Genomic DNA, 115,343 nt, shown 5'->3' with positions numbered 1-115,343 from the left:
CATCTTTATGAGTGAGAAACAAAAACTATCACTTTTTCGTGTTATTGAATCATGTGTTTTACTGTTGGCATATTTTCAATCCAAACAAAAAAGCGCCCGAGGGCGCTTTTTACATTAATACCTTTTCGATTGCTTCATGGTTGTCATCGAAGGATGAGGTCTCTTCGACCGTGGTGGTCCAAGAATTTCAGCCCAGATGATCCCATTTCGAACATTTCTTTTGCTAATTGAAATTCCTTTTTGGTTAACTGAACTTCTTTTAGGCTTTTCAACCTTTAATTCATACTGTGAATTTTCTCGTTCTGAAATCCTCTCAAGCGCTTCTTGATAAGCACTAACATTTTCAGATTGGATTTCTTTCTCCTCGTCAAAAGACCGATCGGCACCTGACGAGGTAGCTTGTTTTCTTGGACGTTCATTTTGCCGCTGATTCTGGTTTTGGTCTTCGCTTCCCATGCGTTTAAAGAAACTGAGAATTCCACCAATCGCGATAATGACGAAAACAATATTGTTTAAAATTAATTCTATAATATTATCCAATATTGTCACCTCCGTAGCTGAAGATAGTTAAGATCTTAGCGATCATCCTCATCTTCTTCCTGATCAGGCTTCCCAATCATATCACGCATATCCGTATCAGCTTCAATATTCTTTAGGTTCATATAATCCATTACACCAATATTGCCTGAGCGAAGCGCTTCAGCCATAGCCATTGGTACTTCAGCTTCCGCCTCAACTACTTTAGCACGCATTTCTTCTACTCGAGCTCTCATTTCTTGCTCTTGGGCTACAGCCATAGCACGTCTTTCCTCCGCTTTTGCCTGAGCAATGTTTTTATCTGCTTCAGCTTGATCGGTTTGAAGAACGGCACCAATGTTTTTGCCGATATCAATGTCAGCAATATCGATGGATAGAATTTCGAATGCTGTGCCTGCATCTAGTCCTTTAGCAAGAACTGTTTGGGATATCATATCTGGATTTTCCAGAACTTTTTTGTGATTGTTTGAAGAACCGATTGTACTAACAATCCCTTCCCCTACACGTGCAATAACTGTCTCTTCACCAGCACCACCAACGAGACGATCAATATTAGCACGAACTGTAATTCTTGCTTTCGCTTTTACTTCAATCCCATCCATTGCTACACCAGCAATGAAAGGTGTTTCAATCACTTTTGGATTAACACTCATTTGAACGGCATCGAGCACGTCACGTCCAGCAAGATCAATCGCTGCACAGCGTTCAAAGCTTAGTTCAATGTTTGCTCTGTGAGCTGCAATTAGCGCATTCACGGCACGGTCAACATTACCACCCGCAAGATAGTGACTTTCAAGTTGATTCGTATTAAGATCAAGACCTGCTTTCACCGCTTTAATTAACGGGTTGATCACGCGTGAAGGGATAACACGACGTAATCTCATTCCAACTAGATTGAATATGCTTACCCTAACTCCCGCTGCAAGCGCAGAAATCCATAGCATAACAGGTACAAATGTAAATAAAATCGCAAGACCAATAATAACTAAACCAACAATAACTAATAAACCAAGCGTTCCAGTATCCATAATTTTCCTCCCTAATTAAATTAACATGCTCTTACAACAACTCTAGAGCCATTCGTCTTTATTATTTTCACTTCAGTCCCAGCGGATAAAAATCCTCCTTCAGTGACAACATCTAGCCTTTCATCACCAAAATCAGCAATTCCAGAAGGTCGAAGTGGTGTAACAGCAACACCTTCAAGCCCAACTAATTCATCTCGAGTCGTGTTTGAAACATAACCCTGATCGGATTTAGTAGCATCTGATAGAATAATTTTCTTAAAGAAACCTTTATAACCGAAGATCTTTATGAATAGATAGGATCCTCCAACTGTTACCGCGACGGCAATTAGTACAGCAAGAAGTATATATTGCATTGATTGTCCTGAAGCAAGAACAATACTTGCAACAACTCCCACAGCTCCTAACACACCAAATACTCCAAAACCGGGTATAAAGATTTCAACTACTATGAGAACGACACCAACAATGAGAAGCAACAATGATTCCCAGCCAGCAAACCCTGCTATCATATGGCCAAAGAAAAATAACAATAATGCTCCCGCTCCCATAAATCCGGGTACTCCGAATCCAGGAGAGTATAGTTCTAGAACAAGACCAAGACTACCAATCGATAACAAAATCGGAATAATAATTGGGTTTGTAACGAATCGAGCAATTCTTTCTGCAATACTAACTTCAGCATCACTTACTTCAGCATCTTTAAGGTTAAGTAAATTTAAAAGCTCAGTACGATCTTCGGCCATTCCTTCGGCGTAACCAACCTTTACCGCTTCTTCTCCATTTAACGTTAGAAGTTCGCCTTTAGGAGCGTTATAGTTAGGAAGGTCAACATCAGGATCTGCCATTGCAAGCGCATATTTAGGATCACGATCATTCAATTCTGCAGCAGATTTCATAGCAGCATGCCAGAATGACTCTGCCTTTTTGCCTGCTGTGTTTCCAGACTGATCAATGATTGCAGCTGACCCCATTAAAGCACCGGGTTCCATAATAATCTGATCAGCGTTAAGTGCAATGTATGCCCCAGCTGAAAGAGCACGATCTGCTACATAAGCTGTAATGGGTACCTCTGTACTTTTAATAATGGTTGCAATATTATCAGCTGCATTCACCGCACCACCTGGTGTATCAATTTCCAATACAATGTGATCAGCACCTTCATTTTCAGCTTCCTGAATGGATCGTTTCAGAAATGCCTCCAACCCACGTTCTACTTCCTGTTCGACAGGAATAAAGGAAACTAGCTTTCCTTCGCCCTCACCTGAAGCATATTGTCCGAGAAACGGGAGAACGGCTAACATCAAACAAATCGATACGAGTAGCCTCCATTTTATTCTTGTAATATCGCTCCCTCCTTCCTGCTTCCTTCTTTACGTATGAAACAACAATAAGGTTTCAAGTTTATGTAAACGATATAGTTTAAGTATGCCAAAATCAATATGGAATTACTAGTTTGAAATGGCTTTCTTATGAAAACAAGTCGTTTAAATAGAAAAAGCACGTCCTGTCGAAACAGGACGTGCTTACGCTTGATCATATTTATCCCACAATTAGGACAGTAAGATTTAAGCTCAAAACATATACTATAGAGATTAAGAGCCAAATCAGCTGTCCTAAAGGTCTGATTGGTTCAACTTACTGCACTGGAGAAGATCGATCTCACAGTGATGAAAGTTTCACTTTATGATAAGTTCTTTTGTACAATACGATTTACAAGTCCGCCGTCCGCTTTGCCTTTTACACGAGGCATTAGCGCACCCATCACCTTGCCCATATCTTTCTTAGAAGAAGCGCCTGTTTCAGAAATCACTTCCTGAACAATTTGCTCAACTTCTTCTTCAGAGAGTTGTTTCGGCAGATAGACAGATAAGATCGACAGCTCTTCATCAAGATTCTGCACAAGATCACTTCGACCAGCTTTTTCAAATTCAAGGAGGGAGTCTTTACGTTGCTTGACTTCGCGAGTGAGAACGGTAAGTTCCTCTTCTTCAGTTAAATCATGACCCAATTTAATGGATTCATTCTGAATAGAAGATTTCACCATCCGAATAACAGATAGTTTGTTTTTCTCTTTGTTCTTCATCGCTACTTTCATATCTGCTGTTAAACGGTCATTTAGACTCACTGACCTAACACCCTCTCTTAGAACTTACGCTTTTTCCTTGCTGCCTCAGATTTCTTTTTACGCTTAACACTTGGCTTTTCATAGTGCTTGCGCTTCTTAACTTCAGCCATAGTGCCTTCTTTAGAAACCGTTCTCTTGAAGCGACGCAGAGCATCATCGATCGACTCGTTCTTACGCACGCGAGTTTCCGCCATCTCTATCCCTCCCTCCAAAACATACACAATCATAACACATGACTTTCTAACAAAGACATGTCACCTGCAATTATAATATATCACGTCCAATTTATCAACATTTCTTTCACTAATTTTAATTCACAATAAAAAACAAGCATTTGTCTTTCTTTCTTCCCATAAACTTTCAGTGGAAAGGAGTTGTCCCAGTTAATGAGTCCATACGTTGCATCCTTTATTGTTTTTATAAGTATCTTTCTTTTTGGTATGGCCACTCTCCGTATCGGATTAAAGTCTCTTTCAAATAGCAGGATGCAAGAATTTCTTTATCAAGCTTCTTCCACACCTTTACGTGGATTAATGACAGGAATAATCGTTACTTCCATTCTGCAAAGTAGCTCAGCCGTTATGGTAATTACAATTGGATTGATTACTGCCAAAGTTCTCACGTTTAGGCAATCCATAGGTATTATTCTTGGAACGAATATCGGTACGACGGTTACTGCTGAACTTATGACATTAAACCCTGATCAATTTACGATTCCATTTCTATTAGTCGGTTTTCTTTTACTGCAAATAAGAAAGCAATTGTTATTTAGTATAGGTACTGTTCTTTTCGGACTTGGAAGTATTTTTGTAGCAATGCATGGGCTAGAAGCAATGGCTGTTCCTCTCTCAACACTCACCTTCTTTGAACATATCATTAATGAATCTAACTCCAGTCTATTTTATGGTATAGGTGTTGGAACACTATTAACCGCCCTAATTCAATCTAGTACAGCAACAACTGGTATCACAATGAGCTTTATTAATCAGGATCTACTTACTCTACCTTCCGCTATCGCAATCATATACGGTGCTAATATAGGAACTTGTATTACAGCACTTATTGCAAGCTTCGGAAGTACCAAAGAGGCAAAGCTTGCCGCATATGCCCATGTATGGATTAATATTATTGGTGTTACACTTTTCTTCCCTTTCATTACGAAATTCGGTGAGATCGTAGCTTATGTTACGGCCTTGCCTGACGCACAGCTCGCACATGTATCGCTTCTTTTCAATGTTCTTTCTTCATTATTACTCTTACCATTAACTGGAGTGCTAGCAAAGACTATCGAAAAGATTCATAAAGGAAATCATTTAACATAAAAAAACAACCGCCTATGGACGGTTGTTTAATCTTCTTAGTAGTCAGTGTCAGCTGTTTCACCTTGTACAATTTTTACTCCTGCACTTGCACCAATTCGAGTTGCTCCTGCATCGATCATAGCTTGTGATCCTTCTAGATCACGCACACCACCTGAAGCTTTCACTCCAAGATCAGGACCAACAGTTTGTCTCATTAATTTAATATCTTCAACCGTTGCACCACCAGTTGAGAAGCCTGTAGACGTTTTAACAAAATCAGCACCAGCTTTAACAGATAGTTCACAAGCGCGCTTTTTCTCCTCATCTGTCAGAAGGCATGTTTCGATAATCACTTTCACAAGTGCTTTTCCTTTTGCTGCATCAACAACAGCCTTAATATCTTGTTCAACTAGACTGTTATCGCCGTCTTTAAGTGCCCCAATGTTGATAACCATATCAACTTCAGTAGCACCTTTCTCAATTGCATCCTTTGTTTCGAATGCTTTTGTTTCAGTTGTTACGGCTCCTAGAGGAAAACCAATTACTGTACATACTTTAGCTTCAGCACCCTCTAATCTTTCCGCTGCTAGTGAAACCCACGTAGGATTTACACACACAGAAGCAAAGTTAAACTCTCTTGCTTCTTCGCAAAGCTTCTCAATTTGCTCACGACTTGTATCTGGTTTAAGAGCTGTATGGTCTATCATTCTCGCTAATTCTTTATTCATTATCTTTCATCCCTTCAAACATTGTTTTATTTAATTGGCTATGTTAATGAACAGTGTTGATTGTTGGCTCATTTACGCCCGTGGTGACCTTTCAGCAGAGCTGAAAGGCGAGCAATTAACAATATGAGCTAACATAGCTATATAGTTAAAATGAGGCAACAGCTGTAGTTGGCTCATCTTCACTCATAACACGAACGAATTGTCCCTCGTTATAAGGATAACCTGCTTTCGTAATCTTTACTTTAACAATACTACCAACCATTTCTTCTGTTGCTTCAAAAATCACTTTCATGTAGTTTGCTGTATAACCTACATATAAGTTAGAAGCAGGCTCATCTTTGAATTTCTCTTCTGGAATCACTTCAAGTACTTCCCCTTCATAACGGGAAGCATATTCCTTGGCTAGCTGATTGGAAAGGTTAATAAGATGATGGACACGTTTATTCTTTACGTCATCATCTACTTGATCTTCCATGCGAGCAGCAGGTGTACCAGTCCGCTTAGAAAATGGAAAAACGTGAAGCTCTGAAAACTTATGATTCGCTATAAAGTCATACGTTTCCTGAAACTCCTCATCCGTCTCACCTGGAAAACCTACAATTACGTCTGATGTTATCGCAAGTCCTGGAAGTGCTTCTTTAAGCCGGTCAAGACGTTCGCCAAACATTTCCATCGTATACTTCCTTCTCATACGCTGAAGAACGGTGTTGGAACCAGATTGAAGCGGAATGTGAAGATGTGGCACAACTTTGTCAGATGCATTTAATACTTCAATCACTTCATCTGTAACTTGACTTGCTTCAATTGATGAAATGCGAATTCGTTTAAGACCTTTCACATTAGCATCAAGATCTCGAAGAAGTTGGGCAAAATTATAGTCCTTTAAATCTTCTCCATATCCCGCTGTGTGGATACCTGTTAAGACTATCTCTTTATAACCCGCATCAACAAGTTGTTGTGCTTGCGTAATAACAGCTTCCGGTTCACGAGATCTAAGAAGGCCTCTAGCCCATGGAATGATACAGAATGTACAGAAGTTATTACACCCTTCTTGTATCTTAAGTGAAGCTCGAGTACGATCCGTAAATGCTGGTACCTCAAGTTCTTCATAAACACGTGCTTTCATGATGTTACCAACGCCGTTAACTGGTTCTCTCTCACGTTTGTATTGTTCGATGTAATCGAGCATTTTTACACGGTCTTGGGTTCCAACTACCACATCAACACCTGGAATCGCCATGATTTCAGCAGGTGATGTCTGGGCATAACAGCCCGTCACACAGATGACAGCATCAGGATTTTTTCGAATGGCACGACGAATAACCTGTCTACTTTTCTTATCACCAGTATTCGTAACCGTACACGTATTTATAACATAAACATCTGACGCATGATCAAACTCTACTCGTTCGTAATCATGGTCTTTAAACAATTGCCAGATCGCTTCCGTCTCGTAATGGTTTACTTTACAGCCTAGCGTATGGAAAGCAACTGAAGGCATATAATCACCTCATTAATTTAATTCAAAATGATATGAGATTGCTGCCAGTACATACATGGCAGCCGTCTCTGTTCGTAAAATTCTTGGGCCGAGACCGCAGGAAGTAAATCCAGCCTCTTTAAGCAAGCCTACTTCTTTATCTGATAGTCCGCCTTCTGGTCCGAATACAATCATGAAACGATCATTCACGTTTGCCTCGTGGAGCGTTTGAACGAGTGCAGCAGACTCACCTGCTTTTGCTTCTTCTTCATAAGCAATCAATTTATGTTCGTAAGACTTACTTCTTTCAATAAGTGATGTAATGGAATAAGGCTCCTCAATGGAAGGGATCGTTGTTCTATGTGATTGCTCAGCAGCTTCCTTCGCAATTTTTTTGAGTCGTTGAAGTTTTTTACTGCTTTTTTGCTGATCCCATTTTACTACAGACCGCTCAGCTTTAAAAGGTAGAAACGTATCGGCACCGAGCTCCGTACCCTTCTGTATAACCGTTTCGAGTTTGTCCCCTTTGGGCATGCCCTGAACGATTGTAACATGAACAGGCAGTTTCTTCTTCTCATCAAGCCATTGTTCCGGAACAGCTAAGACAAATTCAGACTCAATTTGCGTGATTCGGCATAGAGCAGATCGACCTTCTTCCGAACAACAAATAATATGGTCACCTGTTGTCATCCGCATTACTCTTGAAATGTGCTTAACATCTTCACCTTCAATTGTAACTTGATTATCAGTTATATTCGTTTCAGGAATAAAGTATCGTTGCATTAGACTCTCCCTCTACTCGTAAGGTTTTCTTGCAATAAATGCAACCCAATCTTCCATTTGAAGCGTTTCTTCAATTTCAAGACCTTGATCGATAATTGATTGCTTTACTTCATCCTTTTTCGCAGTAATAATCCCTGAAGTAATAAACGCACCGCCTGGCTTTAGTACTTTAGCCACGTCATCTGTGAAACGAATAATAATTTCAGAAAGAAGATTAGCCACAACAACATCGTATTGTTCCTGGATATTATCGAGTAGATTGTTTTGGCTTACTTGGATTTTACTATGCACTTTATTCAATTTAGTATTTAATCTAGCACTCTTAACTGCTACTTCATCTAAATCAAGAGCATCTACGGAATCCGCTCCAAGGCTTGCAGCGGCAATGCTTAGTACACCAGAACCTGTACCGACATCAATGACGCGTTGACCTGGTTGAATGATTTTCTCGAGTGCTTGAACACATAAAACAGTAGTAGGATGTGTTCCAGTTCCGAATGCCATTCCCGGATCAAGCTCAATAATGATTTCATCGGTGTTTACAGGCGTGTACTCTTCCCAAGTTGGCGTAATTGTAATTCGTTCTGAAATTTTGACAGGTTTATAGTATTTCTTCCATGCCGTAGCCCATTCTTCTTCATTTACTTCACTTATTTGAACAGTGTTATGCCCTAAATCGATGTCATAAACGAGTAATCCATTGATCGCTTCTTTAATTTGTTCAACCGTTTCACCAAGAAAACTATTTACTGGCATATACGCTTTTAAAATAACCCCTTCTTCAGGGTAATCATCTGGATTAAGCTGATAAACCTCTCCGAAAGTAGTATCCCAAGCTTTCACAAGATCCATAGGGTCTTCAATGACAACCCCACTGGCACCGGCTTCATGCAGGATATTTGATACTGCTTCAATCGCTTCATTCGTTGTATGAATGCTTATTTCAGACCATTTCATTTATTGCCCACTCCTCTTTGGATCCTATTTTCGGAAAGGAAACAGGCAGGCCATGAGACTCGCCTGCAATCTGTTACCAGCTTTCAGTTTTCTTACTCTCCTTTAAATGCTTTCTTCACTTTAGAGAAGAAATTCTCATGCTGCTCATCAGGCACCTGTCCGGAGATTTCACTAAATTCACGTAGTAAATCTTTTTGGCGATCAGTCAAATGTTTTGGTGTAATAACCTGTATCTTAACATGTTGATCTCCCTGACCATATCCTCTAACATTTTGAATTCCTTTTCCTTTAAGTCGGAAATTCGTTCCACTTTGCGTTCCAGCAGGAACTTTAAGCTTAACTTTTCCGTGTAGAGTAGGAACTTCGATTTCGTCACCAAGACCAGCTTGAGAGAATGTGATTGGCATCTGACACAATACATCGTCACCGCTACGTTCGTAAAAATCATGTGATCTTACATAAACAACTACAAATAGATCTCCTGGAGGGCCACCATTGACTCCCGCTTCACCTTTTCCAGTAATGCGGATTTGTTGACCTTCGTCTATACCAGCTGGAAGTTTCACATGAATCTTCTTCTTGACTTCTACCTTGCCTTTACCACGGCATGTTTTACATTTATCTTTAATAAGTTTACCTGTACCTTCACAGTGATGACAAACGCGACGGTTTACTACTCGACCAAATGGTGTGTTCTGCTCGACATTTAGCTGACCAGCGCCTCCACAGTGTGAGCATGTTTCAGGTGAAGTACCTGGCTTTGCACCGGAGCCATCACATGTTGAACATTCCTCTTCTTTAGGAATGAAAATATCCGTTTCTTTTCCGAAAGCTGCTTCTTCAAAGGTGAGTTCCATTGAATATTGCAGATCAGCGCCTTGTCTAGGAGCATTTGGGTTTCTGCGACCGCCGCCGCCAAAGAACATATCAAAGATATCACCAAAGCCACCAAAGTCGGCACCGCCACCACCAAAGCCTTGATTAGGATCTGTGTGTCCAAACTGATCGTACTGAGCTTTCTTCTGAGAGTCACTTAGTACTTCATAAGCTTCCGTCACTTCTTTAAACTTCTCGTCCGCACCCGGTTCTTGGTTGATATCCGGATGGTATTGCTTTGCAAGCTTTCGATAAGCTTTTTTCATCTCAGCTTCTGAAGCATCTCGACTGACGCCTAACACTTCATAATAATCTCGTTTACTCATCGTATCCACTCCCGATTCTCTTCACATAACGTTTATCATATCATTGAGTTTATACGCTCTGCAATACTATATCGTTAGCACCAGTGAACGTTGAACAGCAAACAGTCGAAAAACGTGCATTATCACCCGTATATGGTGTAAATTTCCGTTTTACGTTGTAAAGCATAAGAAAAGCTTAAGCGCCTTACTTCCTCCATTAGCCTCTAAATGAGTTTAACCAGTAAGGTGCTAAAGCTAGACATGACAGAATGTGATATTGTGTTAGTTTTTTGTAGGTAAACAAATCTTTTCTTACCTATGAAAAAAGTCAAAGCCAAGATACGCCTGACTTTGACTTTTTTCGTATCATATTCTTACTTTTTGTCGTCTTCGTTTACTTCTTCGTATTCTGCATCGACAACGTTGTCGTCAGTTTGCTCAGCTCCGCCTTCTTCGCCAGCTTGAGCTTGTTGAGCTTGTGCAGCTTGCTCATATACTTTCATTGAAAGTGCTTGAACGATTTCTTGAAGCTCATCTTTCGCAGTGCGAATTGCTTCAATGTCGTCATTTTCAAGTGCTGCTTTTACTTTATCTTTAGCTTCGTTAGCTTTTGTTACTTCTTCTTCCTCTACTTGACCTTCAAGGTCTTTAAGAGTCTTATCAGTAGTAAACACTAGCTGATCAGCTTCGTTACGTGTTTCAACTTCTTCGCGACGCTTCTTATCATCTTCAGCGTTCGCTTCAGCGTCTTTCACCATGTTCTCAATCTCGTCATCTGAAAGACCGCTTGAAGATTTGATTGTAATAGACTGTTCTTTATTCGTACCAAGATCCTTCGCACGAACGTTCACAATACCGTTTTTGTCGATATCAAATGATACTTCGATTTGCGGAGTTCCTCGTGGAGCTGGAGGAATATCAGTCAGCTGGAAGCGACCAAGAGTCTTGTTATACTGAGCCATTTCGCGCTCACCTTGAAGAACATGAATATCAACTGAAGGTTGGTTATCAGCTGCAGTTGAGAAAGTCTGTGACTTACTAGTTGGGATCGTTGTATTACGCTCGATAAGCTTAGTAAATACGCCACCCATTGTTTCGATACCAAGAGAAAGAGGTGTTACGTCAAGAAGAACAACGTCTTTCACATCTCCAGCAATAACACCAGCTTGAATTGCTGCACCAAGTGCAACTACTTCATCAGGGTTAACGCCTTTGTGTGGATCTTGTCCTGTTTCTTTCTTAATCGCATCTTGTACTGCAGGAATACGAGTTGAACCACCAACAAGAATAACTTTATCAAGTTCAGAAGGTGACATTCCAGCATCTTTAAGAGCCTGGCGAGTAGGTGCCATTGTACGCTCTACAAGATTTGCAGAAAGCTCTTCGAATTTAGCACGAGTTAGGTTCAGCTCAAGGTGTTTAGGTCCTGAAGCATCTGCAGTAATAAATGGAAGAGAGATTTGAGTTTGTGCTACTCCTGAAAGATCTTTCTTCGCTTTTTCAGCAGCGTCTTTCAAGCGTTGTAGTGCCATTTTGTCTTGACCTAGGTCAACGCCAGTATCTTTCTTGAATTCTGCAACAAGGTGATCGATGATTACCTGGTCAAAGTCATCACCACCAAGACGATTGTCACCAGCAGTAGACTTAACTTCAAATACGCCTCCGCCAAGTTCAAGGATTGATACGTCAAACGTACCACCACCAAGGTCAAATACTAGAATTGTTTGATCTTCATCTTCTTTATCAAGACCGTAAGCTAGTGCTGCAGCTGTTGGTTCGTTTACAATACGCTCTACTTCAAGACCAGCGATTTTACCAGCGTCTTTTGTAGCCTGACGCTCAGCATCGTTAAAGTAGGCAGGTACTGTAATAACTGCTTTCTCTACGCCTTCACCTAGATAGTCTTCTGCATATGACTTCAATTTTTGAAGAATGATTGCTGAAATTTCTTGTGGTGAGAATGTTTTACCATTCACATCTTCTTTGTGGTCTGTACCCATATGTCGCTTAATAGATTGGATCGTATTAGGGTTCGTGATTGCTTGACGCTTAGCAACTTCACCTACTAGACGTTCTTCATCTTTAAATGCAACAACCGATGGAGTTGTACGACTACCTTCCGGGTTAGGGATAACCGTCGCTTCTCCGCCTTCCATTACTGCTATACAAGAGTTTGTTGTACCAAGGTCAATACCGATAATTTTACTCATTGTGTTCTACCTCCTATTTCTTAATATGTAATTATGAACTTACCTTCACCATTGCAGGACGAAGGACACGATCATTTAGTTGATAGCCTTTCTGCAAGACCTCAACCACAACATCTGACTCATGTTCATCTGACTCAACTTGCATAACTGCTTGATGGAGATGAGGATTGAAAGCTTCTCCTACATTTCCAATTTCTTCAACACCCTCATTTGCAAGTGCATCTTTCAACTGACGGTACACCATTTCCATTCCAGTAAGCAATGATGTGACCTGCTCATTATCGCTTTGAACAGCTAGAGCTCGTTCAAAATTATCGATAGCAGGAAGCAACTCTTCAGCAAGCTTCTGTGAACGGTATTTAGCATCAGCACTACGTTCTTCACGCGTTCTACGGCGGAAGTTGTCGTATTCTGCCTGTGTACGCATATATTTATTCTCAAGCTCTTCTACTTGCTTCTGCAAGTTCTCAAGCTCATCATTTTCATTGGTTTCAGATACTTCAATAACTTCAGGTTCTTCATTCTCTTCAGCATCCTGCTCAAGATTATCGTTTTCTTCCGTTAGAAGTTCTTCTTCCTCTTGATGACTGTTTTGCTTTTCCACGAATTTCACCTCCCTATCGAAATATACCAAATTTTCTCTTTTGAATATCCTTTCATAGAAAAGGATGGAAGAATTGTATCTCCCACCTTCTTCACTATTACCAATTTACCAGTGTTTGAAACTTTGGTATCGATCAGTAAGCGTCCTAGTTAGATCATTTGCTAGGAAACCGAGAATACCCATTGATCGCTGATATTCCATTCGAGTAGGCCCAAGTAAAGCAATGGAGCCCATTCTTTTGCCTTCGATGAAATAGTCTGCGGTAACAATGCTACAATTCTGCATTGCCTCAAGATCGTTTTCTTGACCAATTTTCACCTCAATACCATTCTTTTCAGGTCGAAGTACATTGTACATAACTTCATCCTGTTCAAAGGTGTTGAGCAATAGCCTAACTTTATTGATATCTTTAAATTCAGGCTGAGTCAAAATATTGGTTTTACCGCCATAATAGACTTTTTCTGCATTGGTATAGAGAAAAAGATTTTCAAGCATCATATTAACTTCATTGTAATTCTCGATGTGCTTCTTCAGTACAGTCGCCATTTCTTTCATCATTGTCGACTTCAAAGAAATTAGTGGAACATCCTTCAAGCGCTCATTCATGATATTAACAACTTTTTCAATATCAGACATGCTAACTGAAGGAGGAATTTTCATTGTTCGGTTCTCTACATGGCCACTGTCAGCTACCAAAATAACGACAGCTGTATCCTTCGAAAGAGGAATAATTTGAATTTGTCGAAGCTTCGTTTCAAATACTTCAGGGCCAAGTATAATCGACGTATATTGTGTAAGTTCAGAAAGAATTCCGGCAGACTGCTGAATGACCTTCTCTACCTCAACCATTCTCTCTGCAAATAGCGATTGAATATTGTTCACTTCATTTTTAGAGAGTACAGGCGGTGATAGAAGGTTATCTACATAGAAACGATAGCCTTTTTCCGATGGAACTCGACCTGACGAACTATGCGTTTTCTCGATGTACCCCATCTCTTCAAGGTCCGCAAGCTCATTACGAATCGTTGCAGAGCTGAAAGTAACATCTTCACGCTTTGAAATCGTTCGTGAACCAACTGGCTCAGCAGTTTGAATGTAGTCGTTAATCAACAATTGCAAAATGAATAGTTGACGTTCTGTTAACATCCCCTCATCACCTCTGTTAGCACTCTAAGTGATTGAGTGCTAAATCTAATAATAAGGTAACAGAAAATTATTTTGGTTGTCAATCTTTACGGTATAGTTCTTTAAACTTGTTATAAGATTGGTTTAGTGAGGAAGATCAATCTATTGTAAGAAATTCCTGAAAGACTTCATTCCCTAAGAAAAAGCCCTTTTCAGTTAGCGAAATGTGTGTTCCAGTATCTTGTAAAAGGTTTTTACTTGTTAAGTCTTCAATTTGTTTACCAAAAACACTAAACATCGGCTGACCAAATTTAACTTCAAACCTTTGCTTGGAGACGCCTTCTCTCATACGTAGTCCCATAAACATTTCTTCTTCCATCCGTTCTGCTTTCGTTAAAACATTGTCATCCATATAAGGGAAACCATTTTCGTCAATTCGATTCATATATTGCTTTAATGGCCCTGCATTCGCTCTTCTTACACCATCAATATAGCTATGTGCCCCTGCACCAATTCCATAATACTCATCGTTTTTCCAATACGTTATATTATGCTTACTTTCAAAACCCTCTTTTGCGAAATTACTAATTTCGTATTGAGAAAGTCCAGCTTCCTCTAAACGACTTATGAGCAGTGCATACATATCAGCTTCTGCTTCTTCAGTAGGAAGCGGAAGCTCACCTTTTCTCCATTGGTTATAGAAAACTGTTTTCTTTTCTACTTGGAGAGAATAGGACGACACGTGAGTAATACCAAGTTCAAGTGCTCTAGAAATAGTTTCTGAAAATTGGTCAATCGTTTGATCAGGTAAACCGAACATCAAATCAAGTGAAAGGTTTGTAAAGCCTTCTTGCTTTGCCATTTGAACAATCTCACCAATTTCTTCTACGGAATGCCCTCTCCCTAAACGAGTTAATAGTGAATCTTGGAAGGCCTGGGCACCAATACTGAGTCTGTTTACACCATAGGATTTCATAATCCGCAGTTTCTCCGGTGTCACACTCCCCGGATTCGCTTCCATAGTAAATTCAAGTTTATCCGTTACGTATGGGCCAAATCTGTCCTGAACATCTTTTAAGAACTTCTCAAGTTGTTCTTCATTCAACGCTGTTGGCGTTCCTCCACCAACAAAAATCGTGTCAATTTTGTTGGTTGGGAAGCGATCTAGCGTGTTCTTCATTTCTACGTCCATATGTTCAAGATAATCATTTACAGGCTGCCCCTGCATGAAAATTTTATTAAAATCACAATAGTGACAAATATAGTCACAGAATGGAATGTGCAAATAAACAGCGTTTACCATTTCGATCACTGCTTTCTAACATAATCTAAAGACCGCAGAAACGCTCTGCGGTCTTCTAACCTACATCGTATATAATTCAAGTTGCTACTTCAACCAAAGCGCCTTAATTGTTCTTCGTATTATCCTGACGAAGCACAGCCATGAAGGCTTCTTGAGGAACTTCAACTTTCCCAACCGTCTTCATACGCTTTTTACCTTCTTTTTGCTTTTCAAGAAGCTTTCTTTTACGAGAGATATCTCCACCATAACATTTAGCAAGTACGTTTTTCCGCATTGCCTTAATGGTTGAACGAGCAACAATTTTTTGTCCGATTGATGCTTGGATTGGCACTTCAAATTGCTGTCTAGGAATTAAATCTTTAAGCGTCTCTGTAATATCTTTACCACGATCGTAAGCAAAATCTCTGTGTACGATAATGGAGAGAGCATCAATCTTCTCGGCGTTAAGTAGAATATCCATCTTCACTAGATTGGATTCACGATAGCCAATCAACTCATAATCAAATGATGCATACCCTTTCGTGCTCGATTTCAACTGATCAAAGAAGTCATAAACAATCTCGGAAAGTGGTAGATGATAAACAATGTTCACACGACTTTCATCCATGTATTGCATATCAATGAAATCACCACGTTTCCCCTGACAAAGCTCCATAATAGCTCCCACATAATCGTTCGGCGCCATAATAGTCGCTTTCACATAAGGTTCTTGAACCTCTGTAATAGATTGAGCATCTGGCATCATTGCTGGGTTATCGATGATTACTTCTTCTCCATCAGTAAGTTTTACCTGGTATATAACACTTGGTGCAGTTGTAATTAAATCGATATTAAATTCACGTTCGATTCTCTCTTGAACAATTTCCATATGAAGTAATCCAAGGAATCCGCAGCGGAAACCGAATCCGAGCGCTTGTGACGTTTCTGCTTCATATTGAAGCGATGAATCATTTAGCTCAAGACGCTCCAAGGCTTCGCGAAGGTCATTATACTGTGCAGAATCGACTGGATAAAGACCACAATATACCATTGGATTCATACGACGATAACCAGGAAGAGGCTTTGCAGCAGAATTCTTAACTGATGTAATCGTATCACCAACACGGGAATCTCCAACATTTTTAATTGCAGCAGTAAGGAAACCAACATCACCTACTGAAAGGTATTCCTTAGAGACTGGTTTAGGATTGAAGACTCCAATTTCATTTACTTCGAATTCCTTTCCAGTGGCCATCATTCGGATCTTATCACCGACTTTTACCGTTCCTTCAGTAATCCTGATATATGCTACGACACCTCTGTATGGATCATACAAAGAATCGAAGATCAAAGCCTGCAATGGCCCTTCTGGGTCTCCTTGCGGGGCAGGCACCTTCTCTACGATTTGTTCAAGGATATCTTCAATTCCGATACCCGACTTTGCAGAAGCCAATACAGCTTCAGATGCATCAAGTCCAATCACATCTTCAACTTCCTGACGAACGCGTTCTGGTTCAGCACTTGGTAGATCAATCTTATTAATAACTGGCAGTATCTCAAGATCATTATCAAGAGCGAGGTATACGTTCGCTAGCGTTTGGGCTTCAATCCCCTGTGCAGCATCAACAATAAGCAATGCACCTTCACAGGCAGCAAGACTTCTTGATACTTCATAAGAAAAATCGACGTGTCCAGGTGTATCGATTAAATGAAAGATGTACTCTTCGCCATCTTTCGCTTTATAAGTAAGCTGAACAGAATTCAGTTTAATCGTAATTCCTCTTTCACGTTCAAGATCCATCGCATCGAGCGTTTGATCTTTCATTTCACGGTCAGTCAACGCGCCTGTCCGTTCTAAAATACGGTCCGCAAGAGTCGATTTTCCATGGTCAATATGTGCAATGATGGAAAAATTTCGAATCTTGGACTGTCTTTTTAACATTTCTTCACGGTTCATCTACAATCACTCCTAAGGCGAAACTACGCTAGTATAGATTATAGCAATACCGCTGTCCAGATTCAATCCGCAATCCGCCTATCTATCAAGTCTCTTATAAGATTAAAGATTCAATATATAAAAGTTCACTGTCAAAAAACGCCAATAAAAGGCCGCATATGCGACCTTTTATGATTGAAAAAACGACAATAATGTTGTTATGAGTGTAAATACAAATGACAGGATTGCTTGTATAACAGATGATATCCACCCACTTAGCGTAGCACCCAATTCACCCAGAACATTAAATTCGTTCGCATGATTAAGTGTTTCTTGCTTCTTTTTCAGGTCATCTTGCTTAATAGACGTTCCGAGAATTTCCGCTTCAACTCCATCGGAAGCATTTTTCACCTGAAATGCACCAGTATCTTCACTACCCTGCATGTGATTCATATTTTTAGAGGCCTGTTCCATACCTAATAGCACACCGAATAACAACAATGATACGAGGAGAAAGCATTTCATGAAAAAGGATGCCATTATCCCCTACCCCTTCCTAACCAAAGCTCGTCCTATTTCTAATCATATGTGCTGCAATTTCACTTATGACCTAATGTGTGTACATTCCGCTGTTTTGCTGATCGACCTCTCCATGAAGAGCACTATTTAGTCCGCCTGACAAAACATTCGCCATATCTTCAATAAATACATCAACTTCCTTTGGCGTAACCATTAAATTATGTCCCATAGGTGCCAGTACTTCACGAATTAAATTACGCTTTTCAACATCCTCAAGCGTACCTACCATACCTAAAAACGTCTGCCGTTTGTCCTCATTTGGCAGATCTTCTTCCGTATATGTTTTGCGTTCTCCGAAAGTCATTCCCGCTGGAGAAAGTGATTTTGACGGTTTGTCCTTTTCTTTTAGCTCTCTTCCAAAATGTTTTAAAATGAAATCAATTGTATCGCTTGTAATGGAAACAGCATCCACAACAGTCGGGATACCGATCGCTATAACTGGGATACCAAGCGTATCAAAGCTCAGTTCCTTTCGCTTGTTCCCGACACCTGATCCAGGATGAATTCCTGTATCAGATATTTGAATGGTTGTATTTACTCGTTCAATCGATCTTGAAGCAAGAGCATCAACCGCAATGACGAAGTCTGGTTTCGCTTTTTCAATAACACCATGAATAATATCGCTTGTTTCAATGCCCGTGATTCCCATTACTCCCGGAGTTATGGCACTAACTGGTCGAAACCCTTCTGAAACGGTTTCGGGTTGAAGCTCAAACAAATGATTGGTAATAAGTAAATTAGAAACCACTAATGGCCCTAATGAATCTGGTGTTACGTTCCAATTTCCAAGCCCAACAATCAAGCAGCTTGCATCTTTTGTGATCCCTTGTTGATCAAGGAATGCCGCAAATTCATGGGCGAAAACATCTTGAACGGTTTGCTGAAGTGCTGAATCCTTTCGACGGATACCTTGCACTTCGAATGTTAAGTAATTTCCTGCTTTCTTTCCAATTTCCTCTGCACCTTGTTTGGTAACTTCAACGGTTGTAATCTTTACTCCTTGCTCATCTCTTTCTTTAACGACGACACCTTTTAACGAATCAGGTTTCTCTTTCTTCATACTCTTCGCTTTCTTTTCTTTCACCATCTCCTGCGCTTCCACCGCAAGGTCTGTTCTCACCTGATATTTTTCTAAATCTATGTGGCCCATACAATCACCTCGTATTCTATCTGTTACCTGTTAGGGTAACCTCGAAATGAGGATTTCATTCTCTATTGCATTCCCTTGGGTAATTTGATAGAATGTTTCTTGTTCTATGCACGGATATGACATGGAATTGTTAAGCCTTGCAAGGAGGTGAAAGGTATGCCAAATATTAAATCTGCGGTTAAACGCGTTAGAACTTCATCAGATCGTCGCGCTAACAACATCGCTTTCAAATCTGAAATGCGTTCTGCAATCAAGACTTTTGAAGCGAAAGTAGAAGCTAAAGATGTTGAAGCTGCGAAAACAGCTCTTAGCCAAGCTTCTAAGCGCATCGACAAAGCTGCTGATAAAGGAATCATCCATAAAAACACAGTAGCACGTAAAAAATCTCGTCTAACTAAAATGTACAACGAGATTTCTGCGTAATTCCTTTTAAAAAGTTAAAAGCTGTTGGGGCAACCCAACAGCTTTTTTTATTTGTTTTTAATTTTTGTTAGCAACAATTCAAGAATGAGCTTTTTATCCATTTTGCCTGTTTTCATTTCATAATCAGATTCTGCAACTTGATCTAGAATATACAGAAGCTTTTCTTCTTCAAAACTTTTGCTTTGCTGTTGTGCAATTTTGACTGCATAAGGATGGAGCTTCAGAGTGGATGCCATTTGCTTTTGACCATAACCTCGTTTAGAAAGCTCACTAACTTGATAAATAATCCTAAACTGTCTTCCGATTAACGATAATATCTTTATTGGCTCCTCGTTGATTTTCATGAGGTCATAAAGAATTCGAAAAGCTTTATTAAGATCTTTTTTAACAATATGATCAATAAGAGCAAAAATATCATTTTCAAGCGTTCTCGCGACTAGAAGATCCACAACCTCTTCGTTGACAACTCCGCCTTCCCCAACATAAAGAGCCATTTTATCAATTTCTTGCTGGAGAAGTAGTAAGTGACTGCCCGTTAACTGAACAAGTCGCTCTTCCCCTTCTTTTTCAAGAGTTACATGAAGTTCTTCAGCCCGCTTCCTAAGCCAGTCCCCTAAGTGACTTTGTTGTAGCGCTTCCGCTTTTACAAATGCTCCCGCTTTTTTAATCGTCTTAACTAACTTTTTTCTTTCATCCAATTTTTCATAAGGCGCCTCAATAATGAGAATGGTAAAAGGTGACGGGTCCTCTGCATAACGTTGAAGTGATTCAAGATCATGTTCAACTTTACTTTTATCTTTAGCCGCCGTTAGAAAAAGAGGGTTTTTTAGGATGATGACTCTTTTTTCACCAAGAAATGGCATCGTCTCAGCATCTTCAACAGCTGATTGAACTGGCGTCTCATTTAAATCATAATAAGCAAGACCAAATTCTCGTTCCTCTTCTGGAAGGGCCTTATCAACAATTAATTTCTGCAATTCATCGATAAGAAAAGCTTCCGTCCCCGTTATAAGGTAGATGGGGTCAAGCTTGTCCTGGTTAATTTTTTTCTTCAATTCTGAAATGGACATCTATGTACACCTCGATTTTTTTCGTCCATTCCTATCCTAATGGCAGAGCGCTTTGTTGGCAAGTAGAAAAGGGAAGCTGACTGCTATAATCAGCCTCCCATTTATAGTAAACGCTGCTGAATGGGGCCTAGGACTCCCACCCAACAACGATGTTCGGTGTGTAGTAGATAGGATATCCTATGCAAAGATAAAGTATGGGTGACAACTCTTTACAGGAAAGGGAGCCGATTCTGTGAATAAATTCTATTTTCAAACTTAATCAGTTCATGGAATTAAAGACACCGCTAACAAAACATGATACAATATGGTTTGAAATGTACCTTTAAAGGAAATCCCCTACATAAAGACTACTCCAGTAGTTGAAAGTGAATACTAACGGGGAAGCAGGAGGGAAAGCCAAATGAACGAGTTTGAAAAAGATGTTCAGATGAAGTCAAATGATGCTGTTCAATCAGCTGTTGGTTTCGTCGTTCCATTTCTATTCTTTTCCATTATTTTCTTCACAGCTGTAATCATTAAAGCAATTGGCTAAATAGACTGCCTTCAGGCAGTCTATTTTCTATTTCAGCATTGTTGTCCATTTCCCAATTCGATTTGGTAAATATCTGTAGGTGATCGTTCCACTTTGATCGGTCCTTGCTGAGCCGATTCCATAGGTTTTCAACCTCTCCGTGACTTCATGGTTTGGATGGCCATATCGATTATCAACACCCGCTGAAATGATGGCGATAGATGGATTTAATCTCTCTAGAAAATCATCTGTACTAGACGTTGAACTTCCATGATGTCCAACTTTTAGAATATCAATTTTTGGTATAGATTTATTTGTGATTAGCATCCGCTCTCCAGATTCTTCAATATCGCCTGTAAATAACCATTTATATCCGCCTATCACTGCAAATAATACGATACTCCCATTGTTTTCTTCTCCTTCTTCAAGTGCCTGAAGAATGGAGAAAGAAGCCTGCCCTTTTGTCCACGAATGTCCTATAAGAGCTTGTGAAATTTTCGTTCCTTTTTTGCGAGCCGTTTCAATGAGTTCTATTTCAATATCAGTTTGAACTGGACTGCGATCAATCATCATTCGGTTAACATTAAGATGTTTAAGAACAGCAGGAACACCTCCTACATGATCATAATCACCGTGAGTTAGGATCAGTAAATCAATTGAACGAATACCCTTTGATTTGATGTAAGGTACAACGATATCCTCACCAACATCAAACGATGAGCTTCTCTGTTGCCAGTGTTCCATTTCTCCAAATGTTGGCTTTCCTCCGGTATCAATTAGTATGACTTGTTTTTGGAACGGTAGCGTTATCAAAATACAGTCACCTTGTCCCACATCAAGAAATGTCACTTCCCCATATGGATTTAAATATGGCATTACATATAGATAGACACAGAATAGCAACCAGATCACTAGTGCATTTCTCATATTTCCAATTTCCCAATGAAGAAGAACTAGAAGACAAATAAATGCTGCAACTAGCAACTCCACTTCTGAAAGCTTACCGAATACAATCGTGTAATGAAGGTTTGTTGCCCACAAAAAAATGTGGTGAAAAAATTCAACCAAACGAGATAACACATTTGATAACAAATCAAATAGAGACATGATCTGAAACGTTTGAATGAAAGTTAGAATAAGAAGCATTGGAAGAATAACAACGGATACGATTGGAACGTAGATAAGATTTAGAGGAAGACTTAACAAAGCAATTTGATGAAAATGATAAATGACAACTGGAAATGATACAATTTGAGCCAGGGTCGATAGCGCAAGTAACTGAGTGAATGGTGATTTGTACTGAAGTAGCAATTGCTTTGATGAAACGATGAGAGCAAATGCGATAAGAAATGAAAGTTGAAAGCCGATGTGAAACGCATAATAAGGGTTAACAACAAGAATTACAATACAAGCGGCAGCAATTCCGTCGAGAGGATTAATCTTCAATCGTAATCGCATGCTTATTACAACACCCATGGCCATCATGGAGGCTCTTATAACTGAAGGCGCGAAGCCCGTTATCCCCATGTATAAAGGATAGAAAAATAAAAGAATAACATAAACGCGCTCCCTCGTTAGACCAATACGAATAAGGAACCAGAACAACAGTCCTCCTGTTACTCCTACATGCAAACCCGAAACAGCAAGAACATGGCTTAACCCCAAATCCTGGTAAGCACTTTCAACATCATTTGGTAAAAGACTCCTATCGCCTATAAGAAGCGAAGCTGCTAGCCCTTTGAGCTCAGTAGGATAATCGTTATTAATATCAGAAAGCATTTGTTGTCGAAACTGTTTGATAGAAACAATCATAGACGTATCAAGCTGTTGACACGTTGGCTTGACATTCAGTTTATAAATCCAGTGAATACCTTTGTAATAGAGGAACTGTTTATAATCAAAAAGAGAGGGGACGCGGAGCTGTGAGGGGGATTCAAGTTCACCTGATAAACGACATGTTAAGCCGACTTTTAACTTCTGCATTTCAAATTTTTCATCTTCTGTAGCAATGTAATAGTTAACCTGTAGTTTCTCTTCTTGCGTTTTCAATTCAAAAGACATTTGGTTTCCATCTACAACAGGTATGGTTGAAATAATCCCTAATACTTCAGTGTGACCTTCAACAAATACAGTCTTGTTGGCTTGATCTATAACAAACATATAAGTGAAAAAAAGCAAAAAAGTAGCAATTGAAAAAACAGAAATCCTCGGATTTTTCTTAAGGAGCCAAGCAACGAGAACAGTTTCAAGAAAAAGGACGTGGAAAGACTTTACACTCACCACGCCAATCAGAGCAGATACTGCTAAGACCCACAATCGCCCTTTCATTACATCTTAGTATACAGTTTTGAAGCTTTTTCATATAACGGCTTTACCTCTTCAGCGTCCAAACCTGCACTAGCAAGTTTTTCTAATAAATCTGCCGTTAAATTTAGCTTTTCTTGACTGTTCGTGTCCAGAATCATTTCTTCTAGTTCCACCTGACGAACGGTAAGGCCTGCGTCTTCAAAAAGCTCGATCGCATATGGATGATTTTTGTAATCAGCTGCATAGATAACTGTTTTAATACCCGCCTGAATAATTGCCTTGCAACAATTCAGACATGGAAAATGGGTAACATAAATTTCTGCCCCTGTTGTTTGGACGCCAAACTTAGCACACTGAATAATAGCATTCATTTCAGCATGGATCGTACGAACACAATGGTTATCGATCACATAACACCCTTCGTCAATACAGTGCACGCCTCCGGAAACAGAACCGTTATATCCTCCAGCAATCATTCGCTTATCTCTGACAATCGTTGCTCCTACAGTCAAACGTGTACATGTACTTCTAAGTGCGAGCAAATGGCTTTGTGCCATAAAATATTGGTCCCATGAAATTCGATCCATTGATTTCCCCCCAATTTTTTATCTTCTATTAGTTTGATTGAAACGTGTCCCTACGTCAATCTCTCATTGTATACTAATTAAATCCTTTAACTTCTCAAACGTTTTCTCTCCAATTCCGCTTATATTTTGTAAATCCTCAATGGCTTTAAAAGCTCCATTTTCTTCACGATATTGAATGATCGCTTCAGCTTTAGATGGTCCTATCCCAGGAAGTTCCTGTAGCTCGTTAAGGTCTGCTGTATTAATTGATATGAGTTTTGTCTCTTCAGACAAGTTCCCTGTTTGGGGTATCTTACTTATTTCACCAATAACTGGAACGTAGATCACCATTTCATCTGTTACTTTTCCCGCTAAATTTAGCTGAGTTTGATCGGCATTCTTAACAAAACCTCCCGCTCTAGTAATAACATCCTTAATACGGCTTAGACTCTCCATTTCATACACGCCCGGATTAATCACTGCTCCCTTTACATCCACCATTATGATTTCAGGTTCTTCTGCTACCCCTTTTTCGTTACCAACATCACCATTCTCTCCTGGGTTATGTTGATTAGAATCTTGTACGCTGAATACCGTCTCTTCTTTCACTGCTTTGGGGGATTCAAAATAGTAAAATAACCAGGCTCCAAGTCCGAGCAAGACGAACGCTAATAAAATTTTTTCTCGAACAGTAAAACGTTGGATGTACTTCATTCTGTCATCATTCCTTTCGAATGTTGCTTGGACATAAACATATAATGTGACTTTCTTACATATGTTGTAGGAGAAATGAGTATGGAAGGAGGGGAAGACGATTGAAAATCGGTGTAATTGGTACCGGCAATATGGGGACAGTTCTTATTTCTTCCTTTATTGACTCATGGGCCGTAAAACCTTCCCATCTCAGTATTGTAAATCGAACAATTGAAAAGGCGAATAACTTGAAAAATCAATACCCGTCCCTTTATGTTGCAGGAAATGCAGAAGAAGTTGTAAATCGATCTGATATTATTTTCATTTGTGTTAAACCACATGAATATTTTCCACTACTTAAAAAGATACGATCAGGGTTGAAACAAAAGCAGTTGGTTGTTTCCATTACTAGCCCTATAAAAGTGAGTGAACTAGAAACGTTTGTTCCATGTGATGTTGCAAGAGCTATACCAAGCATTACAAATCGAGCTTTGGGTGGTCCTTCTTTAGTGACTTTTAGTAGCCAATGTTCGGAAGTAAATAAAGAACGCTTGCTCTATTTAATGTCACAAATTTCAACACCAATTGAAACAGACGAAGAAGTAACCCGAGTCTCATCCGATATCGCAAGCTGTGGACCAGCATTTCTGAGCTATCTCATTCAACAATTCATTGAAGGAGCGGTCGCAGAAACAGAACTATCAGCTGAACAGGCGTCCATTCTTGCTACGGAAATGCTGATTGGTATGGGTAAACTTCTCGAAAAAGATTATTTTTCACTAGAAACGCTGCAAAAGAAAGTAACTGTAAAAGGTGGGGTAACAGGAGAAGGTTTGAAAGTACTTGAACAGGAAACCGGAGAAATGTTTCATCATCTGATACAGAGAACTCATAAGAAATTTGAAGAAGATCGAAGAGGAATTAAGTTGCAATTTAAAGAGGAGTCGAAGCAAAATTAGGAGCTAATTAGGTTAATTCGTCAGGTAATAGAAAATCCCTTTATGGAAATAGTAAAAAGGTTGATTTCATTTGAAATCAACCTTTTTGTGGTTTCATTGCTCTAAAGAATACTCTTTCCGAATCTTCTGTAGGGGATTGCTTTGTGAAATCTGCTGTAATGGACGTTATGTCGAAGCCAACTTCAGTTAACCACGTTTTATAGTCAGAGATTTGAAAAGTTCGCTGGAAATGTAGTTCATCAAATCGTTCATATAAACCTTCTTCATTTTCCAAGAAGAAACTTAATTCATGCTCAACCGAGCCTTTTTCTTCACCTGCAAAACTATTCCATATATATGAAATTTCTTCTTCATTGCTAGCAAAAGTTTGTTCAATAAATTGATCAATTTTATGAAGAGAATGAACATCAAATAAAAGGATGCCTTGGGGTTTTAAATGATCGTAAACGCGACGTAAAACCTCTTTAACGTCGTCCATATCAGTTATATAGTTCAATGAATCACAAAAGATTGTAATCACGTCATACAATTCACCTGTATCAAGTTCGCGCATATCTTGATGAAGAAATGTAAGAGACAGCTTGTTTTGCATTGCTTTGTCTTGAGCTACAGAAAGCATATGTTCAGAAAGGTCAACTGCCGTGACGTTAAAACCATACTCCGCAAGACGAAGCGAACATTCTCCTGTTCCAGACCCTAAATCAAGAACATTGCCAAATGACATTTCATTCTGTACGAGCTGGGCCCAATCATCATATGGAGCATGCTCCATTAGCCGATCATAAACATAAGAAAAACGTTCATATGAGTGCATATTAAGCTAGAATCTCATTCAGCGATAAATGTGGTGCATCGCCCCATAGTTTTTCAAGGTTATAATAGTTCCTCTCATCTTTATGGAAAATATGAACAATGACTGATCCTAAATCAACAAGAACCCACCTCGCTTGATCATATCCTTCAAGACGCTTTATATCCATTCCTTGCTCAAGAGCTTGATCTTTCACTTCTTTTGCGATGGCTTGAACCTGTTTCTCAGAGTTACCATGACAAATTAAGAAGTAGTCAGCAATTAATGAGATACCATTCATATTTAATGCAACAATATCTTCTGCTCGTTTATCATCTGCTGCCTTTGCAGCCAGGTTAATCGTTTGTTTTTCATTCATGTTGTTTCCTCCATTTCTTCTCAGGAGTTATGCGTTTTTACAATGCTGTTGTAGGTATAGAATGTCGCCGGGTAAACAGGCTGATTCTTTTTCATTAGAAACTGCACAGTATTCCTGAGAGACAACGCAATCGCTTTATCGAGATCTTGTTGAGCCATTTGTCTAACTTCTTCAACCCCTGGGAACGCTCGTCCAGGCTCTATATAGTCCGCAATAAAAACACATTTCTCTATTAAGGTCATATTAGGACGACCAGAGGTATGGTATTTAATCGCTCCAAGAATTTCTTCATCTGTTATTCCCATTTCGCATTTAACGAGATAGGCCCCCACCGGAGCGTGCCAGAGTTCTGAAGAGTACTCAAGTAAATCCTCTGGCATAGATTGTTCTATAATAATACTTCGCATTTCATCTTTAGGACGAAACTTGGCATAATCGTGAAAAATTGCAGCTATCTCTGTTTTCTCAATATCTGCACCATATTTCCCAGCCAGTTCAACTGCCGTGTCTGTAACACCGATTGTATGAACATAGCGATGCTCAGTTAAATGAGGTTTGACTAACTCTAATGCCTTACTTCGATTCATATAATCCCTTCTCTTCAATTAAAATTCGGACAGATTCTGGAAGTAGATATCTACCACTTTTCCCAAAGCTTAAATCTCTCCTGATTTCACTAGAAGACAAATCGATTTGAGGAACATCAATCAATGAGACTTCATATTGCTCTTTGTCCGGATGATAACCAGGGCGATTGACACCTATAAATGAAATCATTTTAGATAACTCATCTATACGATGCCAATTTGGTAGATCCTCAATCATATCCCCACCTATTATAAAGTGGAAATCGATATCCGGGTAATTAGCTTTCAGTATTTCAATTGTATCAATTGTGAAAGAACGTCCATTACGTTCAAATTCAATTAAGGTGACCTTAAACTTCGGATTACCTTCTATCGCTCGTTGAACCATCTCTACTCGGTGATGATTCTCTGTAATATCACTACCGTTCTTATGCGGAGGACGGTGGCTCGGCATAAACCACACTTCATCAAGCTCACACGCCTCTAACACTCCTTGAGCAAGTGCTAAGTGCCCCAGGTGGGGCGGATCAAATGTTCCACCAAGTAGACCGACCTTCATTTTTTGTTGACCAGTCATTATGGAAGTATAATTTCTTTATTCTCTTCTGATTCTTTGTACAAGACAATCATATTCCCGATAATTTGAACAAGTTCAGCACCTGTTTCACTCGATAACTGGTCACCCACTGTGTTACGATCTTCATCACAATTCTGAAGAATGCTTACTTTAATTAGCTCTCTTGCTTCAAGTGCTTCCTCAATTTGCTTTGTCATATTCTCATTTACGCCACCCTTACCTACTTGGAAAATAGGATTAAGACGATTTGCTTTTGCACGTAAAAAACGTTTTTGTTTACCTGTTAACATTTATTTTTGTCCTCCTAACTCTTTTAAAACCGTTCTTCTCATTCGTTGTCGATTCGGTGCGACATCAGTCCACTTTTCGAAAGCAAGTGCTCCTTGCTCCACAAACATGGAAACGCCATTGTCTACTACTGCCCCTCTTTGTTTCCCCTCTTTCAACCACTGTGTTTCAAGTGGATTGTAAATTAGGTCACTAAGCACTGTACCTGTTTTCATATGGTCCAGCTTTAGAGGAGTGTGATTTAGATGGGGACTCATCCCAATGGACGTTGTATTAATGACAATATCGAAGCTACTTAATGTTGTTTCTGCTTCAGATAGGGATATCGCATCCGTTTTAGCGTATTTGCTGCATACGCTACTTAATTCTTCCGCTTTCTCTATGGTTCGGTTTGCGATTGTTAATGATGCTACACCTGAGCGACATATTGAAACCGCGACTGCTCTTGCAGCACCTCCAGCACCTATCACAAGAATGCTCTTTTCTTGGAGGCTACTTTCACCAATCACTGAAAGAAGGGACATTAAGTAACCTCTTCCGTCAGTGTTCGTTCCTATGAATTTACCACCGCTTTTATACACAGTATTAACTGCACCGATTTCAAGCGCTTCTTGTTCAACCTCATCTAGTAAAGGCATAATGGCAACTTTATGTGGAATGGTTACGTTAAACCCTTGAACATCCAGCATTTTCATTGCTTCCACGCCATCCTCAAGCTGCTCCGGTGAGAGGTCGAAAGCCTGGTAATGGTCGGAAAATCCAAGTTCCCTAAATTCACAGTTATGCATAATCGGTGACATTGAATGACCTACAGGATGACCAATCAGCCCGTATAGTTTCCCCATAACATTATGCCTCCTAGATTAGCGATTTTCGTATCGATATTCCAACACCCTGTGGCGCATACGCTTTTACAGTAGTCCCTTTACCTGATACTGTTACCCAGCCTAAACCAGAAAATACGATATCCATCTTCTCTTCTTTAATTCTGAGTTCATGGCTAACTAGTTTTGGAAGCTCTTTTTTGGTTTGCTCTCCAGGTGGATAAAGGAGTTCACCAAGGTGCTCTTCATAAAGCTCATCTGCTTTATCCATCTTTGTACGATGAATATAAAGATCATTAGAAACATGACAAATAAAGGACTGACGTCCACCTTCTACAAAATCAAGGCGAGAAAGCCCTCCAAAGAACAGTGACTGTCCTTCATTTAACTGGAATACTTTTGGCTTAATTTCTTTTTTTGGACTAATAATCTTTAACTCTTCCGCGTCTACAAAATGAGCCATTTGATGGTGGTTAATAATACCAGGGGTATCATAGAGCGTTTGACCATCATCAAGTGGGATATCAATTAAATCAAGCGTTGTCCCAGGAAATTGGCTAGTTGTAATCATTTGTTCCGCGTCTCCGCCAAACTCCTGTATGAGACGATTGACGAATGTTGATTTCCCAACATTTGTGCATCCGATGATATACACATCGCGGCCATCCCTTATACGATCAATTTCTGCAGCAACGTCCATTACACCATTGCCTTTAGAAGCACTCATAAGCATAACGTCAGCTGGTTTTAAACCATTCTCTTTTGCACTTGATTGCATCCATTTAATTAACTTGGTTTGATTAACAGACTTAGGCAATAGATCGACTTTATTTCCTACGAGTAAGACAGGGTTATTACCTGCAAACCGCTGGATACCAGGGAGCCAACTACCATTAAAATCAAAGATATCTACAATTTTAACAATAAGTGCGTCAGTCTGACTAATTTCGTTTAGAATCTTCAAGAAGTCATCATCTGTTAGTGCTACGTCTTGAATTTCATTATAATGCTTTAGACGAAAACAGCGCTGACAAATAATCACATCTCTTTTCAGAGCAGAAGGCGGGGCATAGCCAAGTGCATTTTTGTCTTCTGTTTGAATATGCACGCCACATCCGGCGCAAATAATTTGTTCGTTGTCCAAACTTATTCCTCCCAATTTATCTTCCCTTTACGTTTCATCCATGCTAAGAAAACACTTTCCATTCTGCGATTGAACCTCGTAAAGAATCCATCTGTACTTGCGACAGGTACAACAAGAATTGTATGAAGTCCCATACGATTTCCCCCAACAACATCTGTAAAGATTTGGTCCCCAATGACAACAGCGTCATTAGCTTCTAACTTCATATCTTTTAATGCTTTTCGGAAAGCTTTGGTCATTGGCTTTCGAGCCTCATATATATATGGCACTTCTACAGGAGAAGCAAACTTCTCAACTCTTGTCCTATTATTATTCGAAACAATTGTAACAAGAATGCCCTCATCACGCATTTGCTTGAACCATTTCGTTAATTCTGGCGTTGCATCAGCTCTATCCCACTCTACAAGCGTATTGTCAAGATCAGTTATAATCCCTTTCACTCCACGATCTTTGAGCAATTTAGGACTGATTTGAAAAATGTCTTGTACGTGTTCATTAGGTAAAAAAGTATTTAACAACGATCAACACTCCTACTATTTGTGACATACCTATTGTATCAATATTTTTCACTCGTACAACAATTAACTTCAGTACGATTTATAAAGAAAAAAGATAAACGATATCAAAATTTTTCGACAAATTCCGATGTTCCCTCAAATTGTGGATAACATTATGCACATTTGCGGACATTACATTCATTACTAATAACTTAGATATAAACACTTTACCCACAAATTATCCACCTTTAACTGTGGATAACGGAACGGTTGTTCTTGCAGTACATCCGTGGTACGCTAACTGCAAATAAAAGATCCACATACACAATATGCGGAATAGACGGAAACTAGAACCTTATTTAGGAGGTGCTTAATCATGGAAAAGTTATCTGATGACTTATTGATTGAATCCTTTTATAAAGCAAAGGAACTTAAGTTAAGCAATGACTTCATTGGATTGATCCAAAGAGAAATTGAAAGACGAAGCCTCGATAAACAAGTTCATCTCATCGGAATTTAACTTTGCCAACCTTGATCTTCGTAGGGTTGGTTTTTTGTTTCTTTTTAGCTCTCTTCTAAAAGATTGTTGCTTTTGAAACAAATATTTAAAAAAACCACACTTAGTGATTGGAGCGGAAATTAACCCACTCTATAGCAACAATCTCTACGAAAAGGGTCAAATTAATTGGCTCTTTTCTAAAAGATTGTTGCTTTTGAAATAATTATTGAAATAACCGCACTTCTTATTGGAGCGGAAGGATGCTCGACTCCTGCGGGATTAGCGGGACAGGTGAGACACCGCAGGAGCGTTAGCGACGAGGAGGCTCACCGCCCGCCCCGCGGAAAGCGAGCATCCTGGAGCGGAAATTCACCCACTCATATAGCAACAATGTCTACGAAAAGAGCCAATTAATTAAAATAACTTCCCCAATGAAGTTCCCACTCTTCACCAGTTATTTCTTCCATATTCTTCATTCTCTTCGCTTTACGATAATCAACAGGCTCTGTTAACAATACAGCCGCTATTTTTTCTTCATCTAATCTTTTACGATACTCGGATAGTATCTCATCCACATTTCTTCTTTCATATGCAAAAGGTTTTAACACGACAACTGCCTGGTTTTTGTGTGTCAAGACAATAACATCCTTTATTGCACCTTCATCTTGCATTTTATTTTTAATAGCGTTAAGTGTAGAAATGGTATTGTCTTCTTTCAAAAGGGCCGTGCCAATAGGTTCAACATCAATTGCTCTGAAATATTCTCTTGGAGCATATGGCGAATTATCATCACTTTTATAAATCGATTGGCAGGCAGTAAGAAGAACTAGAACTGTAAAAAGTATAGAAATGGATTTTATCATGTGCATACTCCTTTCGCAAATAGAATCGGCGTTGATTGGTAAACTTATACGGGTAAGTTACTTTTACAGACATGAAAAGTTGATAAATTAGTCTAGTTTTGATTACAATTGAGTTATTGCAATATGAGTTCATTTGAACTTTTATCATATTGAGGATTATTGGGGAGGGTTTTGTAGAATGCTTCATGCAGCTGTCTTGCTACCTTTTCTGGCAGCGTTTTTCATCCCGTTTATTTATCGGGGCGTCAAACAGGTCCATTTAGGCTGGTTTGTTCTATTAGTTCCGATTGTTTTATTTGGGTATTTTCTTTCGTTTATAGAAGATGTCTTACACGGTGTACATACACTTAAAACGTTTGAGTGGATTCCATCTCTCGGCGTTAACGTTTCATTTTTCATTGATGGTCTTGGTCTGTTTTTCGCGCTTTTGATTACAGGAATTGGATCACTTGTTGTTCTTTATTCCATCTATTACTTAAGTAAAGCCGAGAAACTTGGCCATTTTTATGTTTATCTTCTGTTATTTATGGGCGCAATGCTCGGAGTTGTTTTATCAGATAATCTTTTTGTCCTTTATACATTTTGGGAGCTCACGAGTATTTCGTCGTTTCTTCTAATTGGGTATTGGTATCAAAGGGAGAAATCTACTTCTGGTGCTCTTAAATCAATGATGATAACTGTTTTTGGTGGTCTTGCCATGCTTGGTGGATTTTTGATGATGGCAGACATTACTGGAACGACTAGCATCAGGGGGATTATCGAGAATGCAGAGATGGTTGTTCAGTCTTCCCTCTTTCCATTCATATTAATTATGATTCTTCTCGGAGCGTTTACGAAATCAGCTCAATTCCCATTCCATACCTGGTTACCTGATGCAATGGAAGCACCAACACCAGTTAGTGCATTTCTACATTCAGCAACAATGGTGAAAGCTGGAATCTATTTAGTTGCAAGACTGAGCCTTATCTTTGCAGGTACAGATCTTTTCTTCTTGATCGTAAGCGGGTTCGGGTTGTTAACTCTTTGTTGGGGATCTTATATGGCAGTTAGGCAAACAGATCTTAAAGCAATTCTTGCCTACTCCACAATTAGTCAGCTTGGTATGATTATGGCTATGCTCGGTTTTGGAACCGAACTTGCTGTGCTTGCAGCAGTTTTCCATATTTTAAACCATGCAACATTTAAAGGAAGTCTGTTTATGGTTGCAGGTATCATTGACCATGAAACAGGAACGCGTGATATCAGACGTCTTGGTGGTTTGTTTACATTCATGCCAATCACAGCTACATTAGCCTTATTAGGAACATTTTCGATGGCAGGGTTTCCGCTTCCATTCTTAAATGGGTTCCTTAGTAAAGAAATGTTTTTTGAATCGTCTCTTCATTTTGAAGAAGCTTCAACGATTGTAGAAGCTGTATCACCATTCTTTCCTTATTTGGCAGTCGGGGGGAGTATTTTCACATTTGTTTATTCTGTCATGCTATTTTTCCGAACGTTTACGGGTAAACAAAGAGATGAATTGCCTCAAAAGCCACACGAAGCTCCAATTGGAATGTTATTATCACCAATTGTACTCGTACTGCTCGTTATTATTATTGCACTTGTTCCAGATGTTTTTGGTCATGCGCTCCTTTCACCTATGGTTGATTCAATTACTGGTAACGTCGGTGAAACGCATATTAAATTCTGGCATGGCTTTGGCGCGCCACTCTATATGAGTCTCGCCGTTCTTGTGCTCGGTACCGTCTTATATTTAACTCGTACAAAATGGGAACGAATATACAGCGTCTTTCCTGGTAAGCTATCGGCAGCTAAAGCATACGACGGTCTCATTAATGGGATATTGAATGGTTCGAGAAAGCTGACAAATGCCTACATGACTGGTTCACTTAGACATTACATGATCTATATTCTTGTATTCTTTGTTGGACTTGTAGGATTTACGATGAGCATTACGGGTGGTTTTCGAATTGCATTTGATGATCTAGCGCCTATTGCTGCGCCAGAAATACTCATCGCCATTGCAATGGCAATTGCAGCATTCGGTACCATCTTTATGAATAACAGGATTGCTGCAATTCTTGTGCTTGGTATTGTCGGATACGGATTATCTCTTCTGTTTGTATTCTTCCGTGCACCTGACCTTGCGCTAACTCAGCTTATTGTTGAGACTGTAACAGTTGCGCTATTTCTACTTTGTTTCTACCATCTCCCTAATTTTGGAAAAGAAAAAGAATCAAAACGAACTAATGCGGTGAATTGGGTTATCTCCATTTCAGTTGGAATTCTTGTTACGATGATAGGTATTGCATCACACAGCACAAAGTTCTTTGATCCAATTTCAGATTACTTCATCAAAAATTCCTACAAATTGGGTGGTGGAGACAACGTAGTTAACGTCATTCTCGTAGACTTCCGTGGTCTTGATACAATGCTTGAAATTGTTGTACTTGGCCTTGCTGCACTTGGGATCTTCACCATGATTAAACTACGTCCTGGCAAGAAGGAGGGGAATGATTAATGGAAATCGTTATGTCAGTGCTTGCAGGAATGTTATTCACTGCAGGAGTTTATATGATGCTACAAAAACAAATTCTTAAGATTGTAATCGGTACAGCACTTCTGTCTCATGGAGCCCACCTTTTCATTATTACGATGGGGAAACTGAATCGAGGAAAACCTCCAATTCTCTCAGAAGACGTAACAAATTATGTTGATCCGCTTCCACAGGCACTTATTCTGACTTCCATCGTCATTAGCTTCGGTGTGACTTCATTTCTTCTTGTGTTAGCGTATCGGGCATACCAGACAAACGGGACCGATAATATGGAGAAGTTGAGGGGAAACGACAATGAGTAACTTAGCTATAATGCCAATACTATTACCGCTTCTAACGGGGATCATCCTAGTCTTTCTTAATAAACGATTGCCACTTGTAAGAATGATTACTCGCATTATGGTCATCATTAATCTTGTTGTAGTCTCGTTGATCGCATATAACGTACTACAAAATGGCACAATTGTTCTAAAAGCAGGAGATTGGGTAGTTCCTTACGGTATCGTCCTTGTCGCTGATCCGCTTGCAATTGTTCTTGTTGTAACAGCTAACCTTGTAGCTGTTGCTTGTGCTTTTTATGCATTTAACTCACTAGATGAACAAAGAGAGCGATACTACTTCTATCCTCTCTTTCAGCTTCTTATTGCAGGCGTAAGTGGAGCTTTCTTAACTGGAGATCTCTTTAACCTATTTGTATTCTTCGAAGTACTATTGATCGCATCTTATGGTTTGATCGTACTGGGAGGGACGAAAGAGCAATTCAGGGAGTCCTTTAAATACATTATCATTAACTTATTTTCATCTATTCTTTTCGTTACAACAGTGTCATTTCTTTATGCAGTAGTAGGCACTGTTAACATGGCGCAGCTAGCAGAGCGAGTAGGTGAAATAGAGCAGGATGGTATTTTAACAACCATTGCTATCCTTTTGTTAATTGTATTTGCTACAAAAGGAGCTCTCTTTCCACTCTATTTCTGGCTACCGAAATCATATACTGTTCCTCCTACTGTGATTTCAGCATTATTCGGAGCATTACTTACGAAAGTCGGGGTATATTCAATATTAAGGGTATTCACATTAATTTTTGTTTACAACCTCACAGTCACTCACCAAATTCTACTCATATTGGCAGGTTTAACCCTGGTATTTGGTGTGATTGGAGCTCTTTCTACGAATAATGTACAACTTATTATTGCGTACAACATCATTCCTGCAGTAGGTTATATGATGCTTGGAATTGGCATCTTTTCAACAACTGCACTAGCGGGAACAGTTTATTACTTGCTTCATGACATGATCATCAAAGCAGCTCTGTTCTTCTTGGTGGGGGCAATGGTAGCCTATGCTGGTACATCTGATCTGAGAAAAATGGGCGGGATAATTAAGAATCAACCACTGCTCGGCTGGCTATTTTTCATCGCAGCTCTTGCCTTGGCTGGACTTCCGCCATTCAGTGGCTTTGTAGGGAAGCTTCTAATTCTTCGTGGGGCATTTGAAGAAGGGCATTATGTCCTTGCTATCATTGGACTACTTACAAGTCTTTTGATTCTTTTATCTATTATACGAATCTTTATTAACGGTTTTTGGGGAGAATCTAAGCAAGATAAAGTACCGGAAGTTAACCCTACAAAAGGAAAAATTGTTCCTGCTGCGTTTCTTCTTTTGTTTACAATAACGCTTGGCTTAGGTGCTGAATTTATTTACCCAACTGTGCAGATGATAGCTGATCAAATGATTGACCCAGCAAATTATATTGATTCCGTAATGAAGGAGTAGATGGCATGCCTATTCAAATTATTATTAATCTAATTATTGCCGTGCTCTGGATGTTTCTTTTTGAAAGTTACTCTTTTAGTACATTCTTTGTCGGTTACTTATTCGGGATAGGATTGCTCCTATTGATGGAGCGATTTATTCCAGATCGATTTTACTTCTATCGTATCTGGTCCATTTGTAAATTATTGTTTTTGTTTATCAAAGAACTGATTATGGCGAATGTGCAGGTTGTTAAGCTTGTCTATTCTCCAAAACTCAATATGCAACCAGGAATTATAGCTGTACCTATTGAGGTTCGTACAAATTGGGAAATCACTATGTTGGCAAATTTAATTACTTTAACTCCTGGAACACTAAGCGTTTCTGTCGCACCAGATAATATGCATATATACATTCATGCGATGGATGCACCAGACGCTGACGAAGTCATTAAGGAAATCAAAGGTACATTTGAAAAGGCTATTATGGAGGTGACTAGATGACTACACTCTTATCAACTGTTTCGACCATTTGTATTGTCGTCATCGCCATCTCTACTCTATTTCTTCTCTACCGCGCAATTAAAGGACCGTCTAATCCTGATCGCGCCGTGGCACTTGACACAATCGGTATTAACCTGATGGCAATAGCAGGTATTCTAGCAATAAAGTTAGAAACACAATATTTTAACGACATTATTCTCTTGATTGGTATTCTTGCTTTCATTGGAACAGTCGCTATTGCAAAATTCTTGGAAAAGGGTGTTATCATTGAAAGAAGTCGTGATTAGCATCATACTGCTTATCGGAACATTTTTTCTTTTCTCGGGAGCACTAGGTATCTTTCGCCTGCCTGATGTTTATACTCGGCTTCATGCTGCTTCAAAAAGTGCAACATTAGGAGTTGCTGGAATTTTAATTGCAGCTTTTCTTTACTTCATTTTCGAACAACAAATGGTGAGTGGAAAACTGATTCTTGGTATCATCTTTATTCTGATGACTGCACCGGTTTCTGGACACATGATTTCAAGGGCTGCTTATCAGAAGGGTGTTCCTCTATGGGAAAAGACAACGAGAGATGATCTTGAAAAAAAGGAACATAACAAAGCAAGCACGAAGGGATAACCCTATCGTGCTTGCTTTTTTCTATAGGGAATGAGTTAAGTGACTCATGAAACAGTTCACCAATTTCAAGTCCCATCCATTGCAACATTATTTTCTACAATTATTATCTGATATTCCCGTAAAAATTTGTATAATAATAGTATCCTCCGCCTATCACGAGCAATAAAACAAGTAGGACAACGATTAAAGCAAAATAACCGGCACCATAGCCTGGATATGGATATGGGTATGGCGGATAGGGATAACCACAACCTGGATAACCGTAGCCATAGCCTTTCATATTCCCCCTCCTTCTCTCCTGCAGACATCCTTCTGGTAGATAGTATAGTCTATGATAGGATGGACAGTTATGTATGGGGATTTGCGGAGTTTTCTAAATTCAACGTATTGACTGTTCAACCTCTTAGAGATGTTCTACAATTGGATAAGACTTAACGTCTTGTTAATTACATAAAGGGGTCGATTTTATGATAGAAAAATCTATGAAGACAATTACTCCCACTTATGACCCGTGGGAAGCTTATATGGATGTTGAAGAACATGGGAATATGGTCCTTTCCAATATAGAACTTACCACCACAACGTTATGCAATATGAGATGCGAACATTGTGCAGTTGGATACACCCTTCAATCAAAGGACCCAGATCCACTTCCTATTGAGCTACTAACAAGTAGACTTGATGAGGTTAAACAACTACGTGCATTGAGTATTACAGGCGGTGAACCGATGCTTTCAATGAAATCGGTAAAGCAATACGTAGTACCACTTCTGAAATACGCTCATGAAAGGGGCGCACGAACACAAATTAATTCGAATCTAACGCTTGATCGGAAGCGATATGATCACATATTGCCTTATCTTGATGTATTACACATCTCTCATAATTATGGAAGCATTGAAGACTTCACAGATATCGGATTTGCTGTAATGGATCGAAAACCATCAATCGAACAACGGGAAGCCTATTTCCATCGCATGGTCGAAAATGCACAGAATTTAACTTCACAGGGAGTGATCGTTTCTGCAGAAACGATGATTAACAGAAGAACGCTTCCAAATATAGAGAATATCCATCGCCAAATTGCAGATATGGGCTGTCAACGACATGAAGTCCATCCGATGTACCCTTCTGACTTCGCATCAGATTTAGATATTGCATCACTAGAAGAAATGCGTGAAGGTATTCACCGTCTTTTGGATCATCGTGATCCAAATGTTTGGCTCTTATTTGGCACACTACCCTTCTATCCTTGTAGTTCAAATTCAGAAGATTTGAAACTACTTGAACGATTATACAACGAAAAAAATGTCACTGTGCGAAATGATCCCGATGGTCGATCTCGCTTAAATATGAATATTTTTGATGGGGATATCATTGTGACGGATTTCGGTGACACACCACCACTAGGAAACATTAAAGATACGAGTCTAAATGATGCTTATTCAAAGTGGATCACTAGTAAAGTCGCTAAAAGTATTAGCTGCCATTGCCCGGCAGTCAAGTGTCTTGGTCCAAACCTTCTCGTTAAAGATGCTTACTATCAAGATATTGATTTTCTAGAACAAAATACGAAACTTTCTCTCTAATTTTCTTAAATTAGGGGGTTTTTTTACTCATTTTTCGAGTATAATTACACTTTTACCTTTCACTGAAGTGAAGATAGGGTATAATACCTATCGTAATCTATAGGAGTGTGATTGTTTTGAAAAGAAGAATGTGGATTCTCGTTCTGATGGTTAGTTCACTTGCAATCTTACTTGCATTGGCAGAGAACCAAACCGAATTTCTAAGAACCAATGCAAATGAGATGCCAGAGAATGATTCAGAATCCAAGAAGAAAAACATTACTTATTATACGAAGTATTATCAAACCAAAAAGAGTATTTACGACTCTTATACTCACCAAGACAGCGAAACGATTTTTCTTGGTGATAGCCTTACAGATTATTATGAGTGGGGTGAAGCACTAAGCGATTTTAGAGTATTGAATCGAGGAATTGCTGGAGATACGACGACAGGAGTATTGAATCGCCTGGATGAAGTTATTAAAGCAAAACCAGATCGCGTGTATCTATTAATTGGAATAAACGATATGATCGCAGGCCAATCAATAAATAAAATTGAGACTAATTACAAGCAAATTCTTGATACTCTTAAGACTAATTCACCAAACACAGAAGTATATGTTCAGAGCGTTTTTCCTGTGAACACAGCATTAACTGGGCACCGACTAAAGAATCCTGTCATTAAAGAACTGAATGAGCGCCTTGAAGCACTCTCTTCCCTCTATAATTACCAGTATATAGATATCTACAATGACTTAGTGGAATTTGGCCAACTGAACAAAAACTATACTTTCGATGGTCTTCACCTAAATGGAGAAGGTTATAAAGTGTGGACCCGTAAAATCCTATCCACTTATAATACAAATGACAAAGATGAATCGTAATAACACTCTAAGTAAACGATTTATCTTTATGACTTTATTGCTTTTTCGCTTTTTTGTGTTAAATTAATAATGACCACCTTATAAATAGCTATGAAGGGAGACCTTCATAGCTATTTATTGTACTCGAATATATTACACATATAATTGTTTCTTTTTTGTCCTAAATTGATAAGGATAAGCGGAAAGGACACGCTCAAGTTTAAACGTCCTCACGCACCTCCTCAGATGACAATAGCCTGTTGCTTCATGCTCATTCATACTATGCAATGTCACCAATCGTTGAGTTGTTACATTGTCTTTTGATAAATAAATGATTTCAACTGGCTCCTGCTCAAGTAGTGCTTTCCGCATCATGCTTTGCATAATTGTTCTCTCCTCTATACGATCATTTGTTCTTATTATATGACGAACAAACGTTCCTTACCACTAATTCTAACTATGTCCTCTTGGGTTTTGATTAAAATGCAAAAAAACCCTGCTAAGCAGGGTTATGAACCACTCTCTTTTTCTTTACGATTGCGATAGAATTCATGGAAAAGTTTCATCAAAGCACGCTTTTCTATTCGGGACACATAGCTTCTTGAAATCCCAAGTTGCCTGGCTATTTCACGTTGAGTGAGTTCTTTTTCAAGAGTCAATCCAAAGCGTCCAACAATAACTTCCTTCTCTCTGTCATCAAGGATATGAATATACTCATAGATTTTTTTCTTTTCCATGTTAAGTTGGATAAGTTCTACAATGTCTTCTGTTTCAGCCTTAAGAACATCAATGAGAGAGATTTCATTTCCTTCTTTGTCCTGACCGATCGGATCATGTAAAGAAACATCTTTTTTCGTTTTCTTAAGAGCGCGTAAATGCATCAAAATTTCATTCTCAATACACCTAGCTGCATAGGTTGCTAACTTTGTACCTTTGTCTGTTGAATAGCTCTCTATTGCTTTAATCAGCCCGATTGTACCTATTGAGATTAAATCTTCTGGGTCTTCTCCAGTATTCTCAAACTTTTTCACGATGTGAGCAACTAGCCTTAGATTATGTTCGATGAGGCGATTTCTTGCATCTTCATCTCCTTCTGCCATCAATTCTAAATACTTTCGTTCATCTTTTCTTGAAAGAGGCTGAGGAAAAGCATTGTTCTTAACAAAAGAGACAAAGAAAAGAACTTCCTTACACACGTAAGCAAGCGCTGCCAGTAACGACACATACTCACCTCCCAATTATGGGCTGTTACTTTAATTTAAGTTTATGTATGGACCTACTCGGTTGTGTCTGTCCCGATTAATTCCCATTCCAAAAAAGAAAAAACGCTCCGGATAGCCCGTTGCGTCTAGGATATTACTCACGATTTATTTTCTTTTCTCTCGACCACTTCTCCAGCATAACTTCTTCTCTTAAATAGCGATGATGAGCAGAATTACGGCCATATTTTAATCGGATAATCGCAAAAGTCGTAATTATTCCACCAAGACCGATTAGTTCAAACCATTCCATACCTGCCACACTCCTCTAATGGCAGTGTATTCATCTAGGATATTATTGCTACTCTCTGTTTGTAGTGAGCAACTTCATTAGCGTCGTATCATTTACAATCAAGTCAGAAAGTTGATAGCCATCTAGTACTTCAAAATAAGCTGATAAAGCGTTATGAAGGACATGTTTCAAGCGACATGCAGGACTTATCACACATGTATTGTTCTCCTTATCAAAACACTCAACTAAATTAAAATCTTCTTCTGTGCTTCTTACAACTTCTCCAATATTGATTTCCTCAGGTAGGTGTGCAAGTCGCAAACCACCATTCCTACCTCGAATTGTTTCTATATAGCCCTTTTTCCCAAGCTCATGTGCTACTTTCATTAGATGATTTTTAGATATTTGATAAGCATTTGCGATTTCTTGTATACTGGCTAACTTACCATTCTTCATACTTCCTAGATAAATCAGCATTCTTAGGGAATAGTCTGTATAATTTGTTAAACGCATAATGATTCAGCCTCATTTCACTCCAATGTTCATAGGCCTATTTTATCACATCTCCTAATCCATGGCTTTTCTCTTGCTTTCGTTTAGTTGTGACCATTTCGTTAAAGATGTATTTTATATATTGCTTATAAACCTAACAGCCGATATCATAAAGATATATTATAAATACATCTTATTTTAATGGAGGTTATTTTCATGTTATCAACCAATACCATCACAACGATTAAGTCCACTGTCCCTGTTCTAGAAGTTCACGGTACTGAAATTACAAAACGCTTTTATAACATGCTCTTTAAGAACCATCCTGCACTACTAAATATCTTCAATCATGCGAATCAAAAACAAGGAAGGCAGCAAGAAGCACTTGCTAACGCAGTTTATGCCGCAGCTAAACACATTGATCAATTAGAAGCAATCCTGCCAGTCGTTAAACAAGTAGCTCATAAACACCGAAGTCTTGGTGTTAAACCAGAACATTATCCTATTGTTGGTGAGTACCTCTTAAAAGCCATTAAAGACGTGCTTAAAGATGATGCTACAGATGAAATCTTGCAAGCTTGGGAAGAGGCATATGGAGTCATTGCGAACGTGTTTATTGAAGTTGAAAATGAGATGTATGAAGAAGCTGCTAAACAGCCTGGAGGGTGGGATGAGGAACGCAACTTTGTTGTTGATCGTAAAGAACAGGAAAGTGAAGTTATCACCTCGTTTTATTTAAAACCTGTTGATGGTAAGCCTATCGCTTCATTCAAATCTGGGCAATACATTAGTGTAAAGCTTGAAATTCCTGATGATGAATTTACACATATTCGTCAGTACAGCCTCTCTGACGCGCCTGATAAATCTTACTATCGAATCTCTGTTAAAAAGGAGAAGAACCCTTCTAAACCAGACGGAATTGTTTCTAATTACTTACATGACCATGTAAACATAGGTGATACATTAAGCATTACAGCACCTGCTGGGGATTTCTATTTGGAAGACGAGTCTACCCCTATCGTATTATTGAGCGGAGGTGTTGGAATTACACCAATGCTCAGCATGCTGAAAAGTAGTGTCCTACAAGATAGAAAAACAACCTTTATTCATGCATCACTAAATGGAAGTGTCCATGCGTTTCAAGAGGAAGTGTCGAGCCTCAATCACCCTTCTCTCGAATATTTTGTGTGTTACGAATCTCCTACGCAGGAAGATCACAACAATCGAATTTTTCACAAAGAGGGATTTGTTGATCGCGAGTGGCTGAGTGAGACCCTGTCACTAGAGCCAAATACACACTACTATTTCTGTGGGCCGCTCCAATTTATGAAAGCAGTGAAGGAAGCATTAATCAAACTTGGTGTTGAAGAAAATCAGATGCACTATGAATTCTTTGGTCCAGCGGTAGCACTTCAACAGTCAATGGAATAATAAGGTAAACCTACTTATCAATTAAAAAAAGAAGCGCCTAATTGGCGCTTCTTTACATGCTAATAATAACTTTTCCATTTCGCTCCTTAATATAAGTACTAATTTCATCCCAGTCTTGCTCAAAAGGTATATACGGTACGAAAATTGATTTATGGTTATAGTTATTTTCGATTGCTACAACAGGTGATCCGTTTACTTTTCCGAAATTCACAGTCTTCACAGAGGTGAAAGCCACGCTTCTCCGACTTAACCCCAATAACCTATGTTCAATCCCATACTCTGTCAGCTCAATTCGCTGAGTTCTAATACAAAAGCTTAATAACGCACAATACGAAACATAAATGAGCCCAATCAGCATGAAGGTTTGCCATCGTTCAATTGTTAAATCACCTTTAAACCATAGTAATAGGGTGCCAAAGCAAACAACAATACCATACACGATAGACATGAACAGTTCGATTGCCTTTACTTTCGGGTAATACGTTTTGATTACCTTCATTACATTCACACCTTTACATAGAATGGCTGTGAATCAGATTTTTATTTATCTTAACAAGGTAATCAAATTTTGTATACATTGTTTGAAAATTCTTTTTATTTTATTCCTCTATTTTATATATAGCTAACGATTGCTCCATCACAACGGTTAGGATAGGTTGGAGATCAGGAACAAGCTTTTTCGCATACATCCATGCGTTCTCTTCAATTTTAATGGAAAGTTGATTTCTCTTTTGCTTCTCCATCTTACCTGCTCGTACCATTGATAACTCAAGCAAACTCTGATCGGCTGCGTGACCAAGTTCGTGTGCAAGAATAACCGCAAAGTAATCCATCAATTTCTCTTCAGATCCGAAAAGACGAAAGCACTGTTTTCTTATTTCCTCAAGATAAATTGTAACCCTATTCGTTTCTAACGAATACTTTCCTCCAATCATACGCCTTCCAGGAAAATGATCTTCTACTAAAATGTCCACATCTAATCCCGAAACTTCTTGTAATTTACGAATGATTTGTTGAAAGTGATGTTCTTTCTTTTTCACATTCGATTTCCCCTTCATTGCCGTTAAAATAGCGAAACTCTACAACTAGTTATATTCAAAAAGAAGAGACCTTATTCAGGTCTCTTATCATCCTTATTTCCACCAGTTATCAAAAATGGTAGCAGCCATATTACGCTTATGCCTTGTTTTCACAAAGTGGCCTTCAATTGTCCTTGCAGCTTTCTCATCGACTTCTCTTCCTTCAAGGTAATCGTCTATTTGATCATAGCTTACTCCAAGCGCTTCTTCGTCTGGAAGAGCAGGATGATCATCTTCGAGGTCTGCGGTAGGCACCTTATCAACTAGATGCTCAGGCATGCCAAAATGTTCAAGAATGGCTCTACCCTGCCGTTTATTTAGTCCAAATAAAGGTGTAATATCGCAAGCTCCATCTCCATGCTTCGTATAGAATCCCGTTACAGCTTCTGCTGCATGATCCGTTCCTATGACAAGCTTCTTTTCATCGCCTGCAATGTTGTATTGTGCGACCATACGCTCTCTAGCTTTGTTGTTACCTTTCGTAAAGTCAGTAAGTTCATTTCCTGTTGCTTCTAAATAGGTAGATACCGAAGCATCTACAGCTGGTTTAATATTAATCGTAACCGTTTGATCTGGTTTAATAAACTTTAACGCTGCCTGTGCATCGTCTTCATCTTTTTGTTCTCCGTAAGGAAGTCGTACTGCAATAAACGAGGCTTCCGTTCCTTCTTCACGAAGTTGCTCAACAGCAAGCTGTGCTAATCGACCAGAGAGAGAAGAATCCTGTCCCCCAGAAATCCCGAGAACAAACCCAGTTGTTCCACTTTTTTTGAGATAAGCTTTTAGAAAATCAATCCTCTTATCAACCTCTTCTTTCACATCAATTGAAGGTTTTACACCAAGCTCTTGTACAATTTCTTTTTGTATTTCTCTCATTTCTAGTCACTCCTTTTCTCTAACGCACTTCTTATTTTTATACATTCTGCTCTACTTATCAATACCCATTCACTCATTTCAAAAAACAGGTTGGCGCATCTAACGATTATGTAGAAAGACAGGGAGAACCCTGTCTTATCGGATTAATGATGGATATAGAAACTTTGTTTATATTGGTTTGATTCAATCAAGCCTTTTTTTCGAACAACGTCTAACTCCTGATCAAGCGATTTCCGACTACGCTTAATTGAGACTGTGATTGTAGCAAACAATAGATTTAAAGTCACTCCACTCCACTCCTTTCTTGTTAATTCCTTTCAGGTCAACCCTTTCTCTACGGTCATCCATTCTTGTATCGCTAATTGATTCGGTGCTTTCATTTTCATCTTCCTTTCTAATTTATAATTTTAGAATAACCAGGGCTGATTTTCGGTGATTCGCTCTGTTTTGCGTTCCATTTGCCCCTTCACTCGTACATAATGCTTTTCTTCTCTCATTGTTCTCTCGTGAACACGGATGCCAATCGTTACAAATATTAAGTTTATCGTTAACATGATCATTTCTCCTTTTTAGTTTAAATTAGGATAGCCACATCGAAGCACGGTATCGTTTGCTTTCATCTTCAGCCAAACGATTATGAATTGAGTGCTGATGCAGTTCTGAAGATAAGCTTCTTCTGAAGACGCTCTTCACTCTTGTTATGATCAGTAAATGGAATGGTAGCATGTTAACGACCTCCCTTCTTTTCTATTATTTCAGGGGACCCATTTTCTCCTCTGATATTGCTTTCCAACACTTGTTTTTCCAATGCTCATTTCTTTTCCTCCTCTCAAAATTTGGATACAAAAAGCCACAGGACATGTTCCTGCGGCAAAAAAAGCATAGAAATACCGCAGGCGTCGACCTGCGGCTTTTCAATCCGTTAGTAAAAAAGGATACCCTCTTATAGAGGACCGAGTCGAACAGAGTAGACATATTTAGTTGTAGCAACAGTAGTTAAATCCATTGAAATGTTCACCATTCTGTTCGACCTCCTTTTTTCATATTGTTTTCATAGGTAAGTATATCCATCTCCATTTCCTTTGTAAACCTTTTTTACTAAATTAATCAAATATTTTATTAATACTATCTTTTTCGACAATTATTTACACCCTCACCTTCTATCAGCACTTCACAAGAAAGGAAGAAAGTTCTGTCATGTAGGACATACATATATACAAAGCGGAGGTGAGAACATGCTCAATGTTACGACAATCGTGCTTTTTATCATTGGTTTTCTTGCTATTTTGGGTGTTACAGCTACCATTCAGATTAGCTTGCAAATGAAACAATGGCTAAGAGATATTGAAAATGCCGAACAACAAAGTGAATCAAATTCTTATACTGCTCCTTGGATTCAGAATGTCATGAAAGAATACAAAACTTATCACCTTGCTGGCGTTTCTCAAGTAAACACGCAGGCACTTATTGAAAAACATTTCTTCAAAGAATCCGTTCCACTCTTTGGCTTTGTTCGTGTACCAGCTGGTGGTGTCATGAGATTTATGCAACAACTTCCACCTACCTCCATCATTATCGGAATACTTGGTACGTTCATTGGGTTAACGATGGCGATTTCCTCTATGCAAGAGACGCTCATGTTTTTGTCCCAAAGACCTGATGATGCGAATTTGAACCTCGCTTCTGTGATAGAAGCTATCTCTAGTCCGTTTCAAGGAATGAGTGTAGCGTTCATTACAAGTATCGCAGGAATTGGGAATGCACTCTTTCTAACACTGATCCAGAATGGTGTCTTAACTGGAGGGCGAACAACTGCTTATTATTTAGAAAAAATTATATCAGACTGTGAATCTCTTCTTGATCACAACCTGAATGCAAGTCTATCTCAAGAAAAGCCTCATGACGAAATGGAGCGTATCTTAGACCGTTTAGCAGGGCGAATTCAAGATAGTTTTCAAGAAACACTTGGTGATTTCTCCTCTAGTATGGTTCACTTCACTTCTGGGTTGGATCAAGCTATGAAGGAAGTTCAAGCGATTTTAACTTCTCAACGAACCTATACAGAACAATTTTCGAATAGCACTTCTACACTCGAAACTTTTAGTATCAAGCTTCAAGAATCTTTTACCCAATTAGACGGCGTACAAGAAAAAGCTACTAATGGTATTCTTGAGCTAGGAAACAAACTGAAAACGCTAGAGAATCAGCTTCAAGCGCTATCAAGGCATCATGAGACTGGACAACGCAAGTTCGAACAGCTTGTGCAACGTTCTGATCAGCTAATAAAAGAAACGCAGAAAAAGGCGGAGGAAACAGGTCAGAATTATTTAAGAGGACTTGATGAACAAATGCAGCGGTATCAGGGTTCACAAGAAGAACTTGAACGTCGCGTTCACCAAATGCAGGATGAATGGTATTATCGTTATCAAGATAAACAGAATCAATATGGAAGAGCGTCGCAGGATTTTGCAGAGTCCGTTTCCCAACTAGAGAAAGCATGGTATACATCGCTTGATAAGATCAAACGTGAAGCTCTTGAACCTATTATTCATAAAATGGAACGTGATCAGCCTCTTCAGCACGAGATGAGGTCGCTATCGAACAGTCTAGACTCCCTGTATCAGGGCCTTGCTCGCGAACTAAAAGATATTCAACATCAACTCTCTGAATCCTATCAGCTTCAACTTCGGCTGTATGAGGAACAAGTAAGAAGACAATCACCAACTCAGCCTATGCCATCTCGAATAATCAGTGATAACCGATGAAGAATAGAAAGAGAAGATTTCAGATACAAAGTGATGAAGAGCATTATTGGCCAAGTTTCGCTGATATGATGGCAATGATCGTTCTTGTTATGCTTTTCATTGCCATCATTGCTTTTGTTCAGATGATTTATGACGCTTATGATCAAACGGTAATGAAGCAAGAACTCGCAAAAGTCGCGGATGTTAAAAAACATATTAGTGATTTAATAGAAAACCAGCTTGAGGAAAATGTAGGGAAAGATCAAGTTGTTCGTGGTCCCAATAATACGATATCTGTTGAGGGAGATATTTTATTCGATACTGGTAGTGCTGAAATTAGTCCAGAAGGCAAAAAAGTACTTAACGACTTAGCAGATGTATTTGCCAATTTAATAGATGAAAAAGACATTAGCCAATATCTATATATCATTCTAATTGAAGGTCATACAGATAAAGTCCCTTATGATAATTGGACACTTTCAGCGGACCGTTCCGTTGCGGTTGTAAAAGAATTAATGAAAGCAAATCCGCGACTTTCAACACCTGATTATGCAAAGTACCTCGCCGCAACAGGTTATTCTGAATATAAGCCTGTTATTGCTGAAAATACAAATGAAGCTTATAAGAAAAATCGACGCATCTCTTTTCAAATTATTCTCGACGATGAAAAGTGGCAAGGACGTCTAAAAGAAATCATGACGTATTAAACACATACACTTATCTCATGATTACCATACAATAAGAGCCACTTCCTAATGGAAGTGGCTCTTTATAACTAACTTATTTACTTATATCTTCATGTTCATTTAATTTTCTCTGAATGGCTATTGCACGTGAATAGAAAAATAGTGCAATACCTACTAGAAGAAAGCCTCCACCAGTCAAAATGAGCGTTCCACCGTCTGACTTCCCTTCAACTGGAAGAAAAGACCCAATGTATAAGAAAACACTTAAACTAAGCAAAACAAACGCGAAACGTTTATAATCTGTCATTTTTTCATGAAGTTGCTTCATAACGCGCTCACCTCTCCTACCTCTTATTCTATCATATGAAAGGATGCATGGAGAGATGTAACTCTTACCAGTTGATGGACACGCCTATGTTTTTGATAAAGGCTCTTTTCTAATAGATTGTGTGCTTTGAAATAATTATTGAGTAAAAAACCACACTTATCTAATTGGAGCGGAAGGATGCTCGACTCCTGCGGGACTAGCGGGACCGGTGAGACCCCACAGAAGCGTTAGCGACGAGGAGGCTCAAGCGTTCCGCCCCGCTATCTACTATCCTAAAGCTTTTGATAAATCCTCAATAAGATCATCTGCATCTTCAAGTCCTACAGAAATACGAACGAGCCCTTCTGTAATACCAAGCTCCTCTCGGCGATCCTTTGGAATAGAAGCGTGAGTCATTCTTGCTGGTACTGAAATCAAGCTTTCAACCGCGCCTAAGCTTTCAGCAAGAGTGAAATACTTCACTTTGCTTAACAGGTCATCTGCTTTTTCAGCACTGCCGATATCGAATGATACCATACCACCAAAGCCTCTAGACTGATTCACCGAAATATCATTACCTGGATGAGTACTTAAACCAGGATAATAAATTTTTTCTACAGCTGGATGAGTACTTAAGAACTTCACGATTTTTGCAGTGTTCTTCTCATGCTCTTCCATACGGACACCAAGCGTTTTCAAACCTCGAATGAGTAACCATGAGTCTTGTGGCCCTAGAATCGCGCCAGCAGAGTTTTGCACAAAATGAACTTCTTCTGCAAGCTCTTTTGAATTGACGACAACAAGACCAGCAACTACATCACTATGCCCACCTAGATATTTGGTCGCTGAATGAAGTACAATGTCAGCGCCATGATCGATCGGGTTTTGCCAATATGGTGTGTTAAATGTATTATCAACGATCGATAAGAGATTGTTCTCTTTAGCAAGGTTAGAAATCGCTTGAATATCGGTTACTTTCAGCAAAGGATTCGTTGGTGTTTCAACATAGATAGCTTTTGTATTTTCTTGAATCGCTTCTTTTACAACATTAAGATCTGTTGTGTCTACAAATGTCGATTCAATCCCAAGACGATTTAACACCTTCGTCATAACACGATATGTTCCACCATATACATCATCAGTCATAACTACATGATCGCCTGATTTAAATAGCATCATAACTGAAGAGATAGCGGCCATGCCTGAACCAAACGCAAAGCCTGCAACACCATTCTCAAGGTCCTTAATTAGCTCCTCAAGTGCATTTCGTGTCGGATTACCAGTACGTGAATACTCATAACCGTTGAACTTCCCAACAGCTTCTTGTTTATATGTGCTAACTTGGTAAATAGGAACCGATACCGCGCCTGTATGTGGGTCTCCGGTAATACCTCCGTGAATTAGCTTTGTCTTTGGCTTCATTGCTTAAATGCCTCCCTGATAAATCTTCTTACTTAAGTATCTTTCACTACTATCTGGAAATATGGTTGCTATATTTGTGCCAGGTTTGGCTTGCCTCGCTTCAATTAGTGCAGCTTCAAGTGCCGCACCTGAAGAGCTTCCCACTAGAAGTCCTTCCTTCTCAGCAAGTTCCTTTACCCTTCTAAAAGCCACCTCATCTGTTACTGTATGAATTCCATCAAAATAAGCATCATCCATGTAGTCAGGTAGAAATTCCATCCCAATCCCTTCTGTTTTGTGTGGACAAGATTCTCCCCCGTTAAGGATGGATCCTTCAGGTTCAACAATAACAGTCCGGATATCCTCATTTTGTTCTTTCAAATACCGCGCAGTCCCCATGAAAGTGCCACCTGTCCCTGCACCAGCTACGAAAACATTTAATTCACCGTCCAATTGATTGAAAAGCTCTGGACCAAGTGTTTTGTAATAGGTAAGAGGATTTGCAGGATTACCAAATTGCTGTGGCATGTAGGAATTTGGCAGACCATGATGAAGCTCTTTAGCCTTCGCAATTGCACCTTTCATTCCAAGTTCAGTAGGCGTATTAACAATTTGTGCACCTAGGGCTCTCATTAAATCCTGTTTCTCCATACTGAACTTCTCAGGAACGACGAACATCACTTTGTACCCTCGATTTACTGCCGCGAGGGCTAAGCCGATACCAGTATTTCCTGCAGTTGGTTCAATGAATGTTCCACCCGGTGCTATTCGATTACAATCAATCGCATCCTGCAGTAATTCTTGACCTAAGCGGTCTTTAATACTACCTCCCGGGTTATAGAACTCAAGCTTCGCGAATAGCCGAACCCCCTCAGGTAAATCAAAATGATGGAGCTCGATTACCGGAGTACGGCCGACGAGCTCGTGCACATTATTATAGATTTCCATTGAGTATGACCTTCCTATTCAGCGAAGACGATATGCCATTCATCACGATATGAGAGCATCTCGTCTGCAATTTCTTTTGCTCCTTCTAAACTATGATTTGCAGCCCATCCGCACTGTACTTCGTTGCATGCAGGGACTTCATCTGCGTTAAGAACGTCTTGAAGCGTTTTCTCTAGTACTTCTAGAATTTCATCGTAGTTAGAATGATTTAATACGGCTAAGTAGAAACCAGTCTGACAACCCATAGGACCAATATCCACTACGTTTTCCATATGATTACGAATGTTCTCTGCCATTAGATGTTCAATGGAGTGGAGTCCGGCCATTTCCATATGTGCTTTGTTTGGTTGTTTAAAGCGAATATCATACTTATAAATTTCATCACCATTAGGACCTTTTGTAACACCTACAAGACGTACATAAGGGGCAGCAACTTTTGTGTGATCTAGATTAAAACTTTCTACGTTCATTTTTTTAGCCATTCTTTCTCAACTCCTCCACTAGATTTAAGATAAGATTTGCTGAATTAATGGAAGCTGTGTCTAGAAACTCTTCAAATGAGATGTTAGATTCCTTACCAGCTATGTCAGATAAAGAGCGTATTATTACAAAAGGAGTGCCGAATTGATAGCAAACCTGAGCAATAGCCCCAGCTTCCATTTCAGCAGCATCAAGATTCGTAAGTTTTGACCTAACATAATCTACTCGATCTGCGTCATTCATGAATGAATCGCCAGTCGCGATCATCCCTTTAATCACTTGATGCTCTGTTACTTTCTCTGCACTTCTTTCAGCAGCTTCAACAAGCATTGTGTCCGGTTCGTAAAGAGCCGGCATTTGTGGAACCTGGCCGTATTCGTAACCAAATATAGTCGCATCTACATCGTGGTAACGAACCTCACTAGAAATGACGATATCGCCTACTTTAAGATTTGGATTAAATCCACCTGCAGATCCTGTGTTTAGAATATAATCTGGTTTAAATAGTTGATTCATGAGTGTTGTTCCGATGGCAGCGTTCACTTTACCAATCCCTGATTTAAGGAGAACAATATCCTGCCCATCAATACGACCTGTAGTGAATTCTGATCCTGCGATAATTTGTTCCTCGCGGTCATCTAGGCGATCCCGCAAAATTCTAACTTCTTCCTCCATAGCTCCAATAATACCGATCTTCATAATGTACTCCTTTACCTGTTCAAATTTTGACTGCCTCCATCAACCAAACAAAATCATTTAGTTGAGTGAAGGTTACTTGAAACCCGTGCTTTTGAAACAATTCCTCTAGCACTGGAATCGTTGTGTAGTACTCAGTTTGTAGATCTTGAAGTAAATTCAAATAACCTTTTGCCTTCACATGTTGTTGCATTTGTAATTTAGCATTCTCATCTTGGAATACTGTGTCCGCAAATACAATTTTATCATTTTGAGCCAGCAGTTGGCTATATTTGTGAATGCCCTTATCTTTCTCTTCATCTGTTAGGTGATGAAATGCATACGTACTCACGATCGTTTGAACAGGTGAAGAAAGTTTTGGAAAGTTCATAAAATCACCATCGTAAATTGTTAATGATGGTAAACGTTCACTGGCTTTTTCCCTCATTGCTTTCGATGGTTCCACACCTGTTACGGTCAGCCCATTTTTAAGTAATAATGAAGTTAAGTTTCCAGTTCCAACTCCAAATTCAAGAACATGACCTGAGGAAGTTTGAGCAACTGCAGACAGAATACCATCATACCCTTTAAAAACATCTCGGTATTCTTCATCCTGACCTGAAACTGTCGTATCGTATGAATCAGCCCAGCGCTCAAACAAATCAATAAACTCTCTTCCCATTACTTTCACATCGCTTTCTTTGTTTTAATTCATACTATTAAGGTATGAATAATATGCATTATAGTTCTAACTTATCACATTCTTTTTCGATTATCAATTTGTCTGTTTTAACAAATATGTGTAAACTGTTACGTGGATAGATTAGAAGGAGGCAACAAAATGAGTTTTTCACTCGAACGTATCGATGATAAAGTAGAATTTTTTGAAGGCTTTTCTCTTGAAGAAATTGAGAAGAAAATTCAAATACAGATTGATAACAATCGTGCTTTACTTCTTCAAGTGCACAATGTTCAGCATCATTCTGTTACACACGAGAAAACAGGTCACCCTTACTATTCAGCAGTTGTTCATTTTAAGGCAAAGTAAAAAAAGAAGGCAAAATCCAGATATCTGGATTTTGCCTTCTTTATTATTATTTCTTGGTAGCACTTACTGCTTTCCAACCCTTTTCGTCTACCCATTCAAGCTCTACGTAATATTTTGTGTCATTAACCCCTTTTTGACTTACTGTTGCTTTTGATTTTTGGGGACCACCATTTCCACCTAACCAATGAACGACCATATCTTCAGGAGGAAATCCAGTTACAGACTCCACTGCTCGTAGCTTTTCATTCCAATCTACACTACCTTTATCGTAACTTGATGCATGGTTTTCACTTTTAGACTGCGAAGTACCTACAGGTTCCCATGGACCCTCAAGGTTCGGTTCGCCTGGCTTTTGTTCAGCTTGTTCATCTTCTTTGTCTTCTTTTTCTTTGTCTTTATTTTCTTCCTTAGTCTTATCTTCTTCAGCACTTTCTTCGTCCGTACTATCTTGATCAGCTGATTTTGAGTTATTCGACTCTGAATCTTCTGAGTCCGCTTCATCAGAAGTAACGGCATCTTCACTACTATTCGATTCTTCGTTTGTATCAGATTGAGCTGTTTGCTGATCTTGACTTACCGTTTGCTCTGGACTATCTCCAAAAAAGAAGATGTTTGCAACGAGTACTAGAATTACCGCAAGCACAATTCCAATTAAACTGTTTAATACTATATTTTGTTTTCTCTTTGAATGACGGTCACCATATCGCGATCTCACGCCCATCCACTCCTCTATTTAACTGTTGTTCTTATTCTATCATCTCTAAAGGATTCGTAGAAGGCTTGACTTTTATTTCGTAATTATCTCTCATTTTTATATAGCTGCGTAACAATCTTTGAAAAAGCCTCATATACTCGATATTGCTTTTCTTTTCGTTCAAAGTCTACCACTACAAGCGCATAACGAGGCGAATCGTATGGAAAATATCCTGCAAACCACTGATGATCATATGGAACGTTCTCACCAAGCTCTGCAGTTCCAGATTTCCCAGCAACATCAAAAGGCAAATCACTCAAATAAGAGCGGCCTGTTCCACTTACGACTACTTCTCGTAGTGATTGTTGAAGAGATTTTACTACTTTGTTAGATAATTGATCTTTACCAGCACTTTTTTCATTAAAACTTAAAAATGTTGAGTGATTTCTATACAGAATGTCACTTACCACTCTTACTTGTTTCGGCTCTCCTCCTCTAGCAATTGTAGACATCATATTTGCGATGGCTAGCGGACTCAGCTTCACATTTAACTGACCGATCGCCGTTTGATCGATCGCTTTCTTCACTGATTTATCTTTCTCACTCTTAAAGAAAACAGGATTCGATTCGTCAGGAAATTGTTTAAAATCTTCATAATGATAAAGCAGATCTTCCCATCCAACGGTCGAACCAATACCAAGTTTCTCTGCTGTCTTCTCCATAAAGTTAGGGTCCTTTTTGATTAATTCTTCGGCAAGCTCTGTAAAGGCTGCATTACAACTTACCGCAAAACTGTTTTTCAGATTTAACGTGCCTAGTTCTCGATTTCCTGGTCCATCTCGGTATAAATTCCTATCACAATCAAATGTTCGACTTGTAGAAACTCCTTGTTCATATGCAGCAGCTAAAACAACGGTTTTGAAAACAGAACCCGGAAAATAACCTTTTAACATCTGATTTACTGCACCAGCCCCCAGTGGATCTTCTGTATTGAATAGGGGTCGGCTAACCATTCCAGAAAGATTGTTTGTTTCAATATCGATTAATACAGCTCCACCATTTGTAATACCTGACTCATCAACTGCTCGTTCTAAAGCATTTTGAATGTCTAAATCAAGTGTTGTCTTAATTTGAAGTGGGTAGAATGAATCTGATGTAGAGAACATTTTCACATCAAGTCCTAGTAAAGGATTTCCTTGTCGATCAGCATGATAAAGAAGAGTTGTATCTCCTTCAGATAGTAGAAATGGATCAAACGCTAATTGCAGACCAGAAATGCCTATTTTTGTATTTTCATCAATCAATCCTTCATCCCATTTGTCTGGATACTTTGATTTAACAAGTTCAGGGTTCGGTCTCACACTACCAATAACGTGACCTGCTAACTGTCCTTCCACACCCGGTTTAAATACGGCGTAAACGCCAGGTGTACTTAATTGATTGATTTTCTCCATCTCTTGTACGGATAGACCTGTCTTATAGATGAAAGGCTGTTTTTTACCTTCAAAAGCTTTCTCCAGTTTATTAGGAGATTCATTAACAATTGATGCGACTACTTCAATCGGCCACTCTCTATCCTTTAGAAAAGGAAAAAGAACAAGAGATGGGGTGGTGTCACTCAATGGTGTACCATTTTTATCAAGCAATGTTCCTCTACCATCATCAAGCACATATGATTGTGTACGCTGATTGATGCTCGCCTCAATAAGGTTTATATTTTGTTTGGAATAGGATTCTGTTTCAATTATTTGAAGTTGGACAAGACGACCGATCAGAATTAGGAATCCACATAAAAACAATATTCCAATTCCCTTCATCCTTTTCCTTCTCATATGTTTCACCTCTATATGAGTTTCGACCGATGTCCCACTTTTCAAACTCACAACAAAAAAAGACAGCCAATATGGCTGTCTCTTCATCTGACTACTATTTACTTAACTTCTAGAATTTCTACTCGAATCTCGCCACCTGGAGTTTGAACATTAACTTTCTCTCCAATTTGACGACCTAGTAGGCTTCTTGCCATTGGAGAATCGTTTGAAATCTTGCCTTCAAATGGATCCGCCTCAGCACTACCTACGATAATATATTCTTCTTCATCACCATCAGGAATTTCAACGAATTTAACACGTTTCCCGATTGAAACAACACTAGAAGCACTGTTATCTTCTTCAATTATTTCTGCGTTACGAATCATATTTTCAACAGTTGTGATGCGCGCTTCAACAAACGCCTGTTCATCTTTTGCAGCGTCATATTCAGAGTTCTCAGAAAGATCTCCAAAGCTTCGAGCTATTTTAATACGCTCAACAACTTCTTTTCTTTTTTCTGTTTTAAGAAGGTCAAGCTCCTTCTCAAGTTTCTCTTTCCCATCCTGGGTCATATAATATTTTTTATCCTCTGCCATTTCTTTCACTCCTTCATCAATTAGGGGCATTTATCGTAATAAACTGTATGAAAAAAAGAGGTAATTATACCTCGTTTTATCCTTATAGCATTGCTTTTTCTTCAAGTATTGTATGAATCTTTGTAACCATCAGATCAATTGCGACTCTGTTCTGGCCACCCTCTGGAACAATAATATCAGCATAACGCTTAGTCGGTTCAATAAACTGTAGGTGCATTGGTCGGACTACTGATGTATACTGTTCTACAACAGAATCAAGTGTTCTTCCTCTGTCTCGTATGTCCCGTACCATTCTTCTTAATATTCTTAGATCTGAATCAGTATCCACGAATAACTTAATATCCATCAAATCGCGAAGACGTTCATCTTCAAGAATAAGGATACCTTCCAAAATAATGACATCTTTTGGTTCGACAGGGATAATTTTATCAGATCTTGTGTGAACTGTATAGTCATAGACAGGTTTTTGAATCGAGTTGTATAACATCAACTCTTTAACATGTTCAATTAGTAGGTCATTGTCAAAAGCGAGTGGGTGATCGTAATTCGTTCCTAATCGCTCTGGCATTGATTTCTCACTTTGATCTTTATAATAAGAGTCTTGTTCAATGACAAGAACTGATTGATCAGCAAATTGTTTAAATATCTCTCTCGTTACGGTGGTTTTTCCGGAACCAGAACCTCCGGCAACTCCAATTACAACAGGTCTATTAACCATAATCCTTCCCCTTCTATTATAGAAAAACCGCTCGTACGATCGCACGTCGGTTTTCCTTCATCATGAGTTTAATCGCTGACTGACAGCAAGTCCATCTCCAACAGGATAGATCGTTGTGTCCAAATCAGGATGAGACATTAAAAATTCATTATAATGACGAAGCTTCTTAACCATAGATCTGAAGCGTTTCTCTTGTATCTCTTCTTCAGCTACCATACCTCGAAACAAAATATTATCAGAAAGGACAATCCCTTGTTCTTCTACAACGTCAAAAAATTCATCAAAGAACCGCTTGTACTGCCCTTTAGCTGCGTCAATAAATAACGCTTGATACGGTCCAAAACGCTTAAGCTCATCGGCGAGCTCAAATGCATCTCCATATAAAATTGTAATGCGTTCTGAGTATCCTGCTTTTTCAATATTTGCTACCGCTTCTCTATAACGCGTTTCATCACGTTCTACGGTAATAATAGTCGTATCAGGCAGTAAATCAGCCATCCTTATCGCTGAGTAGCCGATCGCTGCTCCAATTTCCAAAATGAGGTCAGGCTTTTTAAAAGACAAAAGCTGTAGCATCACTGCAAGACTTGTCTGCTCCATAATGGGAACATTATTCTCTATAGCATACACTTCCATCTCTTTTACTAATCCTTCTCGTTTTGGTCGCAAAGATTCCAGATATTGTTCAACATGATCGGATATCATGATTGGTCCTCCTTCATGTAACCCGAATAATTTTATCATAATTGAAAGGGGAATGGTAGCCTATCTCTCCATTCCCCATAAATTTTCATTCTTCTTTTTGCTCTTCTTCTTTCTTCTTATAATACTCTTCCCACTCATTCTTATATTTAGCCACTTTTTTATTGTGCTCGGCATTTGTTTTTGAGAAGAGAGTCTCACCGCTCGGACGAGCATAGAAATAAAGTGCATCTGTATCAGCAGGCTCAATAGCAGATACAATAGAAGATTCACCAGGATTTGCAATCGGGCCAACAGGAAGACCTTTTACCGTATACGTATTATAAGGTGACTCTCGGTCAAGGTCTTTTTGAGTAATTTCACCTGATTGCTTACCTCTAGCGTAAACTACGGTAGGGTCAGTCTGTAAAATCATGTCTTCTTCTAGTCTATTGTAAAATACTTTTGAAATCTTCGTGCGATCTGCCTCAGCAGATGCCTCTTCTTCAATAATTGAAGCTAGCGTCATCATCTCATGAATAGAGTAATCACGATCTTCTATTTCAGATCGATAAGCTCCCAGAACTCGATCAGTTTTGTCTAACATTTCCTTTACTACTTTCTCGACTGAAGGCTCTTCTACAAAATCATATGTTGCTGGGAAAAGATAACCTTCTAGTGGATGACGTATATCATCTTGAAGTACATCGTCAGTTAAGAACCAGTATTCATTGATTAATGCCTGTACATACTCTTCATCATCTAGTTGATTCATGACATCTTCTTGCTCTAAATCTAATTCCTTTGCAATTCGAGCAGCGATGTCTTCAAGCCAGATTCCTTCAGGAACAGATATTTTTGCCACTGCGTCTTTCATTACTTTCCCGCTTTTCATGATTGAGATAATTTCATCCATTGTCATCGAAGGGGAAAGCTCATAGTCACCAGCTTGAAAACCGCTCTCGTTTTTGTATTTAACGTAATAGCGAAACGCGGTACCGTCCTTGATTATTCCCTCTTCTTCAAGCGTATTACCGATTGAGGAAGTTGATGAGCCGATCGGAATTGTAACAGTCATACTCTCATTGCTATCAGGTTTAACAGGCTCAAGAATATTTTTCATGTAGAAATAACCACCTGTAATAACGGCAGCCACCGTTATGGTCAAAAGCAATAAAATAATAAATACGATTTTTCGTACAGTTTGATTCTCATTCTGGCGCTTCAATAGCTTCTCATTATATAAGTCTTTAAAATCAGACAACGCCGTGGCCCCCTTTCACTCTTTCCTATTATACTATAAGTCGACATATTATCAGCAGTAATGCCAACCTTCGTCAATTTTTCTCCATTATGTATTATACAAGTTCCCCTTGAAGCTTTGTAGTCATTTCCTAAAAATCGGTAACTTTTTCACAAAAGAAAAAAGCTACCGATGCTCTCACCGGTAGCTTCTTAATGCTATTATTCGTCGCCTTCTTCTTCCTCTTCAGAGAAAGTGTTAAGCATTTCTTCAACGATTTCCCATTCCTTATCTGACTCGATAGGGAATAATTTGTAGTCACGTTCTTCATTGTCTTCTTCTTCGTAACGAAAAGCGTAGACTTCTACTTCGTCTTCACTATCCGCTTGGTCAGCAGGGACGACTGTCATATAAGAATGTCCATTCTCTTCTACATCGAAAGTAAAGAGAACTTCAAATAGATGCTCATCACCGTTTTCGTCTGGAATGATAATGCGTTCTTTTTCCTCCATGTTTTTCACCTCATTAATTTTGCTTGCTGTCTAAGTATCCTTGCAGAATCATAACAGCAGCCATTTTGTCGATTACTTTTTTGCGCTTTTTGCGGCTTACATCGGCACTAATTAACATTCGCTCAGCAGCGACGGTCGTTAGACGTTCATCCCACATTTGAATAGGTAAATCAGTATGTTCTCCAATCAAATCAGCGAATGCCATACACGCCTCTCCACTTGGACCGATTGAACCATTCATATTCTTCGGGAGTCCAACAACAATCTTGCTGACATCATTCCCTTTAATGATTTCCATTAAACGATCAGGAATAACATCTTGTGCTTCAGGATCACGTTTCACCGTTTCTAATCCTTGAGCGGTCCACCCCATTGCATCGCTAAGCGCAACGCCAATTGTTTTCGTGCCAACATCCAAACCAAGTGTTTTCATGCTGTCTCCTTATCCTTGATGATGAGTCAGATACGATTTAACCAGCTCTTCAATCAATTCGTCGCGTTCAAGCTTACGAATTAAACTTCTCGCATCATTGTGTCTCGGAATGTAAGCCGGATCGCCAGAAAGGAGATAACCCACAATCTGGTTAATCGGATTGTAGCCCTTTTCTTGAAGAGCGCTATAGACGGTGAGCAACACTTCCTGGACATCGTGATTGTATGCGTCGTCTGGAAAATTAAACTTCATTGTTTTGTCCATCGAACTCATTCCTTACACCTCTTTCTCCGATCCCCATCTAGAATCGTAACTAGTCAACTAACCTTATTGTACACTAATGAAACCAAATTAGGAAATGGATTTGACCCAATCTGCTGTGTATGCGAGTGCCTCATCCAACTTTTCAGGATTTTTACCACCAGCTTGTGCCATGTCGGGGCGTCCTCCACCTCCGCCACCACAGCGAGTAGCAAGTTCCTTGATAAGTTTCCCTGCATGATAACCTTCTTTAATTAGATCGTCTGTGATTCCTGCAGCAAGCTGAACTTTTCCGTCTACACCACTACCTAATACGACTATGACGCTTCCTAGTTGAGATTTCAAATCATCAACAATACTACGTAAATTGTTCATGTCTGTATCAATTCGTTTCGCTACAACCTTAACGCCATCGATTTCTTGCACATCGCTTGCCATTTGTTTTGCTTCTACATTCGCTAGCTTCGATGTTAGTGAATCATTTTGTCGTTGTAGATCTCGAATTTGACCTAGTAGTGCTTCTGTACGAGATGGAACGTCCTTCACATTTGATTTTAACAAGTCAGCGGTGTTTTTCAAAATCGACACTTGCTGATTTAGCACCTCGTATGCTCCCTCACTTGTTACAGCTTCAATTCTTCGCGTACCTGCTCCAATTCCTGACTCAGAAAGAACCTTAAAGAGACCAATTTCAGCAGTATTTTGTACGTGAGTTCCGCCACACAATTCAAGGCTATAGTCCCCAACACTAACAACTCTTACAGTATCTCCATATTTCTCACCAAATAAAGCCATTGCACCCATTGCTTTTGCTTCTTCGATTGGTTTAACCATTGTATTCACTGAGATATTAGCCCAAATCTGATCATTTACGCGTTTTTCAATCTCTTCAAGTTCACTAGATGAAATCTGACCAAAGTGAGAGAAATCAAAGCGCAAACGTTCTGAGCCAACTAGTGAACCAGCTTGGTTAACATGGTCTCCAAGAACATCCTTTAATGCCTGATGCAGTAGGTGAGTTGCGGTATGATTCTTAACAATTGCCGAACGATTTGTTCGATTAATTTCTGCAATAACTTTTGCACCTGTTTGAATGGATCCTGATTCAACAACTGCTGTATGCACATGCTGACCATTTGGTGCTTTCTGTACATCCGTGACACGAAGCTGTACATCTTCACCACGAATGACACCAGGATCTGCAACCTGTCCACCGCTTTCTGCGTAGAAAGGTGTTTGCTGTAAAATGACTTGAACTTCATCACCTTCGGTTGCTTCTTCAGTAAGGTCTTTGTTCTTCACTATAGCAACAACTTCTGTATGAATCGAACGCTCTTCATATCCAACAAAATCACTTGCAACTGAAATGTCGCCTAGTGCACCACCCTGAACTTGCATAGAGCCTGTGTCCTGACGTGCATCTCGCGCACGCTTTCGCTGCATACCCATTTCTTCTTCAAAACCAGTACGGTCGATTTCCAAACCTTCTTCTTCTGCATACTCTTCAGTTAATTCAACTGGGAAACCATACGTATCGTAAAGACGGAATACATCACTACCAGAAATCATTGTGTTTCCAGCTTCTTTCTCTTTCTTGATAATGTCAGAAAGAATCGCAAGACCTTCATTGAGTGTCTCATAGAAACGATCTTCTTCATTCTTAATTACTTTCTGAATGAATTCTTTCTTTTCGTTCACTTCTGGATAGAATTCTTTCATGATGTCCCCAACTACAGGTACAAGCTCATACATGAAAGGACGATTTATTCCAATCTGCTTCGCGAATCGAACAGCTCGACGGAGAAGTCTTCGTAAGACATAACCTCTACCTTCATTTGATGGAAGAGCACCATCACCAATAGCGAAAGTTACAGTACGAATATGATCCGCCACTACTTTGAATGCAGTATCTCCTTCTCTAGAATCACCGTATTTCACATCAGCCATTCGTTCTGTTTCACGAATCGTTGGCAAGAAAAGATCTGTATCGTAGTTTGTCTTTGCATCCTGGATAACAGAAACCATTCGCTCTAGTCCCATGCCGGTATCAATATTTTTCTTTGGAAGCGGAGTATACGTTCCATCAGGGTTATGATTGAATTGGGAGAACACAAGATTCCAAATCTCTAAATAACGTTCGTTCTCTCCCCCAGGGTAAAGCTCTTCTTCTGGATCTTCTGCTCCGTATTCTTCGCCTCTATCATAGAATATTTCCGTATTCGGACCACTTGGACCTTCACCAATATCCCAGAAGTTCCCTTCAAGGCGAATAATTCTTTCTTCAGGCAGACCGATTTTCTCACTCCAAATTGTATAAGCTTCCTCATCCTCAGGGTGAATCGTCACGGATAATTTGTCAGCATCAAACCCGATCCAGTCCTTGCTAGTGAGGAACTCCCATCCCCAATCAATCGCTTCCTCTTTAAAGTAATCACCAATTGAAAAGTTTCCTAGCATTTCGAAGAATGTATGGTGCCTTGCCGTCTTTCCAACATTCTCAATATCATTTGTACGAATTGATTTCTGTGCGTTCACAATCCTCGGATTATCCGGCGTTACACGTCCATCGAAATACTTTTTAAGCGTAGCTACACCACTATTAATCCAAAGAAGCGTCGGATCTTCGTGTGGAACAAGTGAAGCACTTGGCTCAACCGAATGGCTTTTTTCTTTAAAGAAATCAAGAAACATTTGTCTTACATCAGCTGAAGTTAGCTCTTTCATAAAACATCCTCCTTAAATTGGTTTTAACGAAAATTCATCCGAGGGGTGTGACCTTTTTTGCATACAAAAAAACTCCCACCCCTGAATAATTCAGGGACGAGAGTTTTAATAAGCTCACGCGGTACCACCCTGGTTATAAGCAAACTTGCACTTATCACCTCAAGCGACCGTAACGAGGTCGAGACGGCGGGGATTAGTCCGCACTCAGGATTAGCGTTCTGCTGATCTGATTCCTAAAGCTCTTCCAGCCAGGGAGCTTCTCTCTAGTGAATACGTTCGTATTCAAGAATAGTATTCAGCATACTCGATCCGTCAATGTGTTCTTTTCTTAATCTCTGCGATTATTATAGTCAGAGCAGCAATCGTTTGTCAATCGCTTGCGTCACGCTCATTCCGGTAAAGTATGAGCGCTTTTAATACAGCAAGTACTGGTACTGCAAGAATAAGCCCTACGACACCAGCTATTTCGCCGCCTGCAAGAAGTCCAAATATTATTATAACAGGGTGGATATGAAGACTTTTCCCTACAATATATGGAGAAAGAATGTTGCTCTCAATAAACTGTAAGACAATAATAACAACGATTGTTATTATGACCATCTTCATCGAAACGGTCGTCGCAATCAAGAGAGCAGGAGCAGCACCAAGGAAAGGTCCGAAGTATGGAATGATATCTGTTACACCTACGATCACACCAAGAAGAATGGCATAAGGTAATTTAATTAGCCAGAAGCCTAGCGCAGCTAGAATACCTAGCACTGAAATAACAAAAAACTGACCGCGAATGTAATTTCCTAGTGACTCATCAATTCGATTCAGCAACTCTTTCCCTGGCTCTCTCCACTTTGGAGGAGTTATTCGCCACGCCGTTTTCTTTAGCGCTTCAAAATCTTTCAACAAATAGAAAACGATAAACGGTATGATCATAATTACAAAAAATGAACTTAACAACTTCTTAGCAAACTCTATCGCAAGTGTAAGGGTACGATTCACTGTATTCTCGACATCTTGAAATGCCTGATCTATTTTACCTTGAAGAACTGGTGGTAAATGAGACGTGTAATCATACATTTGATGGACTGTATCACGATACGTATCCATAAACATTGGGACATTCTCCATTAACTCTTGAGACTGCTTTACCATATGAGGCACTCCTTTAAAGATTGCATAACCTGTGCCTCCAAAAAAGAGAACATAGATTAAGAGAACAGCAATGCCTCTCGGAAGTCCTTCTTTATGAATTTTCTCAACAATGGGGTGAAGTAAATACGTGATGAGTGAAGCGATGAGAAAAGGAACCAGTAGAACTGTTAACACTTGTATAACAGGCTCCCAGATTGGAGAAAGCTTAAGGAGCAAATAGACACATAAAAAAACGAGCAGAAGGGTTGTTAAATAAATGAGCCAATTAAGGTTCCATTCTCGTTTCAATGACTATTCCTCCCGTAATGATATTCTACAATTCAATACGCATGTCATAGTCTTCAAACAGATCATCAAGTGATGTAAGAGAACCATCTTCTTCTACTTGATGAAGTGAAAGAACACCTTTTACAATCGACATTTCAACAAAACAGCTCCAACAATAAAATTGATTGGCGCCAATCTTCCCGATATTTTTACTTTTACAATTTGGACATACCATTTCTATATGCCTCCTAATCCAGCATTTTAAAAAGATATACAAAAGCTTGCCCAATTGAAGGTGATTCTATACTGATAGCTGATTCAAATGCCTCTTCCCTCTAATAAAAAAGACTGTTTCTTAAACACTGTTGCTTTTGCTATAAGAGTAGTTGTTGTTTTCCGCTCCAGCATGCTTGCTTTCGGCGGGGGCAGGCGGCGATCCTCGGCGCGCTTAAGCGCGTCTGCGCGGTCTCACCTGTCTCGCTAATCCCACAGGAGTCGAGCATCTTCCGCTCCAATCCTAAGTTTGTTTTTTTTCAATAAATGTTTCAAAAGCAACAATCTTTTAGAAAAGAGTTTTTGGAAAACAACCAATAAAAAAGCCAGAGGTTGTACCTCTGACTTCTAGGTTGATTCTTCAATTGTTGTTTGTTCACCAATTATTTCTTGTAACTTCTCAGTGAGTCTCGTATTTCGATCCTGATCATCTTCTGTTTGGATAGCAAGCTTAAGAGCATCTTCCTCACCACAAAGAATCAAATAATCTTTACTTCTTGTAACAGCAGTATAAAGAAGATTTTTGCGAAGCATGCGGTAATACCCTCTGACTATCGGAAGAACTACGATCGGGAATTCACTCCCCTGTGACTTATGAATTGAACAGCAGTATGCGTGCGTTAAATGATTGAAATCTGGACGATCATAAACAACTTCCTGACCATCAAAGGACACGACCAGTTGATCCTGCTTTTCTACATTTTCTTTAGCAAAGAATAGAGATACAATCTCTCCCATATCTCCGTTATAAACGTGATCTTCAGGATTATTAACGAGTTGAAGTACTTTATCACCTACTCGATAAATGAGATCACCATGAGGAAGCTCTCTTCGCTGATCTGACGGAGGATTGAAAAGCTTTTGAAGCTCCTGATTTAAGCGATCAACTCCTGCTGATCCTCTGTACATTGGTGCAAGTACCTGAATATCTTTTGGTGAATACCCCTTTTTCAAAGCATTTCCGCAAACTTGAGACACAACTTCAATGATTTGCGTTTGAGAACAAGGGAAAAACCTTCTGTCTGGCGTAGGCTTATGAAATTCCCTCGGCAATTCTCCTTCTTTTATTGAATGAGCAAGGTCAATAATTGAAGAACCTTCCGCCTGACGATAAATATCCGTTAACTTGCTTACAGGAACAGCTTTCGAATCAATCATATCCTTCAGCACCTGTCCTGGACCAACGGAAGGAAGCTGATCTTCATCACCAACAACAATTACTTGGATTTGAGGGGGGAGAGACTTAAACAGCTGGTTCGCTAACCATACATCCACCATCGAAACTTCATCTACAATGAGCAATCTACCTTCAATTGGGTTATTCTCATCGTGCTCAAATCCAGCTTCGCCTTTCCAACCAAGCAATCTATGTATTGTAAAAGCGGGAAGGCCTGTCGCTTCACTCATACGCTTAGCCGCTCTTCCAGTAGGTGCTACAAGAAGCACTGGAAATGGATTATCTTTCGAATAGTCTTTCGGCTCAAGTGAAAGTCCATTCAACTCAGCATAAAGTTCAACAATTCCTTTAATTACCGTCGTTTTACCAGTACCTGGTCCTCCAGTAAGGATCATGAACGGTGAAGCAATCGCTTTTTGCACAGCATCCCGCTGCGATGGAGCATATTGTATACCTAACCGCTCTTCAAGTTCCCCGAGCGCTCGATAAAATTCTGACTCAGGAAAAGAATCTGCATATTCTGTTTGTGACATCACTTTATTTAAGCCAGTTACAAGCCCTTTTTCAGCATAATAAAGAGAATGTAAGTAGATTCTCTCTCGATCAAGAATCAGCTTATCAGATTCATAAAGTGAAATAAGTTCTTTTGAAATATCCGCTTCATCAATCTTGTCCCCTAGCAATTCATCAACTGATTCCAAAAGCTCATCGTACTCAAGATACACATGGCCTTCTTGTAGGGTCTGTTCATTCAAGGTATGAAGACAAGCAGCTCTTATTCTGTCAGGGTGCTTCCCTTCAATACCAATTGCTCTGCCTAGTTCATCCGCACGTCTGAAACCAATCCCTTCGACATCTTGAATCAGTTGATACGGATTTGATTCTACTACTTCCAGCGTTTCTTGTTTATATGCTTTAAAGATTTTCATCGATAGCTTTGGTCCAAATCCAAGCTCTGTCAAACGTATCATAATCTGATCAAGTCCCTGATGCTCCATAAGAGAATCATAGAGATTCTTAGCCTTTTCTTCTGTCAACTTTGGTACTTTGCTTAAAATGGAAGGTTCCCTCATGATTTTGGCAATTGCGCGTTCACCTAACGTATCAACAATCGCTTCAGCTGTCTTCTCACCGATACCATGAAATAGATCACTCGATAAATATTGAACGAGACCCGGCTTAGATTCAGGAAGCTGCCTTTCAAACGACTCAACAGAATATTGCTTTCCAAAGCGGGGGTGATCCGTGAATCGACCATAGAATATATACGTTTCATCCTCAAGTAATCTTGGAATCATCCCATTGACAACTACTTCACGCTCATCATAAGCCTCATTTGTTTCGGCAATACGAAGTCTTGCCACCCCATACAAACTATCCTCATTAAAAAAGATCATTTGAATGGGTCTTCCTTTGATGTATCCTTTTTGCGGCTCAACCATAAGATCTTCTCCCCAATAACTTAGAATTTAATTGTTATTGTTCATCGCTTGTTCCATTTGCTTCTTGCCGTTACCTGCTAGGAGGTGATCTGGTTGAATAGCAAGTGCTTTGTCAAAGCAGTTCATTGCTTTTGTTATATCTTCTTGATAAGCATAGCTCACACCAAGATTAAACCATGCATCTGCATGCTCTGGGTCTTCCTCAACTACCCTCTCAAATTGTGGCAATGCTTCTTCGACTGCCCCTTCTTGGGCAAGGCAAAGTGCATATTGAAATCTTGCTTCGGTATCACCTTCATTTAGTTCAACTGCACGTTGGAAAAACGGAAGGGCTAGACGCAACGCATCCTGCATAACAAAGCACTGTCCAATCATAAAGTGAACATCACTTTGATCAAGCCCCTGTTGAATAGCATTCTGGTACATATCCGCAGCATCTTTGTATTGTTCGAGTTCAAAGAAAGCATTTCCTGCACCATAATATGCCGTACCTTGGGTTTCATCAAGATCAATCGCTTTCTCGAAATAGGCAACAGCCTGTTTAACTTCACCCGCCTGGGCGAGTAAGTTCCCAATATTTGTATAAGCGATTGGATCTTTTGGATTCTCCTCCACAGCTTCATATAGAAGCGTTACCGCTTTTTCAAGCTCTCCATTATTCATCGCTGCTATCGCTTGTTCATTTTTATTACTCATTATAAAAACTCCTTACATCTTTAACTTAACCTCTAGTTTAGCATAACTTGGCGACAGTTTCCCCACCTCAAAAAACAGCCTCATTTCTAGTTGAAATGAGGCTTCATGTTACACATATGTGAGTTCACTTGAATTCTTGAATACTTGATCAATGGTTGCTCCACCGAGACATTCATCTCCATTATAGAAGACAACGGCTTGTCCAGGTGTAATCGCGCGAACCGGCTCATCAAAGGTTACTTTCAAGCGATCATCATCGAGCTTCTGAACAGTAACACCTGAATCTTTTTGACGATAGCGGAACTTCGCTGTGCACGTAAATTCATCTTGTATTGGAACATTGGATACCCAACTTGAGTTAACCGCAATAAGCGAATCAGAATAGAGCAAATCGTTATGAAAGCCTTGATCCACGTAAAGTACATTGCTATCAAGGTTTTTCCCAACAACGAACCATGGCTCACCGTCGCCACCAATACCGAGACCGTGGCGTTGACCGATTGTATAATACATCAATCCATCATGATTGCCTTTTTCTTCTCCATCAAGCGTCATCATCTTACCTGGTTGAGCAGGTAGATATTGCCCAAGAAATTCTTTGAAGTTGCGCTCACCAATGAAGCAAATACCTGTACTATCTTTTTTCTTAGCAGTAGCGAGACCTGCTTCTTCAGCCATTTCACGAACTTTGGTCTTCTCAATGCCTCCAAGTGGAAACATGACTTTTGAAAGTTGATCTTGAGTCAGCTGGTTCAAAAAGTACGTTTGATCTTTATTGTCGTCAACGCCACGTAGCATTTTCACTTCGCCATCACGTTCAACAACCTGAGCATAGTGCCCAGTTGCAAGGTAATCTGCGCCAAGCGTTAGTGCGTGCTCCAGAAATGCTTTAAACTTGATTTCTTTATTACACATCACATCTGGATTTGGTGTGCGTCCACCTTTATATTCATCTAGGAAATAAGTAAAGACTTTATCCCAGTATTGCTTCTCGAAGTTGACTGCGTAGTACGGAATGCCGATCTGGTTGCATACACGGATAACATCATTGTAGTCTTCTGTCGCTGTGCATACTCCGTTTTCGTCGGTGTCGTCCCAGTTTTTCATGAAAATGCCGATGACATCATAGCCTTGTTCCTTCAACATTAACGCAGCGACTGATGAATCAACACCTCCGGACATTCCAACCACGACTCTTATATCTTCGTTTTTCTTTGCTGTCATGGTTGCACCTCCTCTTCTTAACACAAATTGTGTCCTGACTATTTTATAACTTCTTTAACCGATTGACAATCTTAACGACTTCTTCTGCAGCCTGTGTTGCATCTTCTACTGTATTCCCATATCCAAAACTAAATCGAATAGCTGTTTGGGTACGTTCATTATCCCCGTACATGGCTTTTAATACATGTGACGGCTCATGAGATCCAGCAGTACAAGCTGAGCCACTTGATACAGCGATACCTGCAAGGTCTAAATTCATCAACATTGGTTCCACTTTCGCATCAGGAAAGCTTACATTGAAAACATGAGGAAGCATATTATCCTGATCGCCATTTATATGGTATTGAATGGATTCTCTATTAAATATCTCCACCATGGTTTCTCTCATTTCTCGGTAAAGTCTAGCTTTGTCTTCTCGATCTGTACGCATAAGCTTAACAGCCGACTCCATGCCAACTATGCCTGCAACATTTTCAGTTCCAGCCCGACGCTTACGCTCTTGCTCTCCACCTTGAGAATAAGGAACAAGCTTTGTTCCTTCTTTCACATATAAAAAACCAACGCCTTTAGGACCGTTTATTTTATGAGCAGAAACAGATAATAAATCGACACCAAGGTCTCTTACATCAAGATCGATTAAGCCATATGCTTGAACCGCATCTGTATGAAAAAGAATATCGTGGTCATTAGAAATCTGAGCCATTTCTTTAATCGGCTGAATTGTTCCTACTTCGTTATTACCGTACATAATGGTTATTAACGTTGTTTCAGGGCGAATTGCTCGTTCAAGATCCTGAACCGATATACTTCCAAACTCATTCACAGGTAAATAGGTAACCTCAAAACCTTCTGTTTCAAGACTCTTACAAGCGTTTAATGCTGCATGGTGCTCAATTGCTGTTGTAATAATATGCTGGCCTTTTCCAACATTTGCTTTAGCAGCACCAATAATAGCTAGATTGTCAGCTTCTGTTCCTCCACTTGTGAAAATAATTTCATTCGGAACAGCTTTTATACTTTTTGCAATACTGCTTCTTGCTTCATCAAGAGCGTGTCTTGTTTTACGCCCAAATTGATGGATACTTGAAGGATTGCCAAAATCATTCTGTAACGACGTCACCATCGCTTCAATCACTTGTGGATGAACGGGCGAGGTTGCAGCATGATCCATGTATATTGCCTTCATTACTTTTCACCTCTTAATACCAGCAACCAGCCGGTTTAAATATAGAACATATAGCTGTCTTGCTCCCCTTCACCTTCATACGTTGCAAGGTCTTCGAGGGTAGTCGAATCAAGGACATCTTTAACTGCATCTCTAATTTTCAACCAAAGATCACGCTTTGCAGGTTCTTCATCATCCATTATTTCAACTGGACTGATTGGACCTTCAAGAACTCGTATAATATCTCCAGCTGTAATAGTGCTCGCTTCCTGTGCAAGAATATAGCCACCATAAGCACCACGCACGCTCTTTACAAGACCTGCATTTCGAAGTGGTGCTACAAGCTGCTCAAGATAATGCTCAGATAAGTCTTTGCTTCTTGCGATGGATTTAAGCGAAATAGGACCTTCACCGTGCTTTTTTGCTAACTCCATCATAATGGTTAATCCGTATCTTCCTTTTGTTGATATCTTCATTTCTTCCACCTCTTTCTATCAATCGAGCCACAATCTTCTTGCACTGTGGCAATGAATAGCCCACAATTGGTCCAATCGTCACACAAAATAAGAGTGTCCCAATATTTACAGGTCCTTTCAAAAGCCAGCCAAGAGTAAGCACAACCATTTCCATCGAAAGCCTAATATGCTGTACCTTCCAACCAATACGCTCAGTTAAAACAAGCATAAGGCTATCTCGTGGACCAGCTCCTCTATCAGCTGCTATATACAATCCAATTCCATACCCCATAATGAGAATACCACTGATCAGCATGATCAGTTTTCCAATTAATTGATCTGGTGTTTTAAGAATTGGAAGCCATAGATATAAATCAATGAATAAACCAACCAGCAGCATATTAAGAAAAGCACCGGGTTTAGGCCACGATCGCTCTAGTAGAGAAGTCGATCCAATGATGACTAAACCAATGATAATCGACCATGTCCCAATCGTTAAACCAAACTGTTGGTAAAGACCGATGTGAAAAACATCCCAAGGTGCACTTCCAACTTCTGCACGAATCATAAGGGCTATTCCAAAAGCCATCACAAGAAGACCAAGTGTAAAAACAACCCAACTCATCCAGAACCACGACGCATCTTTGTTACCTGGTTTCATTTTATCCCTCTTTACTTCATCTTAACTCAATTTTCGCCATTGATTCTGTTAGTAAACCTTCGCTATTATAGCATGAACCGCTTTTTCTTGCATTTCCAAAAGACGTATAGTATGTTTCAACTATCTATGAAAGGACGGGTGTTTGATGGATCTATTTGATTATTCTCCTGAGAAAAACAACACTTCTTCTGGACCACTTGCAAGCAGAATGCGACCCAGGTCCATAGAAGAATTTATCGGGCAAGATCATATAATCGGTGACGGAAAGTTATTACGAAGAGCGATTCAAGCAGATCAATTAACACCGATGATTTTTTTCGGTCCTCCCGGGACAGGCAAAACAACACTCGCTCGCATCATCGCTAATACAACATCTGCTCTTTTTGAGCAATTAAATGCTGTCACCTCAGGTGTAGCTGATATTAGAAGACTAACATCAGAAGCAAAAGATAGATTGAAAATGGATGAACGAAAAACAGTGCTTTTCATTGATGAAATTCACCGTTTTAATAAATCACAACAGGACGCTCTCCTGCCATTTGTTGAAGACGGAACGATTGTTTTAATCGGCGCCACGACAGAGAGTCCGATGTTCGAAATCAATCCCGCTCTTCTATCTCGCTCAAGATTATTTCGATTTGAACATCTTAACGAATCAACGATAAAAGATATTTTGAATCAAGCCATTCATGATCAAGACCGTGGATTTGGTAGATATAATGTAGAAATCCTAGATTCTGCGATTGAACATCTCATTGATGTTTCCAATGGAGATGCTAGAACCGCTCTAAACGCGCTTGAACTGGCCGTATTAACGACGACACCAGATGAAAACGGAAAGCTCGTGATCACGCTTAGTATTGCAGAAGAATCAATTCAACAGCGGATATTACAATATGACAAAGATAGTGATAATCACTATGATACGGTATCGGCTTTTATTAAAAGTATACGAGGATCTGATCCAGACGCCACATTATACTGGCTAGCTAAAATGATTTATGCTGGTGAAGATCCGCGATTTATCGCTAGAAGACTATACGTTCATGCCGCTGAAGATATTGGGCTAGCTGATCCAAATGCGCTGCTCGTTGCACATGCAGCTAGCTACGCAGTTGAGTTCATTGGAATGCCGGAAGCTAGAATTCCACTTGCAGAAGCAGCACTCTATCTAGCCACTGCTCCAAAAAGTGATGCTGTAATTAAAGGAATTGACTCAGCTCTTGAAGCCGTTAAGAAAGAGAAAAGTGGCACAGTTCCAGCTCATTTAAGAGATTCTCACTACAAAGGTGCATCAGAACTTGGTCACGGAATAGACTACAAATATCCTCATAGTTTCCCTGGAGGTTATGTACCACAACAATATCTTCCTGACCACATGACTCGTAAAACGTTCTATAAACCTACTGACCGCGGGCATGAACGAACTGTACAAAAACGCCTTGATTACTTCGCAGAGCGGATTAAATCAGATAATAAGAAAGGTTAACAGCAGTGCATCAGCACTGCTGTTTTTCTTCGTATTCTTACAATCTATCTCATTTTCACAAGACTTCTGTATAAATTCTTTCATACTGGCAAAGCTATGATTACTTTCAAAACGATATGAAGTGAACAAGATAAAGGAGCTGAATGAAAATGAAAGTTAGACAAGATGCGTGGTCACATGAAGATGATTTAATGCTTGCCGAAACAGTGCTGCGGCATGTTAGAGAAGGTAGTACACAATTAAAGGCTTTTGATGAAGTTGGTGATCGACTAAGCCGTACCTCAGCAGCAGTAGGATTTCGCTGGAATGCGATTGTACGTGAACGCTACGAACAAGCTTTGAAGTTAGCTAAGAAACAAAGAAAAGAAATGAAACGTGCAGAACTTAGACAACCAACATATACAGAAAGTGAAAAACGTCCGCCTATTATGAAAAGAGAGCAACTCTCTCAGACAATGAATGAAGAAGTTAAAGAAACACAGCAAGTTACAACCCAGAAGCAGATGACAATGAGAGATGTCATTTCATACTTATCAAATCTCGAACAATCCGCATCCGGAACAAGCAGACTGAGAACAAATCTAGAGAAACTAGAATTGGAGAATGAACACCTAACAGAACAAAACACACTACTCCACCAACGAATCAAAACACTAGAAAACGAACAACAAGTCATGAAAGAGGATTATCAATCTCTCATCCAAATCATGGACCGAGCAAGAAGAATGGTAGTCCTAAACGACAACGAAGAACACAACGTACCAGCCTTTAAAATGGATAAGAACGGGAATCTAGAAAAGCTTGCGAGATAACGAAAAGCGGAAGCCTCCGTTTAGACTCGACAGGCACTGGAGCCTTTCAAACACGGTCTTTGTGTTCGAGTTAAAAGGTGAAGTGACCGAGAGTCTGGAGGCTGCAGCTGGATCACGAAAAGCGGAAGGCGCCCGTTAGCCTCGAAAAGCACTAAAGCTACAGTCGTCTTTTCACCGCATCAAAACAAATACCCATACAAAAAAAGCATCAGTTCAATGAACTGATGCTTTTTTAATTGTCATAAAAAAAGAAGAGCCCCAACTGTGCCGTCCTTTCCATAATTGTTGAACCTGCATTGGCAGGTGGGTGCCCTATTCCGTCCTTCGTACGTCCTCAGCTACCGAGGCATGTACTCTGGATGGAAAGAATCAAGCTCCCGTTGTAAAAGTGTTGGCTCAAATTATTATGGAAGTAAACGTACACTTCAGGACTCTTCGTTAACTTGTAATTGAATTATAGCAGACCTTCAAAATGATTTCAACGCTCACGTTTTAGGTCCTTTTTATTATTTTTCTTTTTCCTTTTTTACTCTATTCTTTTTCAGCAGTGACGGGCTTTTTAGCCAATTGAAGATTCAGTTCCTTCAACTGCTCCTCACTAACTGGAGAAGGCGCCTCTGTTAACAAACAGCTTGCACTAGCTGTTTTCGGGAATGCAATTGTATCACGTAAGTTCGATCTTCCAGCAAGAAGCATCACTAGACGGTCAAGACCAAACGCAATTCCTCCGTGTGGTGGAGTACCATATTCAAATGCATCAAGTAGGAAACCAAATTCTTCTTCAGCTGCTTCTTTCGTAAATCCTAGCGCTTTAAACATTTTTTCCTGAATATCGCGCTGGAAGATACGTTGAGAGCCCCCACCAAGCTCATATCCATTAAGAACAAGGTCATAAGCATCCGCACGAACTTGACCTGGTGCTTCTTCAAGAAGGTGAAGATCTTCCTGAAGTGGCATCGTAAACGGATGGTGCTCTGCAAAGTAACGGTCCGCTTCTTCATCATAACTCATAAGTGGGAAGTCCATTACCCATAGGAAGTTAAACTTGGAGTAGTCAATCAAATCAAGGTCTTTCCCTAGTTTTGAACGAAGAGAACCAAGACTATCAGCTACAACAGATTTACTGTCAGCTACAAAGAGAAGAAGGTCTCCCGCTTCTGCATTGAATGCTTCCTTTAACTGAGCAGCTAGGGTTTCATCAAAGAATTTAGAGATTGGTCCTTTCAAACCATCTTCTTCTACTTTCAGCCATGCAAGACCTTTAGCCTTATACGTCTTAACATACTCCGTAAGTGCATCAATATCTTTACGTGAATAGTTACTTGCTGCACCTTTTGCGTTAATCCCCTTCACCGCTCCTCCAGAAGAAACTGCTCCAGAGAATACTTTGAAATCAGAGTCCTTAACAAGTTCAGATACATCAACGAATTCCATTTCAAAACGAGTGTCTGGCTTATCAGAACCATAGCGGTTCATAGCTTCAGCATGAGACATACGTTGGAAAGGCTTCTCGATTTCTATTCCCTTCGTTTCTCTTAGAACAGCTGTCATCATTTCTTCCATCATGGAAATGAGATCTTCTTTTGGAAGGAATGATGTCTCGATGTCCACCTGCGTAAATTCAGGTTGGCGATCTGCCCGAAGGTCTTCATCTCGGAAACAACGTACGATCTGGTAATATCGTTCGAAACCTGATGCCATCAATAGCTGTTTAAACAATTGTGGAGACTGTGGAAGAGCGTAAAACTCGCCATCATGCACTCGACTTGGCACAAGATAATCACGCGCTCCTTCTGGCGTGCTCTTTGTTAGCATTGGTGTTTCGATTTCTAGAAATTCATTGTGATCAAAGAAATCACGGATTACCTTTGTAGTACGATGACGAAGCTTAAACGTATCCTGCATAACAGGACGTCTAAGATCAAGGTAACGATACTTCAAACGAATATCTTCCCCAACTTCTACATCATTTGAAATACTAATCGGCGGGTTCTTTGCAGCATTGAGTATTTCAAGTGATTCAGCATGTACTTCGATAGAACCAGTAGGAAGATTTGGATTAACCGTACCTTCCCCACGTTGCACTACCTTCCCTTTAATACCTAAAACATATTCACTTCTTACTTTTTCAGCAAGTTCGAGCGCTTCTTTCGATACATCAGGGTTAAAAACAACCTGAACAATACCAGAACGGTCTCTAAAATCAATGAAGATTAGTCCACCAAGATCGCGTCGTTTCTGCACCCATCCTTTTAATTCTACTGTTTCTCCAATTTCGTTTTCACGAATCTTCCCACATGAATGGCTTCTTCCGATCATTCTCCATCTTCCTCCTTTAATTTATCTATGAGATACGATGATACTTCTGCAAGACTCACAGCTTCTTGTTCACCAGTGATCATATTTTTTACGTTAATTTCGTTGCGTTCAATTTCTTCATCTCCGAGAATCGCCACGTACTTTGATTGAAGACGATTAGCTGCTTTGAACTGGCCTTTCATTTTCTTATCTAGGTAGTCTCTCTCTGTAGAGATACCTGCTCTTCTAAGCTTTTGAACAAGGCCATTTGAAGCAGCTTGTGCTTCATCACCCATTGTAACGACATAGCAATCAATGGATTTCTCTACTGGCAATTCAATGCCTTCTGCTTCTAGCGCCATTAACAATCGTTCAATGCTCATCGCAAAACCGATACCTGGTGTTGACGGACCACCCATTTCTTCAACAAGTCCATTGTAGCGTCCGCCCCCGCTAAGCGTCGTAATAGCGCCAAATCCTTCAGCATCACTCATGATTTCAAATGCAGTATGGTTGTAATAATCTAGCCCACGTACAAGACGATCGTCGAGAACATACTCAATATCCATATGATCTAATGCTTCTTTCACTTTACTGAAATAGTGCGCTGACCCCTCGTTTAAATAATCAACAATGGAAGGTGCTGTACCCATTAATTCATGATCTCTGTCTTTTTTACAATCAAGAATGCGAAGAGGGTTTTTCTCTAATCGATTTTGACAATCGCTACAGAATTCCCCAATGCGTGGCTCAAAGTGTTGAACAAGTGCTTTGCGGTGTGCTTCACGACTTTCTTTATCACCAAGACTGTTTAAATATAGTTTAAGTTTATTAAGTCCTAGTTCTTGATATAATCCCATCGCAAGCGCAATAACTTCAGCATCGATTGAAGGATCGTTGCTTCCAAGGGCTTCAATTCCAAATTGCACAAACTGTCTCATTCTACCTGATTGAGGACGTTCATACCGGAACATCGGACCAATGTAATAGAGCTTGACTGGCTGCTCAGGTAGACCGTACATTTTGTTGTTCACATACGCACGAACCGCTGACGCCGTACCTTCAGGACGAAGGGTGAGACTTCTATCGCCTCGATCTTGAAATGTATACATTTCTTTTTGAACGATATCCGTTGTATCCCCTACACCACGTTGGAATAGTTCCGTGTGTTCAAAAATCGGGGTGCGTAACTCGTGATAATTATATCGACGACAAATATCTCTTGCCTTACTTTCAATGTATTGCCATAACTCAGACGTACCAGGAACAATATCCTGAGTACCTCTAGGGATTTGAAAACTCATGTCTTTGTCCTCCTTTATTCACGATCGAAAAGCCAACAGTTGCGTTCAGGCACTTATAAAGATAAATTTTTTTGAATACAAAAAAACTCCCATCCCTGAATCGAAATTCAGGGACGAGAGTTACCCGCGGTGCCACCCTAATGGAAGGACGAGTCCTTCCGCTTAAACAGTTAACGCCTGTTTACGTCATCCCCTACTGAGCTACCTGTTCGGAGACGATCCTTGGAAGTGTCTTTCGAAAAAACGGAATTGAGAAATGCTCGCAGCCAAGGCATTTCCTCTCTGATCAACCCGGATTTTTTTTACTTTTCTTCCTCATCGGAGCTTCGTATCGATTTACTGAATTGTTTTCTATCATACGAGTCAGCGTTTTTTTTGTCAAGTCTATTTCACTTCGTTTATTAACATTAACGCTTCATTTTTTGCTTCATTATTTTTATACTTTTTAACGATAGGCCAAACTCTTCAGCAAGTTCCATATTTGATAAGCATTGTTCTTTTTGAATAAAATCATGATAGTCCACACCAAACTCTGGCTGTGATACATTATAATTCATCATTTCTTTATTTGTTGATCTCAACAGATCTCATCCTTTTTTTTAGTGAATTGTTCTACTAGTCTCACCAAAAAGAAGACGTTTTACAACTAAACGAAGGAATCTTTTTATCCGATAAAGAAATTATGCTTATGTAAAAACAACAAGACAAACTGAAAGGAGCCGTTTCTTGAAAAATTATTCTGTACTTATCTTGCTATTTACTATTCTATTCACAATGCCTTCAGGAGCCTCCGCTCAAAAAATGGCAAATTTTAATGAAACCGTTAATGTTCGATCTGCACCGAACCTTTCTTCTTCCGTTATCACTCAAGTTCATCAGAACGAGTCGCACCCCATTATGGAAGAGGATGGAGAGTGGATACAGATTCAATTAGATGCGGAAAAAGTCGGATGGGTTGCTAGTAGACTTGTCACAATCACGTCAGAAAATAATTCCTCCAAAACGATTGAATCAACAGTTTCAGACCTTCAAGTTCGCGCAGGTCCAGGGAAAGAATTTCCGGTATTGGGTAGCATTGAAGTAAATACTAAATGGGACGTTATCAAAACAGAGAAGGACTGGATTGCAATTGACTACAAGGGGCAAGAAGGCTGGGTTGCATCCTGGTTAGTCAATTCAACAACCGAATCTGATCAAGCTGTATCTTCAATTAAAGAAGTTCAGGCTAACATTTTGAATGTACGCGAATCGCAAGGACTTGGAAGCCGCATTATTCATCAACTACCTTCAGGATCTGTAGTAGAAGAAGTAAAGAAAGAAAATGACTGGAGTTTCATCCGTTATGATAATGGACAAACAGGTTGGGTAGACAGCTCTTTCTTAAAAGAAACAACGAAAAGCGCCGGTTCTCGCTATGCAACTATTCTATACCAAGCAACGAATTTAAGAGATGGACCTGGATTAGGAAATAAGGTGATTACACAAGCACGCCTTCATGAAAAATATCAGATTCTATCAAAAGAAGGTCAGTGGTATGAAGTTGCCCTAACTGATGGTTCTTCTGCTTATGTGGCCGAATGGGTCGTTTCGACAGCCGCATCACTTTCTACCAAACAAAATCTACACGCTAGGAAAACAGTTGTTCTTGATGCAGGTCATGGTGGAAATGACAGTGGCGCTCAAGGAATTACAACTCTTGAGAAGATCCTTACTCTAAGAACAACTTCGACAATAGCTGAAAAGCTAAAAAGCGCTGGTGTAAGAGTAATACTTACGAGAGACACGGACACCTACATTGCCCTTGATGAAAGAACCACTATCTCAGAGCGAAATAATGCAGATGCGTTTGTTAGTATTCACTTTGACAGCACAGTCGATCCTACAGCGAATGGAACAACAACTTATTATTATGATCAAAGCGACATGTCTTTGGCATCAGCTATTCATAATAAAATCGGTGATGATACGTCTCTCAGAGATCGTGGAGTCCGGTTTGGAAATTACTATGTGCTTCGTAACAATAAACAGCCTTCCGTTCTTCTAGAGCTTGGCTTCTTATCAAATCCTTGGGAAGAACAGCTCGTAAATAGACTAGACTACCAGGCAGAAATCACAAGTGAAGTTGCAAACGGTATTCTTTCCTTTTTGCAATAACGCAAAAGGCCGCGAAGCATAAACTGCTCCGCGGCTTTTTCTATTCTTTGCTATCAATAATTAGGGTAACAGGTCCATCATTAGTTAGCTGGACATCCATCATAGCCCCAAAAACGCCTGTTTGTACATTAAGATCCTCATCTTGTAAAAAAGCATTAAACTTTTCATACAATACGTTTGCTTCATCAGGCTTTGCTGCTTTCATAAAGTTAGGACGCCTGCCTTTTCGGCAATCACCATAAAGCGTGAACTGTGAAATGGATAGGATAGACCCGTTTGCATCTTTTACGGAAAGGTTCATTTTATCATTCTCATCCTCAAAAATACGCAAATTAGCAATTTTACCTGCAAGGTAAGCGGCATCGGTTTCTGTATCGTCGTGTGTCACTCCTAGAAGTACGACAAGACCAGAATCAATACTACCAGTCACATTTCCACCAACAGTAACTGACGCCTGTTTTGAACGCTGCACAACGGCTTTCATAAAGACTTCCTTTCTAAACTACTGCATAATTCTGCGAACAGCATAGATGTCTGGAATTCGTTTAACGCGCTCGACCACTTTTTGGAGGTGAGCCGTATTGCGAATCGACACCGTCATACTTATGGTCGCCATTTTGTTATTATCAGAGCGGCCAGAAACCGACGTCATATCTGTTTTGGTTTCTGCAACGGCCTGGAGGACTTCATTCAACAATCCTCTACGATCAAAACCACTGATCTCGATATCAACATTGTAATTTTTAGGAGAGTCACTTTCCCACTCAACTTCCAGAAGTCGCTCCTGAGCATTGTCTTCATTCACATTCGGGCAATCCTTTCTGTGAATGGAGACACCTCTCCCCTTTGTAATGTATCCAACGATATCATCACCAGGTACCGGGTTACAACATCGCGAAAGACGTATTAAGAGATTATCAATGCCTTTTACTCGAACACCAGATTCCGCTCTTCTTGGCGGACGTGAAGGAGTATGTGTGGTTTTACCCTCAATAATCGATTTTGCAAGCTCTTCTTCTTGTTCTTTCGTTCTCTCTTTACGAGCTTTATCCGTTAACCTTGTTGCAATTTGAGCTGCAGTAATCCCACCGTAACCAACAGCTGCATACATATCTTCTTCACTTGTGAAGTTAAACTTTTTCGATACATTTGCAATGTTATCTGCAGTCAGAACTGCTTTTAGTTCAAACCCATGGTTTTTGATTTCTTTTTCGACGAGTTCTCTGCCTTTTTCAACATTCTCTTCTCGCTTTTCTTTCTTAAACCATTGCTTGATCTTGTTCTTAGCATGAGAACTTTGACTGATTTTCAACCAGTCTTTACTCGGTCCATAAGAATGCTTTGATGTTAGAACTTCAACGATATCTCCTGTTTTCAACCGATGATCAAGAGGTACCATTTTGCCATTCACTTTTGCACCAATACAGTGGTTGCCAATTTCGGTATGAATACGATACGCGAAATCAAGCGGTACAGAACCTGTCGGAAGTTCAAACACGTCGCCTTTAGGTGTGAAAACAAATACCATATCACTGAACAAGTCAATCTTAAGTGACTCCATAAACTCTTCAGCATTGGAAACGTCATTTTGCCATTCAAGAATTTGTCTAAACCAAGATAGCTTTTTCTCAAAAGAGGTATTCACTTGATTCTCGTCGCCTTCTTTGTAAGCCCAGTGAGCTGCGATACCGTACTCAGCTACTTTGTGCATATCAGACGTTCTAATTTGAACCTCGAGTGGATCACCCTTAGGACCGATAACCGTCGTATGAAGGGACTGGTACATATTCGCTTTAGGCATAGCAATGTAATCTTTAAAACGACCAGGCATAGGCTTCCAACACGTATGAATAATTCCAAGAACGGCATAGCAATCCTTGATACTGTTTACGACAATACGAACAGCTAACAAGTCATAGATCTCGTTAAATTGCTTATGCTGTTTAGCCATCTTTCGGTAAATGCTGTAGATGTGTTTAGGACGACCAGATATCTCGGCGTCAATCGAAACATCCTTTACGCGCTCTTGGATCTCGTCTACTACTTCATGGACGAACCCTTCACGTTCTGCTCGTTTCTTTTGCATCAAATTTACAATCCGATAATATTGCTGCGGATTTAAATAACGAAGTGCTGTGTCCTCAAGTTCCCATTTAATCGTCGAAATACCGAGACGATGGGCAAGGGGGGCGAATATTTCAAGCGTTTCATTCGCCTTCTGCATCTGCTTTTCTTTAGGCATATGTTTAAGGGTACGCATGTTATGAAGGCGGTCGGCTAATTTAATAAGAATACACCTGATATCCTGCGCCATGGCAATCATCATCTTACGGTGATTCTCAGCCTGCTGTTCACGCTTGGACTTGTATTTGATTTTCTTCAGTTTCGTTACGCCATCAACTAGCATGGCAAGCTCGGGACTGAATTCATCAGAAATTTGTTCAAGCGTCACGTCGGTGTCTTCGACGACATCATGAAGAAAGCCCCCAGCAACTGTGACAGGGTCCACTTCAAGATTAACAAGAATGCCAGCAACCTCAATAGGATGAATAATATATGGTTCACCCGATTTGCGGTACTGGCCTTCATGTGCATTGCGCGCGTATTCATAAGCTCTATTAAGATAGGAGAGATCGTCTTCAGACAGATACTGCTCCGCTCTTTCCATTACTTCTTCTATCGTCATCAAATCACCTTGATTACTGTTGGTATATTGCTTCTATTATCGTTAAAAAAAGTCACCATGTAAAGAGAATATGAGAAAAATGTCGTTTTTCCTAACTGGTAAGCACTGGATAGCCTTAACAATACATCATAAAGAGAAAGAGCGTCCGGCAATTCGGACACTCCACACTTTAGTATGTCATCAACGTAAATATATCATGTCGGTCAAGGTTTTTACGTCCTTCTAGGTAAGAAAGTTCAATCATAAACGCTAGGCCAACAACTACTCCACCAAGCTGTTCTACCAATTCAATCGTTGCATTGATCGTTCCACCTGTTGCAAGCAAATCGTCAGTAATTAAAACTCTTTGTCCTGGCTTAATAGCGTCCTTATGAATTGTAAGTACGTCTTTACCATATTCAAGACCGTAATCTACTTTTGCTACTTCGCGAGGAAGTTTGCCTTCTTTACGTACAGGTACAAAACCAATACCTAGAATATAAGCAACGGGGCAACCTACAATAAACCCTCTTGCTTCTGGTCCAACAATTACATCGATATCTTTATCTTTTGCAAAGTCTGCAATGTCATTCACAACAGCGCTGTAAGCTTCTCCATTTTGCATAAGTGGGGTAATGTCCTTAAAACGAATACCCTCTTTTGGATAGTCTTCAACAACTGCAATATAATCTTTATAATTCATTTACTTTATGGCCTCCTCAGTGCTATTGAAACAATTAACTGATTGATCGAACCAACTTTTCAAAGCATGATAGGAGGAATAGCAAAAGTCATTTTCAAGTTTTGCCTTCTCAAGCTTACTCCTATACGTTTTGGAAGAAGTTAATTCACTTTTAACAGATTGTGGATTTAGAGAAATCAGTCCATCATCCATTGTAACAAAATCTAACTCAAAAAACACCTGTGACATGAAGTGAACCGTTTCTTTTGACCAGCCTTTATGTTTAGCAAGCTTTTCTGCATCTCTTAAGTGAAAGCTTCCCTTTTTCATTAAGAATGCATAGTACCATTTAAAATCTTCACGAGAAGGCAGGGTGGAAAAGAAATGATCTTCTTCATGCTCAAAAACAGTATAGGTTCGCTCAGGTAAGCCACCCTTCTTGAACAATTCAACTAGATCTTCTTCTAAGTCTGGTAGATCAAGAAGCATAACATACTTGTTCTCAAACTTAAGGTTTTCTTCTAGTGGAGATGTTTTGACAAATTCCTTCCATTGCTGAATGCCAAGCTTATTAACAGTGCTTTCCTGAAACGAAATCATGATTAACTTATCGAGTGGCATGGACTCAAGACGCTTCTTAAGATCTCGAATACCTCTGTAATCGAATAATTGCCACTCGTTCACTGCCATATCTTTAACAAAGATTTGTGGCTTTCTTAATCCATTCCATTCATTAACGGATAGCTGACCAATAACACTAACTGCAGCTCTAGAAGTAATTTCTTCAAAAACATACCCAAAGTTAAAGCCGACACCATCGAGAGTCGCACCGTTTTCTTCAAGAGCTACTTTCAAATGATTATTCTTGCTACCGATCCTTCTAATTTGTGATAGATTGACATCCTTCAACATCACCACGGGTTTTGGATTACTCACTCCAAAAGGAGCTAGTAAATTCATCTCTTCAATCGTTTCAAGCGTAATGTCTTCCACTCTACAGTGCAAATCAACCTTCGTAAGTGGCATTAAATCCTTCTCAGTTAACTTCTCTAATGCCTGTTCATTCAACCTCTTACGTAGACTTTCAAGATACGTTAGGTCAATCGTCATTCCGGCTGCCATAGGGTGTCCGCCGAAATGAGGAAGAATATCTCTGCATTCAGAAAGGTTAGCAAACATATCAAAGGCTTCAATGCTTCGTGCAGATCCTTTCGCAACGCCTTTATCACGATCAATACTCATAACAATGGTTGGTCGGTAATATTTTTCGACCAGTCTAGAAGCAACGATTCCAATGACACCTGCGTTCCATCCTTCTCTTGCAATAATAAGAACGCGATTGTTTTCATTTAACAGGTCGTTCGATTCTACATCTTCTATTGCTTCTTGAGTCATTGTATTCACAAGTTCTTGACGTGTTTTATTTAATGCATCAATTTCGCTAGCAAGCTGTTCAGCAAGCTCGGAATCATCCGTTGTCAAAAGCTCAACAGCAGGATCTGCACTTTCGAGTCGTCCTACAGCGTTCAGGCGAGGGCCTATTCCAAATCCAAGATGCTCCTCGTTCAATTCCTGCCCTTTTAACCCACATACATCAAGTAAAGCTTTAATGCCTGGTTTGCTTGAGTTTTGTAGTGCCCGTATACCCTCGCTTGCAATTAACCGATTCTCATCTTGTAATGGAACAAGGTCAGCAATTGTACCCATAGCTGCAATTTCTAGTAGATGACCAGGTATTCGTCCTAGTAGAGCCTGAGATAGCTTAAACGCAACCCCAACTCCTGCTAGTCCTTTAAAAGGATATCCACAGCCTGGTTTCTTAGGATTAATTGTTGCATAGGAATTTGGCAATACAGGAGGTGGCTCATGGTGATCTGTAATAATTAGATCTATACCTATTTCCTTTGCCACTTCCGCTTCATGAACTCCTGAAATTCCAGTATCCACCGTCACAATTAAGTCATAACCGTCTTCTTTAGCCTGGCGAAAAGCTGCTTCATTTGGACCATAACCTTCTGTAAAACGATTTGGAATGTAATAGTCAAAAGTAGCGCCAAGCTCACGCAGTGTAAAGATGAGAACAGTTGTACTACTTACGCCATCAGCATCGTAATCTCCGAAAATTAGGATTTTCTCATTCTCTGCTATAGCATGTTGAATACGATCAACAGATTCTTTCATACCATCCATCAAAAAAGGATCATGATAGGATAAATTTTCTTTATATAAAAACCTTCTTGCTTCTTCTTCTCTCTCAATACCTCTGTTCACAAGTAATGAGGTAGCTAGTCGAGAGATACCAAGTTCACTCTGGAGCCGATCAATGTTTGTTTCATCTGATTCAGCCAGTTTCCAGCGTGTTTTAGATCTTAACATCGAATCACCTCTTAACCAATTCATTATATATAGTTTGGACATGTTTGACCATAGGTTGAGAGGAGGAAACTTATTATCATCTAGTTTCAAACCAATATTTAGATAAAAAAATAAGCCCCGATTAGAATCGGGGCAACCTTTATTCTCCGTCAGAGTCCATTCCTTCCTCTTCGGTTGGACCATCTAAAGGAACCTCTGGTTTTAGTTCAGCATCCGTTCGAAGTTGCGCGTTTTCCTTTTGCAGCTTCTTAAGTTCTTTCTTAAGCTTATAATACTTTACCATCCCAAAACCTAAAACAAGAATGGCTCCCATTAATACTGACCCTAAAATAACAAGCACAAGTGGCCAATCTGACGTACCAAATACATAATTCACTTGAACCGGATCAACGTTTACAACTGAAAATAGTGCAATTATTAGAGCAAAAACAAGGGCAACAACCAATCCCCATTGTCCTTTCATCCACATCTACCTCCCCTTCTACTTCTATACCTATTCCAATACTAGATCTATTTTTCCTTTGGTTCATAAGGATTAATGTGGACAAGCACATCATTTACTTCATCATCTTCAAGTAAACGTTCCTTCACAGCTTTCCCGATATCGTGTCCTTCCTTCACTGAAATGTTAGGATCGACACCGAGCTTAATATCAATAATAACATAGTGCCCGTGCTCTCTAGCATAAAATTCGTCCAGATTAACGACGCCATCCATCGCTTTGATAACTTGTTTATATTTAATCGTATCTTCTTCATGTAACACATGATCTAGCGTATTATGAATGGATTCAAAACCAAGCTTAATTGCCATCTTACCAATGAGAAGAGAAACAAAAATTCCCGCTATAGGGTCTGCATAGATAAGCCACGCTAAATCGAATCGACTTCCTAAAATGGCACCCGCAATTCCGATTAGAACAGCAATTGAAGAATACACATCAGAACGATGCTCATATGCATTGACGATTAAGGCATCACTTTTGATCTTTGTTCCCAACCGATACTTATATCGAAACATCGCTTCTTTAACAATAATGGAAACAAGCGCAGCATATAAAGCAATCGTGCCAGGTGCTTCAATTGGCTGAAAGATAGCCCTACCTGAACTGATTCCAATTTCAACACCAACGAGAAGAAGCAATACGGCAACAATAATTGCAGCTATTGACTCAGCTTTCCCGTGACCGTATGGGTGATCCTTATCAGGAGGTAGTTTTGCAGCACGCAAACCAACAAAAACGGCAAACGAACCGGCAACGTCTGAAGCAGAATGGGCCGCATCAGCAATAAGAGCCCGACTATTAGCACTATAACCAATGACACCTTTTAATACAGCAAGGACAATATTCCCTAGAATCCCTACAATAGCTGCAACTTCTGCTTTTCGAAAACGTTCTTCTTTGTTCATTTTCTCACCTCTAATAATTCCTTATAGCCTTTCATTCTAAACCTTGACTTTTCCTAGCGACATGGAAGAGCCATGGCTAAGCCATGGCTCTACTTCATTCTATACTTCGCTTTCCACTGGTGAAAACTTCTTCTTCTTTAATTGTTTACCCTTCCATACTGCCCATAATTGAGACGCAATAAAGATTGAAGAGTATGTTCCTGCAAGTAGACCAATTAATAAAGCAACAGCAAACGGTCGAATGGCTTCTCCACCAAAGATGGTTAAAGCAGTCGCCGCAAACACAACTGTTAAAACAGTGTTAATTGATCGTGCCAAAGTTTGAACAAGGCTTTTGTTAACGACACGAGCAACATCATCAAACGTTTTAACTTTCTTCTCGAATTTCATGTTCTCGCGAATTCGATCGAAGGTTACAATCGTATCGTTAATAGAGTAACCTACGATCGTCAAAACAGCCGCGATAAACGTAATATTTACTTCAATTTGCAAGATGCTGAACACTGCAATGATAAAGAAAGCATCATGAAACAACGCAACAATAGCCGCAAAGCCCTGTAGCCATTCAAAACGAATAGCAACGTATAAAATAATTCCAACTGATGCGATTGCGACTGCGATAAATGCATTTTTCGCAAGGTCAACGGCTACATCAGGAGATACCGTACTTATACTTGGCTCTATTTCATATAAATCCGTAAATGTGTTTTTGATTTCAGCCACTTCATCTTTATTTAACTCACTTTTAAAGGCGGCAACCGCGATTTCTCCACCCCCTGCAAGGGTGACAGACTCAGGCTGAAGCCCTAATCCTTCAAATTCTTTACTTACTTCTTCAGTCGTTAACGTTTCATCGGATTGTATATCAACCCGTGAACCACTTGAAAAGTCAATTCCAAGATTAAGACCGAAAATAGCAATCGCCAATCCACCAAGAACGATAAGTGCTAGTGAAATCGCAAAGAATTTATTTCGATGTTTAACAAAATCAAATTTAATATCTCTTACCCTAGAGCTCATCGATTTCACTCTCCTTCACGCCAAAAAGTCCAGGCTTCTTACTTAGTGCCCTGCTCTTAACCCATAGGCCAAGTAGTATTCGTGAACCCCAAACTGCCGTTAAAAAGCTGACAGTGATACTTGTGATGAGCATTACCGCGAATCCTTTAACAGAACTAGTTCCATATGCAAATAGCACACCAGCGGCAATAAGCGTTGTAATATTTGCGTCAAAGATCGTAGTAAAGGAGCGTCTTCCACCCGCTTTGAAAGCTGACATGATGGACTTTCCTGAACGAATCTCTTCTTTAATTCTTTCATACGTGATGATATTGGCATCAACAGCCATCCCGACCCCTAGAATAAGGGCTGCAATACCAGGTAGTGTTAATACAGCATTCATCCAATTAAATACAACCAGAATAAGATAGATATACACACTCAACGTGATAACAGCAATCGCTCCTGGTAAACGGTAATAAAATAGCATGAATAAGAAAATCAAGCCTATACCGATAAAGCCTGCGAGAACCGTCTTATTTAGCGACTGTTCTCCAAATTGAGCCCCAACAGAGGTGGAGTAAATTTCTTCAAGCTGAACTGGAAGAGATCCTGCATTTAGTAACTCTTTCAGATTCTCCGCTTCTTCAAGCTGAAATGGAGGTCCTGAGATTACTACTGTGTTTTGTGAAAGAACCGTTCTAACAGCAGGATCTGAAATGAACTTCTGTTCATCTGCAGGCTTCGTTACTTCTTCCTGATACGAGTCGCCCTCTTCGTAGTCAAGCCAGATCACAAGACGATTATCCGGTTGTGGTAATTGACTGATCTCTCGCGTAATATTAGCAAATTTTTCAGGGTTTTTCAGCGTAACTTGTACAACAGGTTGATTGTTATCAAACACTACTTTCGCAGCGCCTTCCTTTAAATCAGCACCGCTCATTTGCTCTTCATCGTCAGTTGTACGGAACGTCAGCTCCGCCTGGGTGGAGAGTAGCTCTCGAGCTTGGTTCTGATCTTTAACACCAGCTAGTTGAACGCGAATACGATCTTCGCCTTCTATCGTGATACGAGGTTCTGAAACCCCGAGAACATTAATACGCTTGTACAAAGCACTTACAGTACTATTTAACAGGTCTTGACTAAGTTCTTGATCTTCTTGAGCAGGCGTTACTTCGTATAGAACTTCAAACCCACCCTGCAAATCAAGGCCTAACTTAATCTCTTTCGTTACACCCATAACCGTTGTTCCGATCAATCCACCAAGCAGAAGGACGATCAAAAAGAACGCTACGATCCGGCCTTTTTTTACCATGAAACAAAAACTCCTCTCTAAACCCCCAGCATTATTTCTTATGTAGGTCAAAATGCCACAATACTAGTTATTATACAGATATATGAATTTTTCTGTCAATTTCACTATAACTAAGCTTCTTCCTTACTGAACATATCTGTTCCTTTATAAGCATGAATCGTCAGCCAGTTCATGTATTCGTTTGTAGAAAGGCGCATTATTTCGTTAACAAGTCTATGCATTTGAATATCCTCTAAATCATTATTACGCTTCTTACGAGCAAGGAGACATTCCCAGATTTCATCTGTGGTCGCCCCTTTGTATCCTAATAAATGAAATTCATCCAACTTACTCTCTAGTGCTGGAAATATTTCTTTCTTCCACTCTTCCATCATTATGTCTCCTCTCATTCTTAGAAAATTGAGTACATCGCTATACCTACGCCTAAACCTGCAATAACAACACCTGTAAGAATGGATAGGAATGCGTACTTAAATCGAATGGCAAAGAGCGCTGCTGCTACACATGCGCTGTACGCTCCAGTCGTTGGTAGAGGAACAGCCGTGAATAGAATGAGTCCGATCGCTCCATATTTCTCGACATTCTTACTCTTGCTCAGTGTGCGGTGATATAGCCAATCATAAAATCGCTTATACCAATTAAATCTCATTAACCAATTACTAAGTGGTTGAAATAATAGCAGTAATGGAATAATCGGCAATGCGTTTCCAAGTAAACTTAGAAACAATGCTTTTAGAAAAGGAAAATCGAAGGTATATGCCAGAGGCAATCCACCTCGTAATTCTAATATTGGAAGTGCAGATACGATCACGACAATCACTTCCTGTGGAAGAAAACCTAAGTTCTCTACAACGAATTGTTTAATTGCTTCTTTCATTAAAACACTCCTATATGCCTGTCATGCTTTGTCCCCTAATAAGCATATACATAGTGATAAAAAATATCTAGACTTTTCTACAATTTCTCAGGGCTATTCTGGATGGAAAGTTGGGTGAATATGTCAAAGCAAACCTTTTTACGAGGGACACTTTTTCTAATTCTTGCTGGACTGATCACAAAGGTGCTCGGATTTATTAACCGTATTGTGATGGTTCGAATTATGGGCGAAGAAGGTGTCGGTCTCTATATGATGGCTGTTCCGACTTTAATTCTAACCATTACGCTCACACGTATGGGACTACCTGTTGCCATCTCAAAGATGGTTGCTGAAGCTGATGCAGAAGGTGATCGCCAGAAAATTAAACGAATATTAATTGTCTCACTTTCCATCACAACCGTACTCAGTATTATTTTCACGACGATTATGGTACTAGCAGCCCCACTTTTATCAAAAACTGTTTTCACAGACGAGCGCACTTTCTATCCTCTTATTGCTATAGCTCCTGTCGTATCCATTGTTGCTCTCTCATCTGTTCTTCGTGGCTATTTTCAAGGTCTTCAGAATATGAGACCTTCTGCTTACTCTCAAGTTATTGAACAAATTGTGCGAATTTGTCTCGTTGCACTATTAACAGGTGCATTTCTTCCTTACGGTGTTGAATATGCTGCTGCAGGCGCAATGGTTTCCGTCGTACTAGGTGAACTTGCTTCTCTTCTATTTATGTTCTCAATGTTCAAAATGAAAAAGCGAGTGAAAATTAGAAAAGGCTTTTTCAATTATTTAAAAGGCGGCAGAAAAACATTTAATGATTTAATGAGCATTTCTCTCCCTACAACGGGAAGTCAATTAATCGGTTCCATCTCTTACTTCTTTGAACCGATCATGGTTGCAAATAGTCTTGCAATTGCAGGAGTAGCTACAAGTCTTGCTACAACACAGTATGGACATTTATCAGGGCTTGCTATTCCACTGCTCTTTCTACCTACTTTTATCACTTACTCGTTACAGGTCTCACTCGTACCGGCAATAAGTGAAGCACATGCCCAGAAACAATATAAACAAATTCAACACCGCTTAAGTCAGGCTATTCGTCTTTCCATGGTTGCAGGAGGGCTGTCAGTCGTTGTTACCTATATATTTGCTGTACCATTGATGGATATTATGTACAATGCACCTCAAGTAGCGATATATGTCCAGGTAATGGCACCATTCTTTTTCTTCTTTTACTTCCAAGGGCCTCTTGGAGCAGCACTTCAAGCACTCGACCTAGCAAAAGCAGCGATGATTAACAGCTTCATTGGAGCTGTTGTTAAGCTTGCTGCTATCTTCTTCTTAGCTACTAGGCCAGAACTAGGGATTATGGGAGCGGCACTAGCAATTGTTATAGGTATATTGCTCGTTACACTCCTTCATTTCGCAACTTTAGTCAAAGCGATTGGTTTCTCGATCGTTGTAACTGATTTACTAAAAGGCGTCGCATCAATTATACTTGCAGCATTCGCAGGGCATTTCTTCTATCAAATGCTAGCTACATCTTCGTCAGATATCATCGGAACGGTTATAGCCATTGGCGCTACCTCAATCGTTTATACCGTTCTCCTCCTACTACTTGGTCTTGTTAACCGAAATGATTTAAGAAGGCTTCCCTTTATCGGGAAATTCGTACACTAAGGATGACTTGAGATGTATTGGTGCACATTTTAGGGCTCCTTTCTAAAAGATTGTTGCTTTTGAAAAACATTAAAAAAACCACACTTCGCTAATTGGAGCGGAAGGATGTTCGACTCCTGCGGGACTAGTGGCTCACCGCCCGCCACGCGGAAAGCGAGCATCCTGGAGCGGAAATGAACCCACTCTTATAGAAACAATGTCTAAGAAAAGAGCCTTTTCATAAGAACCTAAAAAAAAGTAACCACTATCGGTTACTTTTTCTCGTTCTTGATATCGATAAAAAAACTTCCATTCTTATGAAGTGAGCAGTATGAAATAAGCTTAATATCCTTCTGGCCTACTTTTCTTAACTCCTGACGAAGCCATAAAGAGGTCTTACCAATTCGTTCGAGGTGTTCTTCTTGCACTTTACCATCAAGAATAAGTGGTAACGGTAATAAAGTTCCAGCATCTTTCTGCTTCGTATCATCTTCCTTTTTAATAACAGACAGCTTTCCAGAAGGCTCGAGAATGGCAAATTCAACGTCTGAGACAGATGCAATATTGTTCTCTCTCAGTTGGATAAGAAGATCGTCAAAGTTATAGCGCTGTTTCTTCATTGCATTCTCATCAATTTTACCTCGATCAATTAATACAGTAGGTTTGCCATCGACAATTTCTCTCACTTTCTCACTTTTGAGAGAAATATACGCCATTATGATTTGAATCATCACAAGAATACCCATTGGAACGATTGTCCGGACCATCGGTGTGCCGGGGTCTTCAATTGATGTTACCGCTAGTTCCGCAATCATGATCGAAACAACAAAGTCGAGAATACTAAGCTGACCAATTTCTCGCTTTCCCATAATACGAAACACAACAATGATTAAGAAGTAAAGAACAAGCGTCCTCAAAATTATCGTCATATACTCCATTTCGAGCCCTCCTTTCATCTTCTTTTGTTTAGTGTGACCATGTGATTGATTCAGCATAAAGGAAGGTAATGGAAATAAAAAAAGCCCCCCTTTAGTAATAGGGAAGCAAATAACGAAAATAAATATATATGGTACTAATTATCAAGGAGATGAACACAACAGGAAGACCGATCTTGAGAAATTCAATAAAGCGAACTTCTTGCTTTTCCTTCAATGCAAGACCTGCTACGACAACGTTCGCTGATGCACCAATTAATGTACCATTTCCACCTAGACAAGATCCTAGTGCTAGTGACCACCAAAGCGGGTCAAGATTTGTCATTCCGTATCCTGAGAATTCGGTTATGACAGGAATCATCGCAGCTACAAAGGGAATATTATCAAGAAAGGCTGAAAGAATTCCAGCTCCCCAAAGAATGACCAACGCTGTTTTAGGCATATCCCCATCGGTATAAAGCAAAATAGCTCTTGCTATTTCGTCAATAATCCCAACTTCCTCTAATCCACCAATAAGGATGAAAAGACCAATAAAGAAAAACAACGTAACCCACTCGATTGATTCAAATACTTCTTCAATTTTGTGTTCCTTCTGCGTTAACAACAATAGAAGGACAGCACCTGCCATCGCAATATTTGTAAGATCTGTATGAAGAATAGGATGGAGGAGAAACCCCGATATCGTCATCAACAATACTATAGTTGATTTATATAATAGTGGACCTCTCTTCAAATAGTCTTCTGCATTTAACCTCAGTAATGACTCACGGTGTTGATTGTCTACTTTAAGGCGTTTTCGATAGAAAAACAATAGCAACGGGATGACGATGGCATAAATGACAACTACGATGGGAGCAAGGTTATAAAGAAAATCATTAAAATCAAGATGATCAACAGCCTGACCAATCATGATATTTGGAGGATCACCAATTAGTGTAGCAGTGCCTCCAATATTAGACGATAAAATCACGACGATAAGGAAAGGAAGACTTGTGACTTTTAAAATCCTGGTAAGCGTTAACGTAATTGGAACTAGGAGTAGGACTGTTGTTACATTGTCGAGAAGTGCTGAACCAACTGCCGTAAGCGTTCCAATCACGGCTAATAGAGGTAATGGCTTGCCTTTCACTTGCTGAGCAAGCTTAATTGCAATGTATTCAAATAGTCCATTCTGACTTGTGATGGACACGAGAATCATCATTGAAAAAAGAAGTGCAATGGTATTCCAATCCACATGTTTCATAAAAGCTAAATCAGTGGTTGTGATACCGGCAAGTAGCATGAACAACCCGCCACCGCAGGCAACGAGGGCTCGATTAATTTTTTCAGTGATGATCCCAACATATGCAAGAACAAATATGGTAAGTGCAATGATCATTTCCAATCCCTGCTGCCCCTTCCCTGTCCCTTTTCTAACATCGTATGACGAGCTGTCCTAATTCATGATTGGACTTCTATTTCATAACACAATGAATAGAATGTACAAACCATTCATATAAAGGGGGAGTAAGATGAGGTCTAAGCATGCACTCTCAAGTATGGGATCAGGGTTACTCACTATCGTCGTCATTGTATTAGCAACAAGCGTGTTATTATCACTAATTCTTAGATTCACTTCTGTATCACAACAAGGTATTAGTCCTTTTATTATTGTTGGGTCTGTTATCGCCTTTTTCATAGGTGGATTAATTGCAGGTGGAAAGGGTGGGGAGCGCGGGTGGTTGCTCGGTGTAGGAACAGCGTGTATGTATATAATCCTTCTTTTCCTTATTCAGTACCTTGGATATCGAGTGAGTATGAATGCTGAACAACTCCTCTACCATGGAGGATATGGACTGGTTTGTATTCTAGGATCCATTATCGGTGTTAATCTAAAAGGTGAAAGTCATAGAGAAGCCTAAATATGAAAAGAGCGCCCGCGAGGACGCTCTTTTGCATGTATTACTTCGTATTCTCAGTGATTGATTCACGGATTGCCGCTCGGTCAAACACCATCTTTGTACCGTCAGTTGTGCGGATTGTAATTGTACCTTCATCCATTGCATCAATAATGCCATGCATACCACCAATAGTAACAACCTTATTGCCTTTTTCTAGGCTTGCCTGCATTTCTCTTGTTTTCTTTTGGCGCTTTTGTTGAGGACGTATCAATAGGAAATAGAAAATCGCAAACATAAGTAGTAGCGGAATTAAATTCATTAATGTTGAACCCATACTCTTTCCCCCCTTTCTAAAAGTGACGCATCTATAAATTAGAAGTTTTTCGCATTCGGTTTATTGAAACCATATTGCTCAAAAAACTCTTCTTTGAAGTCAAGAAGACGGTCATCCATGATCGCCTGCCTAACTTGCTTCATCAAGTTTAACAGAAAATAGAGATTATGGTAAGTTGTCAATCTAAAACCAAATGTTTCATTAGCTTTTACAAGATGTCGAATGTACGCTCTAGAATAGTTCCGACAAACTTTACAATCACAATTCTCATCAAGTGGTCCAAAATCACGAGCATACTTAGCATTTCTAACTACTAGTCGACCATTACTTGTCATGAGCGTTCCATTACGTGCAATTCGAGTTGGCAGAACACAGTCAAACATGTCAATGCCTCGAATAGCGCCATCAATAAGAGAGTCCGGTGAACCAACTCCCATTAAGTAACGAGGTTTATCACTTGGCAGGTGTGGTGTTGTGAAATCAAGAACACGGTTCATCACATCTTTCGGTTCACCTACTGAAAGTCCCCCGATAGCGTAACCAGGAAAATCAAGAGAGACTAAATCTTGGGCACTTTGCTTTCTTAGCTCTTCGTACTCCCCACCTTGAACAATTCCGAACAATCCTTGGACATCTTTACGGGCATGCGCAGTAAGGCATCGTTCAGCCCATCGACTTGTACGTTCAACCGAGCTCTTCATATAGTCATATTCTGCTGGGTATGGAGGGCACTCATCAAATGCCATCATAATATCTGACCCAAGCGCGTTTTGAATGTCCATTGCGCCTTCAGGTGAGAGGAATAGTTTCTCTCCACTTAGATGATTGCGGAAGTGTACACCTTTCTCTTCAATCTGTCTAAGGTCACTTAAGCTAAATACTTGAAAACCACCTGAATCAGTTAGAATAGGCTGATCCCAGTTCATGAATTTATGAAGGCCGCCCGCTTCTTTCACAATATCGTGACCAGGGCGAAGCCATAGATGATACGTATTACTAAGAATTACGCCTGCTCCCATTTCCTTTAGCTCTTCAGGACTCATCGTCTTAACAGTCGCGAGTGTTCCTACAGGCATAAACATAGGCGTCTCAAACGTTCCGTGTGGTGTGTGAAGCTTACCGAGACGTGCTCCGCTTTGTTTACACGTTTTAATTAATTCATACCGAATTGGTTCTGTCATTCCTTAGTACTCCCTTCCAAAATCAACATCGCATCACCAAAGCTAAAGAAGCGATACTCCTCTTCTACGGCAGTACGATAAGCGGAAATAATAAACTCTCTTCCCGCGAGTGCACTTACAAGCATAATCAATGTCGACTGAGGCAGGTGGAAGTTCGTAATCAGTCCATCGATTGCTTTGAATGTATATCCTGGATAAATGAAAATATCGGTCCATCCAGATGCTTCTTCAAATCGTCCATTATAAGACGATGCTACTGTTTCAAGAGTTCTTGTGGAGGTTGTACCTACCGAAATAATCCGGCCGCCTTCCTCTTTTACACGATTTAACAACTCGGCTGTACCTTTTGTTAACTGATAAAATTCACCGTGCATCTCATGTTCAAGAATATTGTCTACTGAAACTGGTCGAAATGTTCCTAGTCCGACGTGAAGCGTAATAAACGCGACGTGAACTCCTTTATTCTCAAGACGTTCGAGCATTTCTTCCGTAAAATGCAGCCCCGCAGTTGGCGCAGCTGCAGATCCTCGATTTTTTGCAAAAACCGTTTGATAACGTTCTTGGTCATCAAGCGTTTCAGTAATATAAGGAGGCAACGGCATTTCGCCAAGCTGATCGAGAACTTCATAGAAAACTCCATCATACTTAAATTCAAGAACTCGTCCACCGTGCTCTAACGATTCCGTGCACACAGCAGTAAGCCTTCCATCACCAAATGAAATCTCAGTTCCAGGTTTTACTCGTTTGGCGGGTTTCACGAGCGTTTCCCAGCTGTCATTTTCTATTTGTTTAAGAAGGAGCACTTCTATCTTAGCTCCAGTTTCTTCTTTTGTACCATAAAGTCTTGCTGGCATGACTCTTGTATCATTAAGAACGAGGCAATCTCCAGGCTTTATGTAATCTTCCAGATTAGAGAACTCTCTATGCTCTAGTTTTTGTACAGCAGGATCGAGTACCATTAAGCGGGATTTCGTTCGTTCCTTTAATGGCACTTGAGCAATTAAACGTTCTGGAAGTTCAAAATCAAAATCATTTACATTCATTTTCTTCACCACTGTCCTTCTAATAGTTCAACTTAAATGATTTTACCACAGCTACTTCTGTTATCCCACCCTAACCGTTTTCACCACTGCTTTTATCGAAACTTACCGATAATAAAGAAAATGAGGGTTAGCACAATACTTACAACGATTGACGTTACGATTGGGAAAAAGAAAGTTGTGTTTCCCCTCCTGATTACAATGTCACCCGGTAATTTACCGATAAAAGACCAGAGTACCCCAATGAATAGAAAGGAAATTCCTAGGACAATAAATAATTTAGATATGCCCATCCTTATTCAGGCACCTCCAAATTAAAATGATGATAAACCTGGTGCGTTACCATTCTACCTCGAGGCGTTCGTTGCAAGAACCCGATTTGGAGAAGGTACGGCTCATATACATCTTCAATTGTATGACTTTCTTCACCTATTGTAGCTGCAATCGTATCTAGACCTACAGGGCCACCACGAAACTTTTCAATAATTGCTAGTAAAAGCTTATGATCAATATGGTCAAGTCCAAGCGGATCTACCTGCATCATTTCCAGCGCCTGAGAAGCAAGTGAAAGAGAAATAACGCCATCTCCCTTCACCTGAGCAAAATCTCGCACTCGTTTAAGTAAGCGGTTGGCGATACGAGGCGTTCCGCGTGATCTTCGAGCAAGCTCAACTGCCGCTGATTCTTCCATCTCCACTTCAAAAATATCCGCTGTTCGCATGACGATTGTTTGGAGCTCATCTTCAAGGTAATACTCGAGACGACTTAACACGCCAAAACGATCTCGTAAAGGAGCCGTTAAAAGACCTGCTCTAGTTGTTGCTCCGACGAGTGTAAATGGAGGCAGATCAAGACGCACCGAGCGCGCTGTCTCACCTTTACCGATAACAATGTCAAGACAATAATCTTCCATCGCAGGATATAGCACTTCTTCAACACTACGAGGTAAACGATGAATCTCATCAATAAATAGAACATCTCCAGGCTCAAGCGCAGTAAGAATGGCTGCAAGATCACCTGGGCGTTCAATAGCTGGTCCTGATGTTGTTCTTAAGTTCACTTCCATCTCGTTTGCAATAATGGCAGAAAGCGTTGTTTTACCGAGACCTGGTGGTCCATAAAGTAGCACATGATCTAACGGTTCATTTCGCATTCTTGCTGCTTCAATAAACACTTCAAGGTTACGTTTCACCTTTTCTTGTCCAATGTACTGACTTAAACGTTGAGGACGGAGGCTATATTCTACGGATGAGTCATCACCGACCTGCTCTCCTGATAGAATTCGATCTTCCACTCTACTCCCCCCTTATTGCTTCAGCATAAGCTGAAGTGCTTTTTTAATGTATTGATCTGTTGTTAGAACTTCACCATCTAGCTTTGGCTTAATTTTCTTAATTTCGCGCTCTGCATAGCCTAGCGCCTTAAGTGCTTCAATCGCTTCATCGAGTTCATGAGAACCCTCTTCGGTACTTTCTTCTGCAGCAAACAGCCCTTCAGTTGGTTCCCCAAATCCTTTTAACTTTCCTTTTAAGTCAAGAATGATTTGTCTTGCTGTTTTCTTCCCAACTCCAGGAAACTTCGTAAGAAACTTCTCGTCTTCCATTTCAATAGCACTGACAACTTTATTAGGCTCTCCAGTAGCCAGAATAGCGACAGCTCCTTTTGGACCTATACCTGAAACGTTTAACAGCTTTTCAAATAATAGTCGCTCCTCACGAGTAGGAAACCCATAAAGCGCGATTAAATCTTCCCTTACGTAATGATGAGTAAAAATTTGAATCGACTGATTTCGATACTTCTGAAACTCAAAAGGATTACCACAATATATTTTATATCCAATAGCATTCGACTCTACTACAATATACTCCGTATCAATATATTCAACCGTGCCCTTAATATATTCAATCAAAGCTCTCTCTCCCCCACATACATACGAACATGTATTTCTATCTCTACATTCTACCATAGTATCAACGAAAAGCGGAAGCGACCGTTAAGACCCGGCAGGCACTGGAAGCATTCAAAACGAACACGCTTTTTGTGTTCGGGTTGAATGCTGAAGTGACCGAGGGTCTGGTCGCTGCAGCTGGATCAATAAAGCGGAAGCGACCGGTTAGGTCCGAAAAACGCTGGAGCCTTACGAAATGAACACGTCCTTTGTGTTCAGGTCGTAAGGTGAAGCGTTCGAGGACCTGGTCGCTGCAGCTGGATCAATAAAGCGGAAGCGACCGGTTAGGTCCGAAAAACGCTGGAGCCTTACGAAATGAACACGTCCTTTGTGTTCAGGTCGTAAGGTGAAGCGTTCGAGGACCTGGTCGCTGCAGCTGGATCAATAAAGCGGAAGCGACCGGTTAGGTCCGAAAAACGCTGGAGCCTTACGAAATGAACACGTCCTTTGTGTTCAGGTCGTAAGGTGAAGCGTTCGAGGACCTGGTCGCTGCAGCTGGATCAATAAAGCGGAAGCGACCGGTTAGGTCCGAAAAACGCTGGAGCCTTACGAAATGAACACGTCCTTTGTGTTCAGGTCGTAAGGTGAAGCGTTCGAGGACCTGGTCGCTGCAGCTGGATCAATAAAGCGGAAGCGACCGGTTAGGTCCGAAAAACGCTGGAGCCTTACGAAATGAACACGTCCTTTGTGTTCAGGTCGTAAGGTGAAGCGTTCGAGGACCTGGTCGCTGCAGCTGGATCAATAAAGCGGAAGCGACCGGTTAGGTCCGAAAAACGCTGGAGCCTTACGAAATGAACACGTCCTTTGTGTTCAGGTCGTAAGGTGAAGCGTTCGAGGACCTGGTCGCTGTAGCTAGATCAGAAAAGCGGAAACGACCGTTAAGACCCGAAAGGTACTGGAAGCATTCAAAACGTACACGTTCTTTGTGTTCGTTTTGAATGGTAAAGCGATCCTCTATGCAGACCCTGACACACAAAAACCTGTCCTCATTGGACAGGTTTCGCTTTTTTCACCTTATAAAATGTTTGTAGCATGCTTTCAAAGTGATACCATGACTCAACTGGAATTCCATCCATCAATTGTTCACGTCTTGAGCTTTCGAGTTTGCCAACATCGATTTGAAAAAACGTTTGAATCACTTTTTCATCTGATGGGCTACCATCAAAAATAGAAAGGATCCCATCTTCTGTTAGTCCGAAGTGGCCACTTTCTTTACTGGCAGGAGATATATCTTCAATGTTTCGCTCAAAAATCATTCGTCCCTCTTCTTGGTCGACAAGTTGCCAGTTCGCATATTCACTCCAGAAATCTTCCATGGCCCATATTGTTTCATTCACAGTCTGCTTCGTTGAAACGCCATCCGCATAGTTCGTCCTAAGAATGACCTCAACCTCAAGTGGTCCGTTCACTTCATGCTGTATAGAGACTTTACTGTTTTCTGTACGAATACCATTTGCTTCATTAGCTAACACTGAAGCCCCGCCGATGGTCATGAGAAGCACTAACCAAATAATCGGATAAAGGTTTTTCATTCGCTTTAGTCACCTTTCTTCCATTATAAAGAAGTTGATTTCGTTAGCGTCCCCATATGAAAAACAATTATGCATACCGATAACAAATTACATCTGGTTATATACGTCATCATCAATATCTGCGTTGTGGTAAACATCTTGAACGTCGTCATTATCTTCGAGCATATCTAGAAGCTTGAGCATATTCTCTCCATCTTGCTCTTCTAAGTGTGTATACGTTTCAGGTAGCATCGTAACTTCAGCTGAAACAAAATGAATATCACTTTCCTCCAATAGGTTTTTCACATTTTGGAATTCCTGTGGATCTGTATAAATTTCAAATGATTCTTCATGTGTTTCCATCTCTTCCGCTCCCGCTTCAATAACCTGAAGCATGAGTTCATCTTCGTTGAGGTTTATTTCTGAACGATCAATGACGAGTGATCCTCTTCGACTAAAAAGAAATGACACACAGCCATTTTCACCCATGTTGCCATTATTTTTACTAAACGCATGACGCACATCTGCTGCTGCACGATTTTTGTTATCTGTTAGTAGATTTACCATAATCGCTGCACCACCTGGACCATAACCTTCATAAGTAACGTTCTCATATTGAACGCCATCAAGGTCACCGGTGGCCTTTTTAATGGCACGGTCAATATTCTCATTCGGCATATTGGCCGATTTCGCTTTGTCCACTGCTAATCTTAGGGAAGGATTTGTTTCCGGGTCGCCTCCTCCACTTCTCGCAGCTACAAATATTTCTTTCGCTAATTTCATAAATACTTTGCCGCGCTTCGCATCTTGTGCATTTTTCCTACGCTGTATATTTTTCCACTTTGAATGTCCTGCCATCTCAAATGTCTCCTTTCCACTTCGCTTATTTTCCAACTATAGCATAGGAGATGAATGGCAGAAAAGAGACACGCATATGTAAAAGAGCAGGCATTTGCCTGCTCTTTTTGTATGAGGTTATTTGTTGTTTTCAAACGGGCGCTTCGCTGCATTACCGATGTCATTTAGAATCCCATTAACATCAGATTGAACTTCTTCAAAACCATTTCCATCTTCGAGACGATTATTCACATCGCCCATACGTCCGAAAACATCTTCATCAGTAGAAATGGAAATGTTCTTCTGCTTCGTCACCTTTGCAACTTCACTACGAACGCTGTCTTTAACGTCTGCATCGTTTCGATCATTCGTATCAACAGCAATCATAATTTGGTCACCGTAGACAATTACGCGAGCATCTTCAACGTTCTTCAACTTCTCAATACGGTCAGAAAGACGATTTGAGAGCTCATTATCATACCCTGAATAGTTATCATCTGTTCTCATATATCCAGGACCATTCATTCCGTTTCGTCGATCCATTTGCTCCTTATCTGGAGCTTTTACACCATTCGCATAGTCACGGTCAATCATATCGGTAACTGCGCCTTCACGGTAGTCACCATTATTATCTTCGCTCGTGTAATAGCCAATTGGACGACTGGAATCGTTGTAACGTGTATCCATTGCTTCATCATCAGCGGTACAACCGATAAGCCCACCTGCAATCATCATCGTTGAAAGCGTAAGAATTGATTTTCTCATATTTAAAAACCTCCTTTCATCATTAGAATGTCAGGAGGTCGTCTATTTTAATCTGTTATATCTAGGCAAGGCTGGTACCTATTGAAGAACTAATTTCATAAACGCGGTTCGATCGGCGTCTTGTTCCATCGTTTTGGTCAACAACTGGCTTCTTCCACTAGGTTCCATTAACCATTCACGGTAAAAGTCAGCCGGATAAGCAAGTAAGCGACGAAGGGATGGATTCGTAAAGCAATAATTTAAAGCGGGAATTTGATTGTTTACCCATTCATCAAGCGACCAGCTACAATAAGGAAGCATCCTGTTTAACATCTGTAAATAATCGTATTCCTTTGGTGCATGTACTGCTAAATCTCCATCAATTAACAAAAGGCTATGGTGATGAAAGATAAAATTATGATGTGCAGGATCACCATGAACGATGTCACCGTTTTGAAAAGCTTCCTTTTCTAGGTCATCGACGTTCATTTGCCGAAGAACATCTTCACCAATCTTCGTATATCTCTTTAAAAGGGAGTTTTGTTCTGCTGAAAACAGCTCTGGTTGCAAAGAGCTTGTAAAACGTAGTAAACGGTTCGTCCATTTTTGTTTAAGTGACATAGTAGGTATGTTTCGGAATTGGTGACCTGTTGTTTCCTCATGGAATTGAGCAACCTTTTCAAGCGCCAGCTGACGCTCTTCCTTAACTGAATAAAAGAGACTTCTTCCTGGCATAAATTCCATACAAGCCCAGTAAACAGCGTTACTTTCCTTCACCCAGTCACCATCAACAAATGGGATAAAAGTAACGAATGAAGATGGACAACACATCGAAAGTTCGATCTGCTTGATGAGAACTTCTCGATTAAGAGCGCCTTTAATAATGACTTTAAACCCATTAGAATAGGTTCCCTCAAAAACGAAAGGTTTGATGCATTTTATTTGATGGAAAAAAGGACGGATCCCCTTCAGGATTCCGTCCTTTTCTGTTCTAACGTGATTCTGCATAACTGCTTTCCATACCCATGTAATCCATCATTGGTGCTTTATTGGCTCCCTGTACATAACCCGGGTTAGCGTAGTGAGGCATTTGCTGATACGGTGATACCTGGTTTCCACCACACCCGCAATCTTGCTGGTGATACGGTGATACCATTGGTTGATTTGGGTATGGCATCATCATACCGCCTACATTTTGGTTGGGACTGTTTGCATATGCACCCATTATTGCTTCCGGATATTCCTCATTTCCTTTATGAGCATACGGTGATTGCATTCCTGCTACATTTCCTGGATAGCCTGGGTTACCATGGTTATGCATTGATGCTCCTGCTACATCACTGGGATAACCAGGATTACCATAACCATTCATTGAGGCTCCCGCTACATTTCCTGGATAACCCATATTCATTTGCTGAGGATAGCCGCCAGAAGCTCCTGCAACTGATCCCGGATATCCGTTGTTACCTTTATTTCCATATCCTTCATAAGCTCCTGCTACGTTCTGGTTTGGATAACCATTTCCATAATCTTGTGCTCCAGCTACGGAGCCAGGCATTCCACCATATCCTTTGTTATCATAACTTGCTCCCGCTACACTCGAGCTTTCATCTTTTTGACCATACTGATTCATCTCTGCTCCTGCTACAGAGCCAGGATAACCATTGTTTTCTTTGTTCCCATAACCTTGATAAGCACCGGCTACATTTTGATTTGGATAGCCATTACCATAACTCGCTCCTGCTACATCCGGGCTTTCTTCCCCTTTATGACCATACTGATTCATCTCTGCTCCGGCTACGGAACCAGGATAACCGTTGTTTCCTTTGTCTCCATATCCTTGATAGGCGCCTGCTACATTTTGATTAGGATAGCTGTTTCCATATCCTTGTGCTCCTGCTACAGATCCTGGGTAACCATTGTTACCATATCCTTGATGAGCCCCTGCTACATTCTGATTTGGATAACCGTTTCCATAATCTTGTGCTCCTGCTACAGACCCTGGATAACCAGGCATCCCACCGTAGCCCTGATTACCAGAACTTGCTCCTGCTACATCTGAGTTGTCTTGCCCTTTGTGACCATAATTGTTCATCGCTGCTCCGGCTACAGAGTTAGGATAACCATTATTGCCCTTGTTTCCATAATCCTGGTAAGCACCTGCTACGTTTTGATTTGGATAACCATTCCCATAATCTTGTGTTCCAGCTACAGACCCTGGATAGCCAGGATACCCTTTGTTTCCATAGCCATCATAAGCACCTGCTACGTTTTGATTATTAGGGTAACCCATATGAGCTCCCCCTACTGAATTTGGATAACCAGGATAGCCGTTATTACCTTTGTCCGCATATCCTTGAACGCCACCAACAGTTCCTGGGTAACCTTGATTTGGCATTGCTGGTGGAGGTGGCATTTCCATAGAAGAGGATTCAAATTCGCTTAGTACTTCTTCATCTTTCATTGGATAGAATAAGTTCTCAGCCTTCCCTTTTGCTTTTTCTACAGGTTTCTTTTGTGCAGGTTTTTTTGCTTCAGCTTTCTTTTCAACAGGCTTTGTTTTCTTTTCCACTGCTTTTGGTTTAACCTTTTTAGGTTTTTCTTCTGTAGGACTCATATTCATGTTCATGTTTAAACCCATATTTAATTCATTATTAATAGGCATATTAATTGATGGCTTTTCTTTCGGTTTCATCATAGGTGCTTCTTTTTTCTTTGGCATTTCTTTCTTCATTTCTTTGATTTGCATTTCTTTCTTTTTAACAGGCACTCCGCCCGATGGAATCTTCACTTTCATCCCTGGCATAATCATATCCGGATTCTTGAGCTGCGTATTAACAGCTTTCAGTTGTTCAAAATCCACACCATATTTTTTAGCGATTTTCCATAAAGTATCGCCTTTTTGAACGACATGTATTTTCAAGCTAAAAAACTCCCTCCTGTACAATATCAGTACAATGAAATTCAGTACAGTGTATGCGTGACTGGGCAGATTGCTACCTTTTTTAAAGGCAAATATCATCACATTAATATGCGAGGAATTCAATCCCTATGTATGCCTTCCTTGCTATTAAACACAAAAAAAGAATCAGACAAGCTGTCTGATTCTTCATTTAGACTCTTTGTAGCATTCGTTCCAATGCTCTTGTTGCATACTGACTTATTTCAGAGTCCACTTTTATACGATTAGTTTGTCTTCCCTCATAAACCTCTTCTAACGCCCATAATAAATGTGGTAGATCAATTCGATTCATCGTAAGACATGGACACATATTAGGGTTTAACGATACGATGGTTTTATCAGGATGCTGCTGTATAATACGATTAACTAAATTCATTTCTGTTCCTATCGCCCATTTCGATCCGCTCTTCGCTTGTTCGATTGTTTCAATAATCATTTTTGTTGAACCTGAATAGTCAGACGCTTCTACTACCTCAAAACTACATTCAGGATGAACAATAACATTCATCTCGCTGTACTTATCTCGTACATCAGCTATATTTTGCAAAGTGAACTTTTCGTGAACAGAACAATGTCCTTTCCATAATATCACTTTCACGTCTTCATATTTTCCATCGTATTCAAGGGTGTCCGTAATGGGATCCCAAATCGCCATCGCTTCTAGTGGAACGCCAAGTTCGTACGCCGTATTTCTACCAAGGTGTTGATCTGGTAAAAAGAGAATGCGCTCTTTATTTGTGAATGCCCACTCTACCATTGCCGTCGCATTAGAAGAAGTGACCGTCGCACCACCGTACTTCCCTACAAATGCCTTGATAGCAGCTGTTGAATTTACGTAAGTAAGCGGAAGAATAGTATCCCCAAATAAAGCAATGAGCTGATCCCAGGCACGCTCTGTTTGATAAATGGTAGCCATATCCGCCATTGAACAGCCGGCTCGCATATCTGGTAGAATAACGATTTGATTATCTTCGGTCAAAATATCAGCCGTTTCTGCCATGAAATGCACTCCGCAAAACACAATTGCTTCAGCTTCTTTGTTAAGGGCAGCTAATTGCGCAAGCTGCAGAGAATCGCCGGTGTCATCAGCAAATTGAACGACCTCGTCTTTTTGGTAGTGATGAGCAGGTAGATACAACCTGTCTCCCATTTCTTTCTTAATTGCCTGTATTCGTTTCACCATTTCCTCTTCTTTTAACTCCTTATAGTGACTAGGCAGGCCATTTGTCATTGTAAGCGCATCTAGAATACTCATTCTTCTACTCCCTTCATCCGTACACTTATATCAAGACTTTTCACAGAATGGGTTATGCAACCAAGCGATATGTAATCCACACCAACGTCCGCATAAGATGCCAAATTCTGAAGTGTAATGCCACCTGATGCTTCAGTAATTATTCGATTAGGTACTAATTTACAATATCCAGCTGCTTCCAATGGCGTGCAATTATCAAACATAATAATATCAACGTCAGCTTTTACAGCATCCAAAACATCCGTCTCTGAACTGGTTTCCACTTCTACTTTTGTCATATGACCTAGCCTTTTTCTGACGTGTCGAACCGCTCGTTCAATACTTCCAAATTGAGCAATATGATTGTCTTTTAACATGACGCCCCCATCAAGAGTGATCCGATGATTAAATCCACCACCGCACCGTACTGCATACTTCTCATACATACGAAGACCCGGCGTTGTTTTCCTTGTATCACAAATTCTAGTATGAGAGCTGTTTAGAATTCCAACAGCTTTTGCCGTCATTGTAGAGATGCCACTCATTCGCTGAATCATATTTAGGATAACTCGTTCGCCAGTCAGAATAGCTCGAACGCGCCCTTTAACGGTTGCCAAAACATCTTCTGTTTGAACAAATTCTCCATCTTCTATAGAAACATCTACGATTAGATCATTGTCGATTAGACTGAAACCTGCTTCGATAATTTCCTTGCCACAGAAAACACCATCTTCCTTCACAACGAAGACAGCCTCTCCGTATTGTTCTGCATGAAATAATAACTCACTAGACAAATCAGCACTCCCAATATCTTCAATGAAAAATTGCTCGAGATCGTTCTTCAGTTTCAATCCAATCATCCTGTGAAATCCTCCTGATTATCCTTTTTTGCTTAAAACGCTGTTTTTGATAAGGGTAATCTTCTCGAAAATGACCCCCTCTACTTTCTGTACGCATTATTGCTGAAGTCGACATAAGCCACGCCGTTTGCAACATGTTAAAGTGAACAACGTCTTCTTTCGTATCCGCTTCAATGAACTTCCCTCTCCATTCAAGCTGACTGATACCTGTTGTAAGACCCTCATTTGATCGACTAATGCCAACGTGACGATCCATGACTTCTCGTAAACGATCGATTGAAAGCCTGTATTCTGACACTTTCATTCTCTTGTTTTCTGTAAAGTACGGTATCCACTTTCGATCAGATTGCATAATCCACCGAGCGGATTCATTCGCAAACACAACTCCTTCTAAAAGCGAGTTACTTGCAAGTCTGTTTGCACCATGTACACCTGTGTTTGCAACTTCACCAAGAGCAAACAATCCAGGAATAGATGTTCTTCCATACCGATCCGTCACAACGCCTCCCATTAGAAAATGCGCACCTGCTTTTACTGGAATCCTTCCACTATCAAGATCTACCCCGTACTGATAGCATCGTTTAGCGATTGTCGGAAACCGCTTATGGAATCGCTTGATCATTGAGATGTCGAGATATACAACCGATTCTTCCTTAGCGATTTCCCTTGCCACAACATCACGAGGAGCAAGTTCTAGCTGATCGTGAATTCCTTCCATTAGTCTTTCTCCATCACGCGTTAGAAGCATGCCCCCTTCTCCTCTTACTGCTTCGGAAATGAGAAAAGAGTTTGATCCTGCGCCTGCAAACATTGTTGGATGAAATTGCATAAACTCAAGATCCGACAAGATAGCCCCCGCACGGTATGCCATCGCAATCCCATCACCTGTAACAGAAGAATCATTAGACGTCACAGAATAAAGCTGACCCGCTCCACCAGTTGCTAAGATTGTATAAGCTGCTGATACAGTAAACGTTTCTCCTGTTTCATTCATAACAAGGGCGCCATAACATTCATTTTCTTTGATAAGTAAATCAGCAGCTAGATGATTCTCTAGAATTGTGCAACGATCTTTCACACGACTAATTAAGGTGTTAACTAATTCCTTACCAGTCGCGTCACCACCTGAATGAAGAATTCGCGGTACGCTATGCGCTCCTTCCATACACCTTTCATACTGACCATTCGCATTTCTATCGAATCGAACACCCATTTCGATTAGCTGCTGTATTTGTTGCGGTCCCTTTCTTACGAGTAGTTCTGTTAGTTCCTCATTATTGTGAAAACCGCCTGCGCGAATGGTATCGAAGAAATGATGCGTCCAACGATCATCGCTTGTCGTGACGGCTGCGATTCCTCCTTGCGCTAAGCGCGAATTGCTTTTACCAAGTGCAGACTTTGTGATAATCGTCACATTCTTTTCCGCTGAAAGAAGATCTGCGGCCATCAATCCTGCTAAACCACTACCAATCACAAGTACTTCAGTGTCCATGAAACCCCTTCTCTCACTTCTCCATATTGAAACAAACTAGCCATTAACTTAACATGTGTCTTGACACCTATATTTACATATATTTAAATAAATAACAAGACCGAAAATAGAAGGAGATTAAAATGATCTATTTAGATTATGCAGCTTCTACCCCCATGTCAGATCGGGCAATGATGACTTATACAAAAACAGCGAGAGAATACTTCGCTAACACCCAGAGTTTACATGATGCTGGTACAACTGCCGCTCAGCTACTTGAAATAGCACGAACTACTATTGCAACACATGTAAACGGAGATCCATCTGGTGTGTATTTCACCTCCGGGGGAACTGAGGCAAATATACTCGCATTAACAAGCCTCATCAAACGCTATCCAAAAGGACATCTCATTACTGTAGAAGGTGAACACTCATCAGTTCTAAATACTTTTGCAAAACTAGAAAAAGAAGGATATCGAGTTAGCTACCTCACATATAACCACGAAGGTAGAATAGAGACTGAGCGTTTGTTAGAAGCGATATGCGAGGATACCATTCTCGTATCGGTTGCAAGTGGAAACAGTGAAATCGGATCAACACAGCCGCTCGAAGAGATTGGGAGAGAACTTTATAGACGCAACATCCTGTTTCATACTGATGCTGTTCAAACGTATGGGAAAATACCAATTGATGTGCAAAAAATGAACATCTCCGCACTTTCGATCTCCTCTCACAAACTTCATGGTCCAAAGGGAGTTGGTGCGTGTTATATCAATCCTTCAATTTCGTGGGATCCTGTAATTCCTGGAACGATCCACGAGAAAGGATTTAGACCTGGTACCATCAATCTTCCTGGCATTTGCTCGTTCACTGCTGCGGTAGAAGAAACATTCGAACGCTTGGAATCTGAGCAAAAAAGGCTACAGAACTTACGAACCTACCTCCTGAACGGAATCGTTCATCCGAATATTGTAATCGAAGGCCAGAAGCAAACGGGATTACCACATATTGTTGGCATTCGTATTAAAGGACTAGAAGGGCAATATGCAATGCTCGAATTCAATCGAAAAGGTATAGCGGTATCTACTGGCTCTGCTTGCTCAGTAGGACAACAAAAACCGTCGAAGACGCTCCTTTCTATGGGACGTACAGAGGACGAAGCACGTGAGCTGGTCAGAATTAGTTTCGGAAGAGAAACGACTGAAAAGGATCTTAAAAAAACGATAGACGTTTTTCAAGAAATCCTTACACGCTGTTCCGCAATAAAGATATAATAGGGATACACATTGTGGCAAAGGAAAGGGGTCGTCTAGAATGGGACAAGATGGAGCAAAAATACTTGGAGAAAACAGGAGACTACTTATATTACAATGGTTAAAAGAGAGCGATAAACCATTAACTGGTAGTGATTTATCTAAGCGAACAAACGTAAGCCGACAGATTATCGTACAGGATATTTCATTATTAAAAGCACGAAATGAACCGATTATTGCTACCTCACAAGGGTATATCCTATTTAATGCAGAGAGAAAAGAACTACGATTAGAACGGGTAATCGCCTGTCAGCACTCACCAGAAGACACAAAAAATGAACTATATACAATTGTTGATAACGGAGGTACGGTTAAAGACGTTACAGTCGAGCATCCTCTTTACGGAGACCTTACCGCATCCCTTTTCGTAAGTAATCGTCTTGAAGCTGATCAATTTCTTTCAAAGCTCTCAGTAACGAATGCATCACTTCTCTCCGAACTCACTTCAGGTGTACATCTTCATACCATTGAAGCAAGCTCCCAATCACAGATTGAAGCCGTTTGTCGTGCATTAAAGGATCAAGGATTTCTTCTAAATCAAGATTAGAAAAAAGAACGACGGGATATCCCGTCGTTCTTTCTTATGTACCTGCTAATTTTGTCCATTAACAACAAAACAAGGATACTCGCCAAGCACAGAGATCCCAATTCCAAGGGCTTGTATTTCTTCCATAACGCCTTTCAGAAGAATATCACGGTTCGGCCGCTCAACGTCAATGATAAAGAAATAATTACCTAGTCCAGTCTTCATCGGCCTTGACTCAATCTTCGTTAAGTTAAGGTTACGCCAAGCAAATGCGGCTAGTACTTGATGCAGAGCTCCTGGATAGTCTGATGGAAGTATAATTTTATATGTAACACGGTCTTCTCTAAATAACGGTGTACGCGGAAGAGCCTTTGGGGTTCTATGCAGAACGAGAAAGCGCGTATCGTTGTCTTCTGTGTCATGGATGTTGGATTTCGCAATCGTTAATCCGTATTTCTCAGCTGCAAGTTCATTTCCTATAGCAGCTTGCTCTAAATTCCCTTCATTCTGAACATATTCAGCAGCTGCACTTGTTGATGCTGCGTTGCTAAGTTCAGCTTCTGGTAGTTCCTTCTGAAGAAATATGTGACATTGTGCAATGGCATGAGGATGTGACAGAACACGCTTCACGCGTTTCCAATCACTCTGGTCAGGATGGATTAATAAGTGCTGTCGAATTGGTAAAACAAGCTCTCCAACAATTGGCAGCGACACCTGTTGTGAGAGAAGATCAAGCGTCATGTTAACAGATCCTTCAATGGTGTTCTCTAGTGGAACAACACCATAATCAACTTCCCCATTTTCTACAGCTTCCAGGCAAGCGCGTATCGTCGCAAATGGGGTTCGTTCTTCCTCTTGAAAAAGTGTTTTTGTAGCAATTTCTGTGAATGTTCCTTCAGGTCCTAGAAATCCTATTTTTTTGTGAGTATCCATCTTCTCCCCCTATGCTCCAGATCCGATAATTTCAGCATTGCTTACTGCTTCAATTTCTTTTATTCTCTCCAGTAAACTGCTTAGTTTAAGGTTTGATTCGCCAATTTCCATTGTTAAAATAACCGTCGCATAGCCCTGGAGGGGAATCGTCTGGTTAATTGTCAGTAAATTGCAACCGAGCGAAGCCACCGTGCTAAGTACCCGCGAAAGTGCTCCAGAACGATCTTCTAGATGAACTGAAAGCGTGACAATCTGTTCAATTATCATAGTATGGAAAGGCAAAATAGTATCACGGTATTTGTAAAAAGCACTTCGACTGACCCCAACCTGATCAATCGCTTCTCTGACTGACTCAACCGATCCGCTTTCAAGAAGCAGCTTAGCCTCAAGCGTCTTCAACATTGAGTCCGATAATACATCTTCACGAACGAGATAGAAATTCTTGTCTTCTTTGCTCATTCTTCCCCTCACCTCAATCATAGCCAGCTACTGGCCACTTAATATCAGATGGATTTCGCTTCACATTGTATGTAATGACAAAAAAGACCGCCCTCTCTTAAGGACAGTCTTCTCCGTTCATCAGTCTACGAACTCAAATTCGAATTCCAGAATCCGAACCGCGTCTCCATCTTCAGCTCCACGCTCTCTTAGCGCATCATCAATTCCTAAGCTACGCATTTGTTGCGCGAATCTTTTGACGTTGTCTTCTCGGTTAAAGTCTGTCATCTTAAATAGCTTTTCAATTCGAGGCCCATTGACAACGAATGTCCCATCACTATCACGCGTTACAAAGAATTCTGGTGCACCTTTTTCATGACGATACATCACGCGCGTTTCTTCTTCTTTATCTTCATCAAGAGGGAATTCAGGCGTTGTTTCAAGCTTGTCCGCAATTTCAAACAAGACTTCCTGTACACCTTGACGTGTTACAGCAGAAATAGGATAAATTGGGTAATCTTCTTCAAGTTTCTCTTTAAAGATTTCAAGATTTTCTGCAGAATCTGGAAGGTCCATTTTATTTGCCACAATAATTTGTGGACGCTCCATTAGACGCATCTTATACTGCTTTAACTCATCATTGATTTTCAGATAATCCTCGTAAGGATCGCGACCTTCCATGCCGGACATATCAATCACGTGTACGATTACACGCGTACGCTCGATATGGCGAAGGAACTGATGTCCAAGTCCCACACCCTCATGTGCGCCTTCAATTAGTCCTGGAAGATCCGCCATCACGAAGCTACGACCATCTTTCGTATCAACCACACCTAGATTTGGTGCAATCGTTGTAAAGTGGTAGGCAGCGATTTTTGGCTTAGCTGCAGATACAACAGAAAGAAGCGTTGATTTACCTACACTAGGGAATCCAACTAGGCCTACGTCAGCAAGAACTTTAAGTTCGAGCGTCACATCTTTCTCTTCCCCAGGCTCTCCATTCTCCGAAAGCTCTGGAGCAGGGTTTGATGGTGAAGCAAAACGAGAATTTCCTCGACCACCGCGACCACCGCGTGCAACTGTAGCTCTTTGACCATGCTCCGTTAAATCAGCAATCACTTCTCCGGTTTCTGCATTGGAAACAATTGTACCAGGCGGAACCTTAACAACCATATCCTCTGAGTTACGCCCGTGCTGATTCTTTGAGCGGCCATGCTCACCCGTTTTGGCTTTAAAATGACGATTGTAACGAAAGTCCATCAGCGTACGAAGACCTTCTTCTACTTCGAAAATGACGCTTGCGCCCTTTCCTCCGTCTCCACCTGCTGGACCACCATCTGGTACATACTTCTCACGACGGAATGCAACCATACCGTTACCGCCATCGCCTGCTTTTACAAATACTTTGACCTGATCTACAAACATTCTTTCACCTCATTTAATCAAAAACGTGCTAACTAGCTCCTGATTATTCTGCTCTAATTCAATCAATTTAGCGCTTTTTACATCAGTATTTTCGAACGCCAGCTTGAGCTTGTTTTGATCGGAAACTTCACCTTGAAAATCTAGAACAAGATGAATTTCTTCATGGTACAACTGAAGCGTCAATAGCAAGTGGTGATCTTCAGGTATTTCTACCATTGCATCAAGCACTTTAGTACATTGAGTTAGTAACTCAACTACATCAACTTCATAAGCGGAAATATCATACTCGTCTCCGATCACTTCAAAATCCAACTGAAATAAATGGTTACACCAGTTAAACGTTAATATATATTCTGCAAGTTTCGGAGCATTTAAATTCGATAATTTTGCTTCCTGTCTCGACTGGATAATAATTTCTTCGATAATTTCCTTTGCCCTGTCTACGTGATCCAGTGCAAGGTTGCCTTTGATCAACTGCAAACGATTTAACCAATCATGACGTGAATGGCGCAGAACATCAAAGGTATTCCACTTTTTAGCCATAATTGCACTCCCAATGCTTTAACCATTTCCTTCATTATAACAATAACTATAATTTCTGTATGTTACTTCCCCTAAAAGAAAACAATCTTATGCGAATTAATTGTGCATCGTCATTTGTCCAATCCATATAAACCATTATATCAAAAAACTCTAACCGTTCGGTTAGAGTTTTTCTTAAGCTGCTTATGCTTCTTTGGCAACTGGATATACACTTACTTGTTTACGGTCACGTCCAAGACGCTCGAATTTAACGACGCCATCGATTTTTGCATATAGAGTGTCGTCTCCACCGCGGCCAACGTTTGCTCCAGGGTAGATCTTAGTTCCGCGTTGACGGAAAAGAATTGAACCGCCGGATACGAACTCGCCGTCTGCGCTCTTCGCGCCAAGACGCTTGGAGATTGAATCACGGCCGTTTTTTGTACTACCTACACCCTTTTTCGATGCGAAAAACTGTAGATTCATTTTCAACATATTGTCCCACCTCCTATGTGTGAGTAATTTGGATATGCTTGCCGTATTCCTCGGCAATAGATGAAATGGAAACTTCCATTCCTTGAAGGAGAAGTTGGATATTCTCATCTGTACGCTGATTCAGACGAGCTGGAACGGTACAGCTGAGATAGCCACCTTCATCCTCCATGTCAACTATGAGATGTACATCGCAAAGGGATTCAATCGCGTTCACAGTTCCAATCGACACGGCAGAAACACCTGCGCATACTAAATCATAGCCGTATGGGCCAGATTCAGCGTGTCCAGATAGGGAAAAGGAAATAATGCGATTGTCAGAATCGCGCTTCAAGTTGAAACGTATCATCGTTGATATCCTTAAGCGTTAATTTTGTCGATAACTACTTTAGTGTAAGGTTGACGGTGTCCTTGCTTACGACGGTAGTTTTTCTTAGGCTTATATTTATAAACCGTGATTTTCTTACCTTTGCCGTGCTTGTCAACTTTACCAGTTACAGTAGCGCCATCTAGCATTGGAGAACCAACTTTAATGTCATCTCCACCTACCATTAGCACACGGTCAAAAGTAACCGTTTCACCAGCTTCAGTATTTAGAAGCTCGATGTAGATTTCTTGACCTTCAGTAACCTTGATTTGTTTACCACCAGTTTCAATAATTGCGTACATTACGTGCACCTCCTCTAATACTAAGACTCGCCATTGCAGGTGCTAGAAACTAGCTTAAAAACCTGTTCTTGAGCGGTTGTAGCTCTTTGGGTGCTTCCAAACGAACTAACCACTAAATCATACCACAGCTAAAATTCTCGTGTCAATGTAATATATACTACTTCTTTTTACAGTTTACTTATAAGAGAGCTAAGCGGTAGACCAGCCTTTTTCCTTTGCATTTCAAAAAGACCGAGATTAGTAAAACCCCCCACTTTCAAACGGGGATCTTCTTTTTCCTTGTTTCTGAGTAACGTAAGCAGCTTACGTTGATCTTGCTTGTCCACTCGAAGAAAGTCTACGACAATTAAGCCACCTATGTTACGTA

123 protein-coding genes, 1 other RNA gene, 2 pseudogenes and 2 other annotated features (1 of these 128 cut by a window edge) are annotated in these 115,343 nt (G+C 40.1%); of the genes and pseudogenes, 24 read left to right on the top strand and 102 right to left on the bottom strand.

The annotated features are described in order from the left end of the window. Window positions 1–114: 114 nt before the first annotated feature. The 5 genes from AB986_RS17465 to rpsU form a co-directional block, all read right to left on the bottom strand. On the bottom strand, window positions 115–540 hold the full coding sequence (locus AB986_RS17465; protein WP_048312792.1) for a hypothetical protein: 426 nt from the start codon (window positions 538–540) through the stop codon (window positions 115–117). A 35-nt stretch (window positions 541–575) separates the two neighbouring features. Continuing rightward, window positions 576–1,565, bottom strand: coding sequence for a flotillin-like protein FloA (gene floA, locus AB986_RS17460; protein WP_048312791.1), 990 nt, complete (start codon window positions 1,563–1,565; stop codon window positions 576–578). A 20-nt stretch (window positions 1,566–1,585) separates the two neighbouring features. Further along, window positions 1,586–2,866, bottom strand: a complete 1,281-nt coding sequence (locus AB986_RS17455; protein WP_048312790.1) for an NfeD family protein — start codon at window positions 2,864–2,866, stop codon at window positions 1,586–1,588. Window positions 2,867–3,246: 380 nt separating this feature from the next. Next, on the bottom strand, window positions 3,247–3,690 hold the full coding sequence (locus AB986_RS17450; RefSeq protein WP_048312788.1) for a GatB/YqeY domain-containing protein: 444 nt from the start codon (window positions 3,688–3,690) through the stop codon (window positions 3,247–3,249). Window positions 3,691–3,707: 17 nt separating this feature from the next. Next, window positions 3,708–3,884: a 30S ribosomal protein S21 gene (rpsU, locus tag AB986_RS17445; protein ID WP_048312787.1), complete on the bottom strand. Its 177-nt coding sequence runs from the start codon at window positions 3,882–3,884 to the stop codon at window positions 3,708–3,710. Window positions 3,885–4,076: 192 nt separating this feature from the next. Between rpsU and AB986_RS17440 the strand changes: the two genes are divergently transcribed. Next, on the top strand, window positions 4,077–5,012 hold the full coding sequence (locus tag AB986_RS17440; RefSeq protein ID WP_048312785.1) for a Na/Pi symporter: 936 nt from the start codon (window positions 4,077–4,079) through the stop codon (window positions 5,010–5,012). A gap of 35 nt (window positions 5,013–5,047) precedes the next feature. Here the strand turns inward: AB986_RS17440 and deoC are convergent, their stop codons facing one another. From deoC to gpr, 12 genes are all read right to left on the bottom strand, one after another. Then, the gene (gene deoC, locus AB986_RS17435) at window positions 5,048–5,719 is read right to left on the bottom strand and encodes a deoxyribose-phosphate aldolase (protein WP_048312783.1); all 672 of its coding nucleotides are present in this window, start codon (window positions 5,717–5,719) and stop codon (window positions 5,048–5,050) included. Between the two features lie 145 nt (window positions 5,720–5,864). Further along, window positions 5,865–7,220 carry a tRNA (N(6)-L-threonylcarbamoyladenosine(37)-C(2))-methylthiotransferase MtaB gene (gene mtaB / locus AB986_RS17430; RefSeq protein WP_048312781.1) on the bottom strand — a complete coding sequence of 452 codons (1,356 nt, stop codon included), beginning with the start codon at window positions 7,218–7,220 and terminating at the stop codon, window positions 5,865–5,867. A 12-nt stretch (window positions 7,221–7,232) separates the two neighbouring features. After that, complete coding sequence (locus AB986_RS17425) at window positions 7,233–7,982, bottom strand: 16S rRNA (uracil(1498)-N(3))-methyltransferase (protein ID WP_048312780.1); 750 nt, start codon at window positions 7,980–7,982, stop codon at window positions 7,233–7,235. A gap of 12 nt (window positions 7,983–7,994) precedes the next feature. Next, entirely contained in the window at window positions 7,995–8,939 is a 945-nt protein-coding gene (gene prmA / locus AB986_RS17420; protein ID WP_048312777.1) for a 50S ribosomal protein L11 methyltransferase, read from the bottom strand. 92 nt (window positions 8,940–9,031) lie between these two features. After that, window positions 9,032–10,141 (bottom strand): molecular chaperone DnaJ, encoded by a 1,110-nt coding sequence (dnaJ, locus tag AB986_RS17415; RefSeq protein ID WP_048312774.1) that lies wholly within the window; start codon window positions 10,139–10,141, stop codon window positions 9,032–9,034. Window positions 10,142–10,494: 353 nt separating this feature from the next. Beyond that, entirely contained in the window at window positions 10,495–12,330 is a 1,836-nt protein-coding gene (gene dnaK / locus AB986_RS17410) for a molecular chaperone DnaK (RefSeq protein ID WP_048312772.1), read from the bottom strand. A gap of 31 nt (window positions 12,331–12,361) precedes the next feature. After that, window positions 12,362–12,934 carry a nucleotide exchange factor GrpE gene (gene grpE / locus AB986_RS17405; protein ID WP_053216236.1) on the bottom strand — a complete coding sequence of 191 codons (573 nt, stop codon included), beginning with the start codon at window positions 12,932–12,934 and terminating at the stop codon, window positions 12,362–12,364. A 105-nt stretch (window positions 12,935–13,039) separates the two neighbouring features. Then, window positions 13,040–14,080, bottom strand: a complete 1,041-nt coding sequence (gene hrcA / locus AB986_RS17400; protein WP_048312768.1) for a heat-inducible transcriptional repressor HrcA — start codon at window positions 14,078–14,080, stop codon at window positions 13,040–13,042. Window positions 14,081–14,216: 136 nt separating this feature from the next. Next, window positions 14,217–15,362: a radical SAM family heme chaperone HemW gene (hemW, locus tag AB986_RS17395; RefSeq protein WP_048312766.1), complete on the bottom strand. Its 1,146-nt coding sequence runs from the start codon at window positions 15,360–15,362 to the stop codon at window positions 14,217–14,219. Between the two features lie 103 nt (window positions 15,363–15,465). Then, on the bottom strand, window positions 15,466–17,298 hold the full coding sequence (lepA, locus tag AB986_RS17390) for a translation elongation factor 4 (protein WP_048312764.1): 1,833 nt from the start codon (window positions 17,296–17,298) through the stop codon (window positions 15,466–15,468). 168 nt (window positions 17,299–17,466) lie between these two features. Continuing rightward, window positions 17,467–17,817, bottom strand: a complete 351-nt coding sequence (locus tag AB986_RS21275) for a DUF3679 domain-containing protein (RefSeq protein WP_053216235.1) — start codon at window positions 17,815–17,817, stop codon at window positions 17,467–17,469. Between the two features lie 70 nt (window positions 17,818–17,887). After that, window positions 17,888–19,006 carry a GPR endopeptidase gene (gene gpr, locus AB986_RS17380; RefSeq protein WP_048312763.1) on the bottom strand — a complete coding sequence of 373 codons (1,119 nt, stop codon included), beginning with the start codon at window positions 19,004–19,006 and terminating at the stop codon, window positions 17,888–17,890. Between the two features lie 156 nt (window positions 19,007–19,162). On the opposite strand from gpr, the gene rpsT reads away from it, so the two are divergent. Next, a complete protein-coding gene (gene rpsT / locus AB986_RS17375; RefSeq protein WP_048312761.1) occupies window positions 19,163–19,429 on the top strand; it encodes a 30S ribosomal protein S20 in 267 nt (88 codons plus the stop codon). A 47-nt stretch (window positions 19,430–19,476) separates the two neighbouring features. Here rpsT and holA read toward each other — a convergent pair whose 3' ends face one another. Next, window positions 19,477–20,499: a DNA polymerase III subunit delta gene (gene holA / locus AB986_RS17370; RefSeq protein ID WP_048312759.1), complete on the bottom strand. Its 1,023-nt coding sequence runs from the start codon at window positions 20,497–20,499 to the stop codon at window positions 19,477–19,479. Window positions 20,500–20,899: 400 nt separating this feature from the next. Between holA and AB986_RS21895 the strand changes: the two genes are divergently transcribed. Further along, the gene (locus AB986_RS21895) at window positions 20,900–21,031 is read left to right on the top strand and encodes a YqzM family protein (protein WP_048312757.1); all 132 of its coding nucleotides are present in this window, start codon (window positions 20,900–20,902) and stop codon (window positions 21,029–21,031) included. Between the two features lie 27 nt (window positions 21,032–21,058). On the opposite strand, the gene AB986_RS17360 is transcribed toward AB986_RS21895, so the two are convergent. The 3 genes from AB986_RS17360 to AB986_RS17350 all read right to left on the bottom strand — a co-directional run bounded on the left by AB986_RS17360 (window position 21,059) and on the right by AB986_RS17350 (window position 24,597). Then, window positions 21,059–23,338, bottom strand: a complete 2,280-nt coding sequence (locus tag AB986_RS17360) for a DNA internalization-related competence protein ComEC/Rec2 (RefSeq protein WP_048312755.1) — start codon at window positions 23,336–23,338, stop codon at window positions 21,059–21,061. Next, a complete protein-coding gene (locus tag AB986_RS17355) occupies window positions 23,338–23,904 on the bottom strand; it encodes a ComE operon protein 2 (protein ID WP_048312753.1) in 567 nt (188 codons plus the stop codon). The genes AB986_RS17360 and AB986_RS17355 overlap by 1 nt, the downstream gene beginning before the upstream one ends. A 63-nt stretch (window positions 23,905–23,967) precedes the next feature. After that, window positions 23,968–24,597, bottom strand: coding sequence for a helix-hairpin-helix domain-containing protein (locus tag AB986_RS17350; RefSeq protein ID WP_048312751.1), 630 nt, complete (start codon window positions 24,595–24,597; stop codon window positions 23,968–23,970). A 101-nt stretch (window positions 24,598–24,698) separates the two neighbouring features. On the opposite strand from AB986_RS17350, the gene comER reads away from it, so the two are divergent. Beyond that, complete coding sequence (gene comER / locus AB986_RS17345; protein ID WP_048312749.1) at window positions 24,699–25,535, top strand: late competence protein ComER; 837 nt, start codon at window positions 24,699–24,701, stop codon at window positions 25,533–25,535. A 76-nt stretch (window positions 25,536–25,611) separates the two neighbouring features. Here comER and AB986_RS17340 read toward each other — a convergent pair whose 3' ends face one another. Genes AB986_RS17340 through AB986_RS17305 form a run of 8 tightly spaced genes read right to left on the bottom strand, consistent with a single transcriptional unit; the run spans window position 25,612 to window position 30,642 of the window. Next, window positions 25,612–26,349, bottom strand: a complete 738-nt coding sequence (locus tag AB986_RS17340) for a class I SAM-dependent DNA methyltransferase (RefSeq protein ID WP_048312747.1) — start codon at window positions 26,347–26,349, stop codon at window positions 25,612–25,614. A 1-nt stretch (window position 26,350) separates the two neighbouring features. After that, entirely contained in the window at window positions 26,351–26,704 is a 354-nt protein-coding gene (gene rsfS, locus AB986_RS17335; protein WP_048312745.1) for a ribosome silencing factor, read from the bottom strand. Between the two features lie 20 nt (window positions 26,705–26,724). Beyond that, window positions 26,725–27,291, bottom strand: a complete 567-nt coding sequence (gene yqeK / locus AB986_RS17330) for a bis(5'-nucleosyl)-tetraphosphatase (symmetrical) YqeK (protein WP_048312744.1) — start codon at window positions 27,289–27,291, stop codon at window positions 26,725–26,727. Then, window positions 27,278–27,850: a nicotinate-nucleotide adenylyltransferase gene (locus AB986_RS17325; RefSeq protein ID WP_048312960.1), complete on the bottom strand. Its 573-nt coding sequence runs from the start codon at window positions 27,848–27,850 to the stop codon at window positions 27,278–27,280. The genes yqeK and AB986_RS17325 overlap by 14 nt, the downstream gene beginning before the upstream one ends. Window positions 27,851–27,867: 17 nt before the next feature. Further along, window positions 27,868–28,158, bottom strand: a complete 291-nt coding sequence (yhbY, locus tag AB986_RS17320; protein WP_048312743.1) for a ribosome assembly RNA-binding protein YhbY — start codon at window positions 28,156–28,158, stop codon at window positions 27,868–27,870. After that, window positions 28,159–29,001 (bottom strand): shikimate dehydrogenase, encoded by an 843-nt coding sequence (gene aroE, locus AB986_RS17315; RefSeq protein ID WP_048312742.1) that lies wholly within the window; start codon window positions 28,999–29,001, stop codon window positions 28,159–28,161. A gap of 13 nt (window positions 29,002–29,014) precedes the next feature. Beyond that, window positions 29,015–30,124: a ribosome biogenesis GTPase YqeH gene (yqeH, locus tag AB986_RS17310; protein ID WP_048312741.1), complete on the bottom strand. Its 1,110-nt coding sequence runs from the start codon at window positions 30,122–30,124 to the stop codon at window positions 29,015–29,017. Between the two features lie 2 nt (window positions 30,125–30,126). Beyond that, window positions 30,127–30,642 carry a YqeG family HAD IIIA-type phosphatase gene (locus AB986_RS17305; RefSeq protein ID WP_048312740.1) on the bottom strand — a complete coding sequence of 172 codons (516 nt, stop codon included), beginning with the start codon at window positions 30,640–30,642 and terminating at the stop codon, window positions 30,127–30,129. Window positions 30,643–30,997: 355 nt separating this feature from the next. On the opposite strand from AB986_RS17305, the gene sda reads away from it, so the two are divergent. Further along, the gene (sda, locus tag AB986_RS21890) at window positions 30,998–31,141 is read left to right on the top strand and encodes a sporulation histidine kinase inhibitor Sda (RefSeq protein ID WP_084006618.1); all 144 of its coding nucleotides are present in this window, start codon (window positions 30,998–31,000) and stop codon (window positions 31,139–31,141) included. A gap of 389 nt (window positions 31,142–31,530) precedes the next feature. On the opposite strand, the gene AB986_RS17300 is transcribed toward sda, so the two are convergent. After that, window positions 31,531–31,983: a hypothetical protein gene (locus tag AB986_RS17300; protein WP_048312739.1), complete on the bottom strand. Its 453-nt coding sequence runs from the start codon at window positions 31,981–31,983 to the stop codon at window positions 31,531–31,533. A gap of 178 nt (window positions 31,984–32,161) precedes the next feature. Here AB986_RS17300 and AB986_RS17295 point away from each other — a divergent pair, with 178 nt between their 5' ends. From AB986_RS17295 to mnhG, 6 genes are read left to right on the top strand one after another with little or no spacing between them, the layout of a single operon-like run. Beyond that, window positions 32,162–34,504, top strand: a complete 2,343-nt coding sequence (locus AB986_RS17295; RefSeq protein WP_048312738.1) for a Na+/H+ antiporter subunit A — start codon at window positions 32,162–32,164, stop codon at window positions 34,502–34,504. After that, a complete protein-coding gene (locus AB986_RS17290; RefSeq protein ID WP_048312737.1) occupies window positions 34,504–34,842 on the top strand; it encodes a Na(+)/H(+) antiporter subunit C in 339 nt (112 codons plus the stop codon). The genes AB986_RS17295 and AB986_RS17290 overlap by 1 nt, the downstream gene beginning before the upstream one ends. Then, window positions 34,835–36,316, top strand: a complete 1,482-nt coding sequence (locus tag AB986_RS17285) for a Na+/H+ antiporter subunit D (RefSeq protein WP_048312735.1) — start codon at window positions 34,835–34,837, stop codon at window positions 36,314–36,316. Before AB986_RS17290 ends, AB986_RS17285 begins: the two co-directional genes overlap by 8 nt. Window positions 36,317–36,321: 5 nt before the next feature. Then, window positions 36,322–36,798: a Na+/H+ antiporter subunit E gene (locus tag AB986_RS17280; RefSeq protein WP_048312733.1), complete on the top strand. Its 477-nt coding sequence runs from the start codon at window positions 36,322–36,324 to the stop codon at window positions 36,796–36,798. Next, window positions 36,795–37,085 carry a Na(+)/H(+) antiporter subunit F1 gene (locus tag AB986_RS17275; protein ID WP_048312732.1) on the top strand — a complete coding sequence of 97 codons (291 nt, stop codon included), beginning with the start codon at window positions 36,795–36,797 and terminating at the stop codon, window positions 37,083–37,085. Before AB986_RS17280 ends, AB986_RS17275 begins: the two co-directional genes overlap by 4 nt. Continuing rightward, window positions 37,057–37,419, top strand: coding sequence for a monovalent cation/H(+) antiporter subunit G (gene mnhG / locus AB986_RS17270; RefSeq protein ID WP_048312730.1), 363 nt, complete (start codon window positions 37,057–37,059; stop codon window positions 37,417–37,419). The genes AB986_RS17275 and mnhG overlap by 29 nt, the downstream gene beginning before the upstream one ends. Window positions 37,420–37,522: 103 nt before the next feature. Here the strand turns inward: mnhG and AB986_RS22610 are convergent, their stop codons facing one another. Next, window positions 37,523–37,699 carry a hypothetical protein gene (locus AB986_RS22610; RefSeq protein WP_169749945.1) on the bottom strand — a complete coding sequence of 59 codons (177 nt, stop codon included), beginning with the start codon at window positions 37,697–37,699 and terminating at the stop codon, window positions 37,523–37,525. Window positions 37,700–37,886: 187 nt separating this feature from the next. On the opposite strand from AB986_RS22610, the gene yfkAB reads away from it, so the two are divergent. Together yfkAB and AB986_RS17260 are read left to right on the top strand one after the other, a co-directional pair. Next, on the top strand, window positions 37,887–39,008 hold the full coding sequence (gene yfkAB, locus AB986_RS17265) for a radical SAM/CxCxxxxC motif protein YfkAB (protein ID WP_048312728.1): 1,122 nt from the start codon (window positions 37,887–37,889) through the stop codon (window positions 39,006–39,008). Window positions 39,009–39,124: 116 nt separating this feature from the next. Further along, the gene (locus AB986_RS17260) at window positions 39,125–39,871 is read left to right on the top strand and encodes a GDSL-type esterase/lipase family protein (protein WP_053216234.1); all 747 of its coding nucleotides are present in this window, start codon (window positions 39,125–39,127) and stop codon (window positions 39,869–39,871) included. 132 nt (window positions 39,872–40,003) lie between these two features. On the opposite strand, the gene AB986_RS17255 is transcribed toward AB986_RS17260, so the two are convergent. The 4 genes from AB986_RS17255 to AB986_RS17245 form a co-directional block, all read right to left on the bottom strand. Further along, window positions 40,004–40,234 carry a WYL domain-containing protein gene (locus AB986_RS17255; protein ID WP_048312725.1) on the bottom strand — a complete coding sequence of 77 codons (231 nt, stop codon included), beginning with the start codon at window positions 40,232–40,234 and terminating at the stop codon, window positions 40,004–40,006. 125 nt (window positions 40,235–40,359) lie between these two features. Further along, window positions 40,360–41,073 carry an RNA polymerase sporulation sigma factor SigK gene (gene sigK / locus AB986_RS17250; RefSeq protein ID WP_048312723.1) on the bottom strand — a complete coding sequence of 238 codons (714 nt, stop codon included), beginning with the start codon at window positions 41,071–41,073 and terminating at the stop codon, window positions 40,360–40,362. 133 nt (window positions 41,074–41,206) lie between these two features. Then, on the bottom strand, window positions 41,207–41,362 hold the full coding sequence (locus AB986_RS22485) for a hypothetical protein (protein WP_161797400.1): 156 nt from the start codon (window positions 41,360–41,362) through the stop codon (window positions 41,207–41,209). Window positions 41,363–41,410: 48 nt separating this feature from the next. Next, window positions 41,411–41,854 (bottom strand): Rrf2 family transcriptional regulator, encoded by a 444-nt coding sequence (locus AB986_RS17245; RefSeq protein WP_048312721.1) that lies wholly within the window; start codon window positions 41,852–41,854, stop codon window positions 41,411–41,413. Window positions 41,855–42,049: 195 nt separating this feature from the next. Between AB986_RS17245 and hmpA the strand changes: the two genes are divergently transcribed. Beyond that, window positions 42,050–43,264: an NO-inducible flavohemoprotein gene (hmpA, locus tag AB986_RS17240; RefSeq protein ID WP_048312718.1), complete on the top strand. Its 1,215-nt coding sequence runs from the start codon at window positions 42,050–42,052 to the stop codon at window positions 43,262–43,264. A 52-nt stretch (window positions 43,265–43,316) separates the two neighbouring features. Here the strand turns inward: hmpA and AB986_RS17235 are convergent, their stop codons facing one another. The 6 genes from AB986_RS17235 to AB986_RS22470 all read right to left on the bottom strand — a co-directional run bounded on the left by AB986_RS17235 (window position 43,317) and on the right by AB986_RS22470 (window position 45,945). Beyond that, window positions 43,317–43,763, bottom strand: a complete 447-nt coding sequence (locus AB986_RS17235) for a hypothetical protein (protein WP_048312717.1) — start codon at window positions 43,761–43,763, stop codon at window positions 43,317–43,319. A 100-nt stretch (window positions 43,764–43,863) separates the two neighbouring features. Beyond that, window positions 43,864–44,304 carry a hypothetical protein gene (locus AB986_RS17230; RefSeq protein WP_053216233.1) on the bottom strand — a complete coding sequence of 147 codons (441 nt, stop codon included), beginning with the start codon at window positions 44,302–44,304 and terminating at the stop codon, window positions 43,864–43,866. A gap of 93 nt (window positions 44,305–44,397) precedes the next feature. Continuing rightward, window positions 44,398–45,210 (bottom strand): ammonia-dependent NAD(+) synthetase, encoded by an 813-nt coding sequence (nadE, locus tag AB986_RS17225; protein WP_048312958.1) that lies wholly within the window; start codon window positions 45,208–45,210, stop codon window positions 44,398–44,400. Window positions 45,211–45,362: 152 nt separating this feature from the next. Beyond that, window positions 45,363–45,506, bottom strand: coding sequence for a hypothetical protein (locus tag AB986_RS22480; RefSeq protein ID WP_161797399.1), 144 nt, complete (start codon window positions 45,504–45,506; stop codon window positions 45,363–45,365). Window positions 45,507–45,626: 120 nt separating this feature from the next. Next, entirely contained in the window at window positions 45,627–45,773 is a 147-nt protein-coding gene (locus AB986_RS22475; protein ID WP_161797398.1) for a hypothetical protein, read from the bottom strand. 25 nt (window positions 45,774–45,798) lie between these two features. Continuing rightward, on the bottom strand, window positions 45,799–45,945 hold the full coding sequence (locus tag AB986_RS22470; RefSeq protein ID WP_161797397.1) for a hypothetical protein: 147 nt from the start codon (window positions 45,943–45,945) through the stop codon (window positions 45,799–45,801). Window positions 45,946–46,454: 509 nt separating this feature from the next. On the opposite strand from AB986_RS22470, the gene AB986_RS17220 reads away from it, so the two are divergent. After that, a complete protein-coding gene (locus AB986_RS17220; protein WP_048312714.1) occupies window positions 46,455–47,984 on the top strand; it encodes a hypothetical protein in 1,530 nt (509 codons plus the stop codon). Next, window positions 47,981–48,670 (top strand): OmpA/MotB family protein, encoded by a 690-nt coding sequence (locus AB986_RS17215; RefSeq protein ID WP_048312712.1) that lies wholly within the window; start codon window positions 47,981–47,983, stop codon window positions 48,668–48,670. The genes AB986_RS17220 and AB986_RS17215 overlap by 4 nt, the downstream gene beginning before the upstream one ends. Window positions 48,671–48,743: 73 nt before the next feature. On the opposite strand, the gene AB986_RS17210 is transcribed toward AB986_RS17215, so the two are convergent. From AB986_RS17210 to AB986_RS17185, 6 genes are all read right to left on the bottom strand, one after another. Further along, window positions 48,744–48,977 (bottom strand): YrhC family protein, encoded by a 234-nt coding sequence (locus AB986_RS17210; protein ID WP_048312711.1) that lies wholly within the window; start codon window positions 48,975–48,977, stop codon window positions 48,744–48,746. Between the two features lie 267 nt (window positions 48,978–49,244). Beyond that, window positions 49,245–50,378 carry a bifunctional cystathionine gamma-lyase/homocysteine desulfhydrase gene (locus tag AB986_RS17205; RefSeq protein ID WP_048312709.1) on the bottom strand — a complete coding sequence of 378 codons (1,134 nt, stop codon included), beginning with the start codon at window positions 50,376–50,378 and terminating at the stop codon, window positions 49,245–49,247. Window positions 50,379–50,381: 3 nt separating this feature from the next. Continuing rightward, window positions 50,382–51,305: a PLP-dependent cysteine synthase family protein gene (locus AB986_RS17200; protein ID WP_048312707.1), complete on the bottom strand. Its 924-nt coding sequence runs from the start codon at window positions 51,303–51,305 to the stop codon at window positions 50,382–50,384. Window positions 51,306–51,319: 14 nt separating this feature from the next. After that, entirely contained in the window at window positions 51,320–51,787 is a 468-nt protein-coding gene (locus tag AB986_RS17195) for an S-ribosylhomocysteine lyase (RefSeq protein WP_048312706.1), read from the bottom strand. Beyond that, window positions 51,780–52,484, bottom strand: a complete 705-nt coding sequence (gene mtnN / locus AB986_RS17190) for a 5'-methylthioadenosine/S-adenosylhomocysteine nucleosidase (protein ID WP_048312704.1) — start codon at window positions 52,482–52,484, stop codon at window positions 51,780–51,782. Before mtnN ends, AB986_RS17195 begins: the two co-directional genes overlap by 8 nt. A 19-nt stretch (window positions 52,485–52,503) precedes the next feature. After that, window positions 52,504–53,142: a class I SAM-dependent DNA methyltransferase gene (locus AB986_RS17185; RefSeq protein WP_048312702.1), complete on the bottom strand. Its 639-nt coding sequence runs from the start codon at window positions 53,140–53,142 to the stop codon at window positions 52,504–52,506. 159 nt (window positions 53,143–53,301) lie between these two features. On the opposite strand from AB986_RS17185, the gene AB986_RS17180 reads away from it, so the two are divergent. Beyond that, on the top strand, window positions 53,302–53,508 hold the full coding sequence (locus tag AB986_RS17180) for a DUF2536 family protein (protein WP_048312700.1): 207 nt from the start codon (window positions 53,302–53,304) through the stop codon (window positions 53,506–53,508). Between the two features lie 46 nt (window positions 53,509–53,554). Here AB986_RS17180 and AB986_RS17175 read toward each other — a convergent pair whose 3' ends face one another. The 18 genes and pseudogenes from AB986_RS17175 to AB986_RS17090 form a co-directional block, all read right to left on the bottom strand. Further along, window positions 53,555–54,223, bottom strand: coding sequence for a YrrS family protein (locus tag AB986_RS17175; RefSeq protein ID WP_053216232.1), 669 nt, complete (start codon window positions 54,221–54,223; stop codon window positions 53,555–53,557). Window positions 54,224–54,306: 83 nt separating this feature from the next. After that, the gene (locus AB986_RS17170) at window positions 54,307–56,034 is read right to left on the bottom strand and encodes a peptidoglycan D,D-transpeptidase FtsI family protein (RefSeq protein ID WP_048312696.1); all 1,728 of its coding nucleotides are present in this window, start codon (window positions 56,032–56,034) and stop codon (window positions 54,307–54,309) included. Between the two features lie 98 nt (window positions 56,035–56,132). Beyond that, a complete protein-coding gene (gene greA, locus AB986_RS17165; RefSeq protein ID WP_048312694.1) occupies window positions 56,133–56,609 on the bottom strand; it encodes a transcription elongation factor GreA in 477 nt (158 codons plus the stop codon). A gap of 82 nt (window positions 56,610–56,691) precedes the next feature. Next, complete coding sequence (gene udk, locus AB986_RS17160; protein ID WP_201779290.1) at window positions 56,692–57,330, bottom strand: uridine kinase; 639 nt, start codon at window positions 57,328–57,330, stop codon at window positions 56,692–56,694. Window positions 57,331–57,387: 57 nt separating this feature from the next. Beyond that, window positions 57,388–58,032 carry an O-methyltransferase gene (locus tag AB986_RS17155; protein ID WP_048312690.1) on the bottom strand — a complete coding sequence of 215 codons (645 nt, stop codon included), beginning with the start codon at window positions 58,030–58,032 and terminating at the stop codon, window positions 57,388–57,390. 85 nt (window positions 58,033–58,117) lie between these two features. Beyond that, complete coding sequence (gene mltG, locus AB986_RS17150; RefSeq protein ID WP_048312689.1) at window positions 58,118–59,272, bottom strand: endolytic transglycosylase MltG; 1,155 nt, start codon at window positions 59,270–59,272, stop codon at window positions 58,118–58,120. 224 nt (window positions 59,273–59,496) lie between these two features. Continuing rightward, a pseudogene (locus tag AB986_RS17145) lies at window positions 59,497–59,772 on the bottom strand (DUF1292 domain-containing protein); the annotation flags it as partial. Window positions 59,773–59,776: 4 nt separating this feature from the next. Next, window positions 59,777–60,196 (bottom strand): Holliday junction resolvase RuvX, encoded by a 420-nt coding sequence (ruvX, locus tag AB986_RS17140; RefSeq protein WP_048312685.1) that lies wholly within the window; start codon window positions 60,194–60,196, stop codon window positions 59,777–59,779. Window positions 60,197–60,205: 9 nt separating this feature from the next. After that, window positions 60,206–60,469, bottom strand: a complete 264-nt coding sequence (locus AB986_RS17135) for an IreB family regulatory phosphoprotein (RefSeq protein WP_048312684.1) — start codon at window positions 60,467–60,469, stop codon at window positions 60,206–60,208. A 78-nt stretch (window positions 60,470–60,547) separates the two neighbouring features. Then, on the bottom strand, window positions 60,548–63,181 hold the full coding sequence (alaS, locus tag AB986_RS17130; RefSeq protein ID WP_048312682.1) for an alanine--tRNA ligase: 2,634 nt from the start codon (window positions 63,179–63,181) through the stop codon (window positions 60,548–60,550). Between the two features lie 369 nt (window positions 63,182–63,550). Further along, entirely contained in the window at window positions 63,551–64,615 is a 1,065-nt protein-coding gene (locus tag AB986_RS17125) for an AI-2E family transporter (RefSeq protein ID WP_048312681.1), read from the bottom strand. 25 nt (window positions 64,616–64,640) lie between these two features. Then, window positions 64,641–64,829 carry a hypothetical protein gene (locus AB986_RS17120; RefSeq protein WP_048312679.1) on the bottom strand — a complete coding sequence of 63 codons (189 nt, stop codon included), beginning with the start codon at window positions 64,827–64,829 and terminating at the stop codon, window positions 64,641–64,643. A gap of 386 nt (window positions 64,830–65,215) precedes the next feature. Continuing rightward, window positions 65,216–67,486 carry an SF1B family DNA helicase RecD2 gene (gene recD2 / locus AB986_RS17115; protein WP_048312676.1) on the bottom strand — a complete coding sequence of 757 codons (2,271 nt, stop codon included), beginning with the start codon at window positions 67,484–67,486 and terminating at the stop codon, window positions 65,216–65,218. Window positions 67,487–67,513: 27 nt separating this feature from the next. Next, window positions 67,514–68,182 carry a tetratricopeptide repeat protein gene (locus AB986_RS17110; RefSeq protein WP_048312675.1) on the bottom strand — a complete coding sequence of 223 codons (669 nt, stop codon included), beginning with the start codon at window positions 68,180–68,182 and terminating at the stop codon, window positions 67,514–67,516. 108 nt (window positions 68,183–68,290) lie between these two features. After that, window positions 68,291–69,406 (bottom strand): tRNA 2-thiouridine(34) synthase MnmA, encoded by a 1,116-nt coding sequence (gene mnmA, locus AB986_RS17105; RefSeq protein WP_048312674.1) that lies wholly within the window; start codon window positions 69,404–69,406, stop codon window positions 68,291–68,293. Window positions 69,407–69,449: 43 nt separating this feature from the next. After that, window positions 69,450–70,592, bottom strand: a complete 1,143-nt coding sequence (locus AB986_RS17100) for a cysteine desulfurase family protein (RefSeq protein WP_048312673.1) — start codon at window positions 70,590–70,592, stop codon at window positions 69,450–69,452. A 35-nt stretch (window positions 70,593–70,627) separates the two neighbouring features. Next, window positions 70,628–71,047 (bottom strand): cysteine metabolism transcriptional regulator CymR, encoded by a 420-nt coding sequence (gene cymR / locus AB986_RS17095; RefSeq protein ID WP_048312672.1) that lies wholly within the window; start codon window positions 71,045–71,047, stop codon window positions 70,628–70,630. Beyond that, entirely contained in the window at window positions 70,980–71,687 is a 708-nt protein-coding gene (locus AB986_RS17090) for a YczE/YyaS/YitT family protein (protein WP_048312671.1), read from the bottom strand. Before AB986_RS17090 ends, cymR begins: the two co-directional genes overlap by 68 nt. Before the next feature lie 145 nt (window positions 71,688–71,832). Between AB986_RS17090 and AB986_RS17085 the strand changes: the two genes are divergently transcribed. After that, window positions 71,833–73,176: an AAA family ATPase gene (locus AB986_RS17085; protein ID WP_048312670.1), complete on the top strand. Its 1,344-nt coding sequence runs from the start codon at window positions 71,833–71,835 to the stop codon at window positions 73,174–73,176. A 149-nt stretch (window positions 73,177–73,325) separates the two neighbouring features. Further along, window positions 73,326–73,988 (top strand): RsfA family transcriptional regulator, encoded by a 663-nt coding sequence (locus tag AB986_RS17080; RefSeq protein ID WP_048312669.1) that lies wholly within the window; start codon window positions 73,326–73,328, stop codon window positions 73,986–73,988. Between the two features lie 251 nt (window positions 73,989–74,239). On the opposite strand, the gene ssrS is transcribed toward AB986_RS17080, so the two are convergent. The 4 genes from ssrS to AB986_RS17065 all read right to left on the bottom strand — a co-directional run bounded on the left by ssrS (window position 74,240) and on the right by AB986_RS17065 (window position 78,171). Further along, window positions 74,240–74,423, bottom strand: a non-coding RNA gene (ssrS, locus tag AB986_RS21885) — 6S RNA. 96 nt (window positions 74,424–74,519) lie between these two features. Further along, entirely contained in the window at window positions 74,520–76,307 is a 1,788-nt protein-coding gene (gene aspS, locus AB986_RS17075) for an aspartate--tRNA ligase (protein ID WP_048312667.1), read from the bottom strand. Continuing rightward, window positions 76,304–77,590 (bottom strand): histidine--tRNA ligase, encoded by a 1,287-nt coding sequence (gene hisS, locus AB986_RS17070; RefSeq protein ID WP_048312665.1) that lies wholly within the window; start codon window positions 77,588–77,590, stop codon window positions 76,304–76,306. The genes aspS and hisS overlap by 4 nt, the downstream gene beginning before the upstream one ends. Before the next feature lie 106 nt (window positions 77,591–77,696). After that, window positions 77,697–77,918 (bottom strand) — a binding site (T-box leader). A gap of 79 nt (window positions 77,919–77,997) precedes the next feature. Further along, window positions 77,998–78,171 carry a hypothetical protein gene (locus AB986_RS17065; RefSeq protein WP_048312663.1) on the bottom strand — a complete coding sequence of 58 codons (174 nt, stop codon included), beginning with the start codon at window positions 78,169–78,171 and terminating at the stop codon, window positions 77,998–78,000. 145 nt (window positions 78,172–78,316) lie between these two features. Between AB986_RS17065 and AB986_RS17060 the strand changes: the two genes are divergently transcribed. Then, window positions 78,317–79,744, top strand: a complete 1,428-nt coding sequence (locus tag AB986_RS17060; RefSeq protein ID WP_048312660.1) for an N-acetylmuramoyl-L-alanine amidase family protein — start codon at window positions 78,317–78,319, stop codon at window positions 79,742–79,744. A gap of 40 nt (window positions 79,745–79,784) precedes the next feature. Here AB986_RS17060 and dtd read toward each other — a convergent pair whose 3' ends face one another. The 9 genes and pseudogenes from dtd to AB986_RS17015 form a co-directional block, all read right to left on the bottom strand. Beyond that, window positions 79,785–80,228 carry a D-aminoacyl-tRNA deacylase gene (gene dtd / locus AB986_RS17055; RefSeq protein ID WP_048312659.1) on the bottom strand — a complete coding sequence of 148 codons (444 nt, stop codon included), beginning with the start codon at window positions 80,226–80,228 and terminating at the stop codon, window positions 79,785–79,787. An 18-nt stretch (window positions 80,229–80,246) separates the two neighbouring features. After that, the gene (locus AB986_RS17050) at window positions 80,247–82,412 is read right to left on the bottom strand and encodes a RelA/SpoT family protein (protein ID WP_394174843.1); all 2,166 of its coding nucleotides are present in this window, start codon (window positions 82,410–82,412) and stop codon (window positions 80,247–80,249) included. A gap of 187 nt (window positions 82,413–82,599) precedes the next feature. Beyond that, the gene (locus AB986_RS17045; protein WP_048312657.1) at window positions 82,600–83,112 is read right to left on the bottom strand and encodes an adenine phosphoribosyltransferase; all 513 of its coding nucleotides are present in this window, start codon (window positions 83,110–83,112) and stop codon (window positions 82,600–82,602) included. Then, entirely contained in the window at window positions 83,113–85,467 is a 2,355-nt protein-coding gene (recJ, locus tag AB986_RS17040) for a single-stranded-DNA-specific exonuclease RecJ (RefSeq protein WP_048312656.1), read from the bottom strand. A 139-nt stretch (window positions 85,468–85,606) separates the two neighbouring features. Next, window positions 85,607–85,930 carry a LapA family protein gene (locus tag AB986_RS17035; protein ID WP_048312655.1) on the bottom strand — a complete coding sequence of 108 codons (324 nt, stop codon included), beginning with the start codon at window positions 85,928–85,930 and terminating at the stop codon, window positions 85,607–85,609. A gap of 47 nt (window positions 85,931–85,977) precedes the next feature. Then, a complete protein-coding gene (locus AB986_RS17030; RefSeq protein ID WP_048312654.1) occupies window positions 85,978–86,877 on the bottom strand; it encodes a cation diffusion facilitator family transporter in 900 nt (299 codons plus the stop codon). A 99-nt stretch (window positions 86,878–86,976) separates the two neighbouring features. After that, window positions 86,977–89,191: pseudogene (gene secDF, locus AB986_RS22925) on the bottom strand (protein translocase subunit SecDF). 110 nt (window positions 89,192–89,301) lie between these two features. Further along, a complete protein-coding gene (locus tag AB986_RS17020) occupies window positions 89,302–89,565 on the bottom strand; it encodes a post-transcriptional regulator (RefSeq protein WP_161797395.1) in 264 nt (87 codons plus the stop codon). A 17-nt stretch (window positions 89,566–89,582) separates the two neighbouring features. Further along, window positions 89,583–90,068, bottom strand: a complete 486-nt coding sequence (locus AB986_RS17015; protein ID WP_048312652.1) for a COG2426 family protein — start codon at window positions 90,066–90,068, stop codon at window positions 89,583–89,585. A gap of 120 nt (window positions 90,069–90,188) precedes the next feature. Here AB986_RS17015 and spoVB point away from each other — a divergent pair, with 120 nt between their 5' ends. Continuing rightward, on the top strand, window positions 90,189–91,742 hold the full coding sequence (spoVB, locus tag AB986_RS17010; protein ID WP_048312957.1) for a stage V sporulation protein B: 1,554 nt from the start codon (window positions 90,189–90,191) through the stop codon (window positions 91,740–91,742). Between the two features lie 251 nt (window positions 91,743–91,993). Here the strand turns inward: spoVB and AB986_RS17005 are convergent, their stop codons facing one another. Both AB986_RS17005 and AB986_RS17000 read right to left on the bottom strand, forming a co-directional pair. Continuing rightward, the gene (locus AB986_RS17005; protein WP_048312651.1) at window positions 91,994–92,659 is read right to left on the bottom strand and encodes a DUF421 domain-containing protein; all 666 of its coding nucleotides are present in this window, start codon (window positions 92,657–92,659) and stop codon (window positions 91,994–91,996) included. A 91-nt stretch (window positions 92,660–92,750) separates the two neighbouring features. Then, complete coding sequence (locus AB986_RS17000; RefSeq protein ID WP_048312650.1) at window positions 92,751–94,040, bottom strand: ArsB/NhaD family transporter; 1,290 nt, start codon at window positions 94,038–94,040, stop codon at window positions 92,751–92,753. A 127-nt stretch (window positions 94,041–94,167) separates the two neighbouring features. On the opposite strand from AB986_RS17000, the gene AB986_RS16995 reads away from it, so the two are divergent. After that, window positions 94,168–94,557, top strand: coding sequence for a TIGR04086 family membrane protein (locus AB986_RS16995; protein WP_048312649.1), 390 nt, complete (start codon window positions 94,168–94,170; stop codon window positions 94,555–94,557). Between the two features lie 40 nt (window positions 94,558–94,597). Here the strand turns inward: AB986_RS16995 and yajC are convergent, their stop codons facing one another. The 14 genes from yajC to nadB form a co-directional block, all read right to left on the bottom strand. Beyond that, window positions 94,598–94,870, bottom strand: a complete 273-nt coding sequence (gene yajC, locus AB986_RS16990) for a preprotein translocase subunit YajC (RefSeq protein ID WP_048312648.1) — start codon at window positions 94,868–94,870, stop codon at window positions 94,598–94,600. A 38-nt stretch (window positions 94,871–94,908) separates the two neighbouring features. Further along, complete coding sequence (tgt, locus tag AB986_RS16985) at window positions 94,909–96,051, bottom strand: tRNA guanosine(34) transglycosylase Tgt (RefSeq protein WP_048312647.1); 1,143 nt, start codon at window positions 96,049–96,051, stop codon at window positions 94,909–94,911. Further along, window positions 96,048–97,094, bottom strand: coding sequence for a tRNA preQ1(34) S-adenosylmethionine ribosyltransferase-isomerase QueA (queA, locus tag AB986_RS16980; protein ID WP_048312956.1), 1,047 nt, complete (start codon window positions 97,092–97,094; stop codon window positions 96,048–96,050). Before queA ends, tgt begins: the two co-directional genes overlap by 4 nt. A 92-nt stretch (window positions 97,095–97,186) precedes the next feature. Continuing rightward, window positions 97,187–97,384 (bottom strand): DUF2905 domain-containing protein, encoded by a 198-nt coding sequence (locus tag AB986_RS16975; protein WP_048312646.1) that lies wholly within the window; start codon window positions 97,382–97,384, stop codon window positions 97,187–97,189. A gap of 2 nt (window positions 97,385–97,386) precedes the next feature. Beyond that, a complete protein-coding gene (gene ruvB / locus AB986_RS16970) occupies window positions 97,387–98,385 on the bottom strand; it encodes a Holliday junction branch migration DNA helicase RuvB (protein WP_048312644.1) in 999 nt (332 codons plus the stop codon). 12 nt (window positions 98,386–98,397) lie between these two features. Beyond that, window positions 98,398–99,000 carry a Holliday junction branch migration protein RuvA gene (gene ruvA, locus AB986_RS16965; protein WP_048312642.1) on the bottom strand — a complete coding sequence of 201 codons (603 nt, stop codon included), beginning with the start codon at window positions 98,998–99,000 and terminating at the stop codon, window positions 98,398–98,400. Window positions 99,001–100,025: 1,025 nt separating this feature from the next. Then, a complete protein-coding gene (locus AB986_RS16960; RefSeq protein ID WP_048312641.1) occupies window positions 100,026–100,571 on the bottom strand; it encodes a BofC C-terminal domain-containing protein in 546 nt (181 codons plus the stop codon). Window positions 100,572–100,658: 87 nt separating this feature from the next. Continuing rightward, a complete protein-coding gene (locus AB986_RS16955) occupies window positions 100,659–101,408 on the bottom strand; it encodes a YebC/PmpR family DNA-binding transcriptional regulator (protein WP_048312639.1) in 750 nt (249 codons plus the stop codon). A 117-nt stretch (window positions 101,409–101,525) separates the two neighbouring features. Next, window positions 101,526–102,152, bottom strand: coding sequence for a YhcN/YlaJ family sporulation lipoprotein (locus AB986_RS16950; protein WP_048312637.1), 627 nt, complete (start codon window positions 102,150–102,152; stop codon window positions 101,526–101,528). Between the two features lie 78 nt (window positions 102,153–102,230). Further along, a complete protein-coding gene (locus AB986_RS16945) occupies window positions 102,231–103,139 on the bottom strand; it encodes a phosphotransferase (RefSeq protein WP_048312635.1) in 909 nt (302 codons plus the stop codon). Then, a complete protein-coding gene (gene safA, locus AB986_RS16940) occupies window positions 103,123–105,054 on the bottom strand; it encodes a SafA/ExsA family spore coat assembly protein (RefSeq protein ID WP_048312633.1) in 1,932 nt (643 codons plus the stop codon). Before safA ends, AB986_RS16945 begins: the two co-directional genes overlap by 17 nt. Window positions 105,055–105,244: 190 nt before the next feature. After that, window positions 105,245–106,348: a quinolinate synthase NadA gene (gene nadA / locus AB986_RS16935; RefSeq protein ID WP_048312630.1), complete on the bottom strand. Its 1,104-nt coding sequence runs from the start codon at window positions 106,346–106,348 to the stop codon at window positions 105,245–105,247. Next, a complete protein-coding gene (gene nadC, locus AB986_RS16930; RefSeq protein ID WP_048312628.1) occupies window positions 106,345–107,187 on the bottom strand; it encodes a carboxylating nicotinate-nucleotide diphosphorylase in 843 nt (280 codons plus the stop codon). The genes nadA and nadC overlap by 4 nt, the downstream gene beginning before the upstream one ends. Further along, entirely contained in the window at window positions 107,141–108,679 is a 1,539-nt protein-coding gene (gene nadB / locus AB986_RS16925) for an L-aspartate oxidase (RefSeq protein ID WP_048312627.1), read from the bottom strand. Before nadB ends, nadC begins: the two co-directional genes overlap by 47 nt. Window positions 108,680–108,801: 122 nt before the next feature. Here nadB and AB986_RS16920 point away from each other — a divergent pair, with 122 nt between their 5' ends. Together AB986_RS16920 and AB986_RS16915 are read left to right on the top strand one after the other, a co-directional pair. Next, window positions 108,802–109,932 carry an IscS subfamily cysteine desulfurase gene (locus tag AB986_RS16920; protein ID WP_048312625.1) on the top strand — a complete coding sequence of 377 codons (1,131 nt, stop codon included), beginning with the start codon at window positions 108,802–108,804 and terminating at the stop codon, window positions 109,930–109,932. Window positions 109,933–109,972: 40 nt separating this feature from the next. Then, complete coding sequence (locus AB986_RS16915; RefSeq protein WP_048312623.1) at window positions 109,973–110,518, top strand: transcription repressor NadR; 546 nt, start codon at window positions 109,973–109,975, stop codon at window positions 110,516–110,518. A gap of 45 nt (window positions 110,519–110,563) precedes the next feature. Here AB986_RS16915 and pheA read toward each other — a convergent pair whose 3' ends face one another. From pheA to AB986_RS16875, 8 genes are all read right to left on the bottom strand, one after another. Beyond that, entirely contained in the window at window positions 110,564–111,430 is an 867-nt protein-coding gene (gene pheA, locus AB986_RS16910; protein ID WP_048312621.1) for a prephenate dehydratase, read from the bottom strand. Between the two features lie 9 nt (window positions 111,431–111,439). After that, window positions 111,440–111,889: an ACT domain-containing protein gene (locus AB986_RS16905; RefSeq protein WP_048312618.1), complete on the bottom strand. Its 450-nt coding sequence runs from the start codon at window positions 111,887–111,889 to the stop codon at window positions 111,440–111,442. 120 nt (window positions 111,890–112,009) lie between these two features. Continuing rightward, complete coding sequence (obgE, locus tag AB986_RS16900) at window positions 112,010–113,293, bottom strand: GTPase ObgE (RefSeq protein WP_048312616.1); 1,284 nt, start codon at window positions 113,291–113,293, stop codon at window positions 112,010–112,012. 9 nt (window positions 113,294–113,302) lie between these two features. Beyond that, window positions 113,303–113,836 carry a Spo0B C-terminal domain-containing protein gene (locus AB986_RS16895; RefSeq protein ID WP_048312613.1) on the bottom strand — a complete coding sequence of 178 codons (534 nt, stop codon included), beginning with the start codon at window positions 113,834–113,836 and terminating at the stop codon, window positions 113,303–113,305. 183 nt (window positions 113,837–114,019) lie between these two features. Then, window positions 114,020–114,310: a 50S ribosomal protein L27 gene (gene rpmA, locus AB986_RS16890; RefSeq protein WP_048312611.1), complete on the bottom strand. Its 291-nt coding sequence runs from the start codon at window positions 114,308–114,310 to the stop codon at window positions 114,020–114,022. Between the two features lie 13 nt (window positions 114,311–114,323). Further along, a complete protein-coding gene (locus AB986_RS16885) occupies window positions 114,324–114,656 on the bottom strand; it encodes a ribosomal-processing cysteine protease Prp (RefSeq protein WP_048312608.1) in 333 nt (110 codons plus the stop codon). An 11-nt stretch (window positions 114,657–114,667) separates the two neighbouring features. After that, on the bottom strand, window positions 114,668–114,976 hold the full coding sequence (gene rplU, locus AB986_RS16880) for a 50S ribosomal protein L21 (RefSeq protein WP_048312605.1): 309 nt from the start codon (window positions 114,974–114,976) through the stop codon (window positions 114,668–114,670). 13 nt (window positions 114,977–114,989) lie between these two features. Beyond that, window positions 114,990–115,064, bottom strand: a sequence feature (ribosomal protein L21 leader region). Between the two features lie 79 nt (window positions 115,065–115,143). Next, window positions 115,144–115,343, bottom strand: partial view of a ribonuclease E/G gene (locus tag AB986_RS16875; RefSeq protein ID WP_048312603.1) — the end only. 949 nt of this gene lie beyond the right edge of the window; the window shows 200 of its 1,149 coding nt (coding positions 950–1,149); its start codon lies off the right edge, out of view; the stop codon is at window positions 115,144–115,146.

It is taken from the genome of Guptibacillus hwajinpoensis (assembly GCF_001039475.1).
Taxonomy (GTDB): domain Bacteria; phylum Bacillota; class Bacilli; order Bacillales; family Guptibacillaceae; genus Guptibacillus; species Guptibacillus hwajinpoensis.
This window is presented reverse-complemented; position numbering and strand designations above follow the sequence as displayed.

Excerpts from the sequence above, each read along its gene's own strand:
- floA (WP_048312791.1), bottom strand. The coding sequence starts at position 1,565 with ATGGATACTGGAACGCTTGGTTTATTAGTTATTGTTGGTTTAGTTATT.
- AB986_RS17455 (WP_048312790.1), bottom strand. The coding sequence starts at position 2,866 with ATGTTAGCCGTTCTCCCGTTTCTCGGACAATATGCTTCAGGTGAGGGC.
- rpsU (WP_048312787.1), bottom strand. The coding sequence starts at position 3,884 with ATGGCGGAAACTCGCGTGCGTAAGAACGAGTCGATCGATGATGCTCTG.
- AB986_RS17440 (WP_048312785.1), top strand. The coding sequence starts at position 4,077 with ATGAGTCCATACGTTGCATCCTTTATTGTTTTTATAAGTATCTTTCTT.
- deoC (WP_048312783.1), bottom strand. The coding sequence starts at position 5,719 with ATGAATAAAGAATTAGCGAGAATGATAGACCATACAGCTCTTAAACCA.
- mtaB (WP_048312781.1), bottom strand. The coding sequence starts at position 7,220 with ATGCCTTCAGTTGCTTTCCATACGCTAGGCTGTAAAGTAAACCATTAC.
- AB986_RS17425 (WP_048312780.1), bottom strand. The coding sequence starts at position 7,982 with ATGCAACGATACTTTATTCCTGAAACGAATATAACTGATAATCAAGTT.
- prmA (WP_048312777.1), bottom strand. The coding sequence starts at position 8,939 with ATGAAATGGTCTGAAATAAGCATTCATACAACGAATGAAGCGATTGAA.
- dnaJ (WP_048312774.1), bottom strand. The coding sequence starts at position 10,141 with ATGAGTAAACGAGATTATTATGAAGTGTTAGGCGTCAGTCGAGATGCT.
- dnaK (WP_048312772.1), bottom strand. The coding sequence starts at position 12,330 with ATGAGTAAAATTATCGGTATTGACCTTGGTACAACAAACTCTTGTATA.
- hrcA (WP_048312768.1), bottom strand. The coding sequence starts at position 14,080 with ATGTTAACAGAACGTCAACTATTCATTTTGCAATTGTTGATTAACGAC.
- hemW (WP_048312766.1), bottom strand. The coding sequence starts at position 15,362 with ATGGTAAACGCTGTTTATTTGCACATTCCATTCTGTGACTATATTTGT.
- lepA (WP_048312764.1), bottom strand. The coding sequence starts at position 17,298 with ATGAACCGTGAAGAAATGTTAAAAAGACAGTCCAAGATTCGAAATTTT.
- AB986_RS21275 (WP_053216235.1), bottom strand. The coding sequence starts at position 17,817 with ATGGCATCCTTTTTCATGAAATGCTTTCTCCTCGTATCATTGTTGTTA.
- gpr (WP_048312763.1), bottom strand. The coding sequence starts at position 19,006 with ATGGGCCACATAGATTTAGAAAAATATCAGGTGAGAACAGACCTTGCG.
- rpsT (WP_048312761.1), top strand. The coding sequence starts at position 19,163 with ATGCCAAATATTAAATCTGCGGTTAAACGCGTTAGAACTTCATCAGAT.
- holA (WP_048312759.1), bottom strand. The coding sequence starts at position 20,499 with ATGTCCATTTCAGAATTGAAGAAAAAAATTAACCAGGACAAGCTTGAC.
- AB986_RS21895 (WP_048312757.1), top strand. The coding sequence starts at position 20,900 with ATGAACGAGTTTGAAAAAGATGTTCAGATGAAGTCAAATGATGCTGTT.
- AB986_RS17360 (WP_048312755.1), bottom strand. The coding sequence starts at position 23,338 with ATGAAAGGGCGATTGTGGGTCTTAGCAGTATCTGCTCTGATTGGCGTG.
- AB986_RS17355 (WP_048312753.1), bottom strand. The coding sequence starts at position 23,904 with ATGGATCGAATTTCATGGGACCAATATTTTATGGCACAAAGCCATTTG.
- AB986_RS17350 (WP_048312751.1), bottom strand. The coding sequence starts at position 24,597 with ATGAAGTACATCCAACGTTTTACTGTTCGAGAAAAAATTTTATTAGCG.
- AB986_RS17340 (WP_048312747.1), bottom strand. The coding sequence starts at position 26,349 with ATGCACTCATATGAACGTTTTTCTTATGTTTATGATCGGCTAATGGAG.
- rsfS (WP_048312745.1), bottom strand. The coding sequence starts at position 26,704 with ATGAATGAAAAACAAACGATTAACCTGGCTGCAAAGGCAGCAGATGAT.
- yqeK (WP_048312744.1), bottom strand. The coding sequence starts at position 27,291 with ATGAATCGAAGTAAGGCATTAGAGTTAGTCAAACCTCATTTAACTGAG.
- AB986_RS17325 (WP_048312960.1), bottom strand. The coding sequence starts at position 27,850 with ATGAAGGTCGGTCTACTTGGTGGAACATTTGATCCGCCCCACCTGGGG.
- yhbY (WP_048312743.1), bottom strand. The coding sequence starts at position 28,158 with ATGTTAACAGGTAAACAAAAACGTTTTTTACGTGCAAAAGCAAATCGT.
- aroE (WP_048312742.1), bottom strand. The coding sequence starts at position 29,001 with ATGGGGAAACTATACGGGCTGATTGGTCATCCTGTAGGTCATTCAATG.
- sda (WP_084006618.1), top strand. The coding sequence starts at position 30,998 with ATGGAAAAGTTATCTGATGACTTATTGATTGAATCCTTTTATAAAGCA.
- AB986_RS17300 (WP_048312739.1), bottom strand. The coding sequence starts at position 31,983 with ATGATAAAATCCATTTCTATACTTTTTACAGTTCTAGTTCTTCTTACT.
- AB986_RS17295 (WP_048312738.1), top strand. The coding sequence starts at position 32,162 with ATGCTTCATGCAGCTGTCTTGCTACCTTTTCTGGCAGCGTTTTTCATC.
- AB986_RS17290 (WP_048312737.1), top strand. The coding sequence starts at position 34,504 with ATGGAAATCGTTATGTCAGTGCTTGCAGGAATGTTATTCACTGCAGGA.
- AB986_RS17285 (WP_048312735.1), top strand. The coding sequence starts at position 34,835 with ATGAGTAACTTAGCTATAATGCCAATACTATTACCGCTTCTAACGGGG.
- AB986_RS17280 (WP_048312733.1), top strand. The coding sequence starts at position 36,322 with ATGCCTATTCAAATTATTATTAATCTAATTATTGCCGTGCTCTGGATG.
- AB986_RS17275 (WP_048312732.1), top strand. The coding sequence starts at position 36,795 with ATGACTACACTCTTATCAACTGTTTCGACCATTTGTATTGTCGTCATC.
- AB986_RS22610 (WP_169749945.1), bottom strand. The coding sequence starts at position 37,699 with ATGAAAGGCTATGGCTACGGTTATCCAGGTTGTGGTTATCCCTATCCG.
- yfkAB (WP_048312728.1), top strand. The coding sequence starts at position 37,887 with ATGATAGAAAAATCTATGAAGACAATTACTCCCACTTATGACCCGTGG.
- AB986_RS17255 (WP_048312725.1), bottom strand. The coding sequence starts at position 40,234 with ATGCAAAGCATGATGCGGAAAGCACTACTTGAGCAGGAGCCAGTTGAA.
- AB986_RS22485 (WP_161797400.1), bottom strand. The coding sequence starts at position 41,362 with ATGGAATGGTTTGAACTAATCGGTCTTGGTGGAATAATTACGACTTTT.
- AB986_RS17245 (WP_048312721.1), bottom strand. The coding sequence starts at position 41,854 with ATGCGTTTAACAAATTATACAGACTATTCCCTAAGAATGCTGATTTAT.
- hmpA (WP_048312718.1), top strand. The coding sequence starts at position 42,050 with ATGTTATCAACCAATACCATCACAACGATTAAGTCCACTGTCCCTGTT.
- AB986_RS17235 (WP_048312717.1), bottom strand. The coding sequence starts at position 43,763 with ATGAAGGTAATCAAAACGTATTACCCGAAAGTAAAGGCAATCGAACTG.
- AB986_RS22475 (WP_161797398.1), bottom strand. The coding sequence starts at position 45,773 with ATGTTAACGATAAACTTAATATTTGTAACGATTGGCATCCGTGTTCAC.
- AB986_RS22470 (WP_161797397.1), bottom strand. The coding sequence starts at position 45,945 with ATGCTACCATTCCATTTACTGATCATAACAAGAGTGAAGAGCGTCTTC.
- AB986_RS17220 (WP_048312714.1), top strand. The coding sequence starts at position 46,455 with ATGCTCAATGTTACGACAATCGTGCTTTTTATCATTGGTTTTCTTGCT.
- AB986_RS17215 (WP_048312712.1), top strand. The coding sequence starts at position 47,981 with ATGAAGAATAGAAAGAGAAGATTTCAGATACAAAGTGATGAAGAGCAT.
- AB986_RS17210 (WP_048312711.1), bottom strand. The coding sequence starts at position 48,977 with ATGAAGCAACTTCATGAAAAAATGACAGATTATAAACGTTTCGCGTTT.
- AB986_RS17205 (WP_048312709.1), bottom strand. The coding sequence starts at position 50,378 with ATGAAGCCAAAGACAAAGCTAATTCACGGAGGTATTACCGGAGACCCA.
- AB986_RS17200 (WP_048312707.1), bottom strand. The coding sequence starts at position 51,305 with ATGGAAATCTATAATAATGTGCACGAGCTCGTCGGCCGTACTCCGGTA.
- AB986_RS17195 (WP_048312706.1), bottom strand. The coding sequence starts at position 51,787 with ATGGCTAAAAAAATGAACGTAGAAAGTTTTAATCTAGATCACACAAAA.
- mtnN (WP_048312704.1), bottom strand. The coding sequence starts at position 52,484 with ATGAAGATCGGTATTATTGGAGCTATGGAGGAAGAAGTTAGAATTTTG.
- AB986_RS17185 (WP_048312702.1), bottom strand. The coding sequence starts at position 53,142 with ATGGGAAGAGAGTTTATTGATTTGTTTGAGCGCTGGGCTGATTCATAC.
- AB986_RS17180 (WP_048312700.1), top strand. The coding sequence starts at position 53,302 with ATGAGTTTTTCACTCGAACGTATCGATGATAAAGTAGAATTTTTTGAA.
- AB986_RS17170 (WP_048312696.1), bottom strand. The coding sequence starts at position 56,034 with ATGAGAAGGAAAAGGATGAAGGGAATTGGAATATTGTTTTTATGTGGA.
- greA (WP_048312694.1), bottom strand. The coding sequence starts at position 56,609 with ATGGCAGAGGATAAAAAATATTATATGACCCAGGATGGGAAAGAGAAA.
- AB986_RS17155 (WP_048312690.1), bottom strand. The coding sequence starts at position 58,032 with ATGATATCCGATCATGTTGAACAATATCTGGAATCTTTGCGACCAAAA.
- ruvX (WP_048312685.1), bottom strand. The coding sequence starts at position 60,196 with ATGAAAACACTTGGTTTGGATGTTGGCACGAAAACAATTGGCGTTGCG.
- AB986_RS17135 (WP_048312684.1), bottom strand. The coding sequence starts at position 60,469 with ATGAGTTCGATGGACAAAACAATGAAGTTTAATTTTCCAGACGACGCA.
- alaS (WP_048312682.1), bottom strand. The coding sequence starts at position 63,181 with ATGAAAGAGCTAACTTCAGCTGATGTAAGACAAATGTTTCTTGATTTC.
- AB986_RS17120 (WP_048312679.1), bottom strand. The coding sequence starts at position 64,829 with ATGGTATGTCCAAATTGTAAAAGTAAAAATATCGGGAAGATTGGCGCC.
- recD2 (WP_048312676.1), bottom strand. The coding sequence starts at position 67,486 with ATGGTTGAGCCGCAAAAAGGATACATCAAAGGAAGACCCATTCAAATG.
- AB986_RS17110 (WP_048312675.1), bottom strand. The coding sequence starts at position 68,182 with ATGAGTAATAAAAATGAACAAGCGATAGCAGCGATGAATAATGGAGAG.
- mnmA (WP_048312674.1), bottom strand. The coding sequence starts at position 69,406 with ATGACAGCAAAGAAAAACGAAGATATAAGAGTCGTGGTTGGAATGTCC.
- AB986_RS17100 (WP_048312673.1), bottom strand. The coding sequence starts at position 70,592 with ATGAAGGCAATATACATGGATCATGCTGCAACCTCGCCCGTTCATCCA.
- cymR (WP_048312672.1), bottom strand. The coding sequence starts at position 71,047 with ATGAAGATATCAACAAAAGGAAGATACGGATTAACCATTATGATGGAG.
- AB986_RS17090 (WP_048312671.1), bottom strand. The coding sequence starts at position 71,687 with ATGAAACCAGGTAACAAAGATGCGTCGTGGTTCTGGATGAGTTGGGTT.
- AB986_RS17085 (WP_048312670.1), top strand. The coding sequence starts at position 71,833 with ATGGATCTATTTGATTATTCTCCTGAGAAAAACAACACTTCTTCTGGA.
- AB986_RS17080 (WP_048312669.1), top strand. The coding sequence starts at position 73,326 with ATGAAAGTTAGACAAGATGCGTGGTCACATGAAGATGATTTAATGCTT.
- aspS (WP_048312667.1), bottom strand. The coding sequence starts at position 76,307 with ATGATCGGAAGAAGCCATTCATGTGGGAAGATTCGTGAAAACGAAATT.
- hisS (WP_048312665.1), bottom strand. The coding sequence starts at position 77,590 with ATGAGTTTTCAAATCCCTAGAGGTACTCAGGATATTGTTCCTGGTACG.
- dtd (WP_048312659.1), bottom strand. The coding sequence starts at position 80,228 with ATGAAAGCCGTTGTGCAGCGTTCAAAACAGGCGTCAGTTACTGTTGGT.
- AB986_RS17050 (WP_394174843.1), bottom strand. The coding sequence starts at position 82,412 with ATGGAAAGAGCGGAGCAGTATCTGTCTGAAGACGATCTCTCCTATCTT.
- AB986_RS17045 (WP_048312657.1), bottom strand. The coding sequence starts at position 83,112 with ATGAATTATAAAGATTATATTGCAGTTGTTGAAGACTATCCAAAAGAG.
- recJ (WP_048312656.1), bottom strand. The coding sequence starts at position 85,467 with ATGTTAAGATCTAAAACACGCTGGAAACTGGCTGAATCAGATGAAACA.
- AB986_RS17035 (WP_048312655.1), bottom strand. The coding sequence starts at position 85,930 with ATGAAAGGACAATGGGGATTGGTTGTTGCCCTTGTTTTTGCTCTAATA.
- AB986_RS17030 (WP_048312654.1), bottom strand. The coding sequence starts at position 86,877 with ATGAACAAAGAAGAACGTTTTCGAAAAGCAGAAGTTGCAGCTATTGTA.
- AB986_RS17020 (WP_161797395.1), bottom strand. The coding sequence starts at position 89,565 with ATGATGGAAGAGTGGAAGAAAGAAATATTTCCAGCACTAGAGAGTAAG.
- AB986_RS17015 (WP_048312652.1), bottom strand. The coding sequence starts at position 90,068 with ATGAAAGAAGCAATTAAACAATTCGTTGTAGAGAACTTAGGTTTTCTT.
- spoVB (WP_048312957.1), top strand. The coding sequence starts at position 90,189 with ATGTCAAAGCAAACCTTTTTACGAGGGACACTTTTTCTAATTCTTGCT.
- AB986_RS17005 (WP_048312651.1), bottom strand. The coding sequence starts at position 92,659 with ATGGAGTATATGACGATAATTTTGAGGACGCTTGTTCTTTACTTCTTA.
- AB986_RS16995 (WP_048312649.1), top strand. The coding sequence starts at position 94,168 with ATGAGGTCTAAGCATGCACTCTCAAGTATGGGATCAGGGTTACTCACT.
- yajC (WP_048312648.1), bottom strand. The coding sequence starts at position 94,870 with ATGGGTTCAACATTAATGAATTTAATTCCGCTACTACTTATGTTTGCG.
- tgt (WP_048312647.1), bottom strand. The coding sequence starts at position 96,051 with ATGACAGAACCAATTCGGTATGAATTAATTAAAACGTGTAAACAAAGC.
- queA (WP_048312956.1), bottom strand. The coding sequence starts at position 97,094 with ATGAATGTAAATGATTTTGATTTTGAACTTCCAGAACGTTTAATTGCT.
- AB986_RS16975 (WP_048312646.1), bottom strand. The coding sequence starts at position 97,384 with ATGGGCATATCTAAATTATTTATTGTCCTAGGAATTTCCTTTCTATTC.
- AB986_RS16960 (WP_048312641.1), bottom strand. The coding sequence starts at position 100,571 with ATGAAAAACCTTTATCCGATTATTTGGTTAGTGCTTCTCATGACCATC.
- AB986_RS16955 (WP_048312639.1), bottom strand. The coding sequence starts at position 101,408 with ATGGCAGGACATTCAAAGTGGAAAAATATACAGCGTAGGAAAAATGCA.
- AB986_RS16950 (WP_048312637.1), bottom strand. The coding sequence starts at position 102,152 with ATGAGAAAATCAATTCTTACGCTTTCAACGATGATGATTGCAGGTGGG.
- AB986_RS16945 (WP_048312635.1), bottom strand. The coding sequence starts at position 103,139 with ATGCAGAATCACGTTAGAACAGAAAAGGACGGAATCCTGAAGGGGATC.
- nadA (WP_048312630.1), bottom strand. The coding sequence starts at position 106,348 with ATGAGTATTCTAGATGCGCTTACAATGACAAATGGCCTGCCTAGTCAC.
- nadC (WP_048312628.1), bottom strand. The coding sequence starts at position 107,187 with ATGATTGGATTGAAACTGAAGAACGATCTCGAGCAATTTTTCATTGAA.
- nadB (WP_048312627.1), bottom strand. The coding sequence starts at position 108,679 with ATGGACACTGAAGTACTTGTGATTGGTAGTGGTTTAGCAGGATTGATG.
- AB986_RS16920 (WP_048312625.1), top strand. The coding sequence starts at position 108,802 with ATGATCTATTTAGATTATGCAGCTTCTACCCCCATGTCAGATCGGGCA.
- AB986_RS16915 (WP_048312623.1), top strand. The coding sequence starts at position 109,973 with ATGGGACAAGATGGAGCAAAAATACTTGGAGAAAACAGGAGACTACTT.
- pheA (WP_048312621.1), bottom strand. The coding sequence starts at position 111,430 with ATGGATACTCACAAAAAAATAGGATTTCTAGGACCTGAAGGAACATTC.
- AB986_RS16905 (WP_048312618.1), bottom strand. The coding sequence starts at position 111,889 with ATGAGCAAAGAAGACAAGAATTTCTATCTCGTTCGTGAAGATGTATTA.
- obgE (WP_048312616.1), bottom strand. The coding sequence starts at position 113,293 with ATGTTTGTAGATCAGGTCAAAGTATTTGTAAAAGCAGGCGATGGCGGT.
- AB986_RS16895 (WP_048312613.1), bottom strand. The coding sequence starts at position 113,836 with ATGGCTAAAAAGTGGAATACCTTTGATGTTCTGCGCCATTCACGTCAT.
- rpmA (WP_048312611.1), bottom strand. The coding sequence starts at position 114,310 with ATGTTGAAAATGAATCTACAGTTTTTCGCATCGAAAAAGGGTGTAGGT.
- AB986_RS16885 (WP_048312608.1), bottom strand. The coding sequence starts at position 114,656 with ATGATACGTTTCAACTTGAAGCGCGATTCTGACAATCGCATTATTTCC.
- rplU (WP_048312605.1), bottom strand. The coding sequence starts at position 114,976 with ATGTACGCAATTATTGAAACTGGTGGTAAACAAATCAAGGTTACTGAA.